The following is a 115,343-nucleotide window of genomic DNA, read 5'->3' as shown; positions in this document are numbered from 1 at the left end:
TAATAAACCTAAAAAATTAGAGATAAGATTAAATTCAGCTATATACTTGAGTTTTCTAAGTCCCTGTAAAACTGCTATATTACTACTTGTTAATTGCTTAAATACCAAAGCAATTGAAACCCATATTATAGCAATACTATAGTCTTTATTTTTAAATGCTAGCTCACTCAATAAAGGTGAGGCCACAACCATTAATACTGTACCAAACAAAGCTGTAAACCATACCATTTTTTTTAAGATACTTATGGTTTTTGAAACTTTAAAAACATCCAAAGAGCTATTAGCAAAGGCGATATCTTTTACCGAACTTTTATCTAACCCCAAACTTGTAAATCCATTAACAAGATTTAGTGTTGTTAATAATAAACTTAAAATACCTAAACCTTTAGGACCTAAAATTAGAGCAGCCACTTTCGATCGTATTACAGAAAAAAGAATAATAAATATCTGAACGCCACCATAAATAGTGGTAGCTTTCATTATTTGATGGTATGAACTTTTTGTTTCATTCATTTAAATTAAATAACGAGGGATTTAATAATTATACTTATTTACTATTTCTATAACTTTTGCTATTTCAAAATCTTCCATTACAGGACTAATAGGCAAACTCACACATTCCTTGTGTATACTTTCCGTTATTGGTAATTGTAATTTTGAAAACTCATGTAAAGCCTCTTGTTTATGTGGTGGTTTTGGATAATGTACAGAAGACTGAACTCCGTTATCCAATAAATATTTAACAAACTCATTCCTATGTTCTACTAAAACCACAAACAAATGAAAGTTATGATTTTTTGATCCATCATAAAACGGAAGCTTAACCTTATCATTATTAATTTTTAAAAGATACTGTCGTGCAACTTTTCTCCTTTGCTCATTATCAGTATCTAAATGTTTCAATTTGATATTTAAAATGCGCGCTTGAAGTTCATCAATCCTATTATTTATACCAATTCTTACATTCTCATATTTTTTAGCTGAACCATAATTTCTTAATTCTGAAACTGTTTTAGCTAGTTTTTCATCGTTAGTCGTAACGGCTCCTGCTTCACCTAAAGCTCCTAAATTTTTGCTTGGATAAAAACTAAAAGCAGCAGCATCACTTAAATTACCAGCACGTTTACCGAAAGCGTTTTCTGCTCCATGTGCTTGAGCTGCATCTTCAACTACTATTAAATTATGCTTTTTAGATAATTTTAAAATCGCTTCACTATCTGCCAACTGTCCATAAAGATGCACTGTTAATATTGCTTTAGTTTTACTCGTTATATGTTTTTTTATAGTTGAAGCCTCCCAATTAAAAGTGCCAATATTCGGCTCTATAAAAATTGGCTTTAAACCTGCTTCAATTATAGCCAAAATAGATGCGATATATGTATTGGCAGGAACTAAGACTTCATCTCCTTTATTTAGTTTTCCTAATTGTATATAGGCCTTAAAAATAATAATTAAGGCATCTAATCCATTACTAACGCCTATACAGTGTTTTGTTCCACAATACTTCGCGTAGTTAATTTCGAAAGCTTTTGTTCCCTCACCTAAAACATAATGCCCAGACTCAAGAAACTGCTGAAACTCTAGTTTTAATTGAGGTTCAAAACGTGCGTTTATTTTATGTAGATCTAAAAATTTAATCATAACATAACCGTATCTAGTTTAGAGAAGTTATTCGTTTCAAAAGTATAGAAATCCTGAGCAATTATACGTGCACCAAAGCCTTCTTTCCAATATTGCAATCCTTCATTTACATTTCTACCTTTATTTTCATTTGAAATCCCAAAATCAAAATAATTTTTATCAGCAAAAACTTCATCAAGTAAATGCATATGTAAAAAATCTAAGCTTCCTAAAACATTCTTGTTTTCGTTACCCGAAATATATTGAGAATGTGCAACATTATGAGATTCAAAAATCGTAGTTCCCGCAACTAATTCTTCATTTTGATACACATTAAATTGCCTAATGTTTTTTGGAAATAGATGCTTAAGCATCGTAATTTCCTTTAAACTATGAACAGGTTTTGCTTCATGTTTATTGGCTAAATTAGGAATTAAGATAGTATTCCAAAATGCTGTAAAATCAAGAACTTCTTTTATTTCTAAATTATTTTTCAATCCACGATTTTTGCCTTCAATTCTATTTTTAGAGTACTTTATGCGTTGACTGCTACAGATTACTGCAAGCGCATCCCTTCTACTTAATTGAGCTTCTAATAAAAATGCGAGATATAATAACTCATCATTTGGAATTTTACAGTAAATAGAAGGTAACAATTTCACATGTAACTCATTTATTTTTGACGAATCTAAATATCTTAGAACTGACTTAAAAATTAATAAAACGACATTAAATTTAATCTTTTCATTAAAAACTAATCCACCATAGCTTAGCCCTTCATGAGAATACACCTTCCCGCCACGCTTATTTGCTGGCAAAACACCTACTAGCTTTTCATCTTTAAAAACCATTAACGAAAAATCTTCGAATCTATCACTATGATACTCCATAAACGCTCTTTGAAAAAGAAAGGTAGCATTCTTTGCTTTAGAAACAAAGCTATTCCAAAGCTTGAGCTTTTCCGGTGTGTATTTTTCTACAGTATAAATAACGACAAGTTTTGGTTATGATTATAAGTAGCAAAATACAATAATTTTAATTTTTTAAACAAAAAGAGCGACTAAATAGTCACTCTTTTAATATCACTTAAATAATTAACAAAAAAAAGAGAAACACTTTGCAGTGTTTCTCTTTTAGTAAACTATAATTTAACTGCTAATTAAGCAATTTTGTTTCTTTTTCTGTCTGCTTCTTTTAACCAAATTTTACGTAAACGTAAGTGGTTTGGTGTAACTTCAACATACTCATCTTTCTGGATGTATTCTAAAGCTTCTTCTAACGAGAATTTAATTGCTGGTACAATTTTAGCTTTATCATCTGCTCCAGAAGAACGTACATTACTCTGCTTTTTAGCTTTAGTAATGTTAATATTCATATCGTCTTGACGAGAGTTCTCACCAATTACTTGACCTTCATAAATATCTTCACCTGGCTCAACGAAAAACTTACCTCTATCTTGTAATTTATCAATAGAATAAGGAATTGCAGAACCATTCTCCATAGATACTAAAGATCCAGAAATACGTCCTGGAATAGCACCTCTTAAAGGTTGGTATTCTTTATAACGGTGTGCCATAATAGCTTCACCAGCAGTAGCTGTTAACAATAAGTTACGTAAACCAATAATACCACGAGAAGGGATTAAGAATTCGCAAATCATACGATCTCCTTTAGCTTCCATAGATAATAACTCACCTTTACGTAAAGTTACAAACTCTACAGCTCTACCAGATACATTTTCAGGAAGGTCAATAGTTAACTCTTCAATTGGTTCACATTTAACACCATCAATTTCTTTGATAATTACTTGTGGTTGTCCAATTTGAAGTTCGTAACCTTCACGACGCATTGTTTCGATTAATACAGATAAGTGTAATACACCACGACCAAAGACCATGAATTTATCTGCACTTCCTGTTTCACCTAATTTAAGTGCTAAGTTTTTTTCTAGCTCTTTTTCTAAACGGTCTTTAATATGACGAGATGTTACATACTTTCCATCTTTTCCGAAGAAAGGTGAATCGTTAATTGTAAATAACATACTCATTGTAGGCTCATCTATCGCAATAGATTTTAAAGCTTCAGGATTTTCAATATCAGCAATAGTATCACCAATTTCGAAACCTTCGATTCCTACTAAAGCACAAATATCTCCAGTTTGAACGCTCTCTACGCGTTTACGTCCTAAACCTTCAAATATAAATAACTCTTTTATTTTTGTTTTTGTAATAGTACCATCTCTTTTTACTAAAGAAACTGCTTGTCCTTCTACAAGACCACCTCTTTGTAATCTACCAATTGCAATACGACCAGTAAAAGAAGAGAAATCTAAAGATGTAATTAACATTTGCGTTGTTCCTTCCTTAAAATCAGGTGTTGGAACATGCTCAAGTACCATATCTAATAATGGTTCAACATTATCAGTTTCATTTTTCCAATCATCACTCATCCAGTTGTTCTTAGCACTACCGTAAACTGTTGGAAAATCCAACTGCCACTCTTCTGCACCAAGTTCAAACATAAGATCGAAAACTTTTTCATGTACAATATCAGGCGTACAGTTTTCTTTATCAACTTTATTTACAACCACACAAGGCTTTAAACCTAAATCAATAGCTTTTTGTAATACAAAACGCGTTTGAGGCATTGGTCCTTCAAAAGCATCTACCAATAATACAACACCATCGGCCATGTTTAAAACACGCTCAACTTCACCACCAAAATCGGCGTGACCAGGAGTATCAATAATGTTAATTTTTGTACCTTTATATACAACAGAAACGTTTTTAGACGTAATGGTAATACCACGTTCACGTTCTAAATCGTTGTTATCAAGAATTAAATCTCCTGTGTTTTGGTTTTCACGAAACAGTTGACAGTGGTACATAATTTTGTCTACCAATGTTGTTTTCCCGTGATCTACGTGTGCAATAATTGCAATATTAATAATCTTCTCCATAATGTATGCCTTATTTTAAGCGTGCAAAGGTACTTATTATTATTGAACTTTACTATAAATATTTTTATTTGGGCATTACGTTGTGTTGCAAGTTTATTTTCAGACTAAAATTAAGGTAAGTAACTGTGCAACAAAACGTCGCGCTTTCACTACTCGCTCTCTGCGAGGAGCTCAAACATGCCGTTCAATCCCTAATGCAGTACTTGTTATGTTTAGGTTATTAAATTAAAGTTTAATTATACTTATAAATTAAAATTTTAAATACAAAAAACTATCCCGAAATAGCAGAACTTCGCTTATCGTCTAATATGAAATACTTGTGCTGAACTTAATTCAGTATTGAAACGCTTTTATACCAACGAAACATTGGCAATATTTTCGTATTGATTCACATTTGATGTATATTTACACCAAAACATAAAGTTATGTCAAGACAAAGCATATCATTTACAGAACCGAACGACGAATGGCTGAAAGCGCAAGTGAATAAAAATGAATATTCAAGTAAAAGCGAATTAGTAAACGATTTAATTAGACAAGCCAGAAAACAGCAAATTGAGATTGATTGGGTTAGAGCCAAACTTGATAAAGCTGAAAAAAGCGGATTTACGAATGACAATAAAAACGAAATTTTAGCTCAATCAAAGTCATTATTAAATGGCTAAGTACAGATTAAGCAACGAAGCTAAAAACGATTTAATACGAATTCACCATTACGGAGTTGTAAAATTCGGAATGACTCAAGCGGATAAGTCTTTTGAATCATTTTTTGAATATTTTGACATTATTTACCAAAGGCCTTATTCTTTCGAATCGGCTGAACATATAAAAAAAGATTATAGACGTTGTGCTTGTGGAGTTGATAGTATCTATTTTAAAGTTAATGAAGATATTATAGATATAATGGTAATTATTGGAAGACAGGACTTGAATAAAAAACTATAACGGAATAATAAAAACGGTTACCACCACCGTATAAAAATAATTACGGTTTAGTGCTTAATCTAAGCTCGTTGCTTGTTTGTAACGTCTAATTTTCCTTCGAAAAATCCTCGCATAAAAACCATGCAACTAACCATACAGAATCACAATAAGTTAAAAATCAAAAACGATATATTAAATTCATAGTTATCTTTTCAATTTCAAGTTCAGCTTCAATTTCAATTTCATTTATTTATCTTTGCAATTAAACTCAAGACAACTACTTATGCAATTGCAAGACATACCTCAAATAAAACACACTGACTCTAATAACTTCTTTCTTTTATGTGGACCATGTGCCATAGAAAGTGAAGATATGGCGTTTAGAATTGCGGAACGTGTATTAGAAATCACTAATAAATTAGAAATTCCTTACATATTTAAAGGCAGTTTTAAAAAAGCTAACAGAAGTAGAATCGACAGCTTTACAGGAATTGGAGATGAAAAAGCTTTAGAAATATTAGCTAAAGTTTCAGAAAAATTTAATGTTCCTACAGTTACGGATATTCACGAAGTAAGTGATGCTGCTAAAGCTGCACAATACGTAGATGTATTACAAATACCTGCTTTTTTAGTGCGACAAACAGACTTAGTTGTTGCAGCAGCAAAAACAGGCAAAGTAGTGAACTTAAAAAAAGGACAATTTATGAGTCCGGAAGCCATGAAACATGCAGTGCAAAAAGTAAAAGATGCTGGAAGCGATAAAGCTTGGATTACAGATCGCGGAACCATGTTTGGTTACCAAGATATGATCGTAGATTTTAGAGGTATTCCAACAATGCGTGAATTTGCACCTACCGTTTTAGATGTTACACATTCTTTACAACAGCCTAATCAAAGTGCTGGAGTTACAGGTGGAAGACCAGATATGATAGAAACTATTGCTCGTGCAGGAATTGTAAATAACGTAGATGGTTTATTTATAGAAACACACTTTGACCCAGCAAATGCAAAAAGTGATGGCGCAAACATGTTACATTTAGATAACTTAGAAGGCTTGCTAACTAACTTGGTTGCAATTAGAAAACTAGTTAATACGCTATAGTAATTCCTTCCATATCTAAAAAAGCAGAAATCCACTTAATAATAAATTAAGATAGATTTCTGCTTTTTTAATAATAACAGTGCTAGTATTTTTTCTTATAAAAACCGTCTTCTTTATTACTATTCACTTGTTTTAAAATAGAAATTAAAACAGTATCGTTTACAGCATCCAACGTTTTATAGCGCAAAGATTTTACAACTTTACGGTTTTCGCTAACCAAATGCTCTGTATACTTTGTAATGTAATTTGAATGCCAAAAAGCAATATCTACAAATTCATTTTTATGACTCGCATTTAAAAAACAAATAGGCCGTTTACCAACATAATAACATGGAATCTTCCATTTATATTTTAACTCAACGTTAGGTATTGTGTGCTCTATAATAACTTGCGCATGCAATAATATAGAACGATAAGGTTCTGGTTGGTTTAATATGTAGTCTTCTGCTGGGTTCAAAATTTAAAGGCTATTTTAAAATAGAGTAATCAATCCAATTACAATTAAAACGATTCCAATTATAGCTTTAAATGGCATTAATTTATCAGATATTTTTTGCAATGTATCTTTAAAAGCAGGTGCTTTCCCAATTACGTGAGTTAATAATAAAAAACCTCCAATAAGACTTACAATATTAAATATTAGTCCTCCATTTCCTATAAGTCTAATTAATGCTAAAACAACCAATGCTCCACCAATAACAGTTTGAAACGGTGCCAAAGCAGCAGCTATTTTATTAAAGAAATTACGTTCTCCATCTAATTTATCTAGCGTGGCTAAACCTAGTAATAATCCGCCAGCAATATTTGCTATAGTTAGTAATGTTACAATCATTGGTGTACTTTAGTTTATTAATGAGATTATAAATTTACAAAATTGTGAAACAATTAACTTGTGTAATTCAAGTATTTTATTTTACTTTGTAATTCAAAGTACTTTTATTATGAGCGATAAAGATTATTTAAAAGATATTAGCGAGATTAAAAACTTGATGAATAAAAGCTCAAGATTTATTTCTTTAAGTGGCTTATCTGGAATATTAGCTGGTGTCTATGCCTTAATTGGTGCAGCGCTTACCTATTACCTTGTTACAGAGTATAGCTATGGAACCCTAATGCTAGACGGCTGGATTTTTAGACGTGTTTTATTTATCCTTTTTATGGTTGCCTTCTCAAGTGTTGTTACTGGCGTTTTTTTAACCACCAGAAAAGCAAAACAAAACGGCGAAAAAATATGGGACACCTCATCTAAAAGGTTATTACTAAACTTCCTATTACCTTTGGTGGCCGGTGGAATTTATACATTAATAATTTTATATCATGGTAAATATGGCCAAACAGGAGGTTTAATGTTAATTTTTTATGGCTTAGCATTAGTAAATGCTTCTAAATATAGTATTGGTGATATTAAATACTTAGGTTACACAGAAATAGTTTTAGGCTTAATTGCTGCATTATTTCCTGGTTATGGCTTCTATCTTTGGGTCATTGGTTTTGGTGTTATGCACATTATTTATGGAACAATTATGCATTTTAAATACGATACAAAATGAGTAGAACATTAAAAATAGGAATAATTGCAGCACTACTGGTTTACGCATGTGGAGCGGTTTATACGTATTACTCTAATATTAAGTTCGAGGAACGCGTCGCTTTTTACGATACAGATAAAAATGGTTTAATTGACAACAAAGAGATAACAAAAAACTCTATTGCCACTGCTAAACAATTGACAAAGCGCAAAACAACAAAGCAAGCTTTTTTAATGCTTATTCCAATGTCTTTAATATTTGGTTTATTTGCAGGTGGAATATCTTTTCTCTTTAGAAAGATGAAATATATTGATAAGAATGAAATTGATTACGGAAAATGAGTTCGTTCTTATGGATTTTAGCATCATTAGTGTTCTATTTAATTGTTTTTGGAACTCCAATCATCATGTCTTATTAATTATATAAATTTATTCAAAAGAAATAGTCAAAATTTAAATTTACACGAAATAACACCATCACCAACAGTCGTCTTTTTAGTCTTCTATTTAAGATAAGGTTTCAAGTTTTGTAAGAAATATATGAGCATAATAACTAACATAAATAAACTATTCGATCACAGAATTAGACTGGGCATTATGTCTATTTTAATGGTGAATGAATATGCCGATTTTAATATGCTTAAAGAGCTACTTGGTGCTACAGACGGTAATTTAGCAAGCCATACCAAAGCATTAGAAAAAGCCGAGTATATTAAAATTGAAAAGCAATTTATTGGCAAAAAACCAAATACAAGATATAGCACAACTAAGCTTGGTAAAGCCGAATTTAAAAAACACATTAACGCACTAGAAAAGCTAATACATAAAACTTAAATCCTTTTTTTTATACAATCACTTTGAAATTCAAAGTACTTTAAAAAACAATTATGAAACAAACTACCCTTATTATCTCGTCTTTTTTATTTAGCATTTTATTCTATGGTCAGAATATTGGTTTAAACATATCCCTTTTCAGCGTACTAACTTTAATTATTTTAATTATTGGTAACACCAATAAGTTTAAAAACAGAACAACGTTAACGTATGCACTGCTGTACTTATTAACTGCCGCGTTAGTATTCTTTCAACATTCATTTTTATCTTTAATTGCTAATATTATTGTTTTCTTTACTTTGGTTGGTAACATTACAGAATCAAAATCTTCAATCTTTGTAAACTGGTTAAATGGAATATACACTAGTATTGCGGGCTTTTTCCATAGAAACTTCGACCACAATGAAAAAGAAGAACAACCAAAATTAAAAAAAGATATAGACCTTTTACATTGGATAAAACTTATAGGTATTCCATTAGTTTTTATAATTGTTTTCATACTACTTTACAAAAATGGAAACTCCGTTTTTAACGATCTTATTTCTCAAATAAACTTTAGCTTCATCAATATCCAATGGATTTTATTCTCAGTCTTAGGTTATTTTTTATTCAGCAATATTATAAACCCTGTACACGTAGAGCCAGCGACACAATCAGATTTAGATGCTGGCAACACACTCTTTAAAACCGGTAGTTTTTCCGAAGAAAAATTAAAAAAAGAACAGCAATTAGGCACCACACTTATGCTTTTACTTAATGTGCTAATTATATTCTATTTAGTTACAGATATTATAGCTTTAAACGTTTCATCATCGTACGATGCCGTTACACTATCTAGTCAAGTTCACAATGGCATTAATGCTTTAATAGCCTCTATTATAATGGCCATTGTAATTATTCTCTACTTTTTTAGAGGAAATATAAACTTCTATAATGACAATAAAACACTTAAATTCTTGGCTTTTGCATGGATTATATTAAACGCAGTTTTAGTGATTTTAATTGTAATTAAAAATAACGATTATGTTTCTGCACATGGATTTACATACAAACGTTTAGGCGTCTACATTTACTTACTACTCACTTTTACTGGTCTAAGAACAACCTTTTTAAAGGTCCTTAAAATTAAGAATCTACTGTTTCTATTTAGAGCTAATACACAAATAGCTTTTGTTTTACTTATTGGCTTAAGCACTGTTAATTGGGATGCATTTATAACGAAATACAACATTAATAACGCAGAATCTTTAGATGTTAATTACCTAATACACTTATCTAATAACAACTCTTATATTTTATATGATCTACGCGAGAAAGGAACACTAAGTTCTTCAAACAATCAAGCAATATTTATTAAACACACAGCTTATTTAAAAGATATTAATACTAGAAACTGGCAAGAATACACCTTTGCGAATTTTCAAGAGCATAGTAATTCTGAAACACATATTGACTAATGAATATTCCATCCAACATAGGAAAATCCATATTACTAGCGTCAAGTATTTTTTGGGTTATTTATCTTATACAAGAAGGCGATTTAGATTTTGCTCCAATTGTAGTGTTGTCATTAATTCCAATCAGCATTTGTGTATCACTTACAATAGTAATTACTATTTGTCCTGTATTCTGGGCATTAAGAAAAGAAAAGGAAGACAACAAATCGTTAGCAAAAAGGTGCTTTCCGTACTACGCTATTGTTGCTTCTATCTTATGTCTTTATGGAGTAAAAGCCTCTAATTTTGATTCTTTTTTTGTTAGCTTCTTAATTTCTGCTTATTTAACAACTGCACAATCATGGGTTTGGTTTGCTAAAGAAAAACGCTCATGAAAAAATTAAGAAAGCAACTTATAAATTGGCTCTTCGCTATTTCCAGTAAAATCTACACGCGTATTTATAAAAACCACGAACCTTGGAAAATTACTAAAAACGAGCTACTCTCCTATTCTAAAGAAAGTTTAGGTTATAGCTTAGGCTTATTTTTAAAGAAAAACAATTTCGAGCTTATTCCAAAAGTGGAACGTCACGATTGCTATCATGTTCTAACTGGTTACAGTACAAAGGTAGAGGATGAAATTGCATTGCAGTATTTAAGTTTAGGTAATGGCAAGCGTAGTCCGTATTTATTTGGAGCTATTATTTTAGGCTCTATTATTCTACCAGATTATTTAAACTATTATTTGAAATCTTTTAAAATAGGAAAGCAAGCAAATGTATTTCATAGTCTAGATTTCAAGCCCTTATTAAAAGCAAATATTGAAGAATTAAGAAAAGGTCTCTTTTCTAAAAAACATATCCAAACTATTAAAAACACAATTTATGAACAGGTTTAAAACTAAACTATTTAAGTACACAAAAAGGCTAAGTATTATTGCTTTGCTTACCATTACGTTTGCAGTAATATGCAATAGTATTATTATTTATAATGCAGAAGGTAAAACATTTTCCAAAACCGAGAACATTCCTAAAAACAAAGTTGGATTGGTTTTAGGAGCTGGCAAATATCTTAAAAATGGAAACATCAATTTATACTATAAATACAGAATAGATGCAACCGTTAAATTATATAAAGCTGGAAAAATAGATTTTGTTTTAGCAAGTGGAGATAATGGTATTGAAGAATACGACGAACCTACAACCTTTAAAGAAGATTTAATCGCCAAAGGAATACCTGAGCATAAAATTTTCTTAGACTATGCAGGTTTTAGAACATTAGACTCAGTAATTAGAGCTAAAGCCATATTTTGTTTAACAGAGTGCACAATCATTTCTCAGAAATTTCATAACGAACGTGCTATTTATTTAGCTAAACAAAATGGCATTAATGCCATTGCCTTTAATGCAAAAAATATAACTGGACGTTATGGTTTTAAAACAAACCTTAGAGAATATTTAGCGAAAACTAAAGCCGTTTTAGACGTTGTTTTTAATGTACAACCCAAGTTTCTTGGTAAAAAAATAGACATCATATGAAAATTACATTTCAACCCTATTACTTTGCAGCTTTTTACACTTTACTATTAATAGAAATTGCAATTGCACTATTCTTAAAAGGCGGTTTTATTAGGCACACATTTGGAGACTTCCTATCGGTAATTCTAATCTACTGTTTTATAAAAAGCTTTGTAGCCTTAAAACCAATGCCCTTATCAATAATTGTTCTTTTAATTGCATTTTCTGTTGAATTCTTACAACTCGCAAACATTCTAGATTATTTTAATTTAAGACACAATAGGTTAATTTCAACAATCTTTGGGACCTCCTTTAGCATTCAAGACCTCATCGCTTATACTTTAGGCACAATATTTATATTGATTACAGATATTTCTATTAACAAAAAAAGCATTAAAAATGAATCCTGAAATTCGTGAAATCAAATACCTTAAAAAAAGGAAGATTGGAAATATATTAAAAACCTTATTTCCTAAACAAGCGCATTCCCTTAGTATTCTATTTATGCTTATGTTATTTAGTTTTGTTATTCTATTTCTTAGAATTGCAATTACCAAAACACTTTATTATACTTTTTTAGTCTGGAATGTATTTTTAGCTATTATACCTTATATAATTACCATGTATTTATCTAATATAAAAAAGCCTAACAAAATAAGCTTCGTCTTAATCTTTGGTTTATGGATGGTCTTTTTACCCAATGCACCTTATATAATTACAGATTTGTTTCATTTAAGCAGAAGTACTTATAGCAACATTTGGATTGATACTTTAGTCATTAGCACATTCGCAGTTACAGGAATACTGTTGTTTTATTTCTCTTTACTTCAAATGAAAAACGCCTTGTTAGCATTTTTAAGCAACAAAACATCTGAAGCAATAATTATCGTAACAGTGTTCTTATCTGCTTTTGGTGTTTATATTGGTCGGTTTTTACGTTATAATTCATGGGAGATATTAAGCGATCCTCTTCTACTATTTAATGATATATTTAATATGCTTTTTCACCCAATAGAAAATATAGACGTCTGGTTGTTTACAAGTTCATTTGGACTATTTCTACTTCTTGGGTACTTGGTTTTTAATCGCTTAAATAGAGCAAACTAGAATAATAACTTTTAATTAGCCCAAGATTAATTTTCATTTTACTAATTTTATAGAATTAACCAATCAATCAAAAACATAAAAATGAAACATTTATCAACCGGATTACTACTAGTAGTCCTTCTTGTTCTCTCTTGTAAAAAAGAAGTAGAAAAATCGAATACGCTTACAATGGGAGATTTTGAATTATCATCAGACATTGTAACGCATAACAAACCTATTACAATTACATATAATGGTGAAGATCAAGATATGGAAGGTTTTTACTACATGCTTAATGGCTACAAAGCTTACCCTCAAGATTTAAGTTTTAAAAATGGAAAAGCAACTATTTCAATTCCAGATTCTATTACAGCTATCGCTCTTAACTTAAAAGTTGATGGAGCATATTTAGACAACGACAAAAAAGGATACTTATTTCCTGTTTTAGACAAAGATGGAAACACCATTGTTGGTAGTAAATCAAGCATGGAAGCCTATAAATCGGGTAACGGGCAAAATTACGGTCTAGAAGGTGATGCTGATGTTTTAGTACAAACACTTGATGCTGATATAGCGGCAAATCCAGAACTTAAAGAGCTTTGGGGAACTAGATACTTAAGTTCTGTTATGAGAAGCGACAATAAGAAAGGTAAAGTTTTAGCAAATAATATGTTAGCTGAAATATCTTCTAAACAAGAATTAACTGAAGAAGATTACATTAAAATAAGCACTATCTATAGAAACCTAAGAGACTCAAAAGGTGTCGATTCTATCTCTGAGATTGCTATTTCTAAATTCCCAAAAGGGAAACTAAAACAACAATCTTTAATGAATAGCTTCTTTGATGCTGAAACTTTAGTTGAGAAAGAAAATATTTTTAAAGAAATTGAAACAGATTTTGGGATGGATTCTAAATTATCTTATGCAGCAAACAGTATTGCTGTTCTAAAATTTGAAGAAGGTGACGAAGCTGGGTTTAATTTGTATGCTAGCAAAATTACTGATCCAAATGACAAGGCTGGGTTATATAATAGTGTTGCTTGGCCAGCTGCTGAAGAAGGAGAAAACATGGAACTTGCATCTCAACTTTCTAAAGCCTCTTTAGATTTATTGATGGAAGCTAAAAAAGATGTTGCGAATAAACCATCTTATTATACAGAAAACCAATACCTAACAAGTATCGACAATTCTTACAACATGTTCGCAGATACTTATGCGCTATTGCAATACAAATTAGGCAACATTAAAGAAGCTGTGAAATACCAAGCTAAGGCCGTTGGAGATGGTAAAAGTAGTGATGTTAACGATCGTTATATCGAATTTCTCGTAGCAGATAAACAATATAAATTAGCGGCAGAAAAAGCGAATTCATTTTTAAGTGAAGGTAATGGTACTAGTAAAATGAAAGAGTTTTATAAAACGGCTTACACTTCAGTAAACCCTGATGCTACAGATTTTGATGCTATTATAATTGGTATTGACAAAGCTAATCACGAAAGAGAATTAGCAGAATTAAAGAAGTCTATGCTTGACGAAGCAGCACCACAATTTGTACTTAAAAACTTAGATGGTGAAAATATTTCACTTGGAGATTTAAAAGGAAAGACTGTGATTTTAGATTTCTGGGCAACATGGTGTGGTCCTTGTAAAGTTTCTTTTCCAGGGATGCAACAAGTAGTAGAAAAGTATAAAGACGATGAAAGTGTTGTTTTACTTTTTGTTGATACTTTTGAAGATGGTGAAAACAGAGAAAAAAAAGTCGCCAAATTTATTAAAGATAACAACTACGATTTCCATGTGTTAATAGATGAGAAAGTAGAAGATAGTAACGATTACGAAGTTGCTAAAAAATATGGTATTACAGGAATCCCAACTAAAATAATTATTGGCCCAACTGGGAAAATAAACTTTAGAGCTGTTGGTTTTAGTGGTAATACCGATAAATTAAAACAAGAAATGGACTTGATGATAGATTTATTAAAATCTTAAATCAATAAGTTTTTATAAAAAGAAAAAGCCACGATACATATCGTGGCTTTTATATTTAATAGCATTTAAATTAAAAGTCTAATGGATCGTTAGGATCTGTACCATTTGTAGCTTCACTACAATCGTCTACGCCATCTCCATCTGTGTCTGGATCATTTGGATCTGTAATATTCCCATTAGGATTACACGTTGATTCTGTAAAATCATCACCAGACAATTCCTCACAATTAAACAAACCATCTCCATCACTATCTTCGAAACCTAAAGCAGTAATAACTCCAATTATATTTTGTCCTGTATTATCACTTTCTACTCTTACATAAAGCTGTTGCACTCCAATAACTATTGATGTGTAAGGCATTGACAAGGCATTAACTTGACTTTGCGCATCCGTTAAAGTTTCATAATAATTATAAACAAAGTTTGGAAAAGAACCATCTTCATAGTACAATGAAAAATCGTAGGTATAAACATCAATTACACAGCCTATTTCATAAATATCAGCATCAAACATGTTAGAATTGTTATCAATATCGTCTAAATAATCTGGTGTTAGATCTCCGTCTGTATCATCATTCATTGGGTTACCATCATTATTAGCATCTTCATCTGCTGTATTTATTCCATCTCCATCATCGTCTTCATCTTGGTAATTTGGAATCCCATCATTATCGGTATCATCATCATCTAAGTTATTATTTCCGTTTACATCTTCATCAATATCAAAAATACCATCAGCATCTGTATCTACTAAATCAACACAAGACATTTCTGTGCCTAAATCTGTAGTTGGCACTGTAAAATTCCCATTAAAAACATCTGTAGACTGACTATTAGTAACGTCTATTACTTGTGCAAAATACGAAGTATCTGAAGCACAATAATCTATTACAACAGCAATTTCTCCATCTGTAATTGGAATTATTTGCGATTGGTTGTTATATACTAATTGAAGGTATCCATTAGTAATAGCATCTCCATTACAATCGTTAAAAATAGCGGTAAAATTTGTTATTAAAGCGCCTCCACTTTGTGCGATTACCGATATGTTTTGGTCATCAGAATAAGGCCCTAAAGCCATAGAGAAGTCGTTATTTAAACATCCAAAATCTGGCACTGTTAACGTTAAATTTTCATTTGCAGGCGCTAAACCACAAACCAATCCATCATCGTTTGTATATCCAGAAGTAGTAGAACTCCAACCAGTAGCATCTCTTTCTATTTGTACTAAAATATTAGGAATAGGATTGTTATTTTGATCTACTATTGTAACACAAAAATCGATAGTATTAAAAGGTGCATCGCAATTCCAGAAACTAAAATGAGAAACCTCTCCTTCGTATTTACCATTAACTAAAGTTGCAAAACCTTCTTCTTTCCAATATCCATTATCTTCATCAAAATACCAAAGCGGTATTGTTGCTGGAGGACTAACAATACTAGTAGCAACAGGAACTCTTATAATTGCAGGTTCTCCAGGAGCTATATTTAACTCTTCTCCACCTTCTCCTCTTAACTCCACTGCAATCATTCCGTAAGATTCTAAAACTCTTAAATCTCCATTGGTGTTTGCTGCTGTTAAATTCCCGGGCATCATTTGCGAAAAATATTCATTATCTACACTTAACGATTTAATAATAACATCTACATCTCCTTGATAAGAACCGCCAAATTGATTTGTAAATTGTCCTGAAAAATCTATCTCCGTACCATCTGGTAAATCTACAGTTAACGCTTGACCAGCAGTAAGAGTAACAGTAGGATCAAGATCTAAAAGCATTATTTTAACTTGGTTCACTCCACTTGTTGGTACCACAGCTCTAAATCCATCAATAAACCCAACTTTACTTGCTTTTATATTTGCAAATTTACTATATACTGTAGCACTAATTATAGAAAACACTCCGTTTGCATCTGTTGTTGCAAACGTAGAACCTATGCTAATAGTTACGCCAGAAACAGGATTATTTTCTTCGTTTACAACTGTGCCTATAAATCGAGCTTGTATTGCATCTCCAAAGTTTTGTAAAAAGGGATTGGCCTCTCCATTTTCTGAGCTTTCATTTATTGGTATATTATTATCGTTTTCGCAAGACGATAGCGAGAATAGAAACGCTAATAGGAATATAAATTTTATTGATTTCATAGTCTGATTTTTATCGTTATAAAGATAACAACTAGTATTTAAAAACTCCTAACCTCTAAATTTAATTTTGGTGAGAGATGCCATACACTGTGTTAAACATTTTTCTTTATTAGTACTACATCTTTTTCAAACACACAGGTATTTGAAGGCTCCGTTCTGTTTTTTTCTTGAATTTTTCTAACAATAGAAGTCGTTCTTTTTCTTGTTAAAAGGCGTGGTAAATTCGCTAAAAACTTATTAAAAACACCAGGAATAGCAACAACTTTCCCTTTTAGCATAGCCTTATAGCCATAGGCCGCAACAGCTTTAGGACATGCCATATTAAAACTAATTTTATTATCTGAAGATGTATTTGAAACTACTTCCTGAAAACACGTTTTTGTTGGTCCTGGACATAAAACGGTAACAGAAACACCTGTATCTTTAAGCTCGTTCGCAATAGCTTCGGAAAACGAAAGCAAGTACGATTTTGAAGCATAATACAATGCCATCATTGGACCTGGCTGAAATGCTGCTAAAGAGGACACGTTTAAAATTTTTCCGCGATCTCGTTCTATCATACCTTGTAAAACAAGTTTCGTTAAATGCGTAATTGTTATAATATGTAAATTTAACATCGACGACTCTTGCTGCCAATTATTCTCTGCAAAAGAGCCATAAATTCCAAAACCAGCACAGTTTACAAGAACATCTATTTTTATGTTTTTTATTGCATCAAAAACGACTTCAGCACTATCAACGTTACTTAAATCGGTAGATAGAATTTTTACACGACAGTTATTCTTATTTTGTAACTCAGATTTTATGGTCTTTAGTTTTTTTTATCTATATCTATTAAAACTAAATCATAATTATCCTTAGCCAACAATAACATTAACTCATACCCTAATCCTGATGCCGCTCCTGTTATAATTGCTGTTTGTTGCATATTATTATTTTAGAGTACTACTCTTTTCCGTCTACATAATTTTGTAAATATGCAAAACGTGGTGTTAATTTACCATCACTAGTAGTCATTCTAGCGCGTTTTAAAATACCACTCTCATCATTATTAAAGAAAGCAGGAATTACATGCTTTAAAAACATCTCACCAAAACCTTCACTGGCATCTTTAGGTAATTCGCATGGTAGATTATCCACAGCCATCATTGTAATAGCACCTTTAGCATCGAATGCGACTTCTTCTTCTGTTTTTGCATCGTAACCGTAAAAAGGATCTGCAATGGTAGAAGGTCTTATAGTACTTGCTACTGGACCATCAATATCGCAAGAGATATCTGCCACCAAATTTATTTTAAATTCTGGATGCTTGGCGTCTTCTCTTGTAAATAAATAAGGTGCTCCATCTCCATAAAAATGACCTGCAATAAAGAAATCTGTTACTTTAGCATAAGGCATAAAATTACTTTCGTAATCTGTTGCATCTTTATAAAAAGCAAATTTATCTCCTACTTTACCATCTTTACGTTTTGCATATTCCATAACGTCTGCCATACAATATACTGGCTCTGAAAAATCGCTTGTTAAATATAACGCATCACTTACTTCTTTTATTTTTAAATAATCTAATATTTCTTTTGCTCCATTGGCTACTTTTCCTGTTCCGGTAAGTAATATTTTAATATTTGGAAGTTTTATTTTATCTAACTCTGCCTTAACCGCATCTAAGTCTCTTAATGTTTCTACTTTAGGTAAGTTAAATAGCCCGTCACGTAAACCTAGAGCTCTAAATCCGTTATATGCACCAACTAAACCTGCATAACGACCAAAACCTATAAGTCTTGCTCCATTTTGTTTTACGATAGTTTCGTGATCGAACATTTCGATATTTTTTGCTAAAATTGCTTTTAACAGCTTTCTATTGTACGGTTGCTTTTTTATAGTATGACTGAAGAAAAAATATTTTTTATTCGGAATTAAAGACTCTAATGGCACTTCCTTTACACCGAACATAACATCTGCATCGGCGACATCTTGAGATACTTTTAATCCTGCCTTTTGGTACTCTGAATCCGTAAATACGCGAATATCTGAAGATTCTACTACAAGTTCTGCTTCAGGAAATTTATCTTTTAAAGTTGTTAAATCTTGAGGTGAAAAAACCACACGACGATCTGGTGGGTTTTTACGTTCTTTTATTATGGCGAATTTCATAGGAAGTAACTTTATTATATTTCCGCTAAATTACTTTTATTATAAGGCTTGCGCAAATAAATTTAATCGACTCTAGAAACTTCATTTTCAAATTTTAAAACGAACGCTCCATCGTCTTGTTTTATATATAACGCTTTGTTATTTGACTCTCCGTTTCTGGTTACTTTTGTTCCTTTAATAGTCTTTGTTATGGGAGTATTATAAGTTTGTTCTACTTTTCCATTAGCAGTACCATTTCCCCAATTCCATTTCACTTTTGTTCCTACTTTTATCATCTTTTTAAGCTAAATTTAATAATTTGTACTGACATTGTTATTTATATTTACTAGAAAAGTGGTTTGGTATAGCTTTTGAGTTAATATTTTTAGTAATTTTGCAGTCCTCGAAACTTTATTAGTTTGTTTCTTGGTTTGTGCGTTAAGGATTGAAGCGGCATCCTTTTGCTTTTTCGGCAAAAGATATAGCGAAAAGCCTGACACATTTTTGCCCTTTAAAGCAAAAATGGGTAACGCCATAAAAAATTACTGTATTATATTTTTGGGGTCGACTGGTTTTGACAGCGAGATTAATAAACTAGTAAGCACGTCGTGTAATGATTTTGAAACACGTTAAAGGCTAAGTCAACTTTTTAAACGGCGAGAATAACTACGCTTTAGCTGCCTAATCCGAATTATAGTAGGATTAAGCCTCGGCTCACAAGGTGAGCAAGCTTTATGTCTCCGGAAAGCCTTGATTGACGGCGTTCCATTTGAGATATCGTAAAAGTCAAGATAGATTTGGTAGTGCTTTGTTGCCTTTTCGAGATTAAAAAGATAAGGTTAAAGTGGGTTGTTTCTAACCAGCTTAAACTCGAAAACCTAAGAAGAAAATAAACGTGTAGAAAGCTACTTTCTTACTTGTTTGGACGAGAGTTCGATTCTCTCCGACTCCACAAAAACCCTTTTAACTATCTAGTTTTAAGGGTTTTATTTTTTATAGGTGCTTTTTATAAATTATTTACCGCTTAAAACTAAGGTTAAGAATTAGTCCACAAATTATTAGACCAATTCCTAATACACTCCATAAGGTATAAACTTCATCCAACCAGATTGAACCTAAAAGCATAGTAAAAATTACTTCTAAGTACTTTAATGGCGCAACTTGGTTTGTTTCGCCTACTTGCATTGCTTTAGTCATGTATAATTGAGCAAAATAACCAAAAACACCTAAACTCAAAAAGGTTAACCATTCTATTCCTGTGGGATTAATCCAGTTATTAATAGATAAAAGACCACCGACTACTGCAGAAATAATCATAAAATAATTTACAACTACAACCGGATGATCTTGTTTTCCAATTTTTCTAATTGTAATGTAAACCAATCCTGCAAATAGCGCTGAGATTAAAGCAAAAACAACACCTTCTATTTCTAACTGATTATCGAAACCCTTTAACACTAATACTCCTGAGAAAGCGATACCAAAGAAAAGCCACTGCAATGCTTTTATTTTTTCTTTAAGGAAGAGCACAGCAAATAATGCTGCGAATATAGGTGCGATATATCTAAGTGAAACTGCTGTTCCCATAGCTATATATTTTAGTGAAAAGAAAAATAGCATCATGGATGCAAGACCAAATACACTGCGCATGATCATCAATTTTTTTTTATTTCCTAAAATCGAAATCTTATTTTTAATCAAAAATGGTAATGTAAAAAACAAGGATCCAATTGATCTAAAAAATACAATTTGATAGACGCTAAAGCTGTGTAGTGACTTTACAAATACATTTAAAAAAGTAAATGCAATTGCACTAATAACCATAAACTGAATTGCTTTTTTAAGCATTTAAGTATGTTTTAGTTTCTTAAAAAATTATGCTATGTTTTTTAATAATGCATTAAAACTATTAACGCAATATTTCTCAAGTTGCTCTTGAGACTGATTCTCGGTTATTTGAATAAACTCAATTGGATGATTATAATCTTGCATTTGAGGCTTAGTTTTAGAGAGTAAAATAACACCGTCTACACTACCATCATTACTATTCTTTATACACTCCTTCTCTCTTGAAGGAGATTCTAAAGATTGAAAGAGAACAATTCTATAGCCATTAATATTTGCTAATTTCTCTATATTAAACAAGAACCAACTGTAAAGATTAGTATTAGCTTGAGGGATGATTACTGCCACTGCTTGCGTTCTTTTCTTCCTTAAACCGACAGCAAATGTATTTGGTATGTAATTATGCTCTAAAGCAATATCTTTTATAATCTTCTTTGTGTTTATACTAATATCTAATTTGTTATTTAAAGCCTTTGAAACCGTAGAAACTGAGAATCCAGATAAACGAGACAATTCTTTTAATGTCATTATAGATTCTAAATTTTTCATACTTAAAGCGCTTTAATTATTTCTATTGCTCCTCTAGTAAGCGTTTCAATAGCGTTAAAATCATATTCTCCTTTTGTGTTCTTTTTTATCAATTTAGAACCGATTCCAACACATGTTACTCCCGCAGAAAACCAGCTTTCAAGATTTTCTTTAGTTGGAGAAACACCGCCAGTAGGCATAATGCTTGTCCAAGGTTGAGGGCCTTTTATTGCTTTAATAAAATCTGGTCCATATATTCCACCTGGAAATAATTTTACAATTTCACATCCTAACTCTTCTGCTTTTGCAATTTCTGTAAGAGAACCACAACCTGGTGACCATAATACCTTACGTCTATTACAAACCATTGCTATATCTTCTCTTAACACTGGAGTTACTATAAAATTTGCTCCTAAAGCCATATATAGCGAGGCAGATGCTGCATCTGTAACAGAACCTACACCAAGTATCATTCCTGGTAATTCCTTTATAGCATACTTGTTAAGCGCTCCAAATATCTCATGAGCAAAATCTCCTCTTGCTGTAAACTCCATAAGTCTTGCTCCTCCAGAATAACAAGCCTTTAATACTTGTTTACAATTATCTATATTACTGTCGTAAAACAAAGGAACTAATCCTGTGTTTTGCATTACTGTTGCAACTTCTATTCTTGAATATTGTGCCATTTTCTTTTTTATTTATCTTGAAACTTTACCTGAAGAATCGCCGCTTAATAGCTTTTCGATGTCATCAAGTGTAATTAAATTACAATCACCTGAAATGGTGTGTTTTAAACAGCAAGCTGCTACTGCTATATTTAAAGCCTTTTGTTTATCGGTTGCATTATTTACTAATCCGTAAATTAAACCTCCCATAAAAGCATCTCCGCTTCCTACTCTATCTACAACTGGAGTCACTTCTTTAACATCTGCATTAAATATGGTTTTACCATCGTATAAAATACCGCCTATACGTTGATGAGATGCACTTACCGAATACCTTAAGGTCGTTGCAACGGTTTTTAAATTAGGACATAATTTAAAAAGTTGATCATATAGATAAGGTAACGACTTTTCATTTTGATAATTCGGGTCTACTTTATCTTTTCCTAACATAAAAAAAGCAGTGTCAATATCCCCTAATATAATATTACTATACTTTAATAGCTCTGGCATTACTTGACTAGGCTCTTTCCCATATTGCCATAATTTAGATCTATAATTTAAATCTGAAGAAATGGTAATACCTAGTTTATGGGCTACTTTTATTGCTTCTAAACATTCCTCTGCTGCAGATTCTGATATTGCTGGAGTAATACCACTCCAATGAAACCAAGTTGCTCCTTTTAAAACAGACTCCCAGTCTATAGCTCCTTTTTGAATAGTTGCCATAGAACTATTAGCTCTATCGTATACAACATTGCTACCACGTGTTCCTGCTCCAGTTTCTAAATAATAGATACCTAACCTCTCACCGCCATATATTACATTTTTAGACTCTACGTTAAATTTACGCATCTCTTTTAATGCACAAGCTCCTATTTCATTTTTAGGCAACCTAGTAACAAACTCTGCAGAAATACCATAATTTGCTAAAGATACTGCCACATTAAATTCACCACCACCATAAGAAGCTGCAAATGTTTTTGCTTGAGAGAATCTTAAATGACGCTCCGTAGAGAGTCTTAACATAATTTCACCAAATGTTACAATCTTACTCATGTTTTAAATTTAATTACTATTCTTTTTATTAAAAAAAAAGCCAAATAGTTCTATCATCTTTTTTACTCAATTTTAAACCATCTATGTTTAAAGAAGAATACATTGAAAACAAAACTATTTGGCCCACTACTAAAACTTTAGTTTTATATTCCTAATGCTTGACCACCACCAATTTGGATAGTTTCTGCAGTTATGAAAGATGCATCTTTACTTGCTAAAAAAGAAATAACACCTGCTACATCTTCTGGCTGACCTAATCTTCCTAACATTATATTATTTGCCCATGAAGCAAAAACCTCAGGCTTTGTCGCTTTAATTTGAGCATGAAATGGAGTATCTATTGTACCTGGTGACACAGCATTTACTCTAATACCATATTCTGCTAAATCTTTTGCTAAAGCTCTAGTTATTGCATGAACTCCTGCTTTAGACGTACCATAGATCCCTGCTCCCGGTCCACCTGCAGTCCAACCTGCATTAGATGTATAATTAATAATAGAAGGATGCTCTCCACTTTTAAGGAACGGTATTGCTGCTCTAGAAGCATAAAATACAGAATCCAAGTTTAAAGCCATTACATTTTTGTAAAACTCAGTAGTCATCTCCTCAAATCTTGATCTACCACCTAATCCACCAGCATTATTTACTAGTACATCTATTCGACCAAATTTATTTCCAATTTTTTGAATGTTTGAAGTTACTTGTTCTTCATTTGTAACGTCAAAACCATAGTACTCTGCAGTAATACCCTCATCAGTAAGTGTTTTCAATCTTTCTGCTCCAGCCTTATCATCTATACCGTTTAAAATTACAGTATATCCATCTTTGCCTAATCTCTTTGCTACTTCAAAGCCAATTCCTCCTGTTGCTCCTGTTACTATTGCAACTTTTCCACTATTTTTACTCATCTTTTTAATATTAGATTTTAATTTATTATAATATTTTATATTCTAATTCCCTCAACTCTTGTTTTAAACTTAATCTAGTTTTCTCTATTAAACTTTAGGCTTTAAAGGCTCTATTTTAGGACACAAAATCCAAACAGCCGATAATGCTATAATTGCTAATACTCCACCAATTATAAACGCCGGAGTATAGTTACCTCCTGTTGTAACGATTGTTACCACTGCTGTAAGTCCTGCTGCTCCAAGTTTAGCTGCCATTCCAGCAAAACCAGAAAGTGTTCCAACTATTTTTCCGCTAAAAAGATCACTTGGCATAGTTTGTATGTTACCGATTGCTATTTGAAATCCAAAAAGTAAAACTGCCATAATAATCACGGCGCTTGTAGCCGATGCTGGTGCTTTTAAAAGAAAAAAACATGGAATCATGATTAAACAACCTAAAGTAATAGTCATTTTTCTTGTCTTATCTACAGACCATCCAGCTGTAAGCCTATTCTTAGCTAGTAAACCTCCAAATATTGCACCAATCATTGCTCCAACGTAAGGTACCCAAGCCGAGAATGCTATTTGCTTTACATCCATTCCAAAAACTTCAGACAAATAGAGCGGTATCCAAACGATAAATAACCACCAAATAGGATCTAGTGCCGCCGAAGCGATTATAACTCCCCAGCTTTCTTTATGCTTAAGAAGTTCTTTCGTATCAGGAACATAACCATCATCATATTCACCATCTTCATCTAAGTCTTGATTTTTTTGTCCAGAGAGTATATATTTTTTTTCATCTTCGGATAACCAAGGATGTGTTTTAGGTCCTGATTTCACAATGTATAGCCATGGTATTAACCATATTAAACCCATTACACCAACAACTATAAATATAGATTTCCATTCTAAATAAGCTGACAATAATCCTATTACAGGATAAGCTACTATTCCTCCAATTGCAGCACCCGAATTAAAGACTCCTTGAGCAAGTGCTCTCTCTTTAGTTGGAAACCACTCTGCATTCGCTTTTGCTGCACCAGGCCAATTACCTGCTTCTGCCACGCCCAAAATTGATCTAAAAATTGAAAAACTCAACATTCCTTGAGCAAAAGCATGGAATACTGTTGCAATAGACCAAACTCCTATAGATAGTGCAAAGCCCATTCTAGTCCCTATCCAGTCGAAAATCTTACCAAAAAGAGCTTGACCTCCAGCATAAGAAATTATAAACACCGTTGATATGATACCGTATATAGCTTTATGTCCATCCTTATCCATCTCTGGAAATAAGTCATTCGCGATATCTGGCCACAGCGCTCCAAATGCTTGTCTATCGATATAGTTTACAACTGCTGCCAAAGCAACGAGCCCTACTACCCACCATCTTAATCCTTTTAATTTCATTTATAGTAGTTTGTTATGTTATAATTTTAAGAAAAAGGGCATTTGCCCTGTTTTTCTTAATTTCAGTTTTGAGGTAACTGAATATTTTATCCCAAGTAAGTTGTAAAAAAAGCATGAATCTACTTATTTTACTATAATTACCTTCCCTCCTTGTCTCTTTACTACAATACATTCAATTAATAAATTGTGCACTTTATTAACTGAAGTTTACTTTTTTAAACGTTGTAACAGTACTTGTACAGTTCTTTAAAATGTTCTTTCATTTTTTTCTTAGCCAATTGTGGATCTTTATTTTTTATGGCTTTAAATATTGCTTCATGTTCTTTAATTCCTTTTTGAGCTAAGTCTTTATCACAGACATGATATTTTTCGAAATTAGTAATAATCTCGGGAGTAATAATTAGCATAAAAGTATTCATACTGCTGTTTCCGCTTGCTTTAGCTATGGCTAAATGAAAAAGCAAATCTTCTTGTACAGCATCTTCCTTATTCAATACTTTTTTAGAAAAGGCATCTAAAGCCGCTTTCATTTCATCAAGATCTTCATCTGTTCTTCTTAATGCTGCCAACCTTACGGTTTTTAATTCTAACAGAATTCTCGTTTCAACCAAAGATTTAAATTCTGGTTCTTCTAGCCGAAGAATATCATCAATCATCCCATTCATAGCAATAACACCTATGTTAGCAACAAAAGTTCCGCTCTGAGGAATTGATTTTAATAAGCCATAAAATTCTAATTTTTGAATCGCATCTCTAATATTACCTCTAGAAACCTCTAATTTTTCTGAAAGCATACGTTCTGAAGGTAATTTATCTCCAGGTTCCAGATTCTTCAAATTAATTAAATCTCTTATTCCAGCAATAATGTGTTTTTGCACATTCAAGTTTTCAGTTTTTGTTAGTATCTCTAATTTCATAAACTTAATAATTGGTTAACCAATATCTACTGCTAATTTAGCGTATATCTCTCAAAAAACATTATTAGATATTTATTTTTTTTACTAAACTTTACTGATCTAGCTTTAGACCAGTAAACCTTAGCTTCAAGACACATAATTTTAGACTAATCAAATTATTGCTAATGTGTTACTCCAATTTGTAAGATCTCACTTTAGCAAGAGTGAGATGAAATAATGATTTATATTTTACATGAAAGCTATACTCGGTAACTTAGTAAATTTAGAAATAATCTATATCACTTAAAAAAATAAGACTTACCGGCCTTAAAAATTAGGCCAGACTCAAATCTTAACAAAACTAACTGAAATAATTACATCTATTTTGTAATAATTAATAACCTGGGTTCTGCGGTAATAAGTTAGGATTTCTATCCAACTCATCTCCTGGCAGTGGTAATAAATAATCTGTTGAAGAAAATTCTGGCTTAAGTCCTTCTAAACCTGAAGCCCCAAATGCAGTTGCTCCTAATTGTCTTCTAACAATATCGTACCACCTTATACCTTCAAAAGCAAATTCTAATCTACGTTCTTCAAGAATATCATCTGCAGTAACTGTTCCTGTATGATCTGCAGGTTCTGCACTTGCCGACACAGTAACTTGTACACCATTACGCTGTGTTACACCGCCCATTCTAGCTCTTGCTCTTACTTCGTTTAAATAATTACGAGCTGTAATATTTTGTCCAATCGCTACGCCTGCTTCTGCTGCAATTAATAACACCTCAGCATAACGTATCATAGAATAATTATGACTTGTCGCTCTGGCATTTCCACGAGCAAAAGCTCCAGGATAACGTGTGTATTTTGCTATATAAGGTCTATTTTTTGCAAACTGATGACCGCTTACTATAAAATTAGTATAAGGCTCAAGATTACCTCCAATTGAAGCTCCATCGTCCAAACTTACAGCTCTTCTATAATCGCCTGCATTCCATGTTGTATATACATCTAGTGAAGGCACTGCTACAGACCAACCACCTCCTGAGTTTCTATCGTCTCCTCGGATACCAGTCATTGGTGCTATTTGGTCGTAACCATTGTTTGGAGCTTCGAAGTTATTGTAATCTAAAGCAAAAATTGGTTCCAAAGAATTATCAATAACATCAGCATTAAACAGATTTTGAAAATCTGGATCTAAATCTAAGTTGTAAGTTCCTTTGTTAGCAATAACATCTTGAGCTTCGTCAAATGCTTTTTGAAAATTAACATTATCATTTGTTCCTGCCATTGTTAAATAAACTAAAGCTAAATAAGAACTTGCAGCAGCTTTAGATGGTATTGCTCTAGATGCCTGAGTATCTGGCAGCCAAGTTTTAGCAAATTGTAAATCTGCAATAATATTATCATAAACCTCTGCAGCTGGTGTTTTACTAATAGTAGACATTGCCGGAGTATTTTCAGGCGTTAATGGCACATCGATATAAGGAACATCACCAAACTGTCTTACTAAATGAAAATAATAGAATGCTCTTGCAAAATAAGCCTGTGCAGTAACTGGGTTTTTAGCCTCGGGTGCTACACCTACTGACTCTGAACCTTTAATAGCCTGATTAGCAGCAGCAATACCTTGATAGGTTTTTAACCAAAATTCACTAATCATTCCGTTATTTGCTAGAGTAGTAAATTCATTATTTTCAACTCTTCTTGCTTCGTTAGATGCAAGATCTACCATATCTGAACGTAACATTAAGGCTACAGATAATTTTCTTCCCCAAAACTTTTCGTTGATTGCGTGCGTAAGAGAGCCATTTACGGCGGTCTGAATATTTTCTGTAGTTTGGAAAAAATCATCTGGCGATGTTAACAAACCAACAGGCTCTTCTTCTAAGTCTGAACATCCAACTATGGATAAACTCGCAAACAGCAAGAATAAATATTTATATGTTTTCATAATTTTTGTTATTTAATTATTAATTAAAATTTCACATTAAGGCTTAAATTCACAGATTTTACTGTTGGGTAATTCCCGAAATCAAATCCTTGAACCGTATTAGATGAAGTATTATTAGATCCACTAGCTCCGAAGTAATTTACTTCAGGATCTAAGCCTGAGTAATTTGTAAAAGTTAATAAATTTTGTGCGCTTAAGGAAATTCTTAAATTATCTAAGCCCATTTTTTCTACAACATCTGAAGGTAAGTTATAACCTACTGCTATATTCTTTAATCTTATATAACTACCATCTTCAACAAAACGAGAAGAAATCTCTCTATTACTATTGTTTCCTACACGAGGCTCATTTGTATTTGTATTTGTTGGTGTCCACGCATTATTATAATAGTCTCTAGTTGTATTTGAATCTCCATTATTTAATTGCACATCTGTCAAATTAAAAATATCACCACCTTGAGAACCCTGAAAGAAGAGACTTAAATCGAAGTTCTTATAGCTAAAGTTATTGGTAATTCCAAAAGTATAATCTGCATTAGGATTACCTATTGCTTTTCTATCATCATCAGTAATATCTCCACTATCATCAATATCATAAAACAATGGGTCTCCTGCTACTCCATTTGCCAAAGTTGCTGTACCTGCAGGCAAAGCACCTCCTTGATATACTCCTGCATAATCATACCCCCAAAAAAGACCAACTTCTTCACCTACTCTAAGAATATAATTATCGTCAACACTAAAATAACTTGGAGCTGCATCACCAAATAAATCAGCATCATTTATTAAACTTACTACTTTGTTTTTATTTTTAGAAAAGTTAAAATCTGTAGTCCAGCTAAAATTATCATTAGAAATATTTCTAGTATTTAAAGAAATTTCGAAACCTTGATTATTAATCTCACCTAAGTTTGTTAAAATAGCATCATTAGAGAATCCAAAATATTCAGGTATACCATTATTTCCTAGAATTAAATCTTTAGTATCAATATTATAATAATCTAAAGAAACTGTAATCCTGTTATTTAACAAACCTAAATCAACACCAAAGTTTGATTGATAAGAAGATTCCCATTTTAAATCTGGGTTAGCAGGTTGTTCCGGCGTAATAGCAAAAGTAGTTTCTCCATTACTAGAAGCATAAACACTTGCAAATCTAGCTAAAGATTGGTAAGGACTAATTGATGGATTACCAGTAACACCATAACTTGCTCTTAATTTTAAATTAGAGATAGTTTCACTATCGGCAAGAAATTCTTCGTTAGACACTTTCCATCCTATAGCACCAGAAGGAAAAATGGCATATTTATTATTAGCAGCAAAATTTGATGCTCCATCTCTTCTTACAGTAGCTGTTAATAGATATTTATCATCATAATCGTAATTTACTCTACCAAACTGAGACTGAATTTCAGTAACATTTAAATAAGAATCTGGTTGTAATAAACCTGTAGCACTACCTAAAGCATGGTAAGAAAAAGCATCTGAAATAAAACCTGTTCCAGCCGCAGCAAATACTTCGGTTTTAGTTTTTTGATAAGAATAACCTGCTAATAAAGTTAAAGCTCCTTTTCCTATTTCTTTAGAGTATGTTAAGTAATTTTCACTTAATATATTTGTTCTTTGCGAATTAGTAACTCTAGCTCTACCTCCTACACCTCCAGCAGTAATTTGCAAAGTTGATGGCTGGTAAACTCCTCTTGTATCGTTTTCTGTACTTAAACCAAAAGTTGTTTTAAAAGTAAGATTCTCTAAAAGGTCGTAATTAGCATAGAAGTTTGCTCTAAAATTATCTGTTATAGTTTCGTCTACTCTCTCTGTTGCAACAGCAAAAGGATTATCTACCTCATCTCCAATAGCATCATTAGTTGTAAACGTACCATCACTATTATACACACCTTTATCTGGCGCAAAACGCATAGCTAGAGAAATAACATCATCTCCACCAACGGTTACTGACCCATCGGATTGTGTAGCAACGCCATCCTTAGATCCTCTACTTCCAAAAAGATTCATACCTAATTTTAACTTATCACTTACTTGTGCATCTATATTTGATAAAAACGTTACTCTTTCGAAACCTGAATTAATTAAAATACCATCCTGTTTAAAATAGTTACCAGAAGCATAGAAGTTAATCTTCTCTGATCCACCTGAAAATGCCAATTGATGATTTACAGTACTACCTGATGTGTAAATTAAATCTTGCCAATCTGTATTTGCAGATCCTTGAGTATATATCGCTGGAGCATCTCCAGATGTAATAGCTAGATTATTATTTACATCTTGTTGATATGATGCAAATTCATTTGCATTTAATAAATCTAATTTATTTGAAGTGTTCTGAACAGCATAAGTAGTATTCAACTCAATAGAAAGTTTACCTTTCTTTCCCTTTTTCGTTGTAACTAAAACAACTCCGTTCGATCCTCTCGAACCATAAATAGCGGTAGCTGATGCATCTTTTAAAACTTCTAAAGATTTGATGTCATTTGCTTGAGGCATACTTGCACCAACAAAGCCATCCACAACAATAAGCGGAGAACTATTAGCACTAATTGATGTATTACCTCTAATTTTTATATTGATAGGAGCTCCTGGCTCTCCACCATTGTTAGACTGAACAACAACACCTGCCGCACGACCTTGAAGCGCCTGAGCTGCGTCTAACACAGGAAAAGCGTTTAACTCATCAGCAGTAACTGAAGATACAGCCCCAGTAATATCACTCTTTTTACGACTACCATAACCAACGACAACAACTTCATCTAATTTATTAGCATCTTCTTCTAATGAAACAGTTAAATTAGTGGCATTTGCTACGGTAACTGGCTTTGTTAAAAACCCTATAAAAGAAAACTTAATAACATCTCCTTTTTTTGCAGTAATTGAAAAATTACCATCAAAATCTGTACTTGTTCCATTACTTGTACCATCGACAACAACATTAACACCTGGAAGAGGCATATTATCTATTGATGAAACCACTTGACCTGTTATGGTTAAGTTTTCTTGGGCAAAGGCAGAGATACACATAAAAAGTACTGCAAATAATGCCGACTTAGCTTTTAAATTCATAATTAGCTTTTAATTTTTAAGTTAGTTAATATTAATATTTACTTAAAAACATAATTTCACAGAAGTTGTAAATAGTTTATTACTTTTGCAGTGTTATGTTTTTTAACATAATTACTTCCCTCCAAAAGAAGTATTTTACTAAAAGGATAGGTGTGCACCTGTCCTTTTTTTTATCTAAACCAACCTGAAAATCAATTGGTTTACCAGATTGGTTTACCAAATATAAACAAAATTTTATCTTATACAACGTTTTCGTAAGAAAAAGTTAAATAATGTTAACTTATTATTGATCCTTATAGAAAAACAATAAAAAACCCTATAAATTCCTAAAAAATAGGTCTTTATAGGGTCAATAAAATTCTAAAAGGCTACCAACTACAGTTCAGTTAATAAAATTAAACTCAAGCACCGTTGCTGTAGGCCAACCAACACTTGGCTAATGTTTAACTTCTAAATTGTAATATCTTACTTTAGCAAAGGCTCCTTCATCTCTGGATTGAAAATAATTACCGGCTTTAAAATAGTTTTCGAAGATTCCCCATTTTCTCATATGGATATTTTCATAAACTTTATATTCGTTTTTATTTAAAATGATTACCATCTTACCTTCTGAAACTTTTACTTCTAATGTGAATTTTTTAAAACCAACTTCTTGTTCAAAATTAAAACCATCATCATTTCCCCAAGCATCTTCGTGTAGCATTTCTTCTTGAGTAGCATTTAAATTTTTAAGCACTTTTGTTTTGACTCTAATTTTACCTTTATCCCAATATATTTTTAGCATTGGAGGTGCATTATTATCTTTCTGGCCTATTAAATCTCTTTGCTCATCCGTTAGTCTTCCGTGTATTTGCATTATAATTACTCTATGATATTTACCATCATCATCTTTAGTAACATTATCCATAGCCAACTTACCCTTCATGTAAGCTCCTTGTTTAAAAGTCCAATTAACATCGTTATTTCCTGGAACCATTTGTTCTCTTAGTTCGGACCTTGAATATTTAGTATTCGCAGTAGTAGCTTTACTAGGATAAGAATAAAATACTAATGCTCCTTTTGTGGAGTCGTTATACATATAAGGCTTGATCTCTTTATTTGTAGCATAGTTAACCACAACATCTTTTCCTTTAAAGCTTTTTGCTTTTCCATTCTCTCCTTCAGGAATTGTTAAAGACCAATGCGTTAAATCTATCTTAGGAAGCTTAACCTTCTTTTTTCTTTTCTTGTTTTTTTTTGATTCAACCTTATCTTTTACTGTTTCTTTTTGGGCTTGACAGCTAAAGCTATAAGTAAAGATTAATAATAACAAAAAAATAGTTTTTACGCTTTGAAACATAGACTTAAAATTTGTTTGTAATTTAATTATTAGCCGTAATAGTAATTGAATCTGCACGGATTTCTTCATCACCACTAGTATATCCATAACTACCTGTATCTTCTCCTCCTATACCTCTAACAAATAAAGCTACACTATTATTCGCTCCTGAATTAAACGTATACGGAGTAGTAAAATAATCTTGATTACCAGGATTACTTATAGCCTCTGTTAAAAGATTATTTGCAGATTCTTCTACTTGAGCCACGGTAGTATAACCATAACCTGAGTTAGGAAACTCTGGAGCAGTAGCATAATAAACAGGAGTGTAACCACTTACGTAACCAGAACCCGCTAAAACTCTTAACTCAAGCATACTACCAGGATAAGAACCAGGCGTACTAGATATACTTTTAAAAGATGTTACTATTAGTATTGTATAATCTTGATTAGGAACAACCTCAAATTCTTGATACACATGATCCGGTTCGTTGTTATCAAATTTAAGAAAACTTGAAACACCGTTAACTGTACTACTTTCTCCTTGCTCTCCAATATCATCATTATCCCATGCTGAACATGAGCAATCACTTGCCCCCAATTTAGCTAGTTTATCAAAATCTGAATTAACCAAAACAGGGTCAGAGACTAACGGTTCTTCTGGTTCTACAACATCAATAGTTTCAGTAAATGTACTTGTTTCTCCTAAGTTATCCATTGCTGTTAAAGTTACAGTAAACATACCTTCTCCAGGATATGTATTAAAGCCGTCTAAATCTGTAGATGTATTACTATCTCCAAAATCCCAACTATAACTTGTTGCACTTATAGAATTATTAGCAAAAGTATAATCTTTCCATTCATCTTCCAGACCTTGTCCTTGAGTGTAAGAGAAACTAGCTGATGGTGGAGTTTCATCTGCTATTGAGTTTGCTCCAATTGGTTCAAATTTTTCAAAATCATCACATGAATACACTGATAACACTAACAGTATAGCTGTTAATATTAGGTTTGTTTGCTTATTTATTGTCTTCATTATTTTAATAATTAAATTAATACCCTGGGTTTTGCTGCATAGCACCATTACTTAAATTTATTTCACCTTGTGGAATAGGTAATAACAAATCTGTAGATGAAAAATTATAGCCATTGTTTGTTGAATAATCAGAAAGCACGTTCATTGCTTCACCAAATCTTATTAAATCAAAGAAGCGATGGTTTTCAAAAGCAAGTTCTACACGACGCTCGTCTAACAGTTCTTGTTTTGTAATTGAATTATCATCATCTCCTAACAATCCAGCTCTTAACCTTACTAATTCAAAAGAATCTAGAGCGGTTTGTACTGATGTACTATTACCTCCTGCCATTATAGCTTCTACATGAAGTAAAAGAACATCTGAATATCTTAAAACAATAAAATCGTTTCCTGCGAGTCTTGCATTTGCTGATGTTGGTTCAATATCTAAAGAATTATCTCCATTCGGTAAATATTTTACAACTTGACTTTGTGATGGTTCGGCAACATCTGTTCTATAAGAATACTCTTTTCTATTACCTCCAAGTGCGTCTATGACAACTTTAGCTTCATCTGTAACATAGTTAACACCTGATGATCTACCGACTCCATTTAACCATTCTGAAGAAAAATCTTGACTATCGTTTGAGTTATCTGATTCAAAACCGATAGCAAAAATAATTTCATCATTTCCTTCATTGTAAAAGACGTCTTTAAAGTTAGGTTCTAAAGCATAACCGCTAATCATTACATCTTCTAATAATTGCTGAGCTAAAAGATATTCTGTTCCAAGTGTTAAATACACTTTTGCCAATGTCGTTTGTGCTGCGGCTTTAGAAGCTCTAAATTTATGAGTATTATCTAAGCCAGACACAGCCGTTTCTAAATCGCTTATTATTAGGTCGTAAACCTCACTCGCTGCAACTCTATTAAATTGAATTTCAGTATCCTCTATACCAATAATACTTTCTACTAACGGAATATCTCCATAAAGTCTTACTAGGTTAAAATAAGCATAAGCGCGAACAAACTTCGCTTCGGCTTCTATGTTTGCAGAATTCTCTTCGGATGCAACTCCTAAATTAGCTAAAACTGTATTCGCTCTAAAAATTACATTATAGAAACTTCTATAGTAATCACCAACAAATGTATTTGTTGCAGCTGCATCATAAATCACAAGTTCCTGAGGCAAACCTCCTCCACTTTTTGTTCTTGTATTATCGCTACGCATTTCGGTTAGATAAAACTCTATTTGAACACCATGGTTTAAACTTGTACTAGAAAAAGCGAAAGCATTAACTCCTTGTATAGCATCGTACATGTTAATAACCGCAGATTCTAATTGTACTTCTGTTGTATAATAATCTTCAGCACTTATTGCCGAAGTAGGTTCTGGTGACAAAAAATCTGCACCACAAGAAGATGCAACGACCACTATTAAAAACAGTAATATGTTTTTTATGTTTTTCATAATATTTTATATTAAAATTCTAAATTTAAACCAAGAGAAATTGTTCTCGCAATTGGAGATCCACCTCTTTGGTAACCATAAGTTGTTGGACTTGTTGTTTGAATAGACTCTGGATTAAAACCAGTATAGTCATCTGCCGTAAAATATAATAAGTTTTGACCAGTTGCATAAACTCTAGCTTTAGTAAAAATACCTAATGCTGAAATTACATCGTCTGAAAAATTATAACCTATATTAACATTACGTAATGCAACATACGATGCATCTTGAATTATTGCGTCTGTAAATATTTTCTTTCTTGTAAACTCCTGATTAGGTGTTGTTGAAATAAAATCTGTTGCTCCTGTGGTATCAAAATAGTTAAATATATATTGATCTGCAATATTTCTAACTTCTGCACCATGACTTCCTTGAAACATAAAACTCACATCAAAATCCCCAATTTTAAAATCATTTGTAAAACTCCAAATAAGATCTGGATAAGGATCTCCAAGGATAGTTTTATCATCATCATCTATAACTCCATCGCCATTTAAATCTTTTACATAAACATCTTTTGCTTCGTTACCAATTGGTGTGTATGGATTATTAATAAACTCTACTGGTATTTCGCTTTCTACAACCCAACCATAAAAAGAAGAGATAGGATTACCAACTAGGTTAATCCATTCTGCAGCTCGTTTATCGTCGACATTCAGGATTTGCCCGTTTGAATCTGCAAAATCTAATAACTCATTTTTATTTCTTGTTGCAAGAAAAGTACTTGACCACTTAAATTTCTCTTTAGAAATGTTACGTGTTCTTAACTCTAATTCAAATCCTGTATTTTGAACTTTACCAAGATTTTGTAGCGCCTCTGAAAAACCAGTTGTTCCTGAAATAGGGTTTGAGATAATTAATTTATCACTAGTCCTTTTATAATAATCAAATGAACCAGAAACAACATTGTTGAAAAAACCAAAATCGACACCTGGATTAATTTCTTCTAAACGTTCCCATTCTAAATTTGGATTTGCAATATTTATAGGGTTAAATCCATTTGTAACAACACCGTCTATAACTGCTGTTGAAGACTCTAGTAAAGACAAGTAAGCGTAATTATCGATAATATTACTATTAGTATCGATAGCTGCATTACCGGTAAAACCATAACTTAATCTTAATTTAAAATTACTAACAAAATTACTATCTTCTAAAAAAGATTCATTACTTACATTCCAACCGGCAGATAGGGCAGGAAAATCTCCATATTTAGAATTTGAACCTAATCGAGAATTCCCATCTCTTCTATAGCTTAGAGATGCAAAATACTTATTGTCATACGCATAATTAAATCGAGCAAAATAGCCTATTAAACTGTATTCATATTCTTCAGATTCCGCTAGAGCAATTGTTGAAGCTCCTGATATTGTTTGCAAAACATCCGAATCATAACCCGTACCTCTTACGGCATCAAATTTAACATCCCATGTCTCCGCATTCATACCCAATAATGCACTTATTTCATGATTTCCAAACGTCTTATCATAAGTAAAATAATTATCTGTTACAAGGTGCATTCTATTTTGACTAGACAAATCTAATTGAGCAGCACTAGCACCATTTCTACTAGCAAGCACACCTTGCCATCTTCTATTTTCTGTGTTTTGAAGATCTCCTGCGAAAGATGTTCTAAAGCTTAAACCATCCGTTATCTTATACTTAGCATACATGCTACCAAATATTTTAAATCTATCTTCCGTACGATGACGCTCTAAAACTTTAGCTCCAGGATTTGTATTTCCTGTACTAGAAATATTAATACCGTTAGTACTTGGATCTCCATCTAAATCGTATCCGTCAAAATGCCCTTGAAGCGCATAGTCACCTATTTGTACATCGTAAGGCAATCCATCTTCTCCTATTGCTCCTTGGTTAACATATTGTATTGTATTTGCGTCATGATAAAGTGGCAACCAAGATGGCTGTCTTAAAATATCGTGCGTTGAGCCGTCAAATCGTCTTTTATTAGTTATAGATGGTGCAATACTTGCTCCAAAAGACAATTTATCATTAACCTTAGTATCTATTTTTAATCTTAGGTTATACTTTTTATAATCATCTGTTAACAAAACACCCTCATCATGCGTATAACCAAATGTGGCCGCATATTTTGTTTTATCACTACCTCCTCTTGCACTAAGGGAGTGTGATTTTATTTGACCACCATCAAAAATAATATTCTGCCAAGGATTATCTACTCCTAACAACTGCTTATACTGTGTTTGACTTGACAATGAACCTGTTTGAGCAAGCTCAAACTCCGCAGATTCTGCAAGTGTAATATAATAAGCCTCACTTTGTATTGCCTCTTTAAAACCTGTAAACGTATTGTAAGTAAATTTAGTTTCTCCTTCTTTACCTTGTTTGGTGGTAATCATTATTATACCATTAGCTCCTCTTGACCCATATATTGCTGCAGATGCTGCATCTTTTAAAACCTCAAAAGAAGCGACTTCATTCATATCTAAAGACCCTAAAAAGTCGTTATCAACAGCTAAACCATCCACAACAATTAATGGAGAAGAACTGCCTGAAATAGAACCCGCTCCACGAATAGTAATAGTTGGAGCAGAACCTGCTTCCCCTTCTGTTGCTTGAACATTAACACCTGAGACTTGACCAACTAAAGCTTCATCTACTCTTGCTACTGCTATTTGATCTAAAGTCTCATTTGTTACTTTAGAGATAGCACCAGTTAAGTGACTTTTCTTTTGTGTTCCATATCCTATTACAACAACCTCATCTAGTTGATTAGCATCCTCTACTAATAAAACATTTAAAGTTCTTTGGTTTGTGACTGGTACAAGTTTTGTTTCAAAGCCTATAAACGAAAAATGAAGAACCTCTCCTTCTTTTGCAGTAATTTGATAATTTCCATCAAAATCTGTGCTTGTTCCATTGCTTGACCCAGCCACAATTACGTTTACTCCAGGAAGCGGCATATTATCTAATGCTGACACTACTTGTCCTTTAACGATTAAGTTTTCTTGTGCAAAAGCAGACATGCACATAAAAAGTATAGCAAAAAATGCCGATTTAGCTTTTAAATTCATAATTTTTTATTAATTGTTAATTTAGTTAGTTAAAATGCCTTGAGAATACTATTTTTTAGGAAATAGTATTCCAAAAAAAGAACAGCTATAAAACTGTTCTTTTTTTTATTGTAAAAACAGTATTCAAAATATTGGTTTACCAATCTGGTCAACCAAATATATATAAAATTTTGTTAATTACAACGTTGTAGTAAAATTTATATGTTAAATGAGCATATTTTTAAGTTAAAATAGCAAACATTTACATCAATCTCTATAACATTAGGTCTACTTCATTAAATTAATATTTATTTAAAATATTTATTAAGTAGTTAGCTTTTACACTTAAGACTTATCTCCAAAGTAAGATAGACCTTCACCAGTTAAGAAATCTTCTCTTACTGGACTAAAAGTGTCAATTAACTGCCCTTCCTCAAGACATACTGCACTATGTAGTAAATTAGGCTCAATATAAACACCATCACCTGCTTCTACGATTTTCTTTTCTCCATCAATTTCAAATTCAAATTTACCGGAAACACAATACGTAGCTTGTGTGTGAAAATGTTGATGTGGCGCTCCTAATGCTCCTTTATCAAACTTCACACTTACCATCATAATTTGATTATCGTAACCTAAAAACTTTCTAGAGACTCCTCCTCCAAGGTTTTCCCATTCCAATTCTTTTGCTATAACGTACTTTTCACTAAATCTATTCATTGTATTCTATTTTAGAATTATTTTATTTGTAATAATAAGAACCTGTCCAAGTGTAGTTCTTTTCGTTTATTTTTAATGTATGACTTGCCTCTCTTGAAGCGTTTGTATTTGCAGTAATAAACAACCTTGTACTTCCCTTTACAGTAGTCATTGAAATAGCCGTATAATCTTGAGTATCTAAAACAACTTTTAATTCTTTAATATTACTTTTAGAATTAATTGCAGATTCTGAAACAACATTATAACTACCATGTGCCTCTATTGCTGTTACAAAAAGCGTGTTTTTTGTGTTCTTTCTTCTCAACATTAATGCTGCTTCTCTACGTAAATTAAACTCTGGGTCATTTGCTCCTATTCGTGTAAATAGTAATTCGTCATTATTATCTGTTACTGTTGTTAAACTGTAAAATTTACCTTTATTTAACCAAGACAATTTACTGTTTGCTGATGTTGCTCTTGCAGAACCTTCAACAAATAAGTGTTGATACCCATTTTTACTTCCTAATATCTTTAATGTTTCTGGTGTTTTATAATCAAAATTAGTATTTAAAACTTGCCCTAAAAAGTAATAAGGAAAATCGTATTTATTAACTGTTTTCGAAGCTATTTTCATAACATCTAAAACATATGGCTTCTCGAAATCTTCATCTTTAATAATAGCCATAGTACGGATCATCTCTGTTCCAGGATATGCATTTTCTTCTTTAGCACTGGCTACTTGAACTTGTTCATTTTCAGAAGAAAAATAATTTAAAACAGAATGATGCTTACTTCCAATTTCATATTTCCCAGTAAAATGAGAGGTTTCATTTTGAGTTACTGTATTATGTGCTATGGTTTGCTTTGCCCAAGTCTTATTTTCTTTAAGATAATTTCCACCACCTTTTTGCTCAATATTTACAAAACGTGCTAAACCATAATCCTGAATGACTTCTTCTCCGTCTTCATATAAAGAATATGATAATTTATCATAATGTCCATGACTAGATCCTTGCGCAGCATATTTAAACACAAGCTCAATGTCTTCATTTCTTAAAATACCAACACCACCTTGTTTTCCTTTTGGTCCGTCTGATAAGTTAATTGACTTTCTAGTAAATGGTACTTCTTTTCCATTTTTAATTCCTAATGCTACGGCCAAACCAGAATCGTCTAGCAATACTTTATCCTGCTTAGATGCAATACTTAATAAACCAGGATCTTGATCACCAAAATGATAAGAGATATCTACAGCTGTCACTAAAGCGCTATTATAATATGACATTCCTTTTTGCCCATCGTTAAGTGGAAAGAAATCACCATCTGCATCTGATAAGTTTAGAAGCGCATTAATCGATTTTAAAAGCACACCTTCTTTGTATTCAAAAATTTTCATTTCTGGTTTAACATTATTTAATCCTTCAGCAAAAATTAAAAAAGGATACATTGCATAACGCTGGTAATAAGGTCCTTCGTTATAATAACCATCTGGAGAAAAAGGTTCTTCTATATTTGCTAAAAAACCTGCTTTTCCATCTTTATTTAAAAAGCCTCCATCATCATCTTTAGCTTTTGTATCTAAATTTACACCTTTAATACCATATAAAGCACGATCGATTAATTCTTGATCGTTCATTACTAAACCAATCATACCAACTGCTGCATTTCCCCAAGTACTATGATTATGAACTCTTTGATAAAACTGAGGACTATCTACTGATATATGGTCTGCAAATGGTCTAAATAAATTTGTTTCTAACTTATTGCGCTCTTCTTCAGATAAATAATTATAAATACAATCGTAAGCTTGACTTACATACACTAACCAATTAGAATCATTTAAACATTGCCAAAATAATTTACCTCTTGCATAAGATCTTGTTTTTGGATGTAACGGTAATGTTTTATACATTTTCTCGTATTCCATTAGCATGTCTTTTACATACTTTGCATATTTATCGTCTTGTAAAATTTGATATAAAACGCCTGCTTTCTGTAAAACCACAAAGTTTTTTTTGTGACGTGCATGCGTGTAACCTCCCGAATAATCTTTAGGAATTGGCACTTCTATTCCTGCTGATATCTCTGCATCTATCTCCTTCTTTACTGCTTCTAGGCTTTTATCGAAAATTGGAATATTACCTAATTGCGCTCTAATATCTTTAACACCCTGAGCTGTAAGAATTAAATTAGGATGTTCTTGAGATGTAGCTGTTGATGTTTCTTTTTTATCATCTGAAATAGTAGTCGTCTTTTCTTTACAAGAAAAACTAAACATTAAAAGAATGACTATGGCTATTTTTAATTTCATACTATTTTATTTATTACGGACTGTTTCTATTATACTATTTCACAAAACTCATTAATTTGAGTACAGTCGGAATACTAATAAAACTAAAATTTCTATTAGTATTTCGACTGTGCTAAATATGTTGCTATTTTATTATTTGCTTAAAAAAAGCGAATTAATACATTAACTTCATTACTAAGTTTTCTTCTGTTTTTATTTTCCCAGAGTTCGTTAAATTATTTTCTGACTCTTTATTATTTTTTGCTCCCCATAAAATAGAAACAAACTGAACTTTATTATTTTTAAAGGTGTTATTATTAATGTCAACATTTACAATACCTCTATGATTTAAAAGAATTCCATTTTTTTCTTTTGCTCCACAATTAACAAATGTACTGTTCGTTAATAAAAGATTTCCTCCAATTGTAGACTCATCGTAACCACCTCTGTAATAATCCACAACATTCTGCTTTACATTATTAAAAGTACAGTTATCAATAGTAAAATATTCTGCATTATAATCTCCTCTATCATTTGTTTCTTCAGACAGCTCTAAACCGTTTTCACAATCTACAATTGAAGTATTCTTAAATATTACTTCTTCTGAAAAAGATTGTTTATAAACTTTTAGTGCATAATTAAAATTACTGATTTCAGAATCAGTTACTTCTAATCCAAAATGATTAGACATATTCTTTTTTAAACTCGCAACAGCATATTGTGTACCCGTCCCTTTTAACTTTATGTTTTTTAAAGTTAATTTCCCATAAGGATGCAACTCTAAAGCTGGAGTTTCTTTTGCTCCAGTGTAAAGAATTTCAGCATTTCCTTTAGACGTAATTGTTATTGTTTTATTAATAATTAATGATTGCGCAATAGTATAAGAACCCGCTTTTAAATCAAGAATATCACCACTTTTTGCGGCATTTAACTTTGACACTAATTCGTTAGTATTATTTACACTGTGTGTTGTTACTTCTTTAGTTTCAACTTCGTTAGAAAACCAAGATGTTCCGTATTTTGATTTATCTAAAAGATCTAAATTAACATTTGCAGCATTTAAAATAGCTCCAATTTTATTTGAATCTGCTCTCGAATTTCCAAATAAATCATCTGTAATGGTTTCAAAATCGAATCCTTTATAAATTTCCACATCATCAAAACCAGTTGTTGGCACTGAAAGCTCTTTTCCTATTTCTGTCAAGTTTAATTCTTTAGAAATTAAACCATGACCATTTGTTATTTCAACTCCATTATTATATATAATATTACTTTTAAAAGTAACACCATCTGCTTTATCATGCTCAACAATTGGATTGGCATCTCCAACAGAATTATATATAACATTATTAACAACCTCAGTTCTTAAAGGTCTTGCAGAACGGATTTCAGATTTTGGTAAAACATCAGACTGTGCGATATTTGTTCCTACTCCAAACTGCCAAGGCGAACTAGAATCTACATACGTATTATAGGCTACAACAACATCTGTCACTTGATTATAACGGTTTAATGGCGATTTAGGAATACCATTCATTATTGCTAATGGGCTTCTAAAATTACTTCCTTTTAGCTTATAGAAAAGATTATTTATAACCCAATGTCCAGTGTTAACAATTCTAATTCCACCGTATTGTTCGTTTATTCCATCTCCAATAAAATAGTTTCCATCGATAGTAACATAATTTCCGTGACGTGTAACTACAGAACCTTCACTTTTATAAAACACATTATTTTTTATAATATTGAAATTGGTTTTACTTGAAATAATTTCTACTTCGCCATTACATTCTTCAAATAAATTATTTGCAATAGTGGTATTACTTGGTGACATGGAAGTAAAACTACTTCCTAATTGGATTGTTTCGCCTCTAGCACCACCTTTTCTTGGTCTTGGACCAAAATGATTATTTACAATCTGGTGGTAATTTTTAATACTTTGATTTCCTTTTAAGTCTACTCTTACCGTTGGTCCTCCATTTGTTTTACCTGCAATATAACAATGATCTAATGTATTGTGCTTACCATAAAGCTGCACCCAAAGGTTATCTTGATCGCGTTCTAAATTATTAAAATCTAAAATAACACAATTTGACACGCTACTATGATTAGCAACTTTACTTTTACTTGTTCTAAAAGCTATTACGTTTGTTTTAGGCGAATGTCCGTTTCTAAAAAACAAACCATTCACTTTTAAATAGTTTCCACTAATTTCTAAACTAGACACACCTTCTATAAATACTTCTCCTTCGGTCTCTGCTTTTAAAACTATAGGACTCTCTTCTGTCCCTTCTCCAATAAATTTAATTTCAACATCTTTCCAGACTCCATTTGCTAAAACAATATTATCTCCAGGCTTACTGTCTTTTATTGCAGTATTTAGCTCTTCAATATTAGCAACATTAATGCTACTAGTACTTATTGGTGATTTACTACCACAGGCCATTAGTGTTAAAAACACTGAAAATATTATCATTTTTTTCATAAGGGTTATTTAATTTTAAGAGATAAAAAAGAGCTAAAGATCTTTTAAACCAATAGACTTTCAGTTAAATATATAATTTAATTATTCAATAATTATCTTCATCTACAGGTAACGTTACTTTCCTAATAGAAAAATCAATCTAGGTACTAACCTCTTCCGTATTTGAATTCCCTGAGGCATTTGAAGACATACGAACAATATCCTTTTCTTCATTTCCAAAACAATTAAAAAATATAAATTAAGTGCTTTTTCAATAAAAATTTAACAATTGGTTTACCAGATTGGTTTACCAAATATAATTAAATTTAACTATTATGCAATTTTTAGGGTAGTAAAGTTTAATCCCAAAAGAGAATTCAAGAAGAAAACACACGGTTAACATTCTAATTGAAATAGAATTATTTACCAATTTAATCTATAAATTTCTCGATAAAACATTCGACACTTAAGTCCTTATAACGAATAATAAATCGCTTTAATTAGATATTGAAAAAGGATTTGCTGTTCTCTGCATTTAAACTAAAAGCATAGCGAGCTGCACATACTTAATAAAAGTTAACATTTTCAACCTTCAACTCATTCTAATTACTGCTTTCTCAATACCAATTGAAACTCTATTTTATCATCAACAACTCTTAGCATATTTAAAAATGGCTCAAATTAACCTACATTAAGATAAATTACAGTTTATCACATCTTCATTTATTCACTAATTTTAGCAAATAAAACGTGGTCATTTAGACGATTATTAATATATCAATAAAAATAAACCTTTGACCAAGAAGAATCAAAACTAATTAGTACTTTAGAAACTGTATAAAAAACTTGAGATGAAAATAGTACACATTAGCGCAGAATGTTATCCAGTAGCAAAAGTTGGAGGATTAGCAGATGTTGTAGGCGCACTTCCTAAATACCAAAACATGCTAGGTGAAACGTCTAGTGTAATAATGCCTTTTTATGATATTACTTTTACAAAAAAAAATGAATTTGAAAGTATATACGAAGGGAACATTGTTTTAGACGAAGAAAGCCATCCTTTTAAAATCTTAAAACCAGTTGATTTTTTACTTGGGTTTGATTTATTTTTAATAGACATCCCAGAGCTACTTTTTAAAGACTACATCTATTCGTTTGATGATTCTAATAGATTTTTAGCTTTTCAAATAGCAGCTTTAGATTGGATACTTACTCTAAAAGAAAAACCGGATACCATACATTGTCACGATCACCACACGGGACTTATACCGTTTATGCTTCAAGAGAGTTTTAAGTACGAAGCACTAAATAAAATACCTGTTGTAACCACAATACACAATGCACAATACCAAGGCTGCTTTTCTCATGATAAAGTTAATTTAATTCCAAAATTCGATTTTACTAACGTAGGCTTACTAGATTGGAATGGTACTATTAATCCGCTAGCTTCTGCAATAAAATGCGCATGGAAAGTAACAACAGTATCTCCAAGTTATATGGAAGAACTAAAAAGTGCAGCTAATGGTTTAGAATCATTATTAAGTAACGAACACGAAAAGTGTGTTGGGATCTTAAATGGCATCGATACTAATGTTTGGAATACTGAAACAGATACATTTATAACAAAACAATATTCAATCGCTTCTAGTATTGCCGGAAAAAAAGCAAATAAAAAAGAGCTTTGTGATACTTTTAATTTAAATATTAAAAAACCCTTATTCGCATTTATTGGAAGACTTGTAGACGAAAAAGGATCAGATTTATTCCCTGAAGCTTTTGATATTGCATTAAAAAACAATGACATATCCATACTACTCTTAGGCTCTGGAGACCATGAAACTGAAAACGAATTAGAAGCTTTAAAAACAAAACACAAAGGTAATTATAATGCGTATATTGGTTATGATGAAAAGCTGTCTCACAATATTTATGCAGGAACAGATTTCTTATTAATGCCGTCTCGAGTAGAACCTTGTGGCTTAAACCAAATGTACTCCTTACGCTACGGCACTATTCCAATAGTTAGAAGCATTGGAGGTTTAAAAGATACTATTGTCGACATTACAGATAACGGCTTTGGTTTCACTCACCAACACGCAAGCGTAAAAGATATTTGTATAGCAATTGAAAGAGCTACTGCTTTTTATAAAGATGATGTTAACTTCAAAAAAACAAGAAAACACATTATGAATATAGATCACTCGTGGGACAATTCAGCAAAAAAATACATAGAATTATATAAATCGCTAAATAACTAAACTATGATAAACAATAAGGTTTTAAGTATTATTTTAGGAGGAGGACAAGGCTCTAGACTATACCCATTAACTGCAGACAGATCTAAACCAGCAGTACCCATCGCTGGTAAATATAGATTGGTAGATATTCCTATTTCTAATTGCATAAATGCTGATATTAAAAGAATGTATGTTTTAACACAGTTTAATTCTGCTTCCTTAAATAGGCATATTAAAAACACTTATCATTTTAGTTTTTTTAGCTCTGCTTTTGTAGACGTTTTGGCAGCAGAACAAACAATGCAAAGTGAAGATTGGTTTCAAGGAACGGCAGATGCTGTAAGGCAAAGTATGCAGCACATTTTGAGTAATGATTTTCAGTACGCATTAATACTTTCTGGAGATCAATTGTACAATATGGATTTAGAAGATATGATCGCTAAGCATGAAGAAAGTAATGCTGAAATATCTATTGCAACTTATCCTGTAAATGCAAAAGATGCAACCGGATTTGGGCTATTGAAGACAGACGATCAAAACATCATCACTTCGTTTATAGAAAAACCAGCTGCAGATTTATTACCAGATTGGACTTCGGATGTTAGTGAAGACATGAAGAAAGAAGGAAGACACTATCTAGCCTCTATGGGTATTTACATTTTTAATAGAGACCTATTAGTTAAACTGATGGAGAATCCAGATACTAATGATTTTGGTAAAGAGATTATACCACAATCTATACATAACCACAAAACACTTAGCTACCAATACGAAGGCTACTGGACTGATATTGGTACTATAGATTCTTTCTTTGAGGCTAATTTAGGCCTAACGGATGATATTCCTAAATTTAATTTATATTCAGATGATAGAGTATACACAAATGCGAGAATATTACCAACATCTAAAATATCTGGTAGTCTACTAAACAAAACTGTTATTGCCGACGGCTGCATAGTACATGCAGCAAAGATTGAAAGAAGCGTTATAGGTATTCGTTCTAGAATTGGACAAGAATCTGTTATTTTAAACACCTACATGATGGGAAATGATCATTATGAATCTTTAAAAAACATTGAAGTTAATAAAATTGAAAATCTATTAGGTATTGGAGCCAGATGCTATATCAACAATTGTATAATTGATAAAAATTGTAGAATTGGAGACGATGTTAGAATCGAGGGAGGACCAAACGCAAAAGACATTGAAACAGATACCTACTTAATAAAAGATGGGATTGTTGTTATTAAAAAAGGTTCTACAATACCCAAAGGGACTGTAATAAGGTAACAAACGAATACTTAATCAAAAAACAAAATATGTCTCAAGTAATAGCGCATAGCTTATTTACAGATTTCGATGTTAATTTATTTAAAGCTGGAAAACATTACAAACTTTATGAAAAGTTTGGATCACACATAATTACAATAGACAAACAAGAAGGGACTTATTTTGCTGTTTGGGCTCCAAGCGCAAAACAAGTTTCGGTTATTGGAGATTTTAATTTCTGGAAAGAAGGAGAGCACAAATTAAATGTACGTTGGGACGAAAGTGGTATTTGGGAAGGCTTTATTCCTAAAGTTGGCAAAGGAACAACCTATAAATACAAAATTGAAAGTAACAACAACGGCATTAAAACTGAAAAAGCAGATCCATATGCTAGACGTTACGAACATAATCCAAAAACAGCATCTATAGTCTGGGAGGACGATTACAGTTGGAAAGATAAAAATTGGATGAAATCTCGTATAAAAAAAAACGCTTTAGATGCGCCATATTCTGTTTACGAAGTCCATTTAGGATCTTGGAAAAAACAAATTGAAGAAAATCGCTTTCTATCCTATGTAGAGCTAGCAGACGAACTGGTTAGTTACGTAAAAGAAATGAACTTTACACACGTAGAACTTATGCCAATTATGGAGTTCCCATACGATCCAAGTTGGGGCTACCAAGTAACTGGCTATTTTGCACCAACTTCAAGATTCGGTTATCCTGAAGAATTTAAGTTACTAGTCGATAAATTTCACCAAAATGATATTGGAATTATTTTAGACTGGGTACCATCTCACTTTCCAGAAGATGCGCATGGTTTAGGCTTTTTTGATGGTTCTTGCCTATACGAACATCCAGATAAGCAGAAAGGTTACCACCAAGATTGGAAAAGTTTAATTTTTAACTATGGTCGTAATGAGGTAAAATCTTTTTTAATAAGTAATGCCTTGTTTTGGCTCGACCAATTTCATGCAGATGGACTACGTGTAGACGCAGTGGCATCAATGCTATTTCTTGATTACTCGAGAGAAGAAGGAGAATGGGAACCAAATATATACGGAGGAAGAGAAAATTTGGAAGCCGTAGCTTTTATGAAAGAGCTAAACGAAGCTGTTTATGGAACTTTTCCAGACGTTCAAGCAATTGCCGAAGAATCTACAGCATTTCCAGGTGTTTCTAAACCTGTTTTTTTAGGAGGCTTAGGCTTTGGAATGAAATGGATGATGGGCTGGATGCACGATACATTAGATTACTTCTCTAAAGATCCTGCTTACAGAAAGCACCATCAAAACGACATCACGTTCTCTATGACGTATGCTTTCACAGAAAACTTTATGCTTCCACTCTCTCACGATGAAGTTGTTTATGGCAAAAAATCTATCTTAAACAGAATGCCTGGAGACGAGTGGCAAAAGTTTGCCAACTTACGCTTACTATACAGTTATATGTATACGCATCCTGGAACAAAACTTCTATTTCAAGGTGCCGAATTTGGACAAAGTGAAGAATGGGACTTTCAAACCAGTTTAGATTGGCATTTATTACAATATAAACCGCATAAAGGCACACAAGAATTAGTAAAAGCATTAAATACTCTTTACAAAACAGAGCCTGCACTTTCACAGAAACAATTCTCTCAAGATGGTTTTGAATGGATCGACTATAACGATGCAGAAAACTCTGTACTTGTTTATATTAGAAAAGGAAATCAACAAAAAGACAATGTTATTGTTATTTGCAACATGACACCGTTACCTCGCGAAAATTACCGTATTGGACTTCCAAAAAAAGGAACCCTAAAACAAATTTTTAATAGTGACGACAAAGTGTTTTATGGGTCTGGAGATTTCAATAACACCACTATTACTTCTAAAGCAAAAAAATGGCAATCTAGAACACATTCTACAGAGGTAACAATACCGCCTTTAGCCATGATCGTACTGAAGTATTCATAATATAAAAGCCTTATTTTAAGAATAATACAATTACAACGTTTGCGTTAACAAGTGGTAATTAATAATGTTTTTATTGTGCTAAGTTTTCCGTTTTTTTGCAGACCAAAACATCAATATAATGATAGTTAATACAGAGTTAGAACAAAAGGGAAATTTATTTCCATCAGAAATTATAGACTATAAAAAAGATGTAGATACACTACATTTTACTACAAAAAATGGCGTTGTTTTGCAATTAACGGTTGTTAGAGATAGCGTTATTCGTTTTAGATACAGCACAACAGGTAAGTTTGAAAACGATTTTTCGTATGGAGTTACCGTACACGCTAGCAGAGGCTATAGTTTTCTAGAAGTCACAGAAGATGAAACTCACTATATAATTACAACTTCAAAATTAATTTGTAAAGTAGAAAAAAGTAGTTTACAAGTAAAACTTTTTGATGCTTTAGACTTAAAGCTAATAAATGAAGATGAAATAGGTTTTCACTGGGAAGAGAGCTATGAATACGGAGGTGACATTGTAAAAATGAGTAAAGCTTGCCAAAAAGCAGAAAGTTTTTATGGTTTAGGAGATAAACCCGTAGATGTCAATCTAAAAGGAAAACGTTTCGAAAACTGGGCAACAGATTCTTACGCTTTTGGAAAAAACACAGACCCTATCTATAAAGCAATTCCTTTCTACACAGCAATACAAGATAATAGATCATATGGTATTTTCTTCGATAACACCTTTAAATCTCATTTCGATTTTGCTCACGAAAGAAGAAATGTAACTAGCTTTTGGGCGCAAGGAGGTGAAATGAATTACTATTTCATTTACGGACCAAAAATGGAAGATGTAGTTAAAAACTATACAGACCTAACAGGCAAGCCTCATGCATTACCTCCATTATGGGCTTTAGGTTTTCACCAATGCAAATGGTCTTATTACCCAGAAGCTAACGTAAAAGAAGTAACAAACACTTTTAGAGATCTAAAAATACCTTGTGACGCTATCTATTTGGATATTGATTATATGGATGGCTTTAGATGCTTTACTTGGAATAAAGAGTATTTCCCGGACCCTAAAAGGATGGTAAAAGAGCTAGAAGATGATGGTTTTAAAACTGTAGTAATAATAGATCCAGGAATTAAGATCGATTTAGATTATAGTGTATTTAAAGAAGGATTAGATAAAGATTATTTCTGTAAACGTGCCGATGGTCCTTACATGAAAGGTAAAGTTTGGCCTGGAGAATGTTATTTCCCAGATTACACTAAACCTGAAGTTAGAGAATGGTGGTCTGGCTTATTTAAAGAATTAATTGAAGATATTGGAGTTAAAGGCGTGTGGAATGACATGAATGAACCAGCAGTAATGGACGTTCCTAACAAATCTTTCCCAGACGATGTACGCCATGATTATGATGGAAATCCATGTTCACATAGAAAAGCACACAACATTTATGGAACGCAAATGGCACGTGCTACATATCATGGTTTAAAAAAATATGCGTATCCAAAAAGACCCTTTGTAATTACAAGATCAGCCTATTCTGGAGCCCAACGTTATACCTCAACTTGGATGGGAGATAATGTTGCAACTTGGGAACATTTAGCCATTGCTAATAACCAAGCACAACGTATGGCAATGTCTGGTTTCTCCTTTGCAGGAAGTGACATTGGAGGATTTGCAGAACAACCTCAAGGAGAATTGTTTGCAAGATGGATTCAACTAGGTGTTTTTCATGCCTTTTGTAGAGTACACTCTTCTGGAGATCATGGAGACCAAGAACCTTGGGTTTTTGGAGAAGAGATTACAGATATTGTAAGAAAATTTGTTGAAATTAGATACCAGCTATTACCTTACTTATACACTGCCTTTTGGAAATATATAAATGATGGCACACCAATTTTAAAATCTCTAGTTTTATACGATCAAGAAGACACAGCCACACACTACAGAAGTGATGAGTTTATTTATGGTGAACAAATTTTAGTTTGCCCAATCTTAGAACCAAATGCTAAAGGAAGAAGAATGTATGTTCCCAAAGGTAAATGGTACAATTTCTGGACAGACGAAGTAATCGAAGGAGGAAGAGAAGTATGGGTAGATGCAGACTTAGACAGTATGCCTATGTTTATTAAAGAAGGAGCTGTAATCCCTAAATACCCAGTACAGCAATATGTAGGTGAGAAGGAATTTGATGAAATTACTTTAGATGTTTACTATAAGGAAGGTAAAGAATCTTCAAAATTATATGATGACGCTCATGATGGCTATGATTATAAGAAAGGAAGATTTAGCTTACGTACTTTTAAGGTCACAGGAAAAAAGAAAGAATTAATTTTACAACAACACAAGCGAGGAGATTTTAACGCGGGTTATAGTAAATTTAATCTTGTGTTCCATAATCTACCGTTTACAATTACATCTGTACAAATAGATAATGTAGAAATTGATTTAGAGCATCTAATTATCAATGGTCATCAGTCAATTTCGATAAATAAAGAATTTACAGAAATTCACTTATTCGGAAATTAAATCTGTTTATTCAAAAATAAAAAAACCAAATAATAATCATTTGAGGTTTTTTTATTACTAAGTTTTTAAGAAAAGCTTATAATTTAATATCTAAATCTACATGTTCCCATTCTGAAAAACCACCTTTTAAATCGTATATTTTTTTAAAGCCAGCCTCTAATAATTTATCTGCGCACTTGGCACTTCTACCTCCTTTTTGGCAATATAAAATCACAGGTTTATCTTTATTTAGTCTTGTAATATCGTCATCAAAAGTAGGTGAGTTAAAATCTATATTTTGAGAATTAGATATATGTCCTACTTTGTGTTCTTTAGATGTTCTCACATCTACTAATTGGACATTCTCTAAATCTTGTAACATATGCATTTCTTCCACAGAAACTACCGTTATAGCACTTCTGTCTTTCGTAGAACAGCTAAACATGCTTATCATTAAAACTAACACGATTACAATTGTTGATTTTTTCATTGTTAATTATTTTAGTAATTCCGCGTAGACGGAAATCTTATTATTTATTTTAATCTATTCCTTTCCTTCACCTGTCCATTCTGAAAAACCACCTACTAAATTGTAAGCGTTTTCAAATCCCATTTGGTTCATGAGCGCACAAGCCTGACCACTTCTTCCTCCTGACTTGCAGTAGACATAATAATTCTTATTTTTATCTAGTGCTTCTAACTCATAAACAAAGGCTTGACCTTTAAATATATTTAAATTTTTAGCATTTGGAATGTAACCATCTGCTACTTCTTCCTCTGTTCTTACATCTAATATAAAGGCATTCTCATCTGCCTTTAATTGTTGAGCCCATTGCTCTTGTGATAAATCTGCCATTCCATTTTTTTTTTAAAGTGCAAAGTTAATCAAATTAACGTTTCCTTATGATACAGACGAAAAAAAACCTGAAGTGTTACAGCTTCAGGTTGTATATTTAAAAATTAGTTTTTTAGTTATACTTTAATCGAGCAACCAATCGCTTTCGTTTCCTTTACAATAACATCTTTTCCGTTTAATAATGCATTCACTGCATCTTCAACATATTTGTTTTTAACTGCATTGGCATCTTGATAATTATCGTCAATTGCACCTATATATTTCACTACATTTCCTTTATCTGTTTTTTTAACAACATAAATATGTGGTGTTTTAGTTGCACCAAACTGAGGGTATACGCGTTGGCCTTTGTCCATTAAATAAGGAAAAGTAAATCCCTTTTCCTTTGCTCGTTCTTGCATGGATTCCATGTTATCATCAGGTTTTACTTCAATATTATTAGGCATTATTGCAATTACTGGATAACCTTTAGTAGCATACATCTTATTGAGCCCTTCCACTCTATCTTCATATGCAACAGCATAAGGACAAGTATTACATGTAAAGGTAATTATAAACCCTTTTGCTTCTTTATAATCTGACATAGATACCATTTTACCATCAATGTTCTCTAATTTAAAATCCGCAACCACATCCCCAATCTTATAACCATTATTTGTTGTTTTTTCCGATTTGGAGAAAGACCAAAAACCAAAAACTATTGTTAATAGTAATATTACTTTTACAACTTTTTTCATATTAATTTATTTTAAAAATTTATTAACTTCTGTTTTTAATTCTTCTAAATTAAACGATTTCTCGTAAAATGCTCTTTTGCTTTTATTATATATAATTGTTGCCGGAATAGCTCCAGACCATTCTTTATCTACTTTTGGAATCCATGTATTTGAGTCTACATCATTTAATACTACTATTTCCGATTTTAACTTATGCTCTGCAATAAAAGGTTTAAGTCGCGTTTCATACTGCTTAGGAAAATCTAAACTTACCAATAAAACTTCTATGTTTTTAGATTTATAATCTTCATTTAGAGCTTCAAAATATGGTAGTTCTTTAACACAAGGCGCACACCATGTCGCCCAAAAATTAACAACATAAATCTTATCTTCCTTTTTATTTAAAAGCGGCTCGAGCTCATCAAAATTATATACGGTTAAATCTCTATTTTCGACGTTTGTTTCCTGAACTTTAACTAAATCATTTTTTTCTATTTGCAATTTTTCTTCTTGCTTACAAGCAGAGAACAATACTAATAATAGTAATACATTTATCTTCATTTTATAAAAATAATAACAGAAATGCAGATACAAATCACTTTTAACAAATATTTACGTTAAAATTAATTTGATTTTCACCTTTCAATTTATATCTTTGTCCTTTATATCAAACATGAACGCAAATTTAAATTTTACTTGGTGGTGGACTTCTCGGAAAACAATTCGTGAATAAACTCTTACGTATCTTTTAATTAAAAATACAAAAAGGCTTGTCATTCACGACAAGCCTTTTTTTTTATTCTGAATTCGTTTCAGAATCTATAATAAAAATAACATCTCTTTAAAAGAGATACTGAAAATAAATTCAGCATAAATGAAGACATTTAGCCTTTACACCAATTACAAAAAAATCCTTGCAGACACTATTACACCTGTAAGTATCTACTTAAAAATTCGCGATAAATTCCCGAATAGCATCTTGTTAGAAAGTAGCGATTATCATGCCAGTGATAATAGTTTTTCTTACATCTGTTTTAATCCTATTGCTTCTATAAAAGTTTCAGGAGATACTATTGAACAGCAGTTTCCAGATGGCAGTATGCTTAGAAACCGTACTACAGATGTACCTAAAATGATCCATAAATTTACGCAACGTTTTAAAGTAAACTCCGATCAAGATTTTAAATTTATAAACAATGGTATTTTTGGCTATACCTCTTATGATGCTGTGAAGTATTTTGAAGACATTGAGATTTCAAAAAAACCAAATTCAATAGAAATACCCGATATTTACTACGCTGTTTATCAAAATATTATTGCTATTAATCATTTTAAAAATGAAGCGTATATTTTTGCGCATTGTTTTAATGATGACGCCAGTAATATTGATGAAATATTGCATTTAATAAAGTCTACAAATTTTGCTACATACGAGTTCTCTACAGACTCTGAGATTGAATCTAACTTAACAGATAACGAATATAAAGAACATGTAGCATTAGCCAAAAAGCATTGTGCAAGAGGTGATGTTTTTCAATTGGTACTTTCTAAAAAGTTTTCTCAAAAATTTAAAGGTGACGAGTTTAATGTCTATCGTGCTTTACGAAGTATTAATCCTTCTCCATATTTATTCTATTTCGATTATGGCGATTTTAAAATATTTGGGAGTTCTCCTGAAGCGCAATTAGTAGTAAACGAAGGCATAGCAGAAATTCATCCTATTGCAGGAACATTTAAACGTACTGGAAATGATGAAAAAGACACAGAATTAGCAAAACAATTGGCTACTGATGAAAAAGAAAATGCAGAACATGTTATGCTTGTTGATTTAGCAAGAAACGATTTAAGCAGACATGGAAGCCAAGTAAAGGTTGAAACCTATAGAGAAGCTCAATTTTTTTCTCATGTTATACACTTAGTAAGTAAGGTTACAGGCAAAATACACGACAATACACCAACCATGCAAGTAGTTGCAGATACATTTCCTGCAGGAACTTTAAGTGGTGCTCCAAAACATAACGCAATGCAACTAATTGAAAAATACGAAAAAACCAGTCGTGCTTTTTATGGTGGAGCTATTGGTTTTATGGATTTTAATGGTAATTATAATCATGCGATTATGATTAGAACTTTCCTTAGCAAAAACCACGAATTACATTGGCAAGCAGGAGCTGGTTTGGTTTCTAAATCTGACCCAGAAAGTGAGCTACAAGAGGTTTATAATAAATTAGGAGCGTTGACAAATGCTATTGAATTAGCTAAAGAAATTTAATATGAAAAAAGTATTAGTAATAGACAACTACGATAGCTTTGCATACAACTTAGTTCATTATTTAGAAGACTTAGGCTGTAAAGTTACCGTAAAACGAAATGATAAATTAACTTTGGAAGAGGTAGACGCCTTCGATAAAATAGTACTATCACCAGGCCCTGGAATTCCAGAAGAAGCCGGTTTACTAAAAGCCATTATTAAGCAATATGCTCCAACTAAAAGTATTCTTGGCGTTTGTTTAGGACAACAAGCCATAGCTGAAGTTTTTGGTGGAAGTTTAGTAAATTTAGACACCGTATTTCATGGTGTAGCCACCAAAGTTGATATTACTGTTGATAATGAATCGTTATTTAAAGACATGGGCAAAACCATAGAAGTTGGCAGATACCATTCTTGGGTTGTAAATTCAAATTTACCAGAGCAATTAGAAGCTACTTCTTTTGATGAAAACGGACAAATAATGTCTTTAAGGCATCGGATTTACGATGTAAAAGGCGTACAATACCATCCAGAAAGTGTATTAACACCTAATGGAAAACAAATTTTAGAAAACTGGATTAATAGTTAAAATAAATTGTCCTTTTGAGTGATTTTTGAAGCTTGAAAAAATTGTATCGAGAAGTAATAATTCTCGACGCAATTCCTATAAAAACAAAAATCACTTGAACTGACACTTAGAAAGCATGAAACAAATACTAAACAGATTAATAAATCACGAGAACATCTCAAGTCTAGAAGCTAGAAATGTATTGGTCAATATTTCTGAAGGGAAATATAATCAAAGTCAAATTGCTTCATTCCTAACAGTTTTCATGATGAGAAGCATAACGCTAGAAGAGCTACAAGGCTTTCGCGATGCACTTTTAGAACTATGTATTCCTGTAAATTTATCAGATTTTAATGCTATTGATTTATGTGGTACCGGAGGTGATGGAAAAGACACATTCAATATTTCCACGTTATCCTCTTTTGTAACTGCTGGCGCGGGTGTTAAAGTTGCTAAACACGGAAATTATGGTGTATCATCTGCTTCTGGATCATCAAACGTTATGGAAGCTTTGGGTATTCATTTTTCTAATAAAGCAGACTTTTTAAAATATTCAATAGATCAAGCTGGAATATGTGTTTTACACGCTCCTTTATTTCATCCTGCCATGAAACATGTTGCTCCTATTCGTAAAGAGCTAGGTGTTAAAACCTTTTTCAATATGCTTGGACCAATGGTAAACCCTTCATTTCCAAAAAACCAAATGGTAGGTGTGTTTAACCTAGAACTACAAAGGTTGTATGGTTATTTATACCAGAATACAGACAAAAACTATAGTATAGTTCATGCGCTAGATGGGTATGACGAAATCTCTTTAACTGGAGAAACTAAGATTATTTCTAATAATTCTGAAACGATGTTAAGTCCTTCAGATTTAAAAGTAGAACAAATAGAGCAATCAGAAATATTTGGAGGCTCGACGGTAAAAGAAGCAGCCAGAATTTTTAAATCCATTATAAAAGGTAACGGAACAGAAGCACAAAACAATGTTGTTTGCGCCAATGCAGGACTAGCAATTGCAACCGTAAATAAAATATCACATCAAGAAGGTTTTCTGTTAGCCAAAGAAAGTTTAGAAAGTGGTAGAGCCAAAGCAAGTTTAAAACGATTAATAGAATTGAGTAAATAATCCCATCCCAACCTTCCTAAAAGGAAGGAGAGATAATGGATAGACATAACAGTTCTCTTTCATTTGGAAAGAGTTAGAGATAGGAAAACATGAACATATTAGATAAAATAACTAACGACAAACGCATAGAAGTAAACCTTCGAAAGCAACTTATTCCTACAAAGCAATTAGAGCAATCTATTTTGTTTGAAAGAGAAACTATTTCTTTAGCCAATAAACTAAGAAACAGCACAACAGGAATTATAGCAGAACATAAGCGTCGTTCTCCATCAAAACAAGTTATTAATCACGATCTCAATGTTTTCGATGTTGCAAAAGGCTACGAAGACGCCGGTGTTTGTGGTATGTCTGTTTTAACAGATGGTAAATACTTTGGAGGCGCTCTGGACGATTTACTAACAGCACGAGCAAGCTGTAACTTACCATTACTTCGTAAAGAATTTATAATTGACACTTATCAAATTCTAGAAGCCAAAGCTTATGGAGCAGATGTTATTTTATTAATAGCTGCAATATTAACAAAAACTGAAATAAAACAGTTTTCGGAATTTGCAAAAAGCTTAAATTTAGAAGTGCTTTTAGAAGTACACAACGAAGAGGAGCTAAATAAATCTATAATGCCAAGTTTAGATATGTTAGGTGTTAATAATAGAAATTTAAAAACATTCGACGTTAGTTTAGAAACGAGTAAACAATTAAGTACATTAATTCCAAACGATTTTGTAAAAGTATCTGAAAGTGGGATTAGTAATATTGAAGCCATAAAAACATTACAACCTTTTGGCTATAAAGGTTTCTTGATAGGAGAAAACTTTATGAAAACAGAAAATGCTGGAGAAAGCGCAAAACAATTTATAAAGGAATTAGGAATTAGGATTTAACAAATACATAGTAAAAAGTAAACCCCTAACTTCCGACACAGTCGGAAACATCAATTTGCAGAAATAGTGACCGAAAAAACGTAACTGCGAAGCGTAGCTTCAAGCATGAAGTTTTGAAAGGGAATGTTCCGCAGGAATTTCCTCAGATTGATCGTGATTTTTTGGTTCGTTTTGCATCAAGGCACAATGAACATATAAAAAAACCGATTTGTCATTCCTGTTATTTATGCAGAACTTGTTTCTGTAAAACAGGAATCCAAAGAATAATTATTAACTAAAAACAGATTCTTGCATACGCAGGAATAACAAAAAATTATGAAACTAAAAGTATGCGGAATGAAAAATGAAAACAACATCCTAGATGTTGCAGACCTTAAACCAGATTATATGGGTTTCATTTTTTACGAAAAATCATCACGCCATTTTAATAGCGTTATTCCAGAAATTTCAGAAGACATAAGCAAAATTGGAGTTTTTGTAAACGCTACTTTCGATTTTATAAGAGGAAAAGTAGAAAAGCACAATCTTCAAGGTGTACAATTACATGGTGGAGATGAAACGCCGGAATTATGCGAAAGACTAAAAGCATTAGACCTAACAGTTATAAAAGTGTTTTCTGTAAAAAATCAATTCGATTTTAAAGTTTTAGAACCTTTTGAAGATGTTTGCGACTACTACTTGTTCGATACTAAAGGTAAAGAACCAGGAGGAAATGGTTATACTTTTAATTGGAATGTATTTAAAAAATACCCATCTATAAAACCCTTTTTTCTAAGTGGTGGTATTGGTCCAAACGAAATGGAAGCATTACTTCTATTCTTAAAAAGACCAGAGTCTGACCTTTGTTGCACTCTAGACCTAAACAGTAAATTCGAAACTGCAGCAGGATTAAAAGACTATACAAAACTTAAGGATTTTCGAAAAAAATTAGTCGAAGCTAATTATATAAAAGAAGATTTATAAAACTATAAATTATATCATGTCGTTACAATTAGCAAGTCTAAGTGCAACACAAAACTCATTATTTATCGAGAAATCATGACATACAACATTAACAACAAAGGTTATTACGGAGAATTTGGTGGCGCTTACATACCAGAAATGCTGTATCCAAATGTAGAAGAGTTACGCCAAAACTATTTAAAAATAATGGCCGAACCTTCTTTTAAAGAAGAATTCGATCAATTATTAAAAGATTACGTCGGTCGCCCTTCTCCTCTCTATTTTGCAAAAAGATTAAGCGAAAAATACAACACAAAAATCTACCTAAAAAGAGAAGATTTAAACCATACTGGAGCACATAAAATCAATAATACTATTGGCCAAATTTTAATGGCACAGCGTTTAGGCAAAAAACGAATTATTGCCGAAACAGGTGCAGGACAACACGGTGTAGCAACAGCAACCGTTTGTGCTCTTATGGGTATGGAATGCATCGTTTACATGGGAGAAATTGACATTGCACGTCAGGCTCCAAACGTGGCCAGAATGAAAATGTTAGGCGCAACCGTTATTCCGGCATTATCTGGAAGTCGCACATTAAAAGACGCCACAAACGAAGCCATAAGAGACTGGATTAACAATCCTGTAGACACACATTATATTATTGGAAGTGTCGTAGGACCTCATCCCTATCCAGATATGGTAGCCCGTTTTCAAGCAGTCGTTTCCGAAGAAATACAATGGCAATTACAAGAAAAAGAAGGTAAAACAACTCCAGATTATGTAGTTGCTTGCGTTGGTGGTGGTAGTAATGCCGCAGGTGCCTATTATCATTACCTAGAAAATACAGACGTAAAACTAATAGCGGTAGAAGCTGCAGGAAAAGGTGTACATACTGGAGAAAGTGCTGCAACATCTGTACTTGGTAAAGAAGGGATTATACATGGTAGTAAAACGCTACTAATGCAAACCGACGACGGACAAATTACAGAACCATATTCTATTTCAGCTGGTCTAGATTATCCAGGCGTTGGACCAATGCATGCACATTTATACAAAACCGGACGTGCAGAATTTATAGCCATTACAGACGATCAAGCCATGAATGCAGGATTAGAACTAAGCCAATTAGAAGGTATTATTCCAGCCATAGAATCCTCTCACGCCTTTGCTGTTTTAAAAGAGAAAAAGTTTAAAAAAGACGATGTAGTCGTAATCAATTTATCTGGTCGTGGTGATAAAGATTTACAAAACTATATAGATTATTTCAAGCTATAAATTTATTTGGGCGTTACCACAAAGGTCAGGCTTTCAAGGCTCTCTCTCTGCGAGGAGCTCAAACAAACCTTTCAATCCTTAACGCAAAAAACAAGAATTAGGAATTAGTAAAGTAAAAAAACAACTTGGACAAAACAAAAAAATAATAAATAGAAATGTCCTAAATTCCGATACAATCGGAAACATCAATCTGCAGAAATAGTGACCGAAAAACGCAACTGCGAAGCGCAGCTTCAAGCATGTAGTTTTGAAAGGGAGCGTTCCGAAGGAATTTCCTCAAATTGATCGTGATTTTTTGGTTCATTTTGCATCAAGGCAAAATGAACATAATAAAAATGTCTAATCAAAAAATAGATCCCTGCCTTTGCAGGAATGACAATTATGAACAGAATAAACCAAAAATTAAAAGAAAACAAAAAACTGTTAAGCATATATTTTTCGGCAGGTTACCCTAATTTAAACGACACCGTTTCTATTATAGAAAACCTTGAAAAAAACGGAACAGATATGATAGAAATAGGCTTACCATTTAGCGATCCTTTAGCCGATGGTCCTACAATACAAGCAAGCTCAACACAAGCTCTAAAAAACGGAATGACAACCGATGTTCTTTTTAATCAATTAAAAGACATTCGTAAAACAGTCTCTATTCCGTTAATTCTAATGGGTTATTTTAATCCAATGCTTCAATATGGTGTAGAAGCTTTCTGTAAAAAATGTCAAGAGATTGGTATCGATGGTTTAATTATTCCAGACTTACCAGTAGATGTTTATAATGACCAATACAAAGCTACTTTCGAAAAATATGGACTAATTAACGTGTTTCTAATTACACCGCAAACAAGTGTAGAACGTATTCATTTTATAGATTCTATTTCTAACGGCTTTATTTATATGGTAAGTAGCGCAAGCGTTACAGGTAGTAATTCTGGTTTTGGAGAAGAACAAACGGCATACTTTAAACGTATTGCAGACATGAATTTAAAAAACCCACAAATTGTAGGTTTCGGAATTTCAGATCACAAAACATTTACACAAGCAACCGAATATGCAAAAGGTTCTATTATAGGCAGTGCTTTTATTAAACACTTATCTAAAAACGGAACAGAAAACATAAAATCGTTTGTAGATACCATTTTAAAATAGACTTGATTATGAAGGACAACATTACATACAGAGCAGCAACCTTAGAAGACATACCAATACTTTTAGGTTTCGAACAAGAGTTAATTGCTTACGAGCGTCCTTTCGATTCTAATTTAAAAGACGATTGCACCTACTACGATTTAGACTACTTAATAACATCTAGTAAAGCAGAGTTAATTGTTGGCAGCCTTAATAATGTAATTATAACCTGTGGTTATGCTAAAATAATACAAGCAAAACAGTATCATAAAAATACTGAATATTCTTATATGGGATTTATGTATGTAAACCCAGAATTTAGAGGCCAAGGTATTATTCAAGACACAATAGCACAACTTAAAAAATGGTCTATTTCTAAAGGTATTTCCGAAGCTCGTTTAGAAGTGTACAGTGAAAACGCATCGGCCATTAAAGCTTATCAAAATAATGGTTTTAAAAGCCATATGATTGAAATGAAAATGAAATTATAATATCTATTTCTATTCTTTTTTATTTCTATATATTGTGGCACTAATCAACTAAAATTTAAATTTATGAAATGGTTTTTAAAAGTAATTAAAGATAATTATGCAAATTTTGAAGGAAGAGCTAGACGTAAAGAATACTGGATGTTCGCGCTTTTTCACTTGATATTTGTCTATGGAGGTTTAATACTATTAGGCTTAGTAGCTTATGCAGTAGATGCTCCTGCGTTAATTGCTATTATTTACATCTATATTTTTGCAACACTTGTTCCTGCAATAGCTGTTAATACAAGAAGAATGCATGATGTTGGAAAAAGTGGATGGTATCAACTTATCCCTCTTTACAGTTTTATTTTAGCAGTAACTGAAGGAGATAGAGGACCAAACCAATATGGTGAAGACCCAAAAGCTAACGAAAACAACAATATAAACTCTAATGAAAATATAAGTAAAATTGAGTAAACTCAATTTTTAATCTAATTTTCAATTAGCACAAATAGAAACCTACTTTTACCGAGTAGGTTTCTTTATATTAGACAATAAATTTTATTTAATTATCTAAACAAAATGGCACTTAACATTGTATTAATAGAACCAGAAATACCAAACAACACTGGAAACATTGGCAGGTTAGCTTTGGCTTCTGGATCAAACTTACACTTAGTAAAACCGTATGGATTCGAAATTACAGACGCAAGATTAAAACGTGCTGGTCTAGACTATTGGCAACACCTCAACTTGCATTACTATGATAGTACTGATGATTTCTTCAGTAAAAACGAAAAAAGAAAATGGTGTTTTTGTCTAGTCATGGTACAAAAGACCATTGGGATATTGAATTTGAAGACGATTTGTTTTTAATTTTTGGTAAAGAATCTAAAGGTCTTCCGAAAGCATTAACCGAAAAACATTCGGATAAATTATTTAAAATCCCTCTTTATAGCGAGCATGTGCGTAGTTTAAACTTAGCGAATGCTGTAAGCATTGTTGCTTACGAAGGCTTAAGACAATTAAGGAGTTTAAAGTAGTATTCTTTAGACCTTTGGTTCTTAAATTTAATTGAAGACAAGCTAAAAAGGCATTAAATAATTTATGTTTTATTTAACCAAAATTTTACAGTAAATCACTCAATTTGTATTAACTTTTTATAAAATTAATACCATGAAATACCACATAATGATAAACAGCGTAAAAGCTGTTGACTCACTTGAAAATGCATGGTCTAAAGCAGACTATTTACAATTACTCGATAAGTTTGGATTTGAAGATTCTGGAGAAAACACTTCTGAAAAAGAACTCTTAGAATTGTTATTTATGGCCATTTCAGATTTTGAACCTGAAGAAGCAGCTGCCATTATTTTAGACTATAAATTATCGAATACGCTCAACGAAAATCAAATAGAACAGATTTCGCATGAAATGCTCTTGGATAAAATTTCTGAAGAATACGCAGATATCTCTTTACATCATGAGCTATTCAACATAAACCAGTTGTTATACAAAGCTTTTAACGGCACTTTCCCTAATGCTAAAGCAACTGTTGTGGAATTCGAAATAACACCAAACAAAGACGTCTCTAAAGACGTTGTTTTAAAAGTTTTAAATGCAACATTAGCCAAGAGTAATGTTATTAAACGCTTGTTTCATGACGCACTAGACGGCAAGGAAGCTTTTGATGAGGCCGAAAGTATTATCTGGGATTTAAAATCTACAGGAGACACTTCTTACACATTAACAACTTCAGAATACTGGATAAGTCGTGATGAGTTTACAGAAGCAGAGTACGATGTAAAAGTAATTGAGTTCGAGGAAGAGGACGAAGATTAGAAATGACTACGTTAATAATATTTATACTAAAACAAAAAATGCCTTAGATAAATTCTAAGGCATTTTTTTATTTCTGTTGTTTCTTTAAATATTCTAAATACATATTCTCGACCTTAGTTCTAGCCCAAGGCATACGCCTTAAAAACTTTAAGCTCGATTTTATTGTAGGATTATCTGTAAAACATTTAATTTTTATGTTATAACCCATATATTCCCACCCATAGTGCGCTTGTAAATCGGTTACAATTTGCTCTAGTTTAATGCCATGAAGTGGATTGTTTTTTTGAGTTTCCATGTGGTTTAAATTTTATATAAATCAGTGAACAAAAATCTACTGTATCATATTTTTAATTTTCACAGCTTTTTCAAAATGATCTAATTGGTGTGTTTCAATCCACCAAATAGCTGCTTCCATTAATAACTTAGGATTATCATTTTTGTTTTTAAAAAACGCATAAAAGGAAAGACCAACGGCATTTCCTTTTTGTGCAATTTTTTTATCGCAAACTTCTATTATCTTATCTTTTAGCTCTTGAGTCATCTTAACTTCTTGAGCGTCTATCATTACTAGAACCTCCGCTCTTGCTTTTGCTACGGTTTCTCCCGCCTCCATTTCCAGAGTTACCTTTCGCTTTATCTCCAGAACCTTTTGCTTTAGGCTTGCTATTTCTAGGTTGTCTGTTTTGACCAGGTTTTATTGGTGCTGTTGATGCATTAGGATCTGGCTCGAAACCTTCCATAATTTCAACTGGTAATTTTTCACCAATCAATTTTTGTATATCTCTTAAAAAAGAAGTTTCGTCCGCACTTACTAAAGATATTGCTTCTCCTTTAGCTCCTGCTCTTCCTGTTCTACCAATTCTGTGTACGTAATCTTCAGAGATGTTTGGAATTTCGAAATTGATAACGTGTGGTAATAATGGAATATCTAATCCACGAGCTGCAATATCTGTAGCAACCATAACACGAACAGTTCCATCTTTAAAACCTTTTAAAGCTTTAGTTCTTGCACCTTGACTTTTATTTCCATGAATAGCTGCTGCTGAAATTCCAGAACCAATCAATTTTTTGGTTAGGTTATTGGCACCATGCTTAGTACGCGTAAATACTAATACTTGCTTCCAATTTCCATCGGAAATAAGTTTAATTATTAAGCCTGTTTTATGGGCTTTTGCAACGCGATATACTTTTTGTGTAATCGCTTCTACAGCTGTATTTTCCGGAGTTGCTTCTACTTGCACTGGATTGTTAAGAATACTAAAAGCAAGCTTCTTAATATCTTTAGAGAACGTTGCCGAGAACATTAAGTTTTGTCTTTTATCTGGCATAAGTTTCATTACGCGTTCTATATCGCGTAAAAAACCCATATCTAACATTCTATCTGCTTCGTCTAAAACAAATATTTCTACACGCTTTAAAGAAATTGCGCCTTGACTACATAAATCTAACAAACGTCCTGGTGTTGCTACCAAAACATCTACTCCTCTTTTTATAGTAGTTACTTGTGGTTTTTGGTTAACTCCTCCAAAAATAACTGCACTGCGTAAATCTAAAAATTCGCTATATTCTCTAACATTAGCATACACTTGTGCTGCTAACTCTCGTGTTGGTGTTAATACCAAAGCACGAATTGGTCTAAATTTCTCTTTTGGGTTTTCGCTTAATATATGCAGCATAGGTAATGTAAAACCTGCTGTTTTTCCTGTTCCTGTTTGTGCAGAAGCTAAAACATCGTAACCATCTAAAACTGGAGGTATCGCTTTTGCTTGAATAGGTGAAGGTGTATCGTAACCTTTTTTACTAATTGCTTTTAATATTGGCTCAGAAAGCCCTAATAATTTGAATGACATAAATAGTGTTTATGAAGCAAACGCTATCTTAATTGTAGGTCACTTCTTTATTTTGCTGCAAAGGTACTGCTATTTTATGCTTTACTATATTAATTAAGGAATGTTTGTGCTTTTACGCTCTTCATGAAATATAGTTATTCGTTTTTTTCTATAATTGTTTAGTGTAAAAAATAGAATTACCATGCGCTTTTATCGCAAACCTATTTATTAATGATAGAAACAATGCAAGGTTTCTTGCTCATAAATTAAACCGTGTAATAGAATCTAATATAACCACAACTCTTTTATAATCCTATGCAATAATGAATGTTTGTGTTTTGCATGTATTTCATCGGATTTTATTAATCCTTTTTTGTACATTAGTAGCTTAGTAAAAAATATAACAACCATGAGTTTTTTAGCAAAACTATTTATTAATGACGAAGTTAGGAACATCCTTAACGCAAAGCAAGCCTATTCTCGTATAGCAGACGTTAATGGCAGACCAAGCTCTAGACCGCTTGGCCATAAATTAGAATTTGCAATAGAATCGACTAAAGACGATAGCTTCTTTTACGAAAGCATGTTCTCTCCTACTCATAAATGCCAAGGAGAAATAGTATTCTATAAACGAGATGGCATTAGCACGCTTTTTAAAATGGAGTTTGCTAATGCACAAATTCTTGATTTATCTGAATCTTTTAATGCTATAGACACCTTACCATTGCACATGAATATTGCTATTGGTTGGGGAATTATGAAAACAAAAGGTGTAACACATCAAGAACCATGGAATCCTAGCAATCCTTTTGTAGAGATTGAAGAGACTACTCGAGAAGAGGAAGAGGAACAAATTTTAGAATCTTATTTTGAAGACCAAGAAGGCGAAAGAATTACTAAAGTAAGAAAAGGACAAGATGTATTTTTAGTAATAAAAACTGAAAACATGACTGGCAAACAAGTAGATATTGATTTGGGTACTACTGATGGTGCTTTTGAATATGAAGGACAGATAGTGGAAGACATCATATTAAATGAATACGATATAACATCTGACTATTTAAAAATAGCATTAAAATCTATAAGTAAAGGCAATTAATTATGGGAACTATAACTATAAAACAAACAGATAACGCTAGCAACTCTTACTCAGGAGAAGGTATTGAATTAGATGAGTTTATACCTTATGTAAAATTAAGAGACACCAAAGGCTACGAAATAGTAGACCACGATTTACCTTTAGAAAAAGATAAAAATGATAAGCATGTATATGTAGATTTATTATCACAGACTTCACATATAAAAAAGCAAACATCTATTTTCACACTACCTATTGAATTAAAAAAATTCATTATCCCATTTGACGTTGAGCAAGTAACCGAAGATTCAATGTTTCAAGATGACAATGGTTATTTGGAAGTAGAATTATCTTTAGAAAAGGATAAATTTGTTAAGGTTGAAGGCGCTACTGCAAAACTAAAATTAAAAACTGAACCAGAATTTAGCAATAAGCTACTTGTTAAACTTGGTACGGAAATCGATGTAGAAATAGAGATAACAGAAGAAGAAAAAAGTATTGATTTTTATTTAAGGTTTATAGCTAATGATGATGAAGATACTTTTATAGGCGAATATGAGAATTTGTTTTGTGGCTGTTTTAAGGTGGAGTTTTTAACATTTGATAAAGATGTTTTTCGAGAAGAAGAAATATCTTTACTTATAGAGGAAAATAAAAAAGCACAAGCGTTTAACAAAACAGGCAATGTGATTGGTAACGGTTATTGTATAAACACCGCAGATAGAGGATTAGGAGCAATATTAAAAGACGATAAAAATTTCTATACAGAACCAAATTACATTTCACAAGGCGGAAATGGAATTAGGCTTATGAGCTCAACTTCCAGAGCATTAGTAATTAAAAATTTGGGATATATAAAAAGTAATATTGAAATAAAAACAAATAATTATAATACTAATGATAAGCCAACTCAATTTCAGTCAAGTCTAGCCAAAAGAATCAATTCCGAAATTAATAATAGAAAAGGATATCATCTTTATTATTTCTCTATGCACGGAGAATATCACGTAATGTTATTAGTAATTAATATGATGAACCCTAAAAATCCTACATTTAGCATTCTTGATCAAGGTTACGTTGATAGAGGATCTAGCTCAAGAAACATTCCTTTTTCAAAATTAGATGAAACGTTTCTTATATTAGCTCAGGCCTTTTGGAAAAATAAAAATAAGCACGCAAAAAATATCTTATTATGGAAAATTCAAAGAAAAAGCTAATTGTATCTTTACTTCTAATATCTCTTTTTTTTATCAGTTGTATTACAAAAGAGAAGTCTATAATTAAGAAAGAAATTAATCCCAATAAGCAAATACCTCAAGACTCTACTAAATGTAAAAATGACCCATCACTTTATACAGAAGTAGTAAAAAACTTATTATTTAAAGACTCTGTATCAAATATTTACTTGAGAATAAAGCAAGAAAATAATCCTAGTCCTTTAAGTGGTGAAATAACAAAATGCGAAAAGTTACATTTTGCGTTTTTGGATTATATTGGCACACTAAATGATTCAATAGCTTTTATTAAAGATATTGTAGATATAAAATCATTTAATAAAATAAAAACCTCAAACATATATTTCACAGATAGAAATTCAGTTTATGTTTACAGAGATCATCCTGTTAGTTATCCTCCTTTTTATCAAATAGATATTAACCATAAGAACTATAAAATAATAAACGATTCTTACATTAAAGATAATTCAAAAGTATATTGGAATGGAATGGCACTCGATAATGCAGATAACAAATCTTTCAAAAACAGTACTTTTACAAATAAAAAAGGAGAAATAATAAATTTAGTACACGACAAAAATTTTATTTACTTCAATAACATAAAATACACCTTAGATAGGCTTAAATCTCTTTCTTTAAAAAAAACTACTCAAGATTCTTTACAAAATCTTTTTTTTAGTAAATAATGACGATACTTTTAAACCCGAATTCAGCCACAATAATGTTTTTTTCATATAATATAGTAAGCATAAGGTTTAATGCTCTTAAAAAACTATTTCATGGAAAATACAACGAAAAATTTTTTATTTATTAGCCCCTTAGGATGTAAAAAAGAAACTAACTTAGTTAAAATTGATACAAATCGCCAAACATTCCTAAAATTATCTTACCCTCTTGGTCAAAAGAAAAAAATCGATACTTTTTTTAATATAATCAATATTGATGGAAAAAAGAAAAACATAGAAAATATTATTGACTTCCCTACATTTGAATCCCTGAACAAAACAGAAGAATATAAAAAAAGGTCCTAAATCAATATTACTTAGAAAACCCAATCGAAAACTATTATTGGGATAAAAATTACATCTATTCCTATGAAGCCTCAACACCTCCAAAATTCTTTATTGCTGGTGATAAAAGTGATCACGAGCTTTTAGGAGGAGGTTATTTAAGAGTTGGAAAAGAAATTTATTATCTCGAAAAAACTTAAATATGAAGTAGACTCTAAAAGCTTTAAAACTTTTGTAGGTCGAAGAAACAAATCTGAATCGTATGCTACTATTGGTAAAGATAATACTTCTTTCTATATTGGAAATAATAGAGCAACTATAGAAAACCTTAAAAAATTCTATTTTATTAACGATTCTATTTTGAACAAAGAATGAAACTAAATTTAGTGATAACCTAAACTTAAACTTGGTACGGAAATCGATGTAGAAATAGAGATAACAGAAGAAGAAAAAAGTATTGATTTTTATTTAAGGTTTATAGCTAATGATGATGAAGATACTTTTATAGGCGAATATGAGAATTTGTTTTGTGGGTGTTTTAAGGTGGAAACCATTGTAGTTAAATCAAAAATATTTTTTTACAGCAGTTCTAATGGTGAGTTTTTGGGAGAAGTAAAATCTGAATTTAAGAACAATAGAACTATATTAATTCCTAACTATGAATATAAATCTTTTGCCGACAAAAAATTTATTAGCTTAAAAACAGAAAAAGAAAAACTAACAGAGGATAAGTTTAAATTTGATTGGAGTTTAAAAAACGGAGGAGGACTGCCAAGTTTAGGAGAGATAATCCACAAATACCCTACAAATACCCTACAAATATAAGAAATCAAAGAGCTACACCAAGCTCTGATAGTTACGCGCGTAATCAGTGTGCAATAAGACTCTCTTATGGCCTAATTAACTCAAATTTCAATATAAATTCATACCCGGGAATAAATAAAACTACTGAAGGGTATGCTCGATCCTCGAAAGGTTTTGCCGATTGGTTACATAATAATGTTTTCAAACCAAAAAAAATAAAAAACCCTTCCCAATTTAATCCTAATAACGCTCATGGAATTGTATTTTTATGGGATAAAAGCAATGGAGGTATTAGCCATATTGATGTTATATATCATGGACAAACAGGCTCAGGATTATACGCAGCAGACGAAATATGGTACTGGGAATTAAAATAGATAACATGAAATATTTAATTGCATTTTTATTAGTCGGAATTGTTTCTTGTAAAGAAAACAAGATACAAAATAGACATCCAATACTTGTATCAACTGATAGTGTAATAACTAAATTAGACACTAAAACAATAAATAACAGAATCATAAACTACGAACCTAAAACCGTAAACAATAACACTTGGGTCCCTATTCAATTTTTAAAATCTATATATGTTAATGGTGTTAATAACGCAAAAAGAAATGAAGGAGATTATCCTTTTGAATCTGTTTATATTGAGAATTGGGAGAATTATAATATTTATGCGGAAAGCGGTTTATTAGAATACAGAAAAATCAAAATAAAAGTAATAAATGATAGCACGTATTATTTGCCATCTTGGAATAAACATGAATTTAAGAATAAAGACTCTCTATTTATTGTGAAGAGAAAAAATGGAATTAATTTTATATCTAAAAGAGACACTATCAAATACACTTCAGGCATAGGTGACATTCCTTTTAAAAACGCTTCATTAATCAAAAATATTCATACAATATCATTTTATAATAAAACATTTGACTTGTATAATGAAAATCAAATTAAAATAGATAAAAATATAACTTTCAATTTAGCTAAAAACACAATTAATAATTCATCAAAATTTAAAAACTACACATTTACAGGTTATAACTTAAATGGCAACTACCTTATTAAACTCGATACAATTGATTACTTTTTCAAATGGAAAGATAGTGGTGTGATTTTAGAGTCGCAAAGCGGAAACAAATTTACACTCTTGGAGAATAAAAGTGATAAATGATTGTATTAAAATGAATAGAAACGACATTTCTTAAAAACAGGCTTTTATGCAATGGACATCTAAACCGTTTAGAGTTCTAGATGTTAACAACAAAAAAGTTTTAAATAGTAATGGTACAGCAGGAAATACAGATAATGCTTTAAAAAGTTTTAAAGAAAGTCCCGTTGATTATATGAAAAGTAAATGTCCTGATAATGGCTACTATGTTTTCATTGGTGCCTATAATGACGATTATCATTCATTTACAATCATTGTACAAAAAGAAGATGAAACATATAAATTTCAATTTCTTGACCAACTAGTTGGAATAGCTGATTATACAGAAAATGATTTTGAAAGCTCTAAACTTCTAGATAATATATATAGGTATCGATTTAGTTTCCCTATGAAACTAGAGTTGTATCAACTAAGAAGCAAAAAGAAATAATTATGAAAAAGCATTTATTATTTTTACTACTTATCTTAATTAATTTGGGTTGTAAAGAACAAAAAGTTAAGAGTGAAAAGAACATACATAAAGAACAAATAGCTTTAGACACATTAAAAGATAATGTATCTATCATTACCATTAAAAACACTTTAACCAGCACTTTTAATTTTAAACAACTGCTAAGCACACTTGAAAATGTTAAACACACAAAAAATAAACATCAAGATTGGATGAGTAATAGCATTGGGTTTATGGATAGATTGATAGATTTAAACCAAAATGAAGTAGCCATAAAAACGACAAGTTACACATATAAAAAAGACTGTGTGTTTTATTTGCATACACTAAAGCATACAAACGATTCTATCTCTATAAAACCTTTTCTAGAAAATGCTCAAGGAAAATCTACGGAAGGCTATACAACAGAACGTGTTTTAATTTTCGCAATGAAAAACAATAAAGAAGCAAACTTTATAGATATTCCTGCTAATTGGAATTTCCTAAAATCAGAAGGTGAACTAATTGAGTTATTATATGATACTATAGATAGTGATGTTATTTTATGCGAAAATATAAAACTTTGTCAATATAAAGATTTACGAAAATAACCCAATTGATTATATAAAAAAGTAAATGCCCTGATAATGGCTACTATGTTTTCATTGGTGCTTATAATGACGATTATCAATCATTTTATAAAAAGAAGATGGAAAATTTAAATTTCAATTTCTTGACCAACTAGTTGGAGTAGCTGATTATACAGAAAATGGTTTTGAAATTTCGTCTACGGTGTTGGAGGTGCTTTAGCTGCTAAAAACCATGCAGTCTTGATAGATAACGCTGGTGTGAAAGATGGTTGTTTGCAAGAAGGAGCCATGCTCCAGTATTGGAACACAAATGGATTTATCAATTTTGAAACACTAAAAAAAGCCATTAAAGATTCAATTAATCAAATTTCTAATGACAATTTTAGTGTAGGACATTCAGTTATTTTTAAATCGTATATAAAAGATAGTTCCAGTAACATTGAAGGAATAAATTTTTATGATTATTCTGGTATAAATAGAAGTTATTCTTTTTCAGATAATAACAAAATATTTCTTGGAGCCAATTTAAAAGATATAAAATGAAAACAATAATAAGTTATTTTATAATTATTACTTTATTGTTTAATTGTAAGAATAAAAATGAAGACGCAATTATTAATTCTAAAATTCCTCTTAATTCTCAATTAGAAGTTAAAGATCAAACGAAAGAAATAAATGCTGATACAAATATTAATCTTTGTCTAAAAGAAAAGCAAGATTTCAAAATCTATAAAGAACTCGACAATAAAATTAATATATTAAATAAAATAGATCCAGGATTTTATTTTGCAATTACCAAGAAAAATTTTAATGACCTTTTTCTCAAAGAACGCATAGAATGTGTATCATCTGCTAGAAGTGAAAGATACACTTTTTCTGAAATTGTTTATAATGAAAAACAAAACTCTGAAGATATTTTTTTGAAAATTAAAAATTTAAAAAAAAACGATGAAAATCTTAATAAGTATCATGATTTTTTTAAAAGAGGATTAGTATTCATATTAGATAGTAAAAAAAATAAAATCACAATAATTTCTTTTAATATATTTTCTGACAATAGTTTACCGAAAACAACAAAAAAGTTCTTTTTATTAAATAAAAATTCTTTTGAGAAAGTATTTATGACAACAGGTATTCATTCTGTTGAAGATATTTTTAACTAAAAACTAATTTTGTTTTATATTCCTTTGTAAACTATAATTCACCTATTCTTCTTTTAAACATAAAGATTATATGAGTATTTTGCTATTAAATATGAAAACTACATTATTCTCTCTATTAGTAATCATAAACTTTTTTTCTTGTAAACAAAAAAAAGAAACAACAACTTCTTGTTACAAAAAAGATATAGTTGTAAAAGATAAAATATTTGATAAGTCTGAAATCCTTACTTCCGTTTATTATGATGATAATTGCAAAATAAAGAAGATAAAATTGATTACTTTATTAGACGAAAGGTCTGGTGACTTCGAAAAAATTAATGACGTCATATTTAGTATTGGCGTATTAAAAGACACAATAGTCAACGTAATAATACCTGGAGACTCCACAAAAATAATTAAGAATAAGAAAATTTCATCTTTCAATTATACTTTTAAAACTCCTTTTCTAGATTCAATTAACTACATTAATCTTGAAACAATCGCGTTAGTTAAAATAAAAGAAAAAATAAGGATTCTAAAGTCTCACCCTTATTTTTATAAAAACTCAATTGAATTATTAGATCTTAAAAACACACATTTAGACTATGAATCCTTTAATAAAAAAAACACAAGGTTTATAAATATTAGCAATCCCATTCTAAAGAAATACGATTCTATATTAGTAACAGTTAAAACCAAGAAATTTATAGACGATCTAACAAAATATAAAGTGGTTATTAATGACACCATCTCTTTAAATTTTAAAAATAATATTAAAGCAAGTTATATCGACCTTCATTTAGTAGATCAAAATATAAAAATGTTTAATCTTGTAAAAATAAATAAAACCTTCTTGACCTTTAAATTAGATTTAAGCAAAGTAACAATAGATACTATTAACGCTATAAATACCGACCCTAACTAACTATATAACAAACGTTTAATAATCAAAAGCAGGAGTGCATTGCAATTGGTTTGATAAAGTCATTATTTGGCTTTTTGATAATATTTTATATGTATTAACTGGTATTTTATTGCTTTCAATAATACTATATCTGAGGTTTAAAAGTAAGATTAAATATAGCTCATAAAAAAACGCCTGAATTTTTAGTTCAACGTTATTTCGAAATAGATTAATAGATGTGAAAGTTAAATTTTTACAATATGCTCAGGCCCTTTATTTTCCTAAAACCATTTTAATTTATTAAAAAAACACTATTATTATTTTTAATCTCTTGTTTTTTTTCAAATGATAAAAACCTAAACTCCTTAAATTTAAAGTCAAACAATTTCAAAATTTATATTGTTTTCAACTCTTCATATTGTCAAAAAAAAAGCCGTACTTACAATTTAAACTAACCAATGGTATACAAATATCTATACCAAACCAAAATGCATTGTTAAATAACTAATAACAAAGCTCTTAATCTATTGATGAGATCTAGTTTTTTGTAAAAAAATCAAATAAAGGTACACGTATTAAAACGTAAACACGATTTTAATTAAAACCTCCGCTAAAATATTTGATTATATTTTTAATGCATTCGCTATAAATAAAAACCTTTTTATGTTAATAAAACGGCTTCTTTTCATTTAAAAAAAATGAAAAAATTAAAAGCTTTTTATAATTGACATAAATCTTTAATTACTTTATAACGAATGAAAAATCAAATTACATTTTACAACAAAAAAGCTGCTATACTAATGGGTATTAGTTTCTTTTTTTCCTCCATGTCTGCATTTGCTCAAGAAACAATTTATGTAGACAACCAATTAAGCTCAAACTGTATAGGCGACTACTCTATTACCAATCGAGATTGCTCTGGAGCAGATGGTGATGCCTATAGCACTTTAGCAGGAGCCACAGCAATTGCTGCTGCTGGCGACACTGTTTATATTAGAGAAGGCATATTTAATACACAATTAACACCTGCCAATTCTGGTACAGCATTAGATAGAATAGTTTACAAAAACTATAACAATGAAGAGGTCATGATTACTGGAATTACTCTATCTCCAGCAATTTTAATTTATGAAGTAGATTATATCACAATTGAAGGATTAAAAATTAAAAATGTAAGACGATGGTTAAATGCCTTAGGCTCGCACAATATTGTTTTAAGAAATAATACCTTCCAAAATGCTGTTGATGTAGGAGGCAGCTCTAAAACAGGATTATTCTTTCAAGACTCAAATTACAATAGGATTACTAATAATGTAATAGATAGTACAACTCAAGACAATATAGCATTAATTAAATCGAATTATAATTTAATTGATGGCAATACAGTAACTAGAGCAAACCATGTGTTATGGACCTTAAAATGTAGTAACTACAATGTTATACGTGAAAACTATTTCCATAACGAATTTCAAAAAATAGGAGAAGTTTATGATTGTGATTACGTAGGACATGGCACGGCTCCTTATTCTAAAATTACTTCGTTTGATGACACGAAGCATAATTTAATAGAGAACAATGTTTTTGCTTTTACGACTTCTCCTATTGATGCCTCTCCTTATTCCGGTATTCAATATGCCGGACAAAATGGTATTATTAGAAATAATATATTCTACGAGTGTCAAGGACCGCCAATATCTTTAACCTTATATTCTGATGAAGCAACTTTTAATTACGGAAACAGGATTTACAATAACGATTTTTACAACAATGAATTTGGAGCCATAGATATTTCTGGATCTACAGCTTACACTTTTAATGATCAAGAAATAAAAAACAACATTCTTTTTGAAAATAAATTTATTCAACGCGATACTCGTTGGTCTTGGTATGACGAGTTAGATACTAAACCTGTACAGATTTTAACTGGTAGAACTACAGACGTAATAATAGACAATAATAATATTTATAATTCTCAAATTGAAGAATTGTACACCATTGCCTATGGTAGTCGTAATTCTTCATCAAATCCTGCTCCTGAGTCATTAACTTGGTGGGAAACCAATCACCCTCAGTTATTTTTAAACAGTCTTCAATCTAACCCAAATTTTATCGATCCATCAACTTACGATTTTCATTTAACACAAGGTAGCCCAATGATTGATGCTGGTGCTTTTCTTACAGAAACAACCTCATCTGGAAGTGGAACAACCATGGTAGTAGCAGATGCTTCTTATTTTGTCGATAATTTTGGTGTTTCTGATTTTTATGGAGATCTCATTCAACTTGAAGGCCAAACAGAAAGAGCGACTATCACTAATGTTAACTATGCAACTAATACTATTACTTTAGATGTGCCTTTAACATGGGTAGACGGTCAAAAACTAAGTAGAGCCTATAACGGTACCGCACCCGATGTAGGTGTCTATGAATATGATGAAAATTCATTAAGCCTTAATGCCGAAAACAATTATTCAACATTTAAATTATATCCTAATCCAACAGCATCTTTAATTAATATAGCATTAAACACTAACGAAAGTAGTAATATAACTAATGTATCGATTATTAATATGCTAGGTATTACTGTATATAGTAAACCTATAAATAATAAAAAAGAGACTCAAATTAGTATTAAAAACTTAGTAAATGGCGTGTACTTTTTAAAAATTAATACAGACACTAAGCAAATGACAAAAAGGATAGTGAAGAAGTAAAATATATTTACTTTTTTATTTAGACTAACATCCAAATATTAAAATAATCCTCAATTTAACTTTACTCTTATTTAAAACAAAACTTAGATCAATTGGAACAAGTCAATTGATCTAAGTTATTAATATCGTAAAATTCTAAGGTGTAGAATTAGAAACCTGCAGCATTTTTCCGTTATAGTACTTATTCCCATTTAAAGAAAAATCAGCTATATATTCTGCCATTTCTAATGCTGTTGTTGGTGCTTGATAACCAGGAAAAGCTTCTTCAAGCATTTCGGTCTGTACAGCACCCAAAGCAAGCACATTAAAGCTTGGTCCAGTTTCTTTATATTCTTCAGCTAAAAGCTCTGTTAACGTTACTACAGCACCTTTACTAGAGCTATATGCCGACAAACCAGGAAACTTAACGCTACCTTGCACTCCACCCATAGAACTTATGGTAATAACATGGCTCTCCTTTTTCATGAAAGGTATAACACGACGTGTCATTTCGGCAACACCAAAAACGTTCGTTTTATAAACGTGCTCGAAATTTTCCATTGTTGTTTCTGCAAATGGTTTATTTAATAATGCACCTGCATTATTAATAAGTACATCTACTTGTTTCCAATTTTCAGAAACATAGTCTTCAACTTTTTTGTAGTCTTCTTTTTTCCCTAAATCGAATGCAAAAGACTCGATATTATCGAAATGTAAATTACTAACCGGTTGTGCGTTTCTTGACAATGCTAAAACATTATGACCTTGGTTGGCTAATAAATGTACCAACTCGAAACCTATACCTCTACTTGTTCCTGTAATAATTATATTCTTACTCATTCATTTTAATATCTTGTGTTGGAGCATTAGCCATTTGCTCTAAAACTGGTGCTAATTTATTAATTAATCTTGCCATAAAAGGATAATTTAACTTATCGACCTCATCGTCTACATGATGGTAAAAATCAAAGTTTGTTAAATCGCACGACGATACTGTATGACTTGGCACTTTAAACGCTTCATAAAAAGCATAATTATCTGAACGCTTAAACAATCCATACTTTTTTGCTACATCTGAGGCTCCAATAAGTTTTTCACCTGCATAGTCATTCATTTTTTCGGCTAGGTTAGAAAGTTCGTAACCAGTAATAAAGGCTTCGTAATCTCTACCTACAAATGGTACACCAATCATTTCAATATTTATCATTGTATATAGGTTGATATCGCTTTCCTTTAACCTTTCGGCTAAATGCTTAGAACCTAACAACCCTTTTTCTTCGGCTGTAAAAGTTGTAAAAATGATACTTCTTTTATTTGTTTTCTTTTCAGAAAAATACTTCGCCAAAGACAATACACCACTAGTTCCAGCTGCATTATCATTTGCTCCGTTTGCAATAGTATCTCCGTTTACATCTTTTGCTGTACCAATATGGTCGTAATGTGCTCCAATAACAATAAACTCGTTTTTAAGTTTTGGATCTGTTCCTTCTAAATAACCAATAACATTATAAGCGCTTAGTCCTCCTATTTCAAAATTATCTCTATACGTGTCGAAGTACGGTTTTAAACCATAAGACTTAAATTTAGTTTCTATATAACTTGCAGCTACCTCTATACCTTCGCTACCTGTATCTCTACCATCCAGCTCATCTGAAGCTAAGAAAGATACTATTTCTTTAATCTCATCTGCAGTAACAAAATCAATTGTTTTCACCTCCTCATTAAGCTTCGTTTCTACTGTTGTTGTCGTGCTACTTGCACTTGTACTTGTTGTTGCCGTTTTTGTAGAATCGCAACCTATAAATAAGGCCATTACACCTAATGTAGTTAGTATTTTCATTTGTTTATTTTATTTGAGTTTAAAGATAAAAAAAACCTGAATCAAATTCTTGATTCAGGCTTTTTAATATTTACATAAAAAAGGTTGATATCTATTTCATTTTCTTATTTGCTTTTTTTGCTAAACGCTGTACTTTTTTATTTAAATCTTTCATTAATTTTTCTACAGCACTTTCACACATTGGTTGTATTTTACTTGTATTCATTACTGGAATACCTCCAACCATTACTGCTTTCTTTTTAGAACCTGCAATTTCTCTAAATTGAAAAATACTATTATTATCCTTTGTAAATAGATCCATAGCATACCTAGCTTGCACACTAACATATCCCAAGCTTCCTATTCCTGTTTTAACAAATCCGAATGATAGATTAACAAACATAATAGCATCTACTCCTAGAGCTTCTGCTACCACCTTTAAATCTTTAACATTTCTTCTGTAAGAAGGAATAACATTATAACCTTCTATAGTTGTGGTTGTTTCAACATTTGTTAAAAGCGATCCTGCTTCTTCATAAGTAGGTACAAATTCCTTGTAAACTTCGTTAGATAATACTTCTTTTTCATCAATAATTTCGAAATCGAAGTTCTTAGTATACTCACTAAAAAAAGCATTATGCAATTTTTTTAATGGCTCTGTTAAATTAAAATCAGGATCATCACTTAGCTTTGTATTTTTAGCAATTAAATCTGCCGAAGCACTTAATGCTGACAAATCAATAGTTTTATCTGCGTAAAAAGTAATTACTGCAACTTTCTTTTTTTGAGCATTACCAATTAACATGGATAATGAAAGAAACGTCATTAATACTATAGCTTTAATGTTCTTCATTTTAGTTCGTTTTTTGTTTATAATAGGTTAATCAATTTTATCAATTAGCTTAAACTAACATTGTTACCGGACTTTCAATATAGCCTTTTAATGTTTGTAAAAACTGTGCACCTGTTGCTCCATCAACCGTTCTGTGATCACAGGCTAAACATAATTGCATTGTATTACCAACTACAATTTGTCCGTTTTTAACTACTGGTTTTTCAACAATATTACCAACAGATAAAATAGCAGAATTAGGCTGATTAATAATAGACGTAAAACTATCGATACCAAACATTCCTAAATTAGAAATAGTAAATGTACTACCTTCCATTTCGTCTAAACCAAGTTTTTTGTTCCTTGCTTTACCTGCTAATTCTTTAACAGCTGCACCAATTTGAGGTAAACTTTGCTCGTTTGCAAATTTAACTACAGGCACTAACAATCCGTCTGGCACTGCTACAGCTACGCCAATATGTACGTGATGGTTTAATTTCATTCTATCGTCAAACCACTGAGAGTTTACTTGCGGGTGTGCCTTTAATGCTAACGCGCATGCTTTAACAATAATATCGTTATAAGAAATCTTTACATCTGGTATAGAGTTGTATTGCTTTCTAAAAGCAATTGTATTTTCCATATCAAACTCCACATTTAAATAATAATGTGGTGCCGTAAATTTAGACTTTGCTAAGTTTTTAGCAATGGCCTTACGCATATTTGAGTTTGGAATTTCATTAAAATCTTCTTGTCCTGTCGCAACAAACTTACCAACTGAGGCTGATTGTGCTGAAGGTGTAAAGTTTTCAATATCCCGTTTTACAATACGACCATTTTCGCCAGAACCTTTAACTTGACTTAGTTGGATGCCTTTCTCTTCTGCCATTTTCTTGGCCAAAGGAGAGACAAATAACCTACCTGAGTCTGTATTTGTATTTGAAACAACTGCTTTAGCTTCTTGCTTAGGCGCCTCTTTTTTATCTTCTACTTTTTTAACCTTTTCCTTTGTAGCCTCTTCTTTTGGCGCTTCTTCTTTTTTAGCTGAAGAACCTTCGGTCTTAAAGTTTTTCGCAATAGATGAAACATCTGTTCCTGCAGGTCCAATAATAGCTAATAAAGAATCTACTTTTGCTGAAGCTCCTTCTTCTAAACCTATAAACAATAAAGTTCCAGATTGAAAAGATTCGAATTCCATTGTGGCTTTATCTGTTTCAATTTCGGCAAGAATATCTCCTTCTTCAACAGTATCTCCAATTTTCTTTAACCATGTTGCCACAGTTCCTTCTTCCATTGTATCACTTAAACGTGGCATAGTTACTACTATAACACCTTCAGGCAAAGCCTCTTCTTTAGATTCTTCACTCACGCTCTCAGTAACATCCTCTGCTTTATCTTCAGTTAATGTTTCTGTTTTTGTTTCCGCAGTGCTTCCGCTTAATAATCCAGAAATATCTTCTCCTTCATCTCCTATAATAGCTAAAAGTGTATCTACTTTTGCAGTTTCTCCTTCTTGAATACCAATATGTAATAAGACTCCTTCGTTGAAAGACTCAAATTCCATAGTAGCTTTATCCGTTTCAATTTCAGCTAAAATATCGCCTTCCTCTATTTTATCACCTACTTTTTTAAGCCAACTTGCTACAGTGCCTTCTTCCATTGTGTCGCTTAAACGCGGCATGTTTATTACTTCAGCCATAGCTTATTTTATTTTGTGCTCTATAAATGGATAATCTTCTTGCTCGTATACTGCATCATACATTAAGCTCTTTTCAGGATATGGAGATTCATCTGCAAATTTCTCACATTCAGCTACAGAAGCCTTAACGCGTTTATCGATTGCTTTTAAATCGTCTTCGGTAGCATATTTTTCTTTAAGAATAATATCTTTCACCTGCTTGATAGGGTCAATTTTCTTGTATTCCTCTACCTCAGCTTTTGTTCTATAATGTTGTGCATCTGACATAGAGTGCCCTCTATATCTGTATGTTTTTACTTCTAAGAAAGTTGGTCCTCCTCCTGTTCTTGCACGCGTAATTGCTTCATCAAAAGCTTCGGCAACTTTAATAGGGTTCATTCCATCTACTGGTCCAGAAGGCATTTCGTATCCACGCCCTAATTTCCAAATATCTGTATGGTTTGCTGTACGCTCTACACTTGTTCCCATGGCATAACCGTTGTTTTCACAAACGAATACTACAGGTAAATTCCAAAGCATTGCTAAGTTAAAAGTTTCATGCAAAGAACCTTGTCTCGCAGCTCCATCACCAAAACAACAAATAGTTACAGCATTTACATCGTGGTATTTATCTCCAAAAGCCATTCCTGCTCCTAATGGAATTTGACCTCCAACAATACCATGACCTCCAAAAAAGCGGTGCTCTTTAGAAAAAATATGCATAGAACCACCTAAACCTTGAGATGTTCCTGTTGCTTTACCAAATAATTCTGCCATTACACGTTTAGGATCTACTCCCATACCTATAGGCTGTACGTGATTACGATATGCAGTAATCATTTTATCTTTGGTTAAGTCCATTGCATGTAAAGCGCCTGCTAATACTGCTTCCTGACCATTATATAAATGAAGGAATCCTCTAACTTTTTGTTGGATATAAACTGCAGCAAGCTTGTCTTCAAACTTTCTCCAGAAATACATGTCTTCATACCATTTAAGGTATACTTCTTTAGTTATTTTTTGCATTTTTGGTGTTTCTTTTCAGTAAATTAAAAAAGATACCAATTTAAAATTGGTATTAGTTCAACTAAAAAATATTAATAATTTATAAAAACAAATTTTCAATATTTAGTTACACTAACAAAAGTAACACTTTGAATTGGTATTCCAAAAGTGAAAATTGACTTATTATTTACGAAAACGTTATAGATTGGAAGAATCGAATCCGAAAGGCAATAAATTGGCTAATGAATTAGATTTCATAACCTCTCCAACTTCTCCCATAAAATATATTTCTATGGCTTGGTCTTGCTTAGTTTCGTACTCTGCTATAGACTGTCTACAAGCTCCACACGGTGGAATTGGCGCACTCGTTTTTTGATTTTGAGAAGCTGCCGTTATAGCCATCTTTACAATCTTGGCTTTGGGAAATTTTGCGCCTGCATAAAAAATAGCTGTTCGTTCTGCACATAAGCCAGAAGGATAGGAAGCATTTTCTTGATTACTACCCGAAATAACCTCTCCGTTATCTAGCAATAATGATGTACCAACATGAAACCTTGAATAAGGCGCATAGGCATTGTCTCTAGCTTCTATTGCATTTTGCATGAGACCTTGAATATCTTTAGGTGTTTCTTCTAAGCTATCAAAAACATAAAGTTTCGATACTATTTTTACTTCTTTCATCTATTAAAATTAAAAAACTGTAGACCAATTTACACAAAAAAAAACTATTGCGTTAAGCAATAGTTTTTATATTTTTTTGAAATAACATGTATTTTAATACTCCGTATACTCGCCTTCTCCTAAATTAAACGTTAAAGAGAAACGTAATGTGCTCTCCAGTGGACTTTGCACTTTCGACGCTGAAAATAAATATGACAAATCTAGATTAAGAACATTATACTTAAAACCTGCACCTAAAGCAAAAAACTTACGCGCTCCTTTTGTTTCATGTTCATTAAAATAACCCGCTCTAAAAGCAAAAGAGTCTTGATATAAATATTCTAAACCTACTGCATAAGTAAATTCTTGTAATTCTTCGGTTACTCCTCCCGGTGCATCTCCAAAAGACTGAAAGATACCTGACACGAAATCTACATCTTGACTTTGACCTTCAACAATTATTGTTGGCTCATAACCTTCGGAATTAAGGTTCTCATTTTGTTCTCCATCACCATCAGTATCCACAAAACCATACTTAGGTGGAGTTGGCACAAGCAGTTTAGCAAATTCAACGGTTGCTCCTAATTTATTGTATTGATCGAAAATAAAATCGAAACCACCACCTAAACGTAATGTTGTTGGTTGAAAATTCTCTTGACCTCCCTCATCGTACTTGAATTTTGGTCCTAAATTTTGAAGAGCAAAACCACCTCTCCAACGGCCATTAAAATCGTTATAAGCCTCTTCTTCACTTTGATAATAACCAGTAATATCCACACCAAAAGTACTTGCGGCAGAAGCATCATTATCTCCAAAATTTAATTTTAAATCTGAACGTAAATAGCGCATTGCTACTGCCATTCCAAATTGCTCACTTAATCTTAAACTGTATGATAAATCTATGGTTAACTCATTTGGCGACTGTAAAAGCGGTGTTGAATTCTCATCTTCAACAAACTCAATATCTCCTAATGCAAAATATTTAAAACTCGCTGCAAATGCACTTTGTTCGTTTAGCCTATTAAAATAAGTAACGTTTCCTAAGAAAATGTCGTTAACCAATTTACTTAAATATGGTGTATAACTAACTCCTACACCTGACTTTGCTGTAGAGAAAACATACTTAGCAGGATTCCACTGCTGAGAAAAAGCATCTGGAGATGTTGCAACTCCCATATCTCCCATAGCCGCTGCTCGCGCATCTGGTGCTATTAAAAGAAAAGGTACTCCTGTTGTTATTACTCGTGTATCTCCTGGAAGGAACACTGTTTCTTGTGCATTACCACATAATGTAAAAACTAACACAATTACTATTAAAATATTCTTTTTCATAAATCAATTTTATTTGGCAAATATAAATTTTTATTACAGGATTACAAGCTTCTCTATTTTTTCTACTGTTTTATTTGTGGCACTAGAATGGACCTTTAGTTTATAAATATAAGTTCCTTTTCCTATTTTGTCTCCAAAATCATCTCTACCATCCCATACAATATCTCTAGATGTTGAACTCGTAGACTTGGTGCCGACACCTGTTGTTTCTCCATTTAAAGTTCTTACTATCTTACCCGACACTGTAAATATCTGCACAGAGACATCTAAAACCTCTGAACTATTATGACTAAACCAAAACTCAGTATAGTTTACAAATGGGTTTGGATAATTAAGTACGTTTTCTATTACTAAATTTTCATTTTCATCGAAAACCCTAAACTGTAACTCTGCAGTAGAAGAATTATTGTAAACATCCCAAGCTTTAACTGTTAAAGTATGTAAACCAGGTTCTAAATCTCTATATGGAAAACTTAAGCCTCCTCTTGTATAATCGTCTAACTCGGTGACATAATAATTATTAAGAACATAAGGATTTACTTCATCTCCATCTAAAAGAGCCACTATATCGTGACCTATTCCACTTGCTGTATTAATTCCATTTTCATCTTGTAATTTAACTAATAATGTTGGAGACTCGTTTGTTATTCCGCCTGAGACAAAATTTTCGTCATTCATATACAGGTTAATGTTTGGTCCTAGGTTATCCTCTGCTGCGTTCTCGTTTATACCTCCAATTTGCAGCGTAGTTGTAGTAGCTCCAGACTGATCACTTATTGGACTTTCTGTCGAAGCATAAAAACTAACCTTACCAAAACCAACTGGTATTCCAATATCTCTAGGCACAATAAAATCGAATTCAAACTCTCCATTTGTAACGGTAGACTGTCCTCTAAAAATAACTTCACCTAATGTTTCGTATTCTAATTTAATAAGCACACCTCCATCAAGAGTATTATCGTTTGCTAATGTTTCTCTTTCTATAGGCTTATCGTAAATAGTGGTAACAACTTTACCATTATAGTTAGTTAACAAATTACCAGCAACATCTGTTACTTCTCCTGATAACTTAGCGTAACTTAATGCCTCTAACACCTCTGTATTCCCGGCAGCAGGCAAATCATTTATTTTTGTTAATCTTACATTTGGTTTTGGGAATGCTAATTTTAAAGCTGGATCACCAATATAAAATACTAAATATTTTTGACCGACTCCAGCAATACTATTACTATTCTTGGTAAGCCTAAGCGCTTCTGCCATTGATGGGTATTCATGATCTGCATAGATATCAGAATCATTATATGAAAACAAATACTCTTCTAATTTAATATTGAAATCAACACCAACAGATACAAAAATTTGGCGTGTTGTCGTGATTAAAGAAATTGCTCCTCCTGTTTTATTCCAATATACTAATTCACCTGCTGTTACACGAAATGGATTATCAAATTTAGTGTATTCACATGTTACTGTTACAAAACAAGCTAACTTACAATCATTTCTAAGCGCCTGAACATCTGCTTTTTGAAACAACCTCTCGAATGCCCAACCATCTTCTCCTCCATGTCCAAAATAATTAACAACCAATCCTCCATTTTCAATGGCATTTGCAATTGCTCCAGTAACCTCCGGATAACGATCTCCTCCCGCAGATGCTTCTTGCTGGTATGAATCAGTATGAATCTTCACTGCATTTAAAAAAGGTTTTGCAGCGGTTATCTCATCTGCTATGCCATCTGTTGTTTCTTGCAATGTACTTTCATAAGTTTCATCTACATCGTCAGAAATTGCGATAAAATTATTTCTCCAACTTCCAAAAGCTTCCTTAGAGTAATAAACTGCAACTTTATCCACCATCTGCTTTGCCCGCTCCGGAGAATCGGCAAGTATTCTTCCAACCGCTATGTCTAATCTATCTGAAGTAATCATACTTCCTTCATTAGAATCCATCATACCATAAAAATCATCTGACACAAATGAATTTGTTAGATTATAACTGTCGTATGCATGCCATGAAGGCACGTTATTGGCGTTAGAAGACATTTTTCCTTTATAATCGAATGAACTATCACCAAAAAGACATAAATATTTGATTCTTCTCTCTGGAGTACTTGCGTTATCATATACATATTTAACCATGTTTCTAATAGCTGCAATATCTTTATTTCCAGTATTAAACTCCTTATAAACAGACTCTAAAGTCACTACTTTTACATTTAGACTGTTTTGATCTCTATTTATTTGTGCTAAACGATTTGCTTGCGCTAAATGAGTGTTTGGTGTTACAATAACATAATCTACATCTTCAAAATCGCCTTGGTTATTTTTAAAAATAGTTCCTTTTATATTTTGATTTGTTACCGAAGAATTCCCTAAAAGTATAGGCTCATATAAATCTGTAGTTGTAATAGCCACATATTTTTTTAAACTTCCTAAAGTTGTTTTAAAATTCAAAACAGCTTCCGAATTTAACTTATTGGTTATGTTATTTACATCTGTTATATCCCATACTTCTGAGACACTTGCTGCATTGGCAACACTATACATTCCAACACCTGAAGCTTGAGCTGATTCTCTATTAAAAAACTGAAACTGACTTCCGCTAAAAGCCAAATCCCTTGTAGCTTCTAGAGAAATATAATCTATATAGCCAATCGCACTTGGCACACCTAATTTATCATATTCAACTTTTACAGATATATTATCTGAATCCACAAGTATATCATTTGCATAACTTGCATCTACTCCATAATTATGGTCAGCAAAACCTGGTGTTGCTATAGTTGTAATCTCACTATTATCAATACTAATTATCCAATTAGCTGCACTTTCTGATGCAGAGGCTCCATAAAAAACAAATTCAACAGGCTCAACAGTCACAAGGTTAGGAAAATTAAAATCGAAAGTTTTTGTTGTTTCAATATCCATTTCATCTCCAAACCATCTTCGGCCTACAAAACCAAGACTAAAATCATCTACTTCATGAAATTGGTAATCTTGAAAAGTAGAAAAAGTAACCGTAGCGTTACCAGAAGGCTCTAGCATATTTTGAATTCTTTCACCATTCCCAAATCCTATATTTATATAATAATATGTAATATCTTGATATGGATTAATGTTAGTATTAATCAACGGGTCGTCAACAACTCCTTTAGGGCCGACTCCATAAAACATAACGTAATCACCATCATTAAAAACACCATCTTCCTCACCAACAACTTTAATTGCATTTTCAACAGGATCTATTGGATAACTCTCATTATTTAAATAAGGAATCATTTGTCCTCCATTCCCATATACACCTATTGCTTTTGGGTTTATAGCATTGGTATTAATCCCTAAACTATTAAGGAAATTTTTAGACAGTTTAAAAACTCCTGTTTTATTTATCCCAAACTTATACCAAGTACCAGAACTTAAAACAGAGTTAAAAATTGGCGGGCTATTACTATTTCTAAAAGATGAATTAGAATTTTCATAATTAACCGTAAAAGAAGTAACCTTCTTAAAAGCATTATTTCCAGCTTTAACAATTGCCGACACAGTTAAAAAAGCATATTTATCCTCTCGAGCCTGCGCATTTTCTAAACTAAATTGAATTTCTGAAGGAATCGTTTTTAAATCAAGATCTTTTAACTCAGATTTAGAAATAGAACTATACTTAACATTAGTTAAGGTTACATTACCTTCCTTTATATTGGAATTAGTTTCCCATTGCGTTACAAAACTAATACCACTACTAATGTCGAAATTATAATATTCTTTAGGTGAAAAATCCGGCACTGTAATACTATAACCACCTGTCGATAAGGTTTTAGAAGCATTCCATGTGAGATTAAATTTCTTTTGTTGTGAGTAGCTTAGAGTACATAGCAGTACTGTAATACCAAATAATATCTTTTTCATTGCTTTAAATAACGTGATTATTTCAATGTTATTATTGAATTTTTAACATTTTCATAAAATCCTTTCAAAATTACGATAATAAATTAAAAGAATGCACGTTATAATGGTTCAAAACACCGATAAAAACAAAATCAAGCATCGATGTAAAGTAAATAAATAGGTTGAACCACAATTTATTTAAAGTTAATTTTACGAAATAGCTTGTAGAGTTAGGTAGAATTATTATATTGCGTCAGCAAAAAAGAACATAATTAGCTTACATAAACATATCAGTATGAAAAAAGTAATTGTATCAAGGGTTTTAATGCTATTAGCAGTATCATTGACCTTGGTTGGGTGTGGTAGATCTGGAGGATCAAACGTAGATAGTGCCACTGGTTGGGAAATTAACGCTAAAGAAGGCGGCTTCCAATACAACACAAAATTTAAAGAACAGGAGACACCACCGGGAACTGTTTTTGTAGAAGGAGGAACTTTTACAATGGGACGTGTTCAAGATGATGTCATGCATGATTGGAACAATACGCCAAACCAACAACACATCCAGTCTTTTTACATGGATGAAACTGAAGTAACCAACCAAAACTACTTAATGTATTTAGATTGGATTAAACAAGTTTATCCACCTGAAGATGAAAATTTCAGAAAAATTTACGAAGGTGTCGTTCCAGATACTTTAGTATGGAGAAACCGTTTAGGTTACAATGAAGTTATGACAGAAAATTATTTACGTCACCCAGGTTATGGACAATATCCTGTTGTTGGTGTAAGTTGGATTCAAGCTGTTGAATATGCTAACTGGAGATCTGATAGAGTTCAAGAAAAAGCGTTACAACAGGAAGGATACTTAAAGCAGGATAGTCAATATGAAGCTACTGCCGATGCTAACTTTAGTACCGACACTTACATTAATGCTCCTACTCAAACTTTTGGAGGTAATGAAGATATTTTAAGAGGCGGAAAACTAAGAGCACAAACTGATGCTAATGGTGAAGAAATTAATGTTTACGCTTCAAGACAAACAGGTATTATTTCTCCTAAATATAGACTTCCTACAGAAACTGAATGGGAATATGCTGCATTAGGTTTATCTGAAATTAGAAGTTATAATGTTTATAGAGGTCGTAAAAAATATCCTTGGGATGGACAATACACTCGTTCAGGAAAACGTAAAGTAAAAGGAGATCAATTAGCAAACTTTAAACAAGGAAAAGGTGATTACGGTGGAATTGCAGGATGGTCTGATGATGGTGCTGATATTACTGCTCAAGTAAAATCTTACGCTCCGAATGATTACGGTTTATATGATATGGCTGGAAACGTTGCAGAATGGGTTGCCGATGTTTACAGACCTATTGTTGATGATGAATTTAATGATTTCAACTATTATAGAGGAAACGTTTATACTAAAAACGCTATCACAGAAGACGGTACGGTTAAAATTGTAACTACAGATGAAATTGTTTTTGATACTCTTCCAAACGGGAAAGTAATTGCAAGAGACTTACCAGGAGAAATTGCTCAGGTTCCTGTAGATGAAGACGAAACATATTTAAGAACAAATTTTGACAGAAGTGATAACCGTAATTTTAGAGATGGAGACAAACGCTCTTCTCGTAGTTATGATAATTTTGATGAAATTGAAGGAGAAGAAGTTGTTACTACTAGTAAAATGTATAACTCACCTAAACATTCTACAGAAGTGGATTCTTCTGGAAACATGATTAGAGAATGGGATAAAAGTAGCAAAAGAACCTCTTTAATAAACGACGAAGCTCGTGTGTTTAAAGGTGGGTCTTGGAAAGATAGAGAATACTGGTTAGATCCTGCACAAAGACGTTACTTCCCACAAAATATGGCAACAGACTATATAGGGTTTAGATGTGCAATGTCTAGAGTTGGTTCTAAATCTAAATCTAAAAACAAAACTAAAAACTAATATTAGTTTTAAAATAATATTGAAAGTCCTAACGTTTAGTTAGGACTTTTTTTATACTTTTATTTTTTGAAACTCGCCTATATTAAACAGTATCACTTACAGATATAATTAGCAAGGAGGAGTACATGTTATTTGCAAAACAATAAACAAAAGAAATGAAAACAGAACAACTCCACAAGCTATTTTTAGACTGCAATGCTATTTCTACCGACACTAGAAAAGTGTCACAGAATAATATGTTCTTTGCTTTAAAAGGTGATAATTTTAATGGTAATACATTTGCTGAAAAAGCCATAGGTCTTGGAGCAAAATATGTTATAATTGATGAAGCAGATTATAAAACTTCAGATAAAACAATTCTTGTTTCTAATGTTTTAAAAACATTGCAAGCCCTAGCATCATTTCACAGAACTTACTTAAGCATACCAATTATAGCACTAACTGGTAGTAATGGTAAAACAACAACAAAAGAGTTAATTAACACTGTACTCTCAAAAAAATATAAAACGACTGCTACAATAGGTAATTTAAATAACCATATTGGTGTTCCATTAACATTGCTCTCAATGACTGATGAAACAGAAATTGGTATTGTAGAAATGGGAGCAAATCATACAAAGGAAATTGAATTTCTATGCAACATTGCGAAACCAGATTATGGATACATAACTAATTTTGGAAAAGCACATTTAGAAGGCTTTGGAAGCATTCAAGGTGTTATAGATGGCAAAAGTGAACTCTATAACTATTTAACAAAAAACAATAGGCATATCTTTTTAAATGCTGACGATACTATTCAAACAGAAAAATTAAGTAAGTATATTAGAAAGTATGGCTTTTCTGAAACAGACACTAATTATTTAAAAATAGAATTTATAGAAGCTAATCCGTTTGTAACTTTTAAAATTGACGACGCTATAATTAACTCTCAACTTATCGGACAATATAATTTCACGAACCTATGTGCTGCTTCTTTAATTGGCAAACATTTTAACGTAGAATTGAATGTGATAAAGAAAGCCTTAGAAGATTATACACCTACTAATAATCGGTCTCAAATTATAGAAAAAGCAACCAATAGAATTATTCTAGATGCTTATAATGCAAATCCTACAAGCATGAAGGCTGCTCTAGACAATTTTAGTAAGCTTAAAGATGAAACTAAAATTGTTTTCTTAGGTGATATGTTCGAATTAGGAAATGAAGCAAAGCAAGAGCATCAAGCAATTACCGACTTAGCTTGTAACTTAGATATCGATTCTGTCTATTTAATTGGTGAAAACTTTTTTCAATCTAAAAATGATTCGGCTAAAGCAACTCAGTTTAATTCTTTTGAAGCACTAAAAGATAAGCTTAACTCAATTAATATAACAAACACAACTATATTAATAAAAGGCTCAAGAGGAATGGCTTTAGAAAGAATACTAGAATTAGTATAACCAATTATAATATACCATCTAAGAAAGCCTTAAACGCTTCCCTATAACCCGTATATCCTTTGGTAGACTCCCATAATACTCGAGAACCATGAATACCTTCTTCTATTGGTTTATAATGTGTAAGATAACCTGCATTCATTTTACTAACTAAAGTAGATACCGATGCCGTTTCAGAGCATGAAGCAGTTACAAAGTTTGGTTTATTTAAGTTTTTAATTTCGTTTTGAATATGCACTCCCTTAAAGTATTCTCCAGGGCTAAAAGCTGCAATAGCCTTTACCTTATCGTTGTTCTCTCCTATCAACATTGCTAATGTTGCAGAATAAGAACTCCCCACTACAAGCAGTTTCTTATTGCCATTAACTTTATAAATATAATCTATAGCAGCAATTATATCTGGCTTAGCATTAATATATTCCGTCTCTAAGTTTTGATTTTTCGCCTCTTTAGCAGTTTCATTAACTACTTCATTTACTCCTTCTCCAGATCGTTGGGGATCAATACCAAAAGTTGTGGGATTTAAAAATTAAGCAAAAATAGTTGTTAGTCTAAATAAGAAGAATTTTACGTTTCTAACACCTCTAAATTGTGCTCTAAAGGCTTTTATTTTAGCATTGAAAGATTCAGCAGAAGCGTTAGTACTTCTGTTATCAAAATAGTTGAGTATATTTTTATAGTGTATTGACATTGTTCTAGCAATGGTATTGAAGCTTTTAAATGCTGCTTGTCTTACTTTTTCATCCCATTTAGCTAAACGTATTAAAGCAGAAGTTTTTCCTTTAGTATTATTAAATATCCAAGATAAGTTTTGACACAGCTTATATGCTTTTTCTAAATCCGGATAATGTTCAAAAAGTATTTTTGCTCTTTTTTGCTGATTTTTAGTCCATTTACTATTTGATTTGTATAGCAAGTAGCGGCTTCTAGCCAATAATTGTTTTAGTGTATCTCCATTACTAAACAGTATTGGAGTATATTTTTCATTATTATTTCTTGCCTTTTCTATAGCACTGTTCTCAGCATCAAGTGCATCCCATCTATGCTTAATCCTAATCTCTTGTAATGCATCTAACGCAAGCTTTTGAACATGAAATCTATCAATGACTAATGTTGCTTCGATAAATGATTTTTTAACTATTAATCCCATGTTTCCAGCCATATCTAAGGTCACTTCTTTTACTTTTCGTCTTTGTTTTAATGGAATTTTACTGAGTATTTCTATAACAGTATCAGCTTTAGTTCCTTTAACCATACACACTATAGCTCCTTTTTTACCTTTTGCTTTTTTATTAGTTAGTATAGTGTATAAATCGCCATTTGAAAAAGCTGTTTCATCTAACGAAAGATAGCTTCCTATATTCTTTGGAAATAGTAGCCATTGCTTTGCATGTACTTTTTGATTCCACTGCTTGAAATCACTTAAATAATCTTTGTATTGCCTTTGTAAATTTCTCGAATTTACACCGTAGAATTTAGCTATAACTGTTGTGTTAGAAGCGTTATTACTAATAGAGTTCTTTTAAAAAAGCAGCAAAATCACTAGTTATTCTAGTTCCTTTTGCTACTAATTGCCAATCTCTTGTAACTACTTTTCCTGTAGCTTTGTTCAGCCATCTACGCCTTGTTATGTGGAGAAATACATTCTTTCCACGTATAGGAAAATCTTGAACAGTGGCTTCGGGAAAGAAGCCTTTAGAATGAAGAGTAATACTTTTAAATTCTTCTGGAGTTTCATTTAATTCGGTAAAGTAAAAATCAATATCTTCACCTTTAGTATAATGTTTAGTCATCTCAAAATACTTTACAAGTACTTCTGGAAGTAATAAATTCGCTATAGCTAAGAATCTTTCTGAGGACATCGAAATTTTTAATCCAAAGTTCACTTATTTTTTGCTATCCAACAACTTTTGGTATTGATCCAGTAAATAGTGTAGTTAACTTTTTCAACGCTTAATTTTAAACTAAAGATAAATTAATATTTTTAATGAGATAGAAATTGGATATAAACAAAAAATCCTAATGAAATATCATTAGGATTTTTTTAATTTAAGTGGGCGACAAGGGATTCGAACCCCTGACCCCTTGGGTGTAAACCAAGTGCTCTGAACCAACTGAGCTAGTCGCCCGATTTATTCGGTGCGCAAATATACAAGAGATTTTAAAACTACCAAAGAAAAAACAAAAAAAAATCCTGATGAAATTATCATCAGGATTTTAAATTTAAGTGGGCGACAAGGGATTCGAACCCCTGACCCCTTGGGTGTAAACCAAGTGCTCTGAACCAACTGAGCTAGTCGCCCGATATATTCGGTGCGCAAATATACAAGAGATTTTAGAACTACAAAGCGTTTTTAAAAAAAACTTTTAAATAATTTCTGCCACCACAAAAGTACTTCCTCCTATATAAATAATATCTTCCGGATTTGCCATTTCTAAAGCTGTTTTATATGCCTCCTTTACAGAGCAATACACTTCTGAGACTAAATTATTATCATTAAAGTAATGCTTAAGAATATTAACATCTAGTCCTCTAAAAATATTTGGTTTACATAAATAATATTTAGCATTAATAGGTAAAAGATCTATAATTGAGTCTAAATCTTTATCATTTACTACCCCAAATACAATATGCAAGTTGCTATACTCTGCCTTTTTGAGTTGATTTATTACAATTTCTAAACCTTCTCTATTATGAGCTGTATCGCAAATAACTTTTGGATTGTGTTTTAATATTTGCCATCTACCAAGTAATCCAGTATTATGGACTACATTTAATAGACCTCTTTTGATATTTTCCGATGAAATATTAAAACCTTTTAATTGTATTTGATTAATTACACTAACAACCGTTTTAATATTTTTATTTTGATAATCACCTTTTAAGTCACTTTTATAATTTATTGTTTGAATTTTATCAGCAAAAATAATTTTAGCATCATTGTTATCTGCTATTTCAGTGAAAACATCTTTTGTTTGAATTTGCGTCTCTCCAATAACAACAGGAATATTATGCTTGATAATCCCTCCTTTTTCTTTTGCAATGGATTGATGAGTATTACCAAGAAACTGTGTATGATCTAATCCTATGTTTGTGATTACCGAGACTTCTGGTGTGATAATATTAGTCGAATCTAATCTACCGCCTAAACCCACTTCGATAATAGCTATATCGACTTTCTGATTAGCGAAATATTCAAAAGCTAAACCAACTGTCATCTCAAAAAAAGATAAAGAATTCTTTTCGAGAAAAGTTTTATTTTGTTTTATAAACTTAATTACATACTCCTCACTAATTTCTTTACCATTAATCTTGATACGCTCTCTATAATCTTTTAAGTGTGGCGAAGTATACAAACCTACTTTGTATCCTGCTTCTTGAAGAACAGAAGCTAACATGTGACTTGTAGAACCTTTACCATTGGTTCCTGCTACATGTATGGATTTGAATTGAATTTCTGGATTGTTAAGATGCTTTGCTAATAAAATAGTATTCCTTAAATCTACTTTATATGCGCTTTTGCCTTGATTTTGATACATTGGAAGTTGAGAGAACATCCAGTTAATAGTATCTTGATATGTCATTTTTTATTGTCCTAATTTAAAATCTATACTTACAAAGCCGATTTGCCTTGTAGGCGCCTTTGCATCTGCTGGCCATTTACCAGACATTGCAATCTTTCTTGCAGGTTCCAATAAACAAGGTGCAGTATTCTCTGTCCCTCTAACTCCTGGTGTTGCTTTAACCACTCGACCACTTCTATCTACTTCCACCAAAACAACAACTAAACCTGTTTCGTTACATTCTTGTTTAACTTCGTTAAATTTGCCTTGCCCACGCCCACCAAGACCGGAACCTACTCCTCCATTACCTTTTCCTCCACCAAAGTAACTTGGCGCATAAGGAGTCCCATCTAACTGCCCTTTATCTCCTGCTGTATTATCGTTCCCTTCACTACCACTAGATTCTCCATCGGAATTATTCATTCCTCCTAACATGGCATCTATTTCTGCTTTTTTCTTAGCTTCTTCAGCTTTCTTTTTTGCTTCAGCATCTGCTTTAGCCTTGGCTTTTTTTACTGCTGCTTCTTTTGCTTTAGCATCTGCTTCTGCTTTTGCCTTTTTTACTGCCTCTCCTTTTTTTATCGCAATAGCTTCTTCTGTATCTTGAGTTAATACATCTTCTTTAACCTCCTGAGAAGCTGCTGCAGATTGAGAATCCTCAGCTTGTTCTTCTGCCTTGTTAGGTTCTGATTGCGCTTCTTGAGGCTGCTTATTTATGTTTAAGTCTTCTGACTTTATTGGTTTATCTGGTTGTACATTTCCACTTCCAACTGCTGAATTTCCAAAATTAACCGCAACTCCATACTCTTCTGGTGGATCTTGGTAATCTTGTCCTACTACAAAGCACAATAAAATTAAGATAACCACTATTAACGCGGTTATCTTAGCTGAATTTTGTTCGTGTTTTGTGTTTAAATATTTCATGTTAATCTAAAACCAAATTTTATTTTAATTAGCTTTAATACTAAGTGGCAGATTAAAAGTTACTGACACTGGTCTTCCTTGTTGCATTCCTGGTTTCATTTTCGGTAATAACTTAGTAACTCGTTTAGCCTCTGCTTCCAATTTAGGATCTGGACCTTTTGTTCTAATTCCGATAATGTTACCTGATGCATCAATTGTAAAACGGATACTTATTCTCTGTAATCCTGTTAATCCTAAGTCTGATATTAGTATCGTATTAAAGTTCTTCGATAAAAATTGTCTGACTTTATCATTCATACATTTTTTCTTAGCTTCATTACTACCAGATTCACAACCTGGGTACACAGGAGAATTTTCAATTACATCAAAGCGATAAGTCTTATTTCCTTCACTTTTCTTTTTTGCTGCTGCTGCTGCTGCTGCTTTATCACTAGCTGCTTTTGCCGCAGCTGCTTGTGCAGCTTTAGCTTTTGCTTCTGCTGCCGACTTTGCTTTTGCTGCTCTATCTGCTGCTGCTTTTTGAGCCTTTGCTTTTGCTGCAGCATCTGCTTTGGCTTTAGCTTCTTTTGCTGCTTTATCTGCACTTGCCTTAGCTTTGGCTACTGCATCGTCTTTAGCTTTTGCCTCTTTTGCCGCTGCTGCTTTTTTTTCAGCTTCAGCTTTATCTGCCTTCGCCTTAGTTTCTTTTTCTAATTTTTCCTTAGCTTCTTTTGCCTCTTTTGCCTCTTTTGCCTCCTTTTCGTTTTTCACCCTTAGAGCTTCTTCTTCTTGTTGGGCTAATAACTTTTCTGCTTCGGCTGCCTTTTCAGCTTTTTCGGTTTCGGCGGCTTTAGCAGCCTCTTCCGCTTTAGCTTTCTCTGCCTCTTCTTTCTCTGCTAATTCTTTTTCAGCTAATTCTTCTTGAAGTTGCTTTTCGGCCTCTTCTTCTTCTTGTTTAGCTTCTAATGCTGCTTTCTCTATATCTTCTTCGATGTTTTCCTCCTCTAAAATCTCTTCAGCAACTTCATCTTCGACAACTTCCTCTTCTAAAACCTCTTCGGACTCTTCTAATGCTGATTCTTGAACTTTAGATGATGTACTTGGTTCTGAATTATCGTTTACAACACTGGCGTCTCCAAAATTAATAGCAACTCCATACTCTTCAGGTAAATCTTGATAATCCTGTCCTACTACAAAGCATAACAACACAACAATTACAACAATTAAAGTTGTGATTTTAGCTGAGTTTTGCTCGTGTTTTGTTTGTAGATATTTCAAATTATTGAGATTTTACTGCTAAAGTTGATTTAATCTTATTTCTATTTGCAATATCCATTATATAGACTACGTGTTTCATTTCTACATCTTGATCTGAACGAATTGTAATTGTTGGAGACTCTGCTCCTCCAATTTTTGCTAACAATTCAGACTCAAGTGTTTCTTTTGATACTTTTTTTAGATCTATATAGTAGCTATTATTTTTATCTACACTTACAGATACACTTTTAGTTTGTGTTGTTTTACTTGTAGAACTTGGTAATAACAAATCTATGGCTTCAGCTGAAACTAGTGTAGAAGCAATCATAAAAAAGATAAGTAATAGAAACACAATATCCGTCATTGAAGACATATTGAATTCTGGTGTTACTTTATTTCTTCCGCGTAAATTCATAAATTAGTTATTAGATTGGTTCATTTAAAAGGTCTAAAAATTCTAATGAATTTGCTTCCATTTGATATACCACTTTATCTGTTTTTACAACAACATGGTTATATGCTATATATGCTACGATTCCTACAATTAAACCTCCAACTGTTGTTGTCATTGCTGTATACAAACCATCTGCTAACGTTTTAATATCGATAGAACCACCAGAGTTTGCTATTTCGAATATAGAAAGAATCATTCCAATAACTGTTCCAAGAAAACCAATCATTGGTGCTGCACCAGAAATTGTAGCTAAAACACTCACGTTTTTTTCTAGGCTATAAATCTCTAAACGGCCGGCATTTTCTATAGCTGTATTGATATCGTCTAACGGTTTTCCTATTCTAGAAATACCTTTACTAATTAGTCTTGATACAGGTGAATTAGTTTGTGAACATAAATTTTGAGCCGAATCAATTTTACCACTACTTACGTAGTCTTTAATTTGATTCATAAAATTAGCATCAACCTTTGAGGCTTCCTTTATAGCCATTATTCTTTCGAAATAAATATAAAGTGCGGCTACAAACAAAACGAATAGTAAGCCTATTATTATTATTCCAGCTGTACCTCCAGTTGTGATTAACTCGATTATTGATAATGTTTTTTCGGTTGTTTCACCATCAACTAATAACTCTGCATCTTGAGATGCGTCTTGTAATAAAGTGCTTAACATATTGTGTGTTTAGATAAATGTATAACGTTAATATTTTTAATCTCGTATTTATGAATTACTCTAAAACAATGTTCTAGTCCAAAAGAACACTAATGTTCCTGCTAAAAACCCTACTAATGCTAACCAAGAGATTTTTTTGAAATACCAGAAAAAGTCAATTTTTTCCATTCCCATAGCAACAACTCCTGCTGCAGAACCAATAATTAACATACTACCACCTGTTCCTGCTGCGTAAGCAATAAAGTGCCAAAGTTCGTTATCCATAGGCTCATGGAACATACCTAAACTTGCTGCAACTAAAGGTACGTTATCAATTACTGCTGAACCAATTCCTAATAAAATAACTACTAAATCTGAAACACCTTCATGTCCTGCAACGTGAATTTCTGTTCCTAACATTGGTACTGAGGTCTGTAAAGAATCTGCAAATAGAAATAATGTTCCTAAAGATTCTAAAGCTGCTACTGCCATTAAAATACCTAAGAAAAATAGAATACTTGGTAATTCGATTTTAGATAATGAATGATGTACCGGACTGTGGTGCGCATGTGCATCACTCTCTGCTCCATCAATTTCTGTTAAACTGAATTTTGAAGAACTATATATTTCTGCAAAAATGGCTACAATTCCTAAAGACAACATCATTCCAACATAAGGAGGCAAATGTGTTACCATTTTAAAGATAGGCACAAAAACAATTGCTCCTAATCCTAAATATAACATTGTACCACTGAAACGACTTTTGGGTTTGTCGTTAGTTTCTTCTTCAACATCTAAGTTACCTCTGAAAGCTGGTAAAAATGAAGCTATAAAAGTAGGTACTAACATACATATTAATGATGGCAACAATAGGTAACCAAATAAATGTCCTGTTGATACTTTTTTCCCAATCCAAAGCATAGTCGTTGTTACATCTCCAATTGGAGAAAAAGCACCACCTGCATTTGCTGCAATAATTATTAAACCTGCATACCATATACGTACACTTCTATCTTTTACAATTTTTTGAAGTATTGATATTAACACAATTGTAGCTGTTAAATTATCTATAATTGCTGAAAGCACAAACGCTAAACAACAGAAAATCCAAAGGATCTTTGATTTCTTCTTTGTTTTAATAAAGTTTTTAATTGTTGAAAAACCATCGAAATAATCGATAATCTCTACAATCGTCATTGCTCCTAATAGAAACACCAATATTTCGGCAGTTTTACCAAGATGATGCAATAATGTCTCTTCCATTAGGTCCATTTTTGCTATATGACCTAAAGCCGGAAAATTTTCGACTAAGGCATGATTAGCAGAATCGAACCAATTAGGAAATGAATCTATTCCTAAAGAGATTAAAGCCCAACTTATAGCCATCATAACTAAAGCGGGAATTAACTTATCGATTTTAATACTGTGCTCTAATGTAATGGCTAAATAACCAATGACGAATACTAGAATTATTGCTGTTTCCATATATTTTATTAATGAGGGTTTTAAACAAGTTGAGTTAATGCAATTTCGAAAGCTGTTTTACTGATTTCAGTCTTGCTAGGGTTTTTATCGTATGTATTTTGAATTGCTTTTTTAATAATACTTGAGGTATCGTTGAAAATAGCATCATCCGTCATTTGCACTTTACGTTCCATAAAGTATGCAAATACTCTTGCCATTCCACAGTTTGAGATAAAATCTGGAATAAGACTTACTTTCTCGTCTGTAGATTCCATAATGCTACCAAAGAAAATTTCTTTATCTGCAAAAGGCACATTTGCTCCACAAGAAATAACTTCAAGTCCTGTATTAATCATTTGGCTAATTTGATCTTGCGTTATTAAACGAGATGCTGCACAAGGTGCAAATATTTCTGTTTGTAGTGACCAAACGCGTTCGTTCATTTCTGAAAAAGGAATCATGTTTTCGGCAGCTAATGTATTTCCGTTTTTAGTTAAAAAGAAATTTGTAATCTCATCGAAAGAGAAACCTTCTTCTTTAATAACACCTCCAGAAATATCTATAATACCAACCACTTTAGCTCCCATTTGTGCTAAATAATAAGCTGCTGCAGAACCTACATTACCAAAACCTTGAACAACAGCGCGTTTTCCAACAACGCTTCCTCCATAAATTTCGTAATAATGTTTTACAGCTTCGGCAACACCATAACCTGTAATCATGTCTGCAACAGTGTATTTCCTTGCAACGTCTGGTGAAAACCCAGGATTTTCGATAACCTTAATAACACCTTGACGTAATTGGCCAATACGATTGATTTTATCTGCCTCTGTTGGTTTAAAGTGACCGTTAAACACACCTTCTTGAGGATGCCAAACACCAGATTGCTCTGTAATTGGAATTACCTCATGGATTTCATCGACATTTAAATCGCCTCCTGTTCCATAATAACTTTTAAGTAATGGAGAAACGGCTTTATACCAACGCTCTAAAACACCTTTTTTTCTTGGATCTTTAGGATCGAAATTAATACCTGATTTTGCACCACCAATTGCCGGTCCAGAAACGGTAAATTTAACCTCCATTGTTTTTGCTAAAGATAGAACTTCGTTCATATCTAAACCTTTACGCATTCTTGTTCCTCCACCTGCAGCTCCTCCTCTAAGTGAGTTTATTACTGTCCAACCTTCGGCTTCTGTTTCTGCGTCTTTCCAGTTAAAAACAATTTCTGGTTCTTTATTTTCGTATATTTTAAGTAATTCTTTCATTTTAGTCTATTGTAACGTTATCAATTTGTATTATCTGTTTTCTGAAAATATTATTGAAACGTAGCTAAAGTTGATTCATTTAAATGCTGATTTATTAATTTAACAAATATAAAAAACTAAAGGTGCATAAAGTAATAAAATATATATTTTTACGATTGAAATATTACACCTGAAGAATGATCCTTTTTTGCGCCTGTAACACTGGCTAAGCAATTGTTTTCGCTTCTTAATTTTAAAACGCCTAAGAATCCGAAAATTAAAGCCTCTTTAAATTCTATAATTTCTTTTGAAGGGATTTGAATTTGGTTGTGACATAAATCTCCAATTCGGGACATTAGAAAAGAATTAAAAACACCTCCTCCTGTTACTAGTACTGATGCATTTTGTTGCATATTTAAAACATTAGAAATTTGAACAGCTACGTGCTCTACAAAGGTTCTTAGACTATCTTTAACTGAAAGATTGTAACTATCAATAATTGGAAAAATGATTTCATTAACCCATTCTAATCCTAAAGATTTTGGATAACTCTCTTTATAAAACCGAAGGCTATTTAACTGGTTTAACAAATTATTATTTACTATTCCTTCTTTTGCTAAATGACCTTTATCATCATAAGCAACACCTAATACTGAGACATACTTATTAAGGACGATATTTACCGGACAGATATCAAAAGCTATTCTTTGTCCTTTAATTTCTGTTGAAACATTTGCAAAACCGCCAAGGTTTACACAATAGTTATATTCTGAAAACAATAATTGATCTCCAATTGGGACTAAAGGCGCGCCTTGACCTCCTAAAGCAACATCTTGAACTCTAAAATCGCAGACTATTGTTTGGTTTAATATTTTATTTAAGACAGGAAGATTTCCTATTTGGTATGTTAATCCGCTTTCTGGTTTATGCAATGCTGTGTGTCCATGAGAGCAGATAGCATCTAAAGATGAAATGTTATTTTCTGTTATAAAATTCTGAATAACTTCAGCTAAGTACAAAGTGTATTCTTTATCTAAAGTCGCTAGTTCTTCTTTTGAATGCTTAATTAAAGTTTTCAATTTACCAAGCCATTCTTCCGCGTAAGCGATAGTATCTGCCTTAATAATTTTAAAAGACCAATTCTCATTCAAATCAAAATTAATCAATGCTAAATCTATTCCGTCTAAAGAAGTGCCAGACATAACACCAATAACAGTGTATTTACGTTTTATCATATTGTGTAAAAATAGAAATATCTATTGATAAAAAGCTAATAAAAAGCTATATTTGCAGTCTAAATTTATCAAATTAACATTAAATATACATATGGATTTTAGCTTAACCGAAGAACATATAATGATACGCGACGCAGCTCGCGATTTTGCACAAACCGAATTATTACCAGGTGTAATAGAGCGTGATAATAAACAAGAATTCCCAAAAGAGTTAGTAAAAAAAATGGGTGATTTAGGTTTTATGGGTATCATGGTAGATCCTAAATATGGAGGAAGTGGTATGGACGCTATTTCTTATATTCTTATTATGGAAGAGCTTTCTAAAATTGATGCTTCGGCTTCTGTAATAGTATCTGTAAACAATTCTTTAGTATGTTATGGTCTTGAGGCTTATGGTAGTGAAGAACAGAAACAAAAATACTTGTCAAAGCTTGCTACTGGTGAGTTTGTAGGTGCTTTTTGTTTAAGTGAACCTGAAGCTGGAAGTGATGCTACATCGCAAAAAACAACAGCAATAGACAAAGGAGATCACTATGTAATTAACGGAACTAAAAACTGGATTACAAGTGGTGGAAGAGCCGATGTTTATTTAGTGATTGCACAAACAGATGTGCACAAAGGTTCTCATGGAATTAATGCATTTATTGTTGAAAAAGGAACACCTGGTTTTGACGTTGGACCTAAAGAAGACAAATTAGGAATAAGAGGAAGTGATACACATACATTACAATTTAATGATGTAAAAGTACCTAAAGAAAATAGAATTGGAGCCAATGGTTCTGGTTTTAGATTTGCAATGAAAACAATTTCTGGAGGACGTATTGGTATTGCTGCGCAAGCTTTAGGAATTGCCCAAGGTGCTTATGAATTAGCATTAAAGTATTCTAAAGAACGTAAAGCTTTTGGTACAGAGATTTGCAACCATCAAGCTATTGCTTTTAAATTAGCAGATATGTATACTGAAATTGAAGCGGCAAGAATGCTAGTAACGAAAGCTGCTTGGGATAAAGACCAAGGTAACAATTACGACATGTCTAGTGCTATGGCAAAATTATATGCCTCTAAAGTAGCAATGGAACAAACGGTTGAAGCTGTGCAAATTCACGGTGGAAATGGTTTTGTAAAAGAATACCATGTAGAGCGTATGATGCGTGATGCTAAGATTACACAAATTTATGAAGGGACTTCTGAAATACAGAAAATTGTAATTTCAAGAGGCGTTATTAAAGGATAATAACACCTTTATTTTATATACAAAAAGCGTAACCAAAATTTGGTTACGCTTTTTTATTTCTTGCTAAATCTTCCAAAACCAAGCGCAATTCTCCAAAAGTGTACTTATTATCTATTTGGTGTTTTAAGTCTGAAATGTTCTCAAATTTCTGTTTTGGAATAATAGCTTTTAACTCTTTATAATGTTTTTCGGAAATTAAGTCTAAAATTTTAATCTCTCCAGTATCTATAAAACTTGATAAATGTCCGCTAATTGTAGCCACATTTAAATCGCGTTCCATGGCTATTTGTTCTATTGCTTTTCCTGCTTTAAATAAATTTAAAGAGGTTGTTTTAGTTTCGCCTACTCTTCGTTTAGGCTTTGCTGTTTCAAAAATTTCAGATTTTTTAGCTGTTTCAATATCGTTTTCATCGCAATACTCACGTATTACTTTTAAAATATCTTTACCGTATTTCTCCACCCTGGTTTTTCCGAAACCGCTTACTTTTAATAATTCTGCAGAATTTGTTGGTAAGGTTTCACACATTTCGTACAAAGATTTTTGTGTGAAAATTTGAAAATGAACCAGATCGTGATCCTTTGCAATTGTATTTCTTAATTCGCGAAGTAACTCGAACAACTCAACATTTGTAGTACCATCGATAATTGTTTTTCGAGGTTTCTTTGGAGCTTCTTTTGCTAAGAAAACAGATTTCGCCCTTAACTCTAAAAACAGTTTCACCTTAAAACCATCTGCCAAACCTTTAAAATAAAGTTGTTTTGTAGCAAGTAACTCTTCAAATAAATCTAAAGCTTTTGTAAGGTCTTTTTCTACCGTTTTATTATCTGTTGTAAAACTGAACGTTTTGTATGGCTCAAGAATTTTCGTTTCGACTTCTTTCTTATAATAGTTTAACGCTTTTGTAAAACGTTCTTGTATTTCTTTACTAGATTCTGGTGTAAGTGTAATTTCAGAAAGCTCATTTAATTGTGCTTTAAAACCATTGGCTATTTTTAGTAAACTAGCCACACAATCTTTTATTGTGATTAAAGGTGCTTCAACATTACCTTCAATACTGCCTCTATTTTTATAATAGACATCTAAAACGCGATTAACAGGATATAAAAAATTATAAAAATTAAAAATTTCTGCAATTATACCGAGTTGAAATTCTCTTTTAGATTTCGCTAAAACGGTTTCATCTGGTTGGTTTTCTTCGGCTCTTTTATTAAACGAAATAACATTAATATCGCTTATAATCTGGTTAGAACTAATCTTACTTTTTAGCACTAAACCTTCCAGACTTTTACAACGACTTAAAGCAACATACGTTTGCCCATGCGCAAATGCGCCTTCGGCATCTATAATGGCTTTTTCGAAAGTTAAACCTTGACTTTTATGAATAGTAATAGACCAAGCCAAACGTAAAGGCATCTGCGTATAAGAACCAATTTTGTTTTCTGTAATGGCTTTAGTCTCCTTATCTACATCGTAATTTATGTTATCCCAAACCTCTTGTTTGGTAATAATATTAAACTCATCGTCTGGACACTTTACTACAACTTCGTCCTTATCCAGTAAAATAACTTTACCTATTTTACCATTAAAATAACGTTTCTCTACAGAGCTATCGTTTTTAATAAACATAACCTGAGAACCAACTTTTAAGTTTAAAATTTCTTTTGTTGGATATGAAAACTCGGGAAACTTACCTTCTACCGATGCTCTATAATTAACAGATTTACCTTTAAGTTTCTCTAATTCGGACTTATTAGTTTGCTCCGCCTTAAAATTATGCGTTGTTAATGAAATGTAACCTTCCTCCTCTGTGGCCTGAAAGTTTGGATCGTAACTTTTATTTAACTCATCGGCAGATTCCTGCGATAAAGTATTGGTTCTAATTTCATTTAAAATATCTATAAACTTAGGATTATCCTGTCTGTAAATATGTTTTAACTCCACAGTAATTGCAAACGACTCTTTATAGGCTAGACTACTAAAAAAGAAAGCATTATCATAAAAAGGCTTTAATAATTGCCATTCGTTATCTTTTACAACTGGCGATAATTGTTGTAAATCACCAATCATTAATAATTGTACACCACCAAAAACTTTTGTTCTGTCTCTAAATCGACGCAACGTTTTATCGATACCGTCCAGTAAATCTGCACGAACCATACTAATTTCATCAATAACCAATAAATCCATAGATTTAATAATATTGATCTTCGTCTTGCCGAATTTTCTATTAAAACCTCCAGAACCTTTTAAATCTTCGTTAGGCAAAATAGGTCCAAATGGCATTTGAAAAAACGAATGTATAGTTACACCTTTCGCATTAATAGCCGCAACTCCAGTTGGTGCCACAACAACCATTCGCTTTAAAGACTCCATCTTTAGCTTATGTAAAAAAGTTGTTTTTCCAGTTCCCGCTTTTCCTGTTAAAAACACATTTCTATTTGTGTTATTAATAAAATCCCAAGCTAAATCTAATTCCTTGTTTGTAGTCATTTTTAGTATTTCTATACAGAATCTCAAGATAAATAAAATGAATAGTATTTATGGCGCGTTTTTAAGAAAAATAAAAACCACGCTATCCACTATATCTTTTTTAAATCTAGACTTCTTTAAGCATCAATGCTTTTAGGCAAGTGCTTTAATATATATTTATTTTTAGGTAATAGTAAAAAAAGGATGCCGTTTCAACTACGAAGTAATCTCGATTTCTTCCCAAATAATATTTATGAGTAATCGTTCGCGCACATACTTATTATGGTTCAGTATTAAAAACCAAGTGCTTTACTTCTTAAAAAAGGAAGATACCTTCTTTATAAACCCACTTAATAAACCAGAAGTTCCTTTTTTAGCATTTGGCGCATATTGTTTTATATGTTCTTCCTTATAGTTATATTTTACAAGAATGGCATTTACACGTTCTTTATAAATGGCACCTTTTACTTCATCAATCTGAAAAATAAAATTTGCGTAACCATCAATCTGAGCTAAAACGTTTCCGCCTTTATTCCAATACTTTCCTTCTATTCCTTCTTTTTCTATTAAATGTAATAAAGCTCTAAATCGCTTTAAAGACGTTTTAGCAATATTAGCTTTTTCATTAACTACAACACCAGTAACTTCTTGTTTGGCATTGCGTTTCATGACTCTTAATTTTTCGGGATGCAACATAAAGTTCTCATCGCGTACTATTTTACCAGAGTATTTAAGTAATGCCGTAATTTTAGGTAAGCTTTTTTTATCACCAGAAAACGTAATATCGTCTACATATCTAGTATAATCGAAATCATACTTTTTTGCCAAACCAGATAATCTAAAATCTAACTTCCTACATAAAACATTGGTGATTGCTGGACTGCAAGGTGAACCTTGTGGCAAAAAACGTTCTCCGCGTTGTGCATAATAATCTTCACCTAATAAAGAAACGTCTAGTATTTTAGGCTCAGAACATAATAAAGCCAAAATAGTTGCTACTTGATTAGAATATCCTAAAGACATAAACACACCTTTAATTCTATTATAAGTTACCGATGGAAAGAAGTTTTTAAAATCCTGATTTACAACTACAGCTTTTCCAATATGAGGTACTGCATTTGTTTTTATAGATTTACCAATAACGCAACCATGTGCATTATCGTGTACTTTTACGTTATTTAATATGTGCTCTAAAATCCAATGTTGCGCCTTTTTTAATTTAGGCATTGGTGCAGAAATTAAACGATAACCACCAGATTTTTTTGGCATTTGAAATCGCTTATAATGACTAATCTTAGAATTCTTTCGTGTAAAAGATAAAAACCGAAGTTCGCCAACCGTTATACCTAAAGCAGAAGCTAAATCTTCGGCTGTATTTAAAACAGGTAATTGTTGCGTTTTTAATCGTGTAACATCAGATTCTTTTTTATTAAGGTTATTAGAATAACCAGAACCAAGATAAACAATATCTTTTTCTTTAGACGTTTTCCAACGTGCTGCCTTTTCTAAGCGTTCTTTTTCGCGTCTTTCTTTAGTTTCTTTTTGAGATTGCTTAGATGCTAATTTACGTTCTTGGTGTTTCTTGGCTAAAAAAGCTTCAGGATCTTCAATAACTCGTTTTTCCTTTAAAAGCCCTTGTAACTTTTTAGACAGTTCTGTCTCCTCTTTAAAAAAAGCATTAACGCTTTCGAAATCAAGTTCTTCTTGATTCCAAAAACCCAAACGTTTCATTTCAGAAAGTATGTATTCTTGTTTTGAAGACGCTTTTATTTTATCATAAATTTCCTGTCTTCTTTCTGTAGAATTTTTCATATAATAAAAAGGTAGCAATAAGATGTCTATTTAATTCCCTTCGTACGATTCTCAAGACTGAATTGAACAACTCCAGTGAAATAGGTACTAGTGTATTATTTCACTTCGCAGAAGTCTAACCGGAAATAGTACACTAGTACCTATTTCACAAGTTAAGTTCGAGTCAGTGACGCGTTCGGTGTCTTTAAGCAAGATTGGCGATACACCAATCAAAATGCAAGGTTTTTATCTTATTACTACCATGGTTTAAATATAATATTATTTTTTATCAAAAGTGATTCTTGTTGCCAATATATGTTCACAAGGTCCTTTGGTCATTTTGTTTTCATAATAGTAACTGCATGTGCAACTACCATCTACTATTTTTAAGTCATTATCTATTGTTGTAACAACTTTATATTTATTACTTACAGTACTTTTAAGTGTAATTTCATCGTTTTTATGCTCAACTTTTAAATCTGAAACAGCGTTTTGTTCCATTAATTTATAAGCTTCTTTATCTGTTTCACTAGAAAAACGTAGAGATTCTATATCTATTCCTTCTCTTTTTAATTCTCGAATACGATATACTTTGTTTTTTAAATCGAAAATAACTTTTCCTGCTTGCGTAAATGTTTCTAACGATTTATTGACAACAGACACATCTAAGTTCATGGTTTTAGCAATTTCTGTTTCAGTTGCAAACCAATGCTTTCGCAATTCTAAATAGACACTTTGCATTGTTTTTGCAGGAACTTGTCCTCTTGGTGATAGTAAATCTAATTGACTAGATTGTGTCCAATCGTTAGCTGTCCAACCAGAAAGTCCTAAAGTAAAATACATTTCTGACGTTAAATGTGCTGTATAAAACGAAGGCATTCCATTTCCTAAAAGGTGTACAGTAAATGTATTTGTTATTGGTAATAAACGTTCTAAAAGTAGAATTCGTCTTCTTCCCCAAACTCTTATTTCTTGTGCACTATCTCCTTTATAAATAGATTGTTTACAAACAACTTCTATATTCCAAGGTTCGAAAACAGCAACAATTGGTTCTCCTGGATTTAGTATATATTTAATAGAACGTGGTCCTTTACGCTCTTTGTTTCTTTTTAATACTGAAATAAAATTAGCAATATCTATAGCTTCTAATTTAAAAGAAACTTTTTTAGAGGTCATTGCTGTACTTACTTGCAGAAAGCCGCGAACCCAACTGTCTGGTAAATCTATTTTTACTTCTCTATAGTTATCTTCTCCTGTTGTTTTAACATCAAATCCTTTCGGATCTATTTTAAAATCGGTTTCCTTATAAGTTCTTATTTTCTGAAACTCTTCATATAATGTCTTCGAATAATCGATATTTGTTGTACCACATTTAAAGTCACTTATATTATTAAAGACATCGTAACCGCAAGATAGTTTTCCGTAAACGGATTCATCTTTACTAAAACATTCGAAAAACACTTGGTCTGGATGGACTGTAATTACAGGATCTAAAACCATCCAAGCATCCATATCTCTTTTATAAAGATGTTTAAAATAATTACTTTGTGCCTTATAATAAGGTTTCATTATAACATCGCGTTCTTTACGAAGACCTTCTAATTGAGAACGTACATGATGTATTTCTGTTTGTAATTTAGAAAGATCGCTACTTGCTTCTGCCAACCAAATTTCTTCTTGACTTTTTAACCAAGCTAAATATTCGGAATTATCTTTGGGTTGAAAATTAAAATCGGCAACCACAACATGATGCAGTGCAGAAATGGCTTCTCTAAATGGAATTTTTTTATTTAATGTGCCAACAAAAAAAGTTGGTTCTCGTAAAACGTCTGGAGCAAAACTAACTCCTGTTGTAGATACTCCATTGTTTACACTACTCGATCCTCCATATTTAAAATTAAACTGCATACAATTAATTCTGTTTTATTAATAATGGAATTTCTATATCTGGATGCGCTTCTGCTATAGTTAGTAATAAATCAATATTATTACTGGTATCTATTAATGTATTTGTTCCTAAAACAGTTTCTATTAATCGTGTTGTCATAACTGCAACAGATTTGTTTTTAATAGATTCTTGTTCTAAAAAAGTATAAACTCTAGTTTTGGCAACTCTATTTTCATTAATATTAAACAAGGTTGTTTTAAAGTAAGTTTCTAATTTCAAGATAACTTCTACATTGCCTTTTGCATAATTATCTAGATAATTAGTAACAAAAAACTGCATTGTTTTTGTTGGATGTTCTTGAAGTTTTAATAATAAAGGCAAGCCTTTTTCTTCAGTAAAATGTTGTGTTATCATTTTTCGTCCAAAATGCTGAACTTCTTTTTTTGTATGATCGCAAGCGTAAAGCAACATATCTACAGTCCATGTTTCTGGCTTAATATGTTCTTCAAAATATTTAGTAGCCCAAGTAATTATGTCTTCCCAATCCGAATTAAAAATTAATAACGCATCTTCTAATTCGTAATTTACTTTAGATACATGGTTTTCGAAATAGTTTTTTACAGTATTTCTAATTTCAAAAATGTCACTATTTCCAAATTTAACAATCTCCTTTAAATTCAGTTTTTCTAAATCGATATGTTTTTTAAATAATGGTTCACCTAGTATTTGTGCATAATCGTATTTCGATAATATCAGTCCAAATATGTTCTCTTGAGAAATACTACTTAAATACTGTTTATAGTTCGTTGTTAAAAGGTCGTAGCAATTTTTATGTAATCCATCATAAGTTTCTACTGTTTCAACTGCTCTTATTAAAGATTTAAAAAGATTATTTTTAAAACCTTCATCTAATGTAATCAGCCTTTCTACTGTTGGCTGAATAGCTTCTCTAACTTCATCGTATTCCGAAAAACAAAAGGCACTTATTTTATTATGATTTTCTAAAAGAAATTCATCCGGAAAATGAGATAATAACTCGATTCCTACTTGTCTTAATTGAGCGTTATCCGAATTAATATAACTATCAATAGTGTCTTTAAATAATTGATAGGTTGATATTGAATTCTGCTTAGCAAGATTTGCAGCGAATAATTTATTGATGACTTCTGTTGAATTGGCTAATTCTATTATTTTCTCTTCAGAAACTTTACTGAGTAATTTACCAAAATGGGTGTTTCCTATTAAATCATTAACCTTAATAAGATACTCAAAAGCATATATTGATGGTGAACTAAATAAAGCGTTCAATTTATCTATACTTAAAGGAGTATTATATTCTACCGAATCTTCAAATAATGCTTTTAAATATATAATAACATTATCATTACCTAATAACAATAGTTGTTCGTTGAAGTTTAATTCAGCAAAATATTGAGATTCATATTGTGTTAACCACTTAAATCCTAAAGCATGTGCTCTTTCATTATTAGATTTAATTAATGAGAATAACAAACTGCTTTCAGGTTTAACAGATTGAAATCGCTGTTCTACAATATCTAAAACAGACTCTAATACCTTTGGATGATAATGAGAAACTAATTGTACTAATAAAACATCATCAACGTTTTCTAAAAAATGAGCATTATCTTTAATAATTCTTAGAGCAAATTGCACTGCAATTTCACTCTTAGCATTCGCTAAAATATAAATTACATCCTTTTCTTTAGCATCCCATAAACTAGGCAAAGCTTCTTCTCTTGGTAAACTATCAGTTTCACTATCTATATAAAACCAATTATTATTCTGACTCTGCAAACGAGTAGAACTTCCGTAAACAATATACATCAAAGCTAGAAAATCATGATACTTTGGGGAAATTCGTTTTACAGTATAGTAACGTCTAGTGTCTCTATCGTAATTATAATGATACTGAATATCTTCTTTAACATTATCTATCTTGTCATCAAGAGAAACTAAAAGCGTTTTAGAATAATCAACATAAAGTTCTCTGTCAACCTTACTTATTTCATAAACAAATTTATAAGTAGCCTTGTTAAAATAGTTCTTTGTCTTTTTAGAAAACGTTATCGTTGGATTTGGCTTTTGTTTTTCAACATCTGCTGCAGTCCATTGATCGTTAACATATAAATAATCCGAAGTATAACCAGGTTTACTAATAGCTATTCTTTTAGACGTTAATGCAAAAAATATAACATCATTTAAAACATCAGATGCCCTATATATGTAACGTATAGATTTGAAAAAATTAATTTTCAAAGGTGCTTTTTCAAGAAATGAATATAATTGATCTCTAAGTGTAATATCATTAATAGAATACAAATAGATATAATATAATACCGAAGAATCAATTGCATTAGCACTTAAAAAGTAAACAGAAAGCGCATTAAAAAATGAAACACTATTTCCAGACTGAACCTTTAATTCTTCAGGAAGTAACTCATATACCTGTTTTATAATTTTATCCTTATAATGCTCATCAGCAAGTTTTAAAATATAAGATGCACTAATCCTACCTACTATATCATCAAATTTTTTCGACTCAAATACCTCATATATCTTATCTTGATTAGAAATATCATTAAACTTTGCTAATGCGTATATAGAATTATATTGCTCAAAAACATCTTTCGAATCTATAAAGTGATTTATAAAAGGAATAGCCTTAACCACATTTAAAGAAGTCGCCTTAAGTATAATTCTAGAAACCTTCCAATCTCTAGTATAAACTCCTTGAATAGCATCCTTTAAATATTTTAATATAGTTTTCTCTCTATCATTATTAAGCACAGAAACCAATTGATCAATATCTTTCTCTTCAGTAGTTGAAGACAATAATTCACTATATCCTTTACTTTCTTTACTAGTTACAAGGTTCGAAAAAACAACTAAAGCTTCATCATAAGAAACCGGAAATACCGTCTTAGTGCCTTCTCTTAAATTAGCACCTCTCCTTCCGTATCTAAAATTAACAACAAATAAATCGGATCCCGATTCGCATAAGTCAACCTCATAAACTTTGTCCGATTTACCTTCCGAAAAGTATAATGTTTTTTTATTTACTATTTTCAATGCTAAAAAGATTTATAGCTAAATATAAATAAAATAAAAGTCAATCTAAAGAATATCTATTCCGAAATTAAAATGAAATAATTATGGCAAGTTTTTAAGAAAAATAAAAACCGCGCTATCCACTATATCTTTTTTATAATCACCTGTTTCGCTGAAAGTAAAACAAGTAAAATCAAACAGTCAGATAAGACTATAGTATCTTGTCTAAATAAAAAAGGATGCCGTTTCTATCACTCTCGCAAAGCACAGCCAACTAATATTTAAGTCTATCCATAGAAGAACAGATTATAATTATTCCTAACTATAATCTTGCACAAACTATCTACCTTAAATAATCACATGTATTTGACAACAAGTTTTTATTTACTTATTATTAACCGCATGTCTTTATAGCAACAAATTTCTATTTAAGTTTATCACAAAAAAAATCCTCAACAAATAAATGTTGAGGATTCTCTAAAAAAGGCGACGACCTACTCTCCCACGAATGTAGTACCATCGGCGCAAATAGGCTTAACTTCTCTGTTCGGAATGGTAAGAGGTGAGCCCTATCGCAATAATCACCTTAAGTCTTTCGGTGTATGTAGTGATTTAAGATCAACTACTTAACCGTATAAAATAACATATTGAAAAAAGTACACTTTAGTGTATTAAACATGAAAATCGTAATAATATGTATTGTACTTAGTAAAAAAACAGGCGTACAATAAGCCTATGGGTTATTAGTATCACTCGGCTATGACATTACTGCCTTTACACCTATGACCTATCAACGTAGTAATCTCCTACGACCCTTTAAAGAAATCTCATCTTGTGGTGGGTTTCGCGCTTATATGCTTTCAGCGCTTATCCCTTCCCAACGTAGCTACTCTGCAATGCTCCTGGCGGAACAACAGATACACCAGAGGTTAGTCCAACTCGGTCCTCTCGTACTAGAGTCAGATCCACTCAAATTTCTAACGCCCACTGTAGATAGAGACCGAACTGTCTCACGACGTTCTGAACCCAGCTCGCGTGCCACTTTAATGGGCGAACAGCCCAACCCTTGGGACCTTCTCCAGCCCCAGGATGTGACGAGCCGACATCGAGGTGCCAAACCCCCCCGTCGATATGAGCTCTTGGGGGAGATCAGCCTGTTATCCCCGGCGTACCTTTTATCCTTTGAGCGATGGCCCTTCCATACGGAACCACCGGATCACTATGCTCTACTTTCGTACCTGATCGACTTGTAGGTCTCTCAGTCAAGCTCCCTTATGCCATTGCACTCTACGCACGGTTACCAAGCGTGCTGAGGGAACCTTTAGAAGCCTCCGTTACTCTTTTGGAGGCGACCACCCCAGTCAAACTACCCACCAAGCACTGTCCCTTCATTGAAGGTTAGACTCTAGATAAGCAAAGGGTGGTATTTCAACAATGACTCCACAACGCCTAGCGACGCCGCTTCAAAGTCTCCCACCTATCCTACACATTACTTATCCAAAACCAATACTAAGCTATAGTAAAGGTGCACGGGGTCTTTTCGTCCCACAGCGGGTAATCGGCATCTTCACCGATACTACAATTTCACCGAGCTCATGGCTGAGACAGTGTCCAGATCGTTGCACCATTCGTGCAGGTCGGAACTTACCCGACAAGGAATTTCGCTACCTTAGGACCGTTATAGTTACGGCCGCCGTTTACTGGGGCTTCATTTGATTGCTTCGCCGAAGCTAACAACTCCACTTAACCTTCCAGCACCGGGCAGGTGTCAGGCCATATACGTCATCTTTCAATTTAGCATAGCCCTGTGTTTTTGATAAACAGTCGCCTGGACCTTTTCACTGCGGCCACCCCGAAGGGTGGCGACCTTTCTCCCGAAGTTACAGGTCTATTTTGCCTAGTTCCTTAGCCATGAATCTCTCGAGCTCCTTAGAATTCTCATCCCAACTACCTGTGTCGGTTTAGGGTACGGGCTGCTTCTCTCGCTTTTCTTGGAAGTCGATTTGCTAGATTATCACCGCGACCGTAGTCTTAGTGTACTATCGAGGTGTTACCACTCTCTTCAACGCACAATTCCGTCTGTGCGCACTAACTTTTCGCCTCCGTCACTTTTAATGAGAGCAGGTACAGGAATATTAACCTGTTGTCCATCCACTACCCCTTTCGGGTTCGCGTTAGGTCCCGACTAACCCTCAGCTGATTAGCATAGCTGAGGAAACCTTAGTCTTTCGGAGTGCGGGTTTCTCGCCCGCATTATCGTTACTTATGCCTACATTTTCTTTTGTAGCTACTCCAGCATGCCTCACAGCACACCTTCAACGCCACTACAATGCTCCCCTACCACTTTTACAAGTCCATAGCTTCGGTAATATGTTTATGCCCGATTATTATCCATGCCGAACCGCTCGACTAGTGAGCTGTTACGCACTCTTTAAATGAATGGCTGCTTCCAAGCCAACATCCTAGCTGTCAAAGCAGTTCAACCTCGTTTATTCAACTTAACATATATTTTGGGACCTTAGCTGATGGTCTGGGTTCTTTCCCTCTCGGACATGGACCTTAGCACCCATGCCCTCACTGCTGATTAACATTTTATAGCATTCGGAGTTTGTCAGGAATTGGTAGGCGGTGAAGCCCCCGCATCCAATCAGTAGCTCTACCTCTATAAAAC

Annotated in this window: 100 protein-coding genes, 2 tRNA genes, 2 rRNA genes, 1 other RNA gene and 1 pseudogene (2 of these 106 running past the window's edge); 46 read left to right on the top strand and 60 right to left on the bottom strand. The window is 32.2% G+C overall.

What is annotated here, in order from left to right; all coding sequences use genetic code 11:
* The 4 genes from ASC44_RS13750 to typA form a co-directional block, all read right to left on the bottom strand.
* Positions 1 to 513, bottom strand: the beginning of a protein-coding gene (locus ASC44_RS13750; RefSeq protein ID WP_083476309.1) for an oligosaccharide flippase family protein. The gene continues 972 nt to the left of window position 1, outside the view; 513 of the gene's 1,485 nt are visible here — the first part of the coding sequence; the start codon lies at positions 511 to 513; its stop codon lies off the left edge, out of view.
* A 21-nt stretch (positions 514 to 534) separates the two neighbouring features.
* The gene (locus ASC44_RS13745; RefSeq protein WP_055448193.1) at positions 535 to 1,641 is read right to left on the bottom strand and encodes a DegT/DnrJ/EryC1/StrS family aminotransferase; all 1,107 of its coding nucleotides are present in this window, start codon (positions 1,639 to 1,641) and stop codon (positions 535 to 537) included.
* Positions 1,638 to 2,510, bottom strand: coding sequence for a GNAT family N-acetyltransferase (locus ASC44_RS13740; protein WP_241491434.1), 873 nt, complete (start codon positions 2,508 to 2,510; stop codon positions 1,638 to 1,640). Before ASC44_RS13740 ends, ASC44_RS13745 begins: the two co-directional genes overlap by 4 nt.
* Positions 2,511 to 2,779: 269 nt before the next feature.
* Entirely contained in the window at positions 2,780 to 4,579 is a 1,800-nt protein-coding gene (gene typA / locus ASC44_RS13735; protein ID WP_055448191.1) for a translational GTPase TypA, read from the bottom strand.
* 425 nt (positions 4,580 to 5,004) lie between these two features.
* On the opposite strand from typA, the gene ASC44_RS13730 reads away from it, so the two are divergent.
* The 3 genes from ASC44_RS13730 (at position 5,005) to kdsA (ending at position 6,605) form a co-directional block, all read left to right on the top strand.
* Entirely contained in the window at positions 5,005 to 5,244 is a 240-nt protein-coding gene (locus tag ASC44_RS13730) for a ribbon-helix-helix domain-containing protein (protein WP_055448190.1), read from the top strand.
* Positions 5,237 to 5,524 carry a type II toxin-antitoxin system RelE/ParE family toxin gene (locus ASC44_RS13725; RefSeq protein ID WP_055448189.1) on the top strand — a complete coding sequence of 96 codons (288 nt, stop codon included), beginning with the start codon at positions 5,237 to 5,239 and terminating at the stop codon, positions 5,522 to 5,524. The genes ASC44_RS13730 and ASC44_RS13725 overlap by 8 nt, the downstream gene beginning before the upstream one ends.
* Positions 5,525 to 5,786: 262 nt before the next feature.
* Positions 5,787 to 6,605 carry a 3-deoxy-8-phosphooctulonate synthase gene (gene kdsA / locus ASC44_RS13720; RefSeq protein WP_055448188.1) on the top strand — a complete coding sequence of 273 codons (819 nt, stop codon included), beginning with the start codon at positions 5,787 to 5,789 and terminating at the stop codon, positions 6,603 to 6,605.
* Positions 6,606 to 6,687: 82 nt separating this feature from the next.
* Here the strand turns inward: kdsA and ASC44_RS13715 are convergent, their stop codons facing one another.
* Together ASC44_RS13715 and ASC44_RS13710 are read right to left on the bottom strand one after the other, a co-directional pair.
* Positions 6,688 to 7,062: a DUF1801 domain-containing protein gene (locus ASC44_RS13715; protein ID WP_055448187.1), complete on the bottom strand. Its 375-nt coding sequence runs from the start codon at positions 7,060 to 7,062 to the stop codon at positions 6,688 to 6,690.
* Positions 7,063 to 7,077: 15 nt separating this feature from the next.
* The gene (locus ASC44_RS13710; protein WP_055448186.1) at positions 7,078 to 7,437 is read right to left on the bottom strand and encodes a hypothetical protein; all 360 of its coding nucleotides are present in this window, start codon (positions 7,435 to 7,437) and stop codon (positions 7,078 to 7,080) included.
* A gap of 109 nt (positions 7,438 to 7,546) precedes the next feature.
* On the opposite strand from ASC44_RS13710, the gene ASC44_RS13705 reads away from it, so the two are divergent.
* The 10 genes from ASC44_RS13705 to ASC44_RS13660 all read left to right on the top strand — a co-directional run bounded on the left by ASC44_RS13705 (position 7,547) and on the right by ASC44_RS13660 (position 14,995).
* The gene (locus ASC44_RS13705; protein ID WP_055448185.1) at positions 7,547 to 8,155 is read left to right on the top strand and encodes a hypothetical protein; all 609 of its coding nucleotides are present in this window, start codon (positions 7,547 to 7,549) and stop codon (positions 8,153 to 8,155) included.
* Positions 8,152 to 8,475, top strand: a complete 324-nt coding sequence (locus tag ASC44_RS13700) for a hypothetical protein (RefSeq protein WP_055448184.1) — start codon at positions 8,152 to 8,154, stop codon at positions 8,473 to 8,475. The genes ASC44_RS13705 and ASC44_RS13700 overlap by 4 nt, the downstream gene beginning before the upstream one ends.
* A 198-nt stretch (positions 8,476 to 8,673) precedes the next feature.
* Positions 8,674 to 8,967, top strand: coding sequence for a winged helix-turn-helix domain-containing protein (locus tag ASC44_RS13695; RefSeq protein ID WP_055448183.1), 294 nt, complete (start codon positions 8,674 to 8,676; stop codon positions 8,965 to 8,967).
* 53 nt (positions 8,968 to 9,020) lie between these two features.
* Complete coding sequence (locus tag ASC44_RS13690) at positions 9,021 to 10,424, top strand: DUF4153 domain-containing protein (RefSeq protein WP_055448182.1); 1,404 nt, start codon at positions 9,021 to 9,023, stop codon at positions 10,422 to 10,424.
* Positions 10,424 to 10,798 (top strand): hypothetical protein, encoded by a 375-nt coding sequence (locus ASC44_RS13685; RefSeq protein WP_055448181.1) that lies wholly within the window; start codon positions 10,424 to 10,426, stop codon positions 10,796 to 10,798. The genes ASC44_RS13690 and ASC44_RS13685 overlap by 1 nt, the downstream gene beginning before the upstream one ends.
* A complete protein-coding gene (locus ASC44_RS13680) occupies positions 10,795 to 11,301 on the top strand; it encodes a Coq4 family protein (protein WP_055448180.1) in 507 nt (168 codons plus the stop codon). The genes ASC44_RS13685 and ASC44_RS13680 overlap by 4 nt, the downstream gene beginning before the upstream one ends.
* A complete protein-coding gene (locus ASC44_RS13675; protein WP_055448179.1) occupies positions 11,288 to 11,941 on the top strand; it encodes a SanA/YdcF family protein in 654 nt (217 codons plus the stop codon). The genes ASC44_RS13680 and ASC44_RS13675 overlap by 14 nt, the downstream gene beginning before the upstream one ends.
* Positions 11,938 to 12,330 (top strand): ribosomal maturation YjgA family protein, encoded by a 393-nt coding sequence (locus tag ASC44_RS13670; RefSeq protein ID WP_083476308.1) that lies wholly within the window; start codon positions 11,938 to 11,940, stop codon positions 12,328 to 12,330. Before ASC44_RS13675 ends, ASC44_RS13670 begins: the two co-directional genes overlap by 4 nt.
* Positions 12,320 to 13,027 (top strand): DUF1361 domain-containing protein, encoded by a 708-nt coding sequence (locus ASC44_RS13665; protein WP_055448178.1) that lies wholly within the window; start codon positions 12,320 to 12,322, stop codon positions 13,025 to 13,027. Before ASC44_RS13670 ends, ASC44_RS13665 begins: the two co-directional genes overlap by 11 nt.
* An 81-nt stretch (positions 13,028 to 13,108) precedes the next feature.
* Complete coding sequence (locus ASC44_RS13660) at positions 13,109 to 14,995, top strand: TlpA family protein disulfide reductase (protein WP_055448177.1); 1,887 nt, start codon at positions 13,109 to 13,111, stop codon at positions 14,993 to 14,995.
* A 70-nt stretch (positions 14,996 to 15,065) separates the two neighbouring features.
* Here the strand turns inward: ASC44_RS13660 and ASC44_RS13655 are convergent, their stop codons facing one another.
* The 4 genes from ASC44_RS13655 to ASC44_RS13640 all read right to left on the bottom strand — a co-directional run bounded on the left by ASC44_RS13655 (position 15,066) and on the right by ASC44_RS13640 (position 19,570).
* Positions 15,066 to 17,141 carry a carboxypeptidase-like regulatory domain-containing protein gene (locus tag ASC44_RS13655; RefSeq protein WP_055448176.1) on the bottom strand — a complete coding sequence of 692 codons (2,076 nt, stop codon included), beginning with the start codon at positions 17,139 to 17,141 and terminating at the stop codon, positions 15,066 to 15,068.
* Positions 17,142 to 17,233: 92 nt separating this feature from the next.
* Complete coding sequence (locus ASC44_RS13650) at positions 17,234 to 17,905, bottom strand: SDR family NAD(P)-dependent oxidoreductase (RefSeq protein WP_241491436.1); 672 nt, start codon at positions 17,903 to 17,905, stop codon at positions 17,234 to 17,236.
* Positions 17,906 to 18,086: 181 nt separating this feature from the next.
* A complete protein-coding gene (locus ASC44_RS13645; protein ID WP_055448175.1) occupies positions 18,087 to 19,295 on the bottom strand; it encodes an NAD(P)-dependent oxidoreductase in 1,209 nt (402 codons plus the stop codon).
* A gap of 62 nt (positions 19,296 to 19,357) precedes the next feature.
* Positions 19,358 to 19,570, bottom strand: coding sequence for a hypervirulence associated TUDOR domain-containing protein (locus tag ASC44_RS13640; protein WP_055448174.1), 213 nt, complete (start codon positions 19,568 to 19,570; stop codon positions 19,358 to 19,360).
* Between the two features lie 264 nt (positions 19,571 to 19,834).
* Between ASC44_RS13640 and ssrA the strand changes: the two genes are divergently transcribed.
* Positions 19,835 to 20,229, top strand: a transfer-messenger RNA (tmRNA) gene (gene ssrA, locus ASC44_RS17745).
* A 62-nt stretch (positions 20,230 to 20,291) separates the two neighbouring features.
* On the opposite strand, the gene ASC44_RS13630 is transcribed toward ssrA, so the two are convergent.
* From ASC44_RS13630 to ASC44_RS13555, 16 genes are all read right to left on the bottom strand, one after another.
* Complete coding sequence (locus tag ASC44_RS13630) at positions 20,292 to 21,122, bottom strand: DMT family transporter (RefSeq protein ID WP_055448172.1); 831 nt, start codon at positions 21,120 to 21,122, stop codon at positions 20,292 to 20,294.
* A gap of 27 nt (positions 21,123 to 21,149) precedes the next feature.
* Complete coding sequence (locus ASC44_RS13625; RefSeq protein ID WP_055448171.1) at positions 21,150 to 21,668, bottom strand: LacI family DNA-binding transcriptional regulator; 519 nt, start codon at positions 21,666 to 21,668, stop codon at positions 21,150 to 21,152.
* Between the two features lie 2 nt (positions 21,669 to 21,670).
* A complete protein-coding gene (locus ASC44_RS13620) occupies positions 21,671 to 22,333 on the bottom strand; it encodes a bifunctional 4-hydroxy-2-oxoglutarate aldolase/2-dehydro-3-deoxy-phosphogluconate aldolase (RefSeq protein ID WP_055448170.1) in 663 nt (220 codons plus the stop codon).
* A 12-nt stretch (positions 22,334 to 22,345) separates the two neighbouring features.
* Complete coding sequence (locus tag ASC44_RS13615; RefSeq protein ID WP_055448169.1) at positions 22,346 to 23,368, bottom strand: sugar kinase; 1,023 nt, start codon at positions 23,366 to 23,368, stop codon at positions 22,346 to 22,348.
* A 143-nt stretch (positions 23,369 to 23,511) separates the two neighbouring features.
* On the bottom strand, positions 23,512 to 24,276 hold the full coding sequence (locus ASC44_RS13610) for an SDR family NAD(P)-dependent oxidoreductase (protein WP_055448168.1): 765 nt from the start codon (positions 24,274 to 24,276) through the stop codon (positions 23,512 to 23,514).
* An 87-nt stretch (positions 24,277 to 24,363) separates the two neighbouring features.
* Complete coding sequence (locus ASC44_RS13605; RefSeq protein WP_055448167.1) at positions 24,364 to 25,665, bottom strand: MFS transporter; 1,302 nt, start codon at positions 25,663 to 25,665, stop codon at positions 24,364 to 24,366.
* A gap of 215 nt (positions 25,666 to 25,880) precedes the next feature.
* Complete coding sequence (locus tag ASC44_RS13600; protein WP_055448166.1) at positions 25,881 to 26,582, bottom strand: FadR/GntR family transcriptional regulator; 702 nt, start codon at positions 26,580 to 26,582, stop codon at positions 25,881 to 25,883.
* A gap of 373 nt (positions 26,583 to 26,955) precedes the next feature.
* Positions 26,956 to 28,515, bottom strand: coding sequence for a RagB/SusD family nutrient uptake outer membrane protein (locus ASC44_RS13595; protein ID WP_055448165.1), 1,560 nt, complete (start codon positions 28,513 to 28,515; stop codon positions 26,956 to 26,958).
* 23 nt (positions 28,516 to 28,538) lie between these two features.
* Positions 28,539 to 31,592, bottom strand: a complete 3,054-nt coding sequence (locus ASC44_RS13590; protein WP_055448164.1) for a SusC/RagA family TonB-linked outer membrane protein — start codon at positions 31,590 to 31,592, stop codon at positions 28,539 to 28,541.
* A 436-nt stretch (positions 31,593 to 32,028) separates the two neighbouring features.
* A complete protein-coding gene (locus ASC44_RS13585; protein ID WP_055448163.1) occupies positions 32,029 to 32,931 on the bottom strand; it encodes a polysaccharide lyase family 7 protein in 903 nt (300 codons plus the stop codon).
* A 22-nt stretch (positions 32,932 to 32,953) separates the two neighbouring features.
* The gene (locus tag ASC44_RS13580) at positions 32,954 to 33,946 is read right to left on the bottom strand and encodes a PKD domain-containing protein (RefSeq protein ID WP_055448162.1); all 993 of its coding nucleotides are present in this window, start codon (positions 33,944 to 33,946) and stop codon (positions 32,954 to 32,956) included.
* Positions 33,947 to 33,962: 16 nt separating this feature from the next.
* Positions 33,963 to 35,396 (bottom strand): RagB/SusD family nutrient uptake outer membrane protein, encoded by a 1,434-nt coding sequence (locus ASC44_RS13575; protein ID WP_055448161.1) that lies wholly within the window; start codon positions 35,394 to 35,396, stop codon positions 33,963 to 33,965.
* Between the two features lie 11 nt (positions 35,397 to 35,407).
* The gene (locus tag ASC44_RS13570) at positions 35,408 to 38,491 is read right to left on the bottom strand and encodes a SusC/RagA family TonB-linked outer membrane protein (protein ID WP_055448160.1); all 3,084 of its coding nucleotides are present in this window, start codon (positions 38,489 to 38,491) and stop codon (positions 35,408 to 35,410) included.
* A gap of 324 nt (positions 38,492 to 38,815) precedes the next feature.
* Positions 38,816 to 39,190 carry a cupin domain-containing protein gene (locus ASC44_RS13565; protein WP_055448159.1) on the bottom strand — a complete coding sequence of 125 codons (375 nt, stop codon included), beginning with the start codon at positions 39,188 to 39,190 and terminating at the stop codon, positions 38,816 to 38,818.
* 22 nt (positions 39,191 to 39,212) lie between these two features.
* The gene (locus tag ASC44_RS13560) at positions 39,213 to 41,480 is read right to left on the bottom strand and encodes an alginate lyase family protein (RefSeq protein ID WP_055448158.1); all 2,268 of its coding nucleotides are present in this window, start codon (positions 41,478 to 41,480) and stop codon (positions 39,213 to 39,215) included.
* A gap of 154 nt (positions 41,481 to 41,634) precedes the next feature.
* A complete protein-coding gene (locus ASC44_RS13555) occupies positions 41,635 to 43,944 on the bottom strand; it encodes a chondroitinase-B domain-containing protein (protein ID WP_055448157.1) in 2,310 nt (769 codons plus the stop codon).
* Positions 43,945 to 44,774: 830 nt separating this feature from the next.
* On the opposite strand from ASC44_RS13555, the gene ASC44_RS13550 reads away from it, so the two are divergent.
* The 4 genes from ASC44_RS13550 (at position 44,775) to ASC44_RS13535 (ending at position 51,911) form a co-directional block, all read left to right on the top strand.
* Positions 44,775 to 46,181: a glycogen synthase gene (locus ASC44_RS13550; RefSeq protein ID WP_055448156.1), complete on the top strand. Its 1,407-nt coding sequence runs from the start codon at positions 44,775 to 44,777 to the stop codon at positions 46,179 to 46,181.
* Between the two features lie 3 nt (positions 46,182 to 46,184).
* Entirely contained in the window at positions 46,185 to 47,450 is a 1,266-nt protein-coding gene (locus ASC44_RS13545; RefSeq protein ID WP_055448155.1) for a glucose-1-phosphate adenylyltransferase, read from the top strand.
* Between the two features lie 29 nt (positions 47,451 to 47,479).
* Positions 47,480 to 49,387: a 1,4-alpha-glucan branching protein GlgB gene (gene glgB, locus ASC44_RS13540; protein ID WP_055448154.1), complete on the top strand. Its 1,908-nt coding sequence runs from the start codon at positions 47,480 to 47,482 to the stop codon at positions 49,385 to 49,387.
* 118 nt (positions 49,388 to 49,505) lie between these two features.
* The gene (locus tag ASC44_RS13535) at positions 49,506 to 51,911 is read left to right on the top strand and encodes a glycoside hydrolase family 31 protein (protein ID WP_055448153.1); all 2,406 of its coding nucleotides are present in this window, start codon (positions 49,506 to 49,508) and stop codon (positions 51,909 to 51,911) included.
* 76 nt (positions 51,912 to 51,987) lie between these two features.
* Here ASC44_RS13535 and ASC44_RS13530 read toward each other — a convergent pair whose 3' ends face one another.
* The 4 genes from ASC44_RS13530 to ASC44_RS13515 all read right to left on the bottom strand — a co-directional run bounded on the left by ASC44_RS13530 (position 51,988) and on the right by ASC44_RS13515 (position 54,023).
* Positions 51,988 to 52,380, bottom strand: a complete 393-nt coding sequence (locus tag ASC44_RS13530; RefSeq protein WP_055448152.1) for a rhodanese-like domain-containing protein — start codon at positions 52,378 to 52,380, stop codon at positions 51,988 to 51,990.
* A gap of 54 nt (positions 52,381 to 52,434) precedes the next feature.
* A complete protein-coding gene (locus tag ASC44_RS13525) occupies positions 52,435 to 52,746 on the bottom strand; it encodes a rhodanese-like domain-containing protein (protein ID WP_055448151.1) in 312 nt (103 codons plus the stop codon).
* Positions 52,747 to 52,862: 116 nt separating this feature from the next.
* Positions 52,863 to 53,483 carry a thioredoxin family protein gene (locus ASC44_RS13520; RefSeq protein WP_055448150.1) on the bottom strand — a complete coding sequence of 207 codons (621 nt, stop codon included), beginning with the start codon at positions 53,481 to 53,483 and terminating at the stop codon, positions 52,863 to 52,865.
* Positions 53,484 to 53,489: 6 nt separating this feature from the next.
* A complete protein-coding gene (locus ASC44_RS13515; RefSeq protein ID WP_055448149.1) occupies positions 53,490 to 54,023 on the bottom strand; it encodes a TlpA disulfide reductase family protein in 534 nt (177 codons plus the stop codon).
* 313 nt (positions 54,024 to 54,336) lie between these two features.
* On the opposite strand from ASC44_RS13515, the gene ASC44_RS13510 reads away from it, so the two are divergent.
* The 11 genes and pseudogenes from ASC44_RS13510 to ASC44_RS13460 all read left to right on the top strand — a co-directional run bounded on the left by ASC44_RS13510 (position 54,337) and on the right by ASC44_RS13460 (position 63,948).
* On the top strand, positions 54,337 to 55,734 hold the full coding sequence (locus ASC44_RS13510; RefSeq protein ID WP_055448148.1) for an anthranilate synthase component I family protein: 1,398 nt from the start codon (positions 54,337 to 54,339) through the stop codon (positions 55,732 to 55,734).
* Between the two features lies 1 nt (position 55,735).
* On the top strand, positions 55,736 to 56,302 hold the full coding sequence (locus tag ASC44_RS13505; protein ID WP_055448147.1) for an anthranilate synthase component II: 567 nt from the start codon (positions 55,736 to 55,738) through the stop codon (positions 56,300 to 56,302).
* A 115-nt stretch (positions 56,303 to 56,417) separates the two neighbouring features.
* The gene (gene trpD, locus ASC44_RS13500; protein WP_055448146.1) at positions 56,418 to 57,410 is read left to right on the top strand and encodes an anthranilate phosphoribosyltransferase; all 993 of its coding nucleotides are present in this window, start codon (positions 56,418 to 56,420) and stop codon (positions 57,408 to 57,410) included.
* 89 nt (positions 57,411 to 57,499) lie between these two features.
* Entirely contained in the window at positions 57,500 to 58,291 is a 792-nt protein-coding gene (gene trpC, locus ASC44_RS13495) for an indole-3-glycerol phosphate synthase TrpC (RefSeq protein WP_055448145.1), read from the top strand.
* 315 nt (positions 58,292 to 58,606) lie between these two features.
* Positions 58,607 to 59,254, top strand: a complete 648-nt coding sequence (locus ASC44_RS13490) for a phosphoribosylanthranilate isomerase (protein ID WP_055448144.1) — start codon at positions 58,607 to 58,609, stop codon at positions 59,252 to 59,254.
* A 75-nt stretch (positions 59,255 to 59,329) separates the two neighbouring features.
* Entirely contained in the window at positions 59,330 to 60,511 is a 1,182-nt protein-coding gene (gene trpB / locus ASC44_RS13485; RefSeq protein ID WP_055448143.1) for a tryptophan synthase subunit beta, read from the top strand.
* 381 nt (positions 60,512 to 60,892) lie between these two features.
* On the top strand, positions 60,893 to 61,657 hold the full coding sequence (trpA, locus tag ASC44_RS13480) for a tryptophan synthase subunit alpha (RefSeq protein ID WP_055448247.1): 765 nt from the start codon (positions 60,893 to 60,895) through the stop codon (positions 61,655 to 61,657).
* 8 nt (positions 61,658 to 61,665) lie between these two features.
* A complete protein-coding gene (locus tag ASC44_RS13475; RefSeq protein WP_055448142.1) occupies positions 61,666 to 62,127 on the top strand; it encodes a GNAT family N-acetyltransferase in 462 nt (153 codons plus the stop codon).
* Between the two features lie 63 nt (positions 62,128 to 62,190).
* Positions 62,191 to 62,583 carry a DUF805 domain-containing protein gene (locus ASC44_RS13470; protein ID WP_055448141.1) on the top strand — a complete coding sequence of 131 codons (393 nt, stop codon included), beginning with the start codon at positions 62,191 to 62,193 and terminating at the stop codon, positions 62,581 to 62,583.
* A gap of 105 nt (positions 62,584 to 62,688) precedes the next feature.
* A pseudogene (locus ASC44_RS13465) lies at positions 62,689 to 63,056 on the top strand (tRNA (cytidine(34)-2'-O)-methyltransferase); the annotation flags it as partial.
* A gap of 226 nt (positions 63,057 to 63,282) precedes the next feature.
* The gene (locus ASC44_RS13460; protein ID WP_055448140.1) at positions 63,283 to 63,948 is read left to right on the top strand and encodes a hypothetical protein; all 666 of its coding nucleotides are present in this window, start codon (positions 63,283 to 63,285) and stop codon (positions 63,946 to 63,948) included.
* A gap of 67 nt (positions 63,949 to 64,015) precedes the next feature.
* Here ASC44_RS13460 and ASC44_RS13455 read toward each other — a convergent pair whose 3' ends face one another.
* Genes ASC44_RS13455 through ASC44_RS13445 form a run of 3 tightly spaced genes read right to left on the bottom strand, consistent with a single transcriptional unit; the run spans position 64,016 to position 65,798 of the window.
* On the bottom strand, positions 64,016 to 64,243 hold the full coding sequence (locus tag ASC44_RS13455) for a VF530 family protein (protein ID WP_055448139.1): 228 nt from the start codon (positions 64,241 to 64,243) through the stop codon (positions 64,016 to 64,018).
* A gap of 36 nt (positions 64,244 to 64,279) precedes the next feature.
* Positions 64,280 to 64,489 (bottom strand): DUF6500 family protein, encoded by a 210-nt coding sequence (locus ASC44_RS13450; protein ID WP_055448246.1) that lies wholly within the window; start codon positions 64,487 to 64,489, stop codon positions 64,280 to 64,282.
* Position 64,490: 1 nt separating this feature from the next.
* On the bottom strand, positions 64,491 to 65,798 hold the full coding sequence (locus tag ASC44_RS13445) for a DEAD/DEAH box helicase (protein ID WP_055448138.1): 1,308 nt from the start codon (positions 65,796 to 65,798) through the stop codon (positions 64,491 to 64,493).
* 388 nt (positions 65,799 to 66,186) lie between these two features.
* Here ASC44_RS13445 and tssD point away from each other — a divergent pair, with 388 nt between their 5' ends.
* The 14 genes from tssD (at position 66,187) to ASC44_RS13380 (ending at position 76,858) form a co-directional block, all read left to right on the top strand.
* The gene (tssD, locus tag ASC44_RS13440; RefSeq protein ID WP_055448137.1) at positions 66,187 to 66,876 is read left to right on the top strand and encodes a type VI secretion system tube protein TssD; all 690 of its coding nucleotides are present in this window, start codon (positions 66,187 to 66,189) and stop codon (positions 66,874 to 66,876) included.
* 2 nt (positions 66,877 to 66,878) lie between these two features.
* Positions 66,879 to 68,072: a hypothetical protein gene (locus ASC44_RS13435; RefSeq protein ID WP_055448136.1), complete on the top strand. Its 1,194-nt coding sequence runs from the start codon at positions 66,879 to 66,881 to the stop codon at positions 68,070 to 68,072.
* The gene (locus ASC44_RS13430; protein WP_055448135.1) at positions 68,048 to 68,776 is read left to right on the top strand and encodes a DKNYY domain-containing protein; all 729 of its coding nucleotides are present in this window, start codon (positions 68,048 to 68,050) and stop codon (positions 68,774 to 68,776) included. The genes ASC44_RS13435 and ASC44_RS13430 overlap by 25 nt, the downstream gene beginning before the upstream one ends.
* A 93-nt stretch (positions 68,777 to 68,869) precedes the next feature.
* The gene (locus ASC44_RS13425; RefSeq protein ID WP_152973335.1) at positions 68,870 to 69,121 is read left to right on the top strand and encodes a hypothetical protein; all 252 of its coding nucleotides are present in this window, start codon (positions 68,870 to 68,872) and stop codon (positions 69,119 to 69,121) included.
* 144 nt (positions 69,122 to 69,265) lie between these two features.
* Entirely contained in the window at positions 69,266 to 69,475 is a 210-nt protein-coding gene (locus ASC44_RS13420) for a hypothetical protein (protein ID WP_055448133.1), read from the top strand.
* Positions 69,476 to 69,643: 168 nt separating this feature from the next.
* Positions 69,644 to 69,925, top strand: coding sequence for a hypothetical protein (locus ASC44_RS18200; protein WP_055448132.1), 282 nt, complete (start codon positions 69,644 to 69,646; stop codon positions 69,923 to 69,925).
* The gene (locus ASC44_RS18505; protein ID WP_083476306.1) at positions 69,844 to 70,281 is read left to right on the top strand and encodes a T6SS effector amidase Tae4 family protein; all 438 of its coding nucleotides are present in this window, start codon (positions 69,844 to 69,846) and stop codon (positions 70,279 to 70,281) included. The genes ASC44_RS18200 and ASC44_RS18505 overlap by 82 nt, the downstream gene beginning before the upstream one ends.
* 5 nt (positions 70,282 to 70,286) lie before the next feature.
* Entirely contained in the window at positions 70,287 to 71,081 is a 795-nt protein-coding gene (locus ASC44_RS13410) for a hypothetical protein (protein WP_152973334.1), read from the top strand.
* A gap of 46 nt (positions 71,082 to 71,127) precedes the next feature.
* Positions 71,128 to 71,508 carry a hypothetical protein gene (locus ASC44_RS13405; RefSeq protein ID WP_055448130.1) on the top strand — a complete coding sequence of 127 codons (381 nt, stop codon included), beginning with the start codon at positions 71,128 to 71,130 and terminating at the stop codon, positions 71,506 to 71,508.
* Between the two features lie 2 nt (positions 71,509 to 71,510).
* Positions 71,511 to 72,119, top strand: coding sequence for a hypothetical protein (locus ASC44_RS13400; protein ID WP_055448129.1), 609 nt, complete (start codon positions 71,511 to 71,513; stop codon positions 72,117 to 72,119).
* Between the two features lie 219 nt (positions 72,120 to 72,338).
* On the top strand, positions 72,339 to 72,641 hold the full coding sequence (locus ASC44_RS13395; RefSeq protein ID WP_055448128.1) for a hypothetical protein: 303 nt from the start codon (positions 72,339 to 72,341) through the stop codon (positions 72,639 to 72,641).
* A complete protein-coding gene (locus ASC44_RS13390; RefSeq protein WP_055448127.1) occupies positions 72,638 to 73,261 on the top strand; it encodes a hypothetical protein in 624 nt (207 codons plus the stop codon). Before ASC44_RS13395 ends, ASC44_RS13390 begins: the two co-directional genes overlap by 4 nt.
* A 91-nt stretch (positions 73,262 to 73,352) precedes the next feature.
* Positions 73,353 to 74,165 carry a hypothetical protein gene (locus tag ASC44_RS13385; RefSeq protein WP_055448126.1) on the top strand — a complete coding sequence of 271 codons (813 nt, stop codon included), beginning with the start codon at positions 73,353 to 73,355 and terminating at the stop codon, positions 74,163 to 74,165.
* A 734-nt stretch (positions 74,166 to 74,899) separates the two neighbouring features.
* On the top strand, positions 74,900 to 76,858 hold the full coding sequence (locus ASC44_RS13380) for a T9SS type A sorting domain-containing protein (RefSeq protein ID WP_055448125.1): 1,959 nt from the start codon (positions 74,900 to 74,902) through the stop codon (positions 76,856 to 76,858).
* A gap of 135 nt (positions 76,859 to 76,993) precedes the next feature.
* Here the strand turns inward: ASC44_RS13380 and ASC44_RS13375 are convergent, their stop codons facing one another.
* The 8 genes from ASC44_RS13375 to porU form a co-directional block, all read right to left on the bottom strand.
* Positions 76,994 to 77,677, bottom strand: coding sequence for an SDR family NAD(P)-dependent oxidoreductase (locus ASC44_RS13375; RefSeq protein WP_055448124.1), 684 nt, complete (start codon positions 77,675 to 77,677; stop codon positions 76,994 to 76,996).
* Positions 77,670 to 78,677: a M28 family metallopeptidase gene (locus ASC44_RS13370; RefSeq protein WP_055448123.1), complete on the bottom strand. Its 1,008-nt coding sequence runs from the start codon at positions 78,675 to 78,677 to the stop codon at positions 77,670 to 77,672. The genes ASC44_RS13375 and ASC44_RS13370 overlap by 8 nt, the downstream gene beginning before the upstream one ends.
* Before the next feature lie 91 nt (positions 78,678 to 78,768).
* Complete coding sequence (locus tag ASC44_RS13365; RefSeq protein WP_152973333.1) at positions 78,769 to 79,509, bottom strand: hypothetical protein; 741 nt, start codon at positions 79,507 to 79,509, stop codon at positions 78,769 to 78,771.
* Between the two features lie 49 nt (positions 79,510 to 79,558).
* On the bottom strand, positions 79,559 to 81,187 hold the full coding sequence (locus tag ASC44_RS13360) for a pyruvate dehydrogenase complex dihydrolipoamide acetyltransferase (RefSeq protein WP_055448121.1): 1,629 nt from the start codon (positions 81,185 to 81,187) through the stop codon (positions 79,559 to 79,561).
* 3 nt (positions 81,188 to 81,190) lie between these two features.
* On the bottom strand, positions 81,191 to 82,192 hold the full coding sequence (gene pdhA, locus ASC44_RS13355) for a pyruvate dehydrogenase (acetyl-transferring) E1 component subunit alpha (protein ID WP_055448120.1): 1,002 nt from the start codon (positions 82,190 to 82,192) through the stop codon (positions 81,191 to 81,193).
* Positions 82,193 to 82,369: 177 nt separating this feature from the next.
* Positions 82,370 to 82,852 carry a cytidine deaminase gene (gene cdd / locus ASC44_RS13350; RefSeq protein ID WP_055448119.1) on the bottom strand — a complete coding sequence of 161 codons (483 nt, stop codon included), beginning with the start codon at positions 82,850 to 82,852 and terminating at the stop codon, positions 82,370 to 82,372.
* A gap of 93 nt (positions 82,853 to 82,945) precedes the next feature.
* Positions 82,946 to 84,163 (bottom strand): type IX secretion system outer membrane channel protein PorV, encoded by a 1,218-nt coding sequence (porV, locus tag ASC44_RS13345; RefSeq protein ID WP_055448118.1) that lies wholly within the window; start codon positions 84,161 to 84,163, stop codon positions 82,946 to 82,948.
* A 33-nt stretch (positions 84,164 to 84,196) separates the two neighbouring features.
* Entirely contained in the window at positions 84,197 to 88,069 is a 3,873-nt protein-coding gene (porU, locus tag ASC44_RS13340; protein WP_055448117.1) for a type IX secretion system sortase PorU, read from the bottom strand.
* A 274-nt stretch (positions 88,070 to 88,343) separates the two neighbouring features.
* Here porU and gldJ point away from each other — a divergent pair, with 274 nt between their 5' ends.
* Complete coding sequence (gene gldJ, locus ASC44_RS13335) at positions 88,344 to 90,008, top strand: gliding motility lipoprotein GldJ (protein ID WP_055448116.1); 1,665 nt, start codon at positions 88,344 to 88,346, stop codon at positions 90,006 to 90,008.
* Between the two features lie 155 nt (positions 90,009 to 90,163).
* Entirely contained in the window at positions 90,164 to 91,447 is a 1,284-nt protein-coding gene (locus ASC44_RS13330; protein WP_055448115.1) for a UDP-N-acetylmuramoyl-tripeptide--D-alanyl-D-alanine ligase, read from the top strand.
* Positions 91,448 to 91,451: 4 nt separating this feature from the next.
* On the opposite strand, the gene ASC44_RS13325 is transcribed toward ASC44_RS13330, so the two are convergent.
* From ASC44_RS13325 to ASC44_RS13265, 13 genes are all read right to left on the bottom strand, one after another.
* The gene (locus tag ASC44_RS13325; protein WP_055448114.1) at positions 91,452 to 91,784 is read right to left on the bottom strand and encodes a hypothetical protein; all 333 of its coding nucleotides are present in this window, start codon (positions 91,782 to 91,784) and stop codon (positions 91,452 to 91,454) included.
* Between the two features lie 189 nt (positions 91,785 to 91,973).
* Entirely contained in the window at positions 91,974 to 92,927 is a 954-nt protein-coding gene (locus ASC44_RS13320) for an ISAon1 family transposase (RefSeq protein WP_055448113.1), read from the bottom strand.
* A gap of 25 nt (positions 92,928 to 92,952) precedes the next feature.
* Positions 92,953 to 93,306, bottom strand: a complete 354-nt coding sequence (locus tag ASC44_RS13315) for an ISAon1 family transposase N-terminal region protein (RefSeq protein ID WP_055448112.1) — start codon at positions 93,304 to 93,306, stop codon at positions 92,953 to 92,955.
* A 192-nt stretch (positions 93,307 to 93,498) separates the two neighbouring features.
* Positions 93,499 to 93,573, bottom strand: a tRNA-Val gene (locus ASC44_RS13310).
* Positions 93,574 to 93,672: 99 nt separating this feature from the next.
* A tRNA-Val gene (locus tag ASC44_RS13305) sits at positions 93,673 to 93,747 on the bottom strand.
* Between the two features lie 64 nt (positions 93,748 to 93,811).
* On the bottom strand, positions 93,812 to 95,029 hold the full coding sequence (locus ASC44_RS13300) for a bifunctional folylpolyglutamate synthase/dihydrofolate synthase (RefSeq protein WP_055448111.1): 1,218 nt from the start codon (positions 95,027 to 95,029) through the stop codon (positions 93,812 to 93,814).
* 3 nt (positions 95,030 to 95,032) lie between these two features.
* On the bottom strand, positions 95,033 to 95,932 hold the full coding sequence (locus tag ASC44_RS13295; RefSeq protein ID WP_055448110.1) for a hypothetical protein: 900 nt from the start codon (positions 95,930 to 95,932) through the stop codon (positions 95,033 to 95,035).
* 24 nt (positions 95,933 to 95,956) lie between these two features.
* Positions 95,957 to 97,189, bottom strand: coding sequence for an energy transducer TonB (locus tag ASC44_RS13290; protein WP_055448109.1), 1,233 nt, complete (start codon positions 97,187 to 97,189; stop codon positions 95,957 to 95,959).
* 1 nt (position 97,190) lies between these two features.
* Complete coding sequence (locus ASC44_RS13285) at positions 97,191 to 97,583, bottom strand: ExbD/TolR family protein (RefSeq protein ID WP_055435280.1); 393 nt, start codon at positions 97,581 to 97,583, stop codon at positions 97,191 to 97,193.
* 10 nt (positions 97,584 to 97,593) lie between these two features.
* A complete protein-coding gene (locus tag ASC44_RS13280) occupies positions 97,594 to 98,295 on the bottom strand; it encodes a MotA/TolQ/ExbB proton channel family protein (RefSeq protein WP_055448108.1) in 702 nt (233 codons plus the stop codon).
* 60 nt (positions 98,296 to 98,355) lie between these two features.
* On the bottom strand, positions 98,356 to 99,759 hold the full coding sequence (nhaD, locus tag ASC44_RS13275; protein ID WP_055448107.1) for a sodium:proton antiporter NhaD: 1,404 nt from the start codon (positions 99,757 to 99,759) through the stop codon (positions 98,356 to 98,358).
* 20 nt (positions 99,760 to 99,779) lie between these two features.
* The gene (locus ASC44_RS13270; protein WP_055448106.1) at positions 99,780 to 101,006 is read right to left on the bottom strand and encodes a Glu/Leu/Phe/Val dehydrogenase dimerization domain-containing protein; all 1,227 of its coding nucleotides are present in this window, start codon (positions 101,004 to 101,006) and stop codon (positions 99,780 to 99,782) included.
* Positions 101,007 to 101,155: 149 nt separating this feature from the next.
* A complete protein-coding gene (locus tag ASC44_RS13265) occupies positions 101,156 to 102,220 on the bottom strand; it encodes an anhydro-N-acetylmuramic acid kinase (RefSeq protein ID WP_055448105.1) in 1,065 nt (354 codons plus the stop codon).
* Positions 102,221 to 102,311: 91 nt separating this feature from the next.
* Between ASC44_RS13265 and ASC44_RS13260 the strand changes: the two genes are divergently transcribed.
* Entirely contained in the window at positions 102,312 to 103,454 is a 1,143-nt protein-coding gene (locus ASC44_RS13260; RefSeq protein ID WP_055448104.1) for an acyl-CoA dehydrogenase, read from the top strand.
* Positions 103,455 to 103,497: 43 nt separating this feature from the next.
* Here the strand turns inward: ASC44_RS13260 and ASC44_RS13255 are convergent, their stop codons facing one another.
* The 6 genes from ASC44_RS13255 to ASC44_RS13230 form a co-directional block, all read right to left on the bottom strand.
* Positions 103,498 to 105,945 (bottom strand): helix-turn-helix domain-containing protein, encoded by a 2,448-nt coding sequence (locus tag ASC44_RS13255; RefSeq protein ID WP_055448103.1) that lies wholly within the window; start codon positions 105,943 to 105,945, stop codon positions 103,498 to 103,500.
* 288 nt (positions 105,946 to 106,233) lie between these two features.
* The gene (locus ASC44_RS13250; RefSeq protein ID WP_055448102.1) at positions 106,234 to 107,736 is read right to left on the bottom strand and encodes a reverse transcriptase family protein; all 1,503 of its coding nucleotides are present in this window, start codon (positions 107,734 to 107,736) and stop codon (positions 106,234 to 106,236) included.
* Between the two features lie 258 nt (positions 107,737 to 107,994).
* Complete coding sequence (locus ASC44_RS13245) at positions 107,995 to 109,623, bottom strand: SWIM zinc finger family protein (RefSeq protein WP_055448101.1); 1,629 nt, start codon at positions 109,621 to 109,623, stop codon at positions 107,995 to 107,997.
* A 4-nt stretch (positions 109,624 to 109,627) separates the two neighbouring features.
* Positions 109,628 to 112,693: a hypothetical protein gene (locus tag ASC44_RS13240; RefSeq protein WP_055448100.1), complete on the bottom strand. Its 3,066-nt coding sequence runs from the start codon at positions 112,691 to 112,693 to the stop codon at positions 109,628 to 109,630.
* 460 nt (positions 112,694 to 113,153) lie between these two features.
* Positions 113,154 to 113,261: ribosomal RNA gene (rrf, locus tag ASC44_RS13235) — 5S ribosomal RNA — on the bottom strand.
* A gap of 134 nt (positions 113,262 to 113,395) precedes the next feature.
* A 23S ribosomal RNA gene (locus tag ASC44_RS13230) occupies positions 113,396 to 115,343 on the bottom strand (it continues 873 nt past the right edge of the window).

Source organism: Lacinutrix mariniflava, from assembly GCF_001418015.1.
GTDB lineage: Bacteria > Bacteroidota > Bacteroidia > Flavobacteriales > Flavobacteriaceae > Lacinutrix > Lacinutrix mariniflava.
Note: the sequence above shows the minus strand (reverse complement) of the source record. Positions and strands in the feature narration are given on the sequence as shown.

Coding starts and splice junctions, on each gene's coding strand:
- ASC44_RS13745 (WP_055448193.1), bottom strand. CDS start 1,641: ATGATTAAATTTTTAGATCTACATAAAATAAACGCACGTTTTGAACCT.
- ASC44_RS13740 (WP_241491434.1), bottom strand. CDS start 2,510: ATGGAGTATCATAGTGATAGATTCGAAGATTTTTCGTTAATGGTTTTT.
- typA (WP_055448191.1), bottom strand. CDS start 4,579: ATGGAGAAGATTATTAATATTGCAATTATTGCACACGTAGATCACGGG.
- ASC44_RS13730 (WP_055448190.1), top strand. CDS start 5,005: ATGTCAAGACAAAGCATATCATTTACAGAACCGAACGACGAATGGCTG.
- ASC44_RS13725 (WP_055448189.1), top strand. CDS start 5,237: ATGGCTAAGTACAGATTAAGCAACGAAGCTAAAAACGATTTAATACGA.
- kdsA (WP_055448188.1), top strand. CDS start 5,787: ATGCAATTGCAAGACATACCTCAAATAAAACACACTGACTCTAATAAC.
- ASC44_RS13710 (WP_055448186.1), bottom strand. CDS start 7,437: ATGATTGTAACATTACTAACTATAGCAAATATTGCTGGCGGATTATTA.
- ASC44_RS13705 (WP_055448185.1), top strand. CDS start 7,547: ATGAGCGATAAAGATTATTTAAAAGATATTAGCGAGATTAAAAACTTG.
- ASC44_RS13700 (WP_055448184.1), top strand. CDS start 8,152: ATGAGTAGAACATTAAAAATAGGAATAATTGCAGCACTACTGGTTTAC.
- ASC44_RS13695 (WP_055448183.1), top strand. CDS start 8,674: ATGAGCATAATAACTAACATAAATAAACTATTCGATCACAGAATTAGA.
- ASC44_RS13690 (WP_055448182.1), top strand. CDS start 9,021: ATGAAACAAACTACCCTTATTATCTCGTCTTTTTTATTTAGCATTTTA.
- ASC44_RS13685 (WP_055448181.1), top strand. CDS start 10,424: ATGAATATTCCATCCAACATAGGAAAATCCATATTACTAGCGTCAAGT.
- ASC44_RS13680 (WP_055448180.1), top strand. CDS start 10,795: ATGAAAAAATTAAGAAAGCAACTTATAAATTGGCTCTTCGCTATTTCC.
- ASC44_RS13675 (WP_055448179.1), top strand. CDS start 11,288: ATGAACAGGTTTAAAACTAAACTATTTAAGTACACAAAAAGGCTAAGT.
- ASC44_RS13670 (WP_083476308.1), top strand. CDS start 11,938: ATGAAAATTACATTTCAACCCTATTACTTTGCAGCTTTTTACACTTTA.
- ASC44_RS13665 (WP_055448178.1), top strand. CDS start 12,320: ATGAATCCTGAAATTCGTGAAATCAAATACCTTAAAAAAAGGAAGATT.
- ASC44_RS13660 (WP_055448177.1), top strand. CDS start 13,109: ATGAAACATTTATCAACCGGATTACTACTAGTAGTCCTTCTTGTTCTC.
- ASC44_RS13655 (WP_055448176.1), bottom strand. CDS start 17,141: ATGAAATCAATAAAATTTATATTCCTATTAGCGTTTCTATTCTCGCTA.
- ASC44_RS13645 (WP_055448175.1), bottom strand. CDS start 19,295: ATGAAATTCGCCATAATAAAAGAACGTAAAAACCCACCAGATCGTCGT.
- ASC44_RS13640 (WP_055448174.1), bottom strand. CDS start 19,570: ATGATAAAAGTAGGAACAAAAGTGAAATGGAATTGGGGAAATGGTACT.
- ASC44_RS13630 (WP_055448172.1), bottom strand. CDS start 21,122: ATGCTTAAAAAAGCAATTCAGTTTATGGTTATTAGTGCAATTGCATTT.
- ASC44_RS13625 (WP_055448171.1), bottom strand. CDS start 21,668: ATGAAAAATTTAGAATCTATAATGACATTAAAAGAATTGTCTCGTTTA.
- ASC44_RS13620 (WP_055448170.1), bottom strand. CDS start 22,333: ATGGCACAATATTCAAGAATAGAAGTTGCAACAGTAATGCAAAACACA.
- ASC44_RS13615 (WP_055448169.1), bottom strand. CDS start 23,368: ATGAGTAAGATTGTAACATTTGGTGAAATTATGTTAAGACTCTCTACG.
- ASC44_RS13610 (WP_055448168.1), bottom strand. CDS start 24,276: ATGAGTAAAAATAGTGGAAAAGTTGCAATAGTAACAGGAGCAACAGGA.
- ASC44_RS13605 (WP_055448167.1), bottom strand. CDS start 25,665: ATGAAATTAAAAGGATTAAGATGGTGGGTAGTAGGGCTCGTTGCTTTG.
- ASC44_RS13600 (WP_055448166.1), bottom strand. CDS start 26,582: ATGAAATTAGAGATACTAACAAAAACTGAAAACTTGAATGTGCAAAAA.
- ASC44_RS13595 (WP_055448165.1), bottom strand. CDS start 28,515: ATGAAAACATATAAATATTTATTCTTGCTGTTTGCGAGTTTATCCATA.
- ASC44_RS13590 (WP_055448164.1), bottom strand. CDS start 31,592: ATGAATTTAAAAGCTAAGTCGGCATTATTTGCAGTACTTTTTATGTGT.
- ASC44_RS13585 (WP_055448163.1), bottom strand. CDS start 32,931: ATGTTTCAAAGCGTAAAAACTATTTTTTTGTTATTATTAATCTTTACT.
- ASC44_RS13580 (WP_055448162.1), bottom strand. CDS start 33,946: ATGAAGACAATAAATAAGCAAACAAACCTAATATTAACAGCTATACTG.
- ASC44_RS13575 (WP_055448161.1), bottom strand. CDS start 35,396: ATGAAAAACATAAAAAACATATTACTGTTTTTAATAGTGGTCGTTGCA.
- ASC44_RS13570 (WP_055448160.1), bottom strand. CDS start 38,491: ATGAATTTAAAAGCTAAATCGGCATTTTTTGCTATACTTTTTATGTGC.
- ASC44_RS13565 (WP_055448159.1), bottom strand. CDS start 39,190: ATGAATAGATTTAGTGAAAAGTACGTTATAGCAAAAGAATTGGAATGG.
- ASC44_RS13560 (WP_055448158.1), bottom strand. CDS start 41,480: ATGAAATTAAAAATAGCCATAGTCATTCTTTTAATGTTTAGTTTTTCT.
- ASC44_RS13555 (WP_055448157.1), bottom strand. CDS start 43,944: ATGAAAAAAATGATAATATTTTCAGTGTTTTTAACACTAATGGCCTGT.
- ASC44_RS13550 (WP_055448156.1), top strand. CDS start 44,775: ATGAAAATAGTACACATTAGCGCAGAATGTTATCCAGTAGCAAAAGTT.
- ASC44_RS13545 (WP_055448155.1), top strand. CDS start 46,185: ATGATAAACAATAAGGTTTTAAGTATTATTTTAGGAGGAGGACAAGGC.
- glgB (WP_055448154.1), top strand. CDS start 47,480: ATGTCTCAAGTAATAGCGCATAGCTTATTTACAGATTTCGATGTTAAT.
- ASC44_RS13535 (WP_055448153.1), top strand. CDS start 49,506: ATGATAGTTAATACAGAGTTAGAACAAAAGGGAAATTTATTTCCATCA.
- ASC44_RS13530 (WP_055448152.1), bottom strand. CDS start 52,380: ATGAAAAAATCAACAATTGTAATCGTGTTAGTTTTAATGATAAGCATG.
- ASC44_RS13525 (WP_055448151.1), bottom strand. CDS start 52,746: ATGGCAGATTTATCACAAGAGCAATGGGCTCAACAATTAAAGGCAGAT.
- ASC44_RS13520 (WP_055448150.1), bottom strand. CDS start 53,483: ATGAAAAAAGTTGTAAAAGTAATATTACTATTAACAATAGTTTTTGGT.
- ASC44_RS13515 (WP_055448149.1), bottom strand. CDS start 54,023: ATGAAGATAAATGTATTACTATTATTAGTATTGTTCTCTGCTTGTAAG.
- ASC44_RS13510 (WP_055448148.1), top strand. CDS start 54,337: ATGAAGACATTTAGCCTTTACACCAATTACAAAAAAATCCTTGCAGAC.
- ASC44_RS13505 (WP_055448147.1), top strand. CDS start 55,736: ATGAAAAAAGTATTAGTAATAGACAACTACGATAGCTTTGCATACAAC.
- trpD (WP_055448146.1), top strand. CDS start 56,418: ATGAAACAAATACTAAACAGATTAATAAATCACGAGAACATCTCAAGT.
- trpC (WP_055448145.1), top strand. CDS start 57,500: ATGAACATATTAGATAAAATAACTAACGACAAACGCATAGAAGTAAAC.
- ASC44_RS13490 (WP_055448144.1), top strand. CDS start 58,607: ATGAAACTAAAAGTATGCGGAATGAAAAATGAAAACAACATCCTAGAT.
- trpB (WP_055448143.1), top strand. CDS start 59,330: ATGACATACAACATTAACAACAAAGGTTATTACGGAGAATTTGGTGGC.
- trpA (WP_055448247.1), top strand. CDS start 60,893: ATGAACAGAATAAACCAAAAATTAAAAGAAAACAAAAAACTGTTAAGC.
- ASC44_RS13475 (WP_055448142.1), top strand. CDS start 61,666: ATGAAGGACAACATTACATACAGAGCAGCAACCTTAGAAGACATACCA.
- ASC44_RS13470 (WP_055448141.1), top strand. CDS start 62,191: ATGAAATGGTTTTTAAAAGTAATTAAAGATAATTATGCAAATTTTGAA.
- ASC44_RS13460 (WP_055448140.1), top strand. CDS start 63,283: ATGAAATACCACATAATGATAAACAGCGTAAAAGCTGTTGACTCACTT.
- ASC44_RS13455 (WP_055448139.1), bottom strand. CDS start 64,243: ATGGAAACTCAAAAAAACAATCCACTTCATGGCATTAAACTAGAGCAA.
- ASC44_RS13450 (WP_055448246.1), bottom strand. CDS start 64,489: ATGACTCAAGAGCTAAAAGATAAGATAATAGAAGTTTGCGATAAAAAA.
- ASC44_RS13445 (WP_055448138.1), bottom strand. CDS start 65,798: ATGTCATTCAAATTATTAGGGCTTTCTGAGCCAATATTAAAAGCAATT.
- tssD (WP_055448137.1), top strand. CDS start 66,187: ATGAGTTTTTTAGCAAAACTATTTATTAATGACGAAGTTAGGAACATC.
- ASC44_RS13435 (WP_055448136.1), top strand. CDS start 66,879: ATGGGAACTATAACTATAAAACAAACAGATAACGCTAGCAACTCTTAC.
- ASC44_RS13430 (WP_055448135.1), top strand. CDS start 68,048: ATGGAAAATTCAAAGAAAAAGCTAATTGTATCTTTACTTCTAATATCT.
- ASC44_RS13425 (WP_152973335.1), top strand. CDS start 68,870: ATGGAAAATACAACGAAAAATTTTTTATTTATTAGCCCCTTAGGATGT.
- ASC44_RS13410 (WP_152973334.1), top strand. CDS start 70,287: ATGAAATATTTAATTGCATTTTTATTAGTCGGAATTGTTTCTTGTAAA.
- ASC44_RS13405 (WP_055448130.1), top strand. CDS start 71,128: ATGCAATGGACATCTAAACCGTTTAGAGTTCTAGATGTTAACAACAAA.
- ASC44_RS13400 (WP_055448129.1), top strand. CDS start 71,511: ATGAAAAAGCATTTATTATTTTTACTACTTATCTTAATTAATTTGGGT.
- ASC44_RS13390 (WP_055448127.1), top strand. CDS start 72,638: ATGAAAACAATAATAAGTTATTTTATAATTATTACTTTATTGTTTAAT.
- ASC44_RS13385 (WP_055448126.1), top strand. CDS start 73,353: ATGAAAACTACATTATTCTCTCTATTAGTAATCATAAACTTTTTTTCT.
- ASC44_RS13380 (WP_055448125.1), top strand. CDS start 74,900: ATGAAAAATCAAATTACATTTTACAACAAAAAAGCTGCTATACTAATG.
- ASC44_RS13375 (WP_055448124.1), bottom strand. CDS start 77,677: ATGAGTAAGAATATAATTATTACAGGAACAAGTAGAGGTATAGGTTTC.
- ASC44_RS13370 (WP_055448123.1), bottom strand. CDS start 78,677: ATGAAAATACTAACTACATTAGGTGTAATGGCCTTATTTATAGGTTGC.
- ASC44_RS13365 (WP_152973333.1), bottom strand. CDS start 79,509: ATGAAGAACATTAAAGCTATAGTATTAATGACGTTTCTTTCATTATCC.
- ASC44_RS13360 (WP_055448121.1), bottom strand. CDS start 81,187: ATGGCTGAAGTAATAAACATGCCGCGTTTAAGCGACACAATGGAAGAA.
- pdhA (WP_055448120.1), bottom strand. CDS start 82,192: ATGCAAAAAATAACTAAAGAAGTATACCTTAAATGGTATGAAGACATG.
- cdd (WP_055448119.1), bottom strand. CDS start 82,852: ATGAAAGAAGTAAAAATAGTATCGAAACTTTATGTTTTTGATAGCTTA.
- porV (WP_055448118.1), bottom strand. CDS start 84,163: ATGAAAAAGAATATTTTAATAGTAATTGTGTTAGTTTTTACATTATGT.
- porU (WP_055448117.1), bottom strand. CDS start 88,069: ATGAAAAAGATATTATTTGGTATTACAGTACTGCTATGTACTCTAAGC.
- gldJ (WP_055448116.1), top strand. CDS start 88,344: ATGAAAAAAGTAATTGTATCAAGGGTTTTAATGCTATTAGCAGTATCA.
- ASC44_RS13330 (WP_055448115.1), top strand. CDS start 90,164: ATGAAAACAGAACAACTCCACAAGCTATTTTTAGACTGCAATGCTATT.
- ASC44_RS13315 (WP_055448112.1), bottom strand. CDS start 93,306: ATGTCCTCAGAAAGATTCTTAGCTATAGCGAATTTATTACTTCCAGAA.
- ASC44_RS13300 (WP_055448111.1), bottom strand. CDS start 95,029: ATGACATATCAAGATACTATTAACTGGATGTTCTCTCAACTTCCAATG.
- ASC44_RS13295 (WP_055448110.1), bottom strand. CDS start 95,932: ATGAAATATTTAAACACAAAACACGAACAAAATTCAGCTAAGATAACC.
- ASC44_RS13285 (WP_055435280.1), bottom strand. CDS start 97,583: ATGAATTTACGCGGAAGAAATAAAGTAACACCAGAATTCAATATGTCT.
- ASC44_RS13280 (WP_055448108.1), bottom strand. CDS start 98,295: ATGTTAAGCACTTTATTACAAGACGCATCTCAAGATGCAGAGTTATTA.
- nhaD (WP_055448107.1), bottom strand. CDS start 99,759: ATGGAAACAGCAATAATTCTAGTATTCGTCATTGGTTATTTAGCCATT.
- ASC44_RS13270 (WP_055448106.1), bottom strand. CDS start 101,006: ATGAAAGAATTACTTAAAATATACGAAAATAAAGAACCAGAAATTGTT.
- ASC44_RS13265 (WP_055448105.1), bottom strand. CDS start 102,220: ATGATAAAACGTAAATACACTGTTATTGGTGTTATGTCTGGCACTTCT.
- ASC44_RS13260 (WP_055448104.1), top strand. CDS start 102,312: ATGGATTTTAGCTTAACCGAAGAACATATAATGATACGCGACGCAGCT.
- ASC44_RS13255 (WP_055448103.1), bottom strand. CDS start 105,945: ATGACTACAAACAAGGAATTAGATTTAGCTTGGGATTTTATTAATAAC.
- ASC44_RS13250 (WP_055448102.1), bottom strand. CDS start 107,736: ATGAAAAATTCTACAGAAAGAAGACAGGAAATTTATGATAAAATAAAA.
- ASC44_RS13245 (WP_055448101.1), bottom strand. CDS start 109,623: ATGCAGTTTAATTTTAAATATGGAGGATCGAGTAGTGTAAACAATGGA.